Annotated in this window: 119 protein-coding genes and 2 tRNA genes (1 of these 121 only partly in view); 62 read left to right on the forward strand and 59 right to left on the reverse strand. The window is 46.7% G+C overall.

What is annotated here, in order from left to right; all coding sequences use genetic code 11:
- Positions 1-346: 346 nt before the first annotated feature.
- Both K2Y22_15720 and aroA read right to left on the reverse strand, forming a co-directional pair.
- Positions 347-931, reverse strand: a complete 585-nt coding sequence (locus tag K2Y22_15720; GenBank protein ID MBX9879906.1) for a hypothetical protein — start codon at positions 929-931, stop codon at positions 347-349.
- Positions 932-987: 56 nt separating this feature from the next.
- Entirely contained in the window at positions 988-2,307 is a 1,320-nt protein-coding gene (aroA, locus tag K2Y22_15725) for a 3-phosphoshikimate 1-carboxyvinyltransferase (GenBank protein ID MBX9879907.1), read from the reverse strand.
- 93 nt (positions 2,308-2,400) lie between these two features.
- Between aroA and aroC the strand changes: the two genes are divergently transcribed.
- The 4 genes from aroC to K2Y22_15745 all read left to right on the forward strand — a co-directional run bounded on the left by aroC (position 2,401) and on the right by K2Y22_15745 (position 7,026).
- On the forward strand, positions 2,401-3,660 hold the full coding sequence (gene aroC / locus K2Y22_15730; GenBank protein ID MBX9879908.1) for a chorismate synthase: 1,260 nt from the start codon (positions 2,401-2,403) through the stop codon (positions 3,658-3,660).
- Positions 3,660-4,817, forward strand: coding sequence for a 3-dehydroquinate synthase (gene aroB, locus K2Y22_15735; protein ID MBX9879909.1), 1,158 nt, complete (start codon positions 3,660-3,662; stop codon positions 4,815-4,817). The genes aroC and aroB overlap by 1 nt, the downstream gene beginning before the upstream one ends.
- Complete coding sequence (locus K2Y22_15740; protein ID MBX9879910.1) at positions 4,817-5,815, forward strand: hypothetical protein; 999 nt, start codon at positions 4,817-4,819, stop codon at positions 5,813-5,815. The genes aroB and K2Y22_15740 overlap by 1 nt, the downstream gene beginning before the upstream one ends.
- An 80-nt stretch (positions 5,816-5,895) precedes the next feature.
- Positions 5,896-7,026, forward strand: a complete 1,131-nt coding sequence (locus K2Y22_15745) for an aldo/keto reductase (GenBank protein MBX9879911.1) — start codon at positions 5,896-5,898, stop codon at positions 7,024-7,026.
- Positions 7,027-7,031: 5 nt separating this feature from the next.
- Here K2Y22_15745 and mltG read toward each other — a convergent pair whose 3' ends face one another.
- The gene (mltG, locus tag K2Y22_15750) at positions 7,032-8,063 is read right to left on the reverse strand and encodes an endolytic transglycosylase MltG (protein ID MBX9879912.1); all 1,032 of its coding nucleotides are present in this window, start codon (positions 8,061-8,063) and stop codon (positions 7,032-7,034) included.
- 83 nt (positions 8,064-8,146) lie between these two features.
- Between mltG and K2Y22_15755 the strand changes: the two genes are divergently transcribed.
- A complete protein-coding gene (locus K2Y22_15755; protein ID MBX9879913.1) occupies positions 8,147-8,746 on the forward strand; it encodes a hypothetical protein in 600 nt (199 codons plus the stop codon).
- A gap of 1 nt (position 8,747) precedes the next feature.
- Here K2Y22_15755 and K2Y22_15760 read toward each other — a convergent pair whose 3' ends face one another.
- Positions 8,748-9,377 carry a tetratricopeptide repeat protein gene (locus K2Y22_15760; GenBank protein ID MBX9879914.1) on the reverse strand — a complete coding sequence of 210 codons (630 nt, stop codon included), beginning with the start codon at positions 9,375-9,377 and terminating at the stop codon, positions 8,748-8,750.
- Between the two features lie 175 nt (positions 9,378-9,552).
- Positions 9,553-10,521 (reverse strand): CAP domain-containing protein, encoded by a 969-nt coding sequence (locus K2Y22_15765; protein MBX9879915.1) that lies wholly within the window; start codon positions 10,519-10,521, stop codon positions 9,553-9,555.
- 100 nt (positions 10,522-10,621) lie between these two features.
- Here K2Y22_15765 and K2Y22_15770 point away from each other — a divergent pair, with 100 nt between their 5' ends.
- Positions 10,622-11,386, forward strand: coding sequence for a hypothetical protein (locus tag K2Y22_15770; protein ID MBX9879916.1), 765 nt, complete (start codon positions 10,622-10,624; stop codon positions 11,384-11,386).
- Positions 11,387-11,481: 95 nt separating this feature from the next.
- Here the strand turns inward: K2Y22_15770 and K2Y22_15775 are convergent, their stop codons facing one another.
- The 6 genes from K2Y22_15775 to K2Y22_15800 all read right to left on the reverse strand — a co-directional run bounded on the left by K2Y22_15775 (position 11,482) and on the right by K2Y22_15800 (position 15,493).
- Complete coding sequence (locus K2Y22_15775) at positions 11,482-12,558, reverse strand: hypothetical protein (protein ID MBX9879917.1); 1,077 nt, start codon at positions 12,556-12,558, stop codon at positions 11,482-11,484.
- A gap of 78 nt (positions 12,559-12,636) precedes the next feature.
- Positions 12,637-13,005, reverse strand: coding sequence for a hypothetical protein (locus tag K2Y22_15780; GenBank protein MBX9879918.1), 369 nt, complete (start codon positions 13,003-13,005; stop codon positions 12,637-12,639).
- A 22-nt stretch (positions 13,006-13,027) separates the two neighbouring features.
- Positions 13,028-13,480: a DUF5615 family PIN-like protein gene (locus tag K2Y22_15785; protein ID MBX9879919.1), complete on the reverse strand. Its 453-nt coding sequence runs from the start codon at positions 13,478-13,480 to the stop codon at positions 13,028-13,030.
- Complete coding sequence (locus K2Y22_15790) at positions 13,455-13,973, reverse strand: hypothetical protein (protein ID MBX9879920.1); 519 nt, start codon at positions 13,971-13,973, stop codon at positions 13,455-13,457. The genes K2Y22_15785 and K2Y22_15790 overlap by 26 nt, the downstream gene beginning before the upstream one ends.
- A gap of 34 nt (positions 13,974-14,007) precedes the next feature.
- Positions 14,008-14,913 (reverse strand): site-specific integrase, encoded by a 906-nt coding sequence (locus tag K2Y22_15795; protein MBX9879921.1) that lies wholly within the window; start codon positions 14,911-14,913, stop codon positions 14,008-14,010.
- 163 nt (positions 14,914-15,076) lie between these two features.
- A complete protein-coding gene (locus K2Y22_15800) occupies positions 15,077-15,493 on the reverse strand; it encodes a hypothetical protein (protein MBX9879922.1) in 417 nt (138 codons plus the stop codon).
- A gap of 271 nt (positions 15,494-15,764) precedes the next feature.
- On the opposite strand from K2Y22_15800, the gene K2Y22_15805 reads away from it, so the two are divergent.
- The 6 genes from K2Y22_15805 (at position 15,765) to K2Y22_15830 (ending at position 19,549) form a co-directional block, all read left to right on the forward strand.
- Positions 15,765-15,836: transfer RNA gene (locus tag K2Y22_15805), tRNA-Val, on the forward strand.
- 22 nt (positions 15,837-15,858) lie between these two features.
- Positions 15,859-16,785: a plasmid pRiA4b ORF-3 family protein gene (locus tag K2Y22_15810; protein MBX9879923.1), complete on the forward strand. Its 927-nt coding sequence runs from the start codon at positions 15,859-15,861 to the stop codon at positions 16,783-16,785.
- A 10-nt stretch (positions 16,786-16,795) separates the two neighbouring features.
- Positions 16,796-17,263 (forward strand): UPF0158 family protein, encoded by a 468-nt coding sequence (locus K2Y22_15815; GenBank protein MBX9879924.1) that lies wholly within the window; start codon positions 16,796-16,798, stop codon positions 17,261-17,263.
- A 2-nt stretch (positions 17,264-17,265) separates the two neighbouring features.
- Positions 17,266-17,895, forward strand: a complete 630-nt coding sequence (locus tag K2Y22_15820) for a zinc-ribbon domain-containing protein (GenBank protein ID MBX9879925.1) — start codon at positions 17,266-17,268, stop codon at positions 17,893-17,895.
- 29 nt (positions 17,896-17,924) lie between these two features.
- Positions 17,925-18,281: a helix-turn-helix domain-containing protein gene (locus tag K2Y22_15825; GenBank protein MBX9879926.1), complete on the forward strand. Its 357-nt coding sequence runs from the start codon at positions 17,925-17,927 to the stop codon at positions 18,279-18,281.
- Positions 18,281-19,549, forward strand: coding sequence for a type II toxin-antitoxin system HipA family toxin (locus tag K2Y22_15830; GenBank protein MBX9879927.1), 1,269 nt, complete (start codon positions 18,281-18,283; stop codon positions 19,547-19,549). The genes K2Y22_15825 and K2Y22_15830 overlap by 1 nt, the downstream gene beginning before the upstream one ends.
- Before the next feature lie 98 nt (positions 19,550-19,647).
- On the opposite strand, the gene K2Y22_15835 is transcribed toward K2Y22_15830, so the two are convergent.
- Both K2Y22_15835 and K2Y22_15840 read right to left on the reverse strand, forming a co-directional pair.
- A complete protein-coding gene (locus K2Y22_15835; protein ID MBX9879928.1) occupies positions 19,648-20,334 on the reverse strand; it encodes a hypothetical protein in 687 nt (228 codons plus the stop codon).
- Complete coding sequence (locus K2Y22_15840) at positions 20,331-20,783, reverse strand: hypothetical protein (GenBank protein ID MBX9879929.1); 453 nt, start codon at positions 20,781-20,783, stop codon at positions 20,331-20,333. Before K2Y22_15840 ends, K2Y22_15835 begins: the two co-directional genes overlap by 4 nt.
- Before the next feature lie 420 nt (positions 20,784-21,203).
- Between K2Y22_15840 and K2Y22_15845 the strand changes: the two genes are divergently transcribed.
- Positions 21,204-22,367 carry a hypothetical protein gene (locus K2Y22_15845; GenBank protein ID MBX9879930.1) on the forward strand — a complete coding sequence of 388 codons (1,164 nt, stop codon included), beginning with the start codon at positions 21,204-21,206 and terminating at the stop codon, positions 22,365-22,367.
- 54 nt (positions 22,368-22,421) lie between these two features.
- Here the strand turns inward: K2Y22_15845 and K2Y22_15850 are convergent, their stop codons facing one another.
- Complete coding sequence (locus tag K2Y22_15850) at positions 22,422-23,651, reverse strand: PDDEXK nuclease domain-containing protein (protein MBX9879931.1); 1,230 nt, start codon at positions 23,649-23,651, stop codon at positions 22,422-22,424.
- A 184-nt stretch (positions 23,652-23,835) separates the two neighbouring features.
- On the opposite strand from K2Y22_15850, the gene K2Y22_15855 reads away from it, so the two are divergent.
- A complete protein-coding gene (locus K2Y22_15855) occupies positions 23,836-24,318 on the forward strand; it encodes a hypothetical protein (protein ID MBX9879932.1) in 483 nt (160 codons plus the stop codon).
- A gap of 484 nt (positions 24,319-24,802) precedes the next feature.
- Here K2Y22_15855 and K2Y22_15860 read toward each other — a convergent pair whose 3' ends face one another.
- The 5 genes from K2Y22_15860 to K2Y22_15880 all read right to left on the reverse strand — a co-directional run bounded on the left by K2Y22_15860 (position 24,803) and on the right by K2Y22_15880 (position 32,932).
- Positions 24,803-26,263: a restriction endonuclease subunit S gene (locus K2Y22_15860; GenBank protein MBX9879933.1), complete on the reverse strand. Its 1,461-nt coding sequence runs from the start codon at positions 26,261-26,263 to the stop codon at positions 24,803-24,805.
- On the reverse strand, positions 26,260-27,720 hold the full coding sequence (locus K2Y22_15865) for a type I restriction-modification system subunit M (protein ID MBX9879934.1): 1,461 nt from the start codon (positions 27,718-27,720) through the stop codon (positions 26,260-26,262). Before K2Y22_15865 ends, K2Y22_15860 begins: the two co-directional genes overlap by 4 nt.
- A gap of 21 nt (positions 27,721-27,741) precedes the next feature.
- Complete coding sequence (gene hsdR / locus K2Y22_15870; GenBank protein ID MBX9879935.1) at positions 27,742-31,101, reverse strand: type I restriction-modification system endonuclease; 3,360 nt, start codon at positions 31,099-31,101, stop codon at positions 27,742-27,744.
- A gap of 234 nt (positions 31,102-31,335) precedes the next feature.
- The gene (locus K2Y22_15875; protein ID MBX9879936.1) at positions 31,336-31,902 is read right to left on the reverse strand and encodes a hypothetical protein; all 567 of its coding nucleotides are present in this window, start codon (positions 31,900-31,902) and stop codon (positions 31,336-31,338) included.
- A gap of 844 nt (positions 31,903-32,746) precedes the next feature.
- The gene (locus tag K2Y22_15880; GenBank protein MBX9879937.1) at positions 32,747-32,932 is read right to left on the reverse strand and encodes a hypothetical protein; all 186 of its coding nucleotides are present in this window, start codon (positions 32,930-32,932) and stop codon (positions 32,747-32,749) included.
- A 213-nt stretch (positions 32,933-33,145) separates the two neighbouring features.
- Between K2Y22_15880 and K2Y22_15885 the strand changes: the two genes are divergently transcribed.
- The 4 genes from K2Y22_15885 to K2Y22_15900 all read left to right on the forward strand — a co-directional run bounded on the left by K2Y22_15885 (position 33,146) and on the right by K2Y22_15900 (position 35,277).
- Positions 33,146-33,340, forward strand: a complete 195-nt coding sequence (locus K2Y22_15885) for a hypothetical protein (protein ID MBX9879938.1) — start codon at positions 33,146-33,148, stop codon at positions 33,338-33,340.
- Positions 33,341-33,364: 24 nt separating this feature from the next.
- The gene (locus K2Y22_15890) at positions 33,365-33,745 is read left to right on the forward strand and encodes a hypothetical protein (protein ID MBX9879939.1); all 381 of its coding nucleotides are present in this window, start codon (positions 33,365-33,367) and stop codon (positions 33,743-33,745) included.
- A 19-nt stretch (positions 33,746-33,764) separates the two neighbouring features.
- A complete protein-coding gene (locus K2Y22_15895; protein ID MBX9879940.1) occupies positions 33,765-34,382 on the forward strand; it encodes a hypothetical protein in 618 nt (205 codons plus the stop codon).
- A gap of 79 nt (positions 34,383-34,461) precedes the next feature.
- Entirely contained in the window at positions 34,462-35,277 is an 816-nt protein-coding gene (locus K2Y22_15900) for a hypothetical protein (protein ID MBX9879941.1), read from the forward strand.
- A gap of 8 nt (positions 35,278-35,285) precedes the next feature.
- On the opposite strand, the gene K2Y22_15905 is transcribed toward K2Y22_15900, so the two are convergent.
- On the reverse strand, positions 35,286-35,576 hold the full coding sequence (locus K2Y22_15905; protein ID MBX9879942.1) for a hypothetical protein: 291 nt from the start codon (positions 35,574-35,576) through the stop codon (positions 35,286-35,288).
- Positions 35,577-35,691: 115 nt separating this feature from the next.
- Here K2Y22_15905 and K2Y22_15910 point away from each other — a divergent pair, with 115 nt between their 5' ends.
- Positions 35,692-35,886, forward strand: a complete 195-nt coding sequence (locus K2Y22_15910) for a hypothetical protein (GenBank protein MBX9879943.1) — start codon at positions 35,692-35,694, stop codon at positions 35,884-35,886.
- An 820-nt stretch (positions 35,887-36,706) separates the two neighbouring features.
- Complete coding sequence (locus K2Y22_15915) at positions 36,707-37,828, forward strand: energy transducer TonB (GenBank protein MBX9879944.1); 1,122 nt, start codon at positions 36,707-36,709, stop codon at positions 37,826-37,828.
- Between the two features lie 778 nt (positions 37,829-38,606).
- On the opposite strand, the gene K2Y22_15920 is transcribed toward K2Y22_15915, so the two are convergent.
- The 5 genes from K2Y22_15920 to K2Y22_15940 all read right to left on the reverse strand — a co-directional run bounded on the left by K2Y22_15920 (position 38,607) and on the right by K2Y22_15940 (position 40,820).
- On the reverse strand, positions 38,607-39,083 hold the full coding sequence (locus K2Y22_15920) for a hypothetical protein (protein ID MBX9879945.1): 477 nt from the start codon (positions 39,081-39,083) through the stop codon (positions 38,607-38,609).
- A 102-nt stretch (positions 39,084-39,185) separates the two neighbouring features.
- On the reverse strand, positions 39,186-39,551 hold the full coding sequence (locus K2Y22_15925; GenBank protein ID MBX9879946.1) for a BrnA antitoxin family protein: 366 nt from the start codon (positions 39,549-39,551) through the stop codon (positions 39,186-39,188).
- 4 nt (positions 39,552-39,555) lie between these two features.
- Positions 39,556-39,864 carry a hypothetical protein gene (locus K2Y22_15930; GenBank protein MBX9879947.1) on the reverse strand — a complete coding sequence of 103 codons (309 nt, stop codon included), beginning with the start codon at positions 39,862-39,864 and terminating at the stop codon, positions 39,556-39,558.
- Between the two features lie 322 nt (positions 39,865-40,186).
- The gene (locus K2Y22_15935; GenBank protein ID MBX9879948.1) at positions 40,187-40,519 is read right to left on the reverse strand and encodes an XRE family transcriptional regulator; all 333 of its coding nucleotides are present in this window, start codon (positions 40,517-40,519) and stop codon (positions 40,187-40,189) included.
- Complete coding sequence (locus K2Y22_15940) at positions 40,476-40,820, reverse strand: type II toxin-antitoxin system RelE/ParE family toxin (GenBank protein MBX9879949.1); 345 nt, start codon at positions 40,818-40,820, stop codon at positions 40,476-40,478. Before K2Y22_15940 ends, K2Y22_15935 begins: the two co-directional genes overlap by 44 nt.
- Before the next feature lie 267 nt (positions 40,821-41,087).
- Here K2Y22_15940 and K2Y22_15945 point away from each other — a divergent pair, with 267 nt between their 5' ends.
- Complete coding sequence (locus K2Y22_15945) at positions 41,088-41,750, forward strand: hypothetical protein (GenBank protein ID MBX9879950.1); 663 nt, start codon at positions 41,088-41,090, stop codon at positions 41,748-41,750.
- Between the two features lie 85 nt (positions 41,751-41,835).
- Here the strand turns inward: K2Y22_15945 and K2Y22_15950 are convergent, their stop codons facing one another.
- Both K2Y22_15950 and K2Y22_15955 read right to left on the reverse strand, forming a co-directional pair.
- Entirely contained in the window at positions 41,836-42,201 is a 366-nt protein-coding gene (locus tag K2Y22_15950) for a helix-turn-helix domain-containing protein (GenBank protein ID MBX9879951.1), read from the reverse strand.
- 38 nt (positions 42,202-42,239) lie between these two features.
- The gene (locus tag K2Y22_15955; protein ID MBX9879952.1) at positions 42,240-43,001 is read right to left on the reverse strand and encodes a Bax inhibitor-1/YccA family protein; all 762 of its coding nucleotides are present in this window, start codon (positions 42,999-43,001) and stop codon (positions 42,240-42,242) included.
- A 220-nt stretch (positions 43,002-43,221) separates the two neighbouring features.
- On the opposite strand from K2Y22_15955, the gene K2Y22_15960 reads away from it, so the two are divergent.
- From K2Y22_15960 to K2Y22_15970, 3 genes are read left to right on the forward strand one after another with little or no spacing between them, the layout of a single operon-like run.
- Positions 43,222-43,413, forward strand: coding sequence for a hypothetical protein (locus tag K2Y22_15960; GenBank protein MBX9879953.1), 192 nt, complete (start codon positions 43,222-43,224; stop codon positions 43,411-43,413).
- 60 nt (positions 43,414-43,473) lie between these two features.
- Positions 43,474-43,947: a DUF4189 domain-containing protein gene (locus tag K2Y22_15965; GenBank protein ID MBX9879954.1), complete on the forward strand. Its 474-nt coding sequence runs from the start codon at positions 43,474-43,476 to the stop codon at positions 43,945-43,947.
- Between the two features lie 28 nt (positions 43,948-43,975).
- Entirely contained in the window at positions 43,976-44,602 is a 627-nt protein-coding gene (locus K2Y22_15970) for a metallophosphatase domain-containing protein (GenBank protein ID MBX9879955.1), read from the forward strand.
- Positions 44,603-44,723: 121 nt separating this feature from the next.
- Here the strand turns inward: K2Y22_15970 and K2Y22_15975 are convergent, their stop codons facing one another.
- Both K2Y22_15975 and K2Y22_15980 read right to left on the reverse strand, forming a co-directional pair.
- The gene (locus K2Y22_15975) at positions 44,724-45,272 is read right to left on the reverse strand and encodes a DUF488 domain-containing protein (GenBank protein MBX9879956.1); all 549 of its coding nucleotides are present in this window, start codon (positions 45,270-45,272) and stop codon (positions 44,724-44,726) included.
- 4 nt (positions 45,273-45,276) lie between these two features.
- Positions 45,277-45,933 carry a hypothetical protein gene (locus K2Y22_15980; protein MBX9879957.1) on the reverse strand — a complete coding sequence of 219 codons (657 nt, stop codon included), beginning with the start codon at positions 45,931-45,933 and terminating at the stop codon, positions 45,277-45,279.
- A gap of 109 nt (positions 45,934-46,042) precedes the next feature.
- Here K2Y22_15980 and K2Y22_15985 point away from each other — a divergent pair, with 109 nt between their 5' ends.
- Positions 46,043-46,579, forward strand: a complete 537-nt coding sequence (locus tag K2Y22_15985) for a hypothetical protein (GenBank protein MBX9879958.1) — start codon at positions 46,043-46,045, stop codon at positions 46,577-46,579.
- A gap of 9 nt (positions 46,580-46,588) precedes the next feature.
- Here K2Y22_15985 and K2Y22_15990 read toward each other — a convergent pair whose 3' ends face one another.
- Positions 46,589-46,801, reverse strand: coding sequence for a DUF2934 domain-containing protein (locus K2Y22_15990; protein MBX9879959.1), 213 nt, complete (start codon positions 46,799-46,801; stop codon positions 46,589-46,591).
- Between the two features lie 147 nt (positions 46,802-46,948).
- Here K2Y22_15990 and K2Y22_15995 point away from each other — a divergent pair, with 147 nt between their 5' ends.
- On the forward strand, positions 46,949-48,310 hold the full coding sequence (locus tag K2Y22_15995; protein MBX9879960.1) for a hypothetical protein: 1,362 nt from the start codon (positions 46,949-46,951) through the stop codon (positions 48,308-48,310).
- Between the two features lie 126 nt (positions 48,311-48,436).
- On the opposite strand, the gene K2Y22_16000 is transcribed toward K2Y22_15995, so the two are convergent.
- Positions 48,437-48,997 (reverse strand): HdeD family acid-resistance protein, encoded by a 561-nt coding sequence (locus K2Y22_16000; GenBank protein MBX9879961.1) that lies wholly within the window; start codon positions 48,995-48,997, stop codon positions 48,437-48,439.
- Between the two features lie 118 nt (positions 48,998-49,115).
- Between K2Y22_16000 and K2Y22_16005 the strand changes: the two genes are divergently transcribed.
- From K2Y22_16005 to K2Y22_16030, 6 genes are all read left to right on the forward strand, one after another.
- Positions 49,116-49,700, forward strand: a complete 585-nt coding sequence (locus tag K2Y22_16005) for a hypothetical protein (GenBank protein ID MBX9879962.1) — start codon at positions 49,116-49,118, stop codon at positions 49,698-49,700.
- A 39-nt stretch (positions 49,701-49,739) separates the two neighbouring features.
- The gene (locus tag K2Y22_16010; GenBank protein MBX9879963.1) at positions 49,740-51,431 is read left to right on the forward strand and encodes a hypothetical protein; all 1,692 of its coding nucleotides are present in this window, start codon (positions 49,740-49,742) and stop codon (positions 51,429-51,431) included.
- 81 nt (positions 51,432-51,512) lie between these two features.
- Positions 51,513-52,403, forward strand: a complete 891-nt coding sequence (locus K2Y22_16015; GenBank protein MBX9879964.1) for a hypothetical protein — start codon at positions 51,513-51,515, stop codon at positions 52,401-52,403.
- A gap of 331 nt (positions 52,404-52,734) precedes the next feature.
- Positions 52,735-54,123, forward strand: coding sequence for a TolC family protein (locus tag K2Y22_16020; protein MBX9879965.1), 1,389 nt, complete (start codon positions 52,735-52,737; stop codon positions 54,121-54,123).
- Between the two features lie 14 nt (positions 54,124-54,137).
- Positions 54,138-55,541, forward strand: a complete 1,404-nt coding sequence (locus K2Y22_16025) for a copper oxidase (GenBank protein ID MBX9879966.1) — start codon at positions 54,138-54,140, stop codon at positions 55,539-55,541.
- Positions 55,542-55,597: 56 nt separating this feature from the next.
- On the forward strand, positions 55,598-57,256 hold the full coding sequence (locus K2Y22_16030) for a peptide chain release factor 3 (GenBank protein MBX9879967.1): 1,659 nt from the start codon (positions 55,598-55,600) through the stop codon (positions 57,254-57,256).
- A 77-nt stretch (positions 57,257-57,333) separates the two neighbouring features.
- Here the strand turns inward: K2Y22_16030 and K2Y22_16035 are convergent, their stop codons facing one another.
- On the reverse strand, positions 57,334-57,489 hold the full coding sequence (locus K2Y22_16035; protein ID MBX9879968.1) for a hypothetical protein: 156 nt from the start codon (positions 57,487-57,489) through the stop codon (positions 57,334-57,336).
- A gap of 222 nt (positions 57,490-57,711) precedes the next feature.
- On the opposite strand from K2Y22_16035, the gene K2Y22_16040 reads away from it, so the two are divergent.
- Positions 57,712-62,832, forward strand: a complete 5,121-nt coding sequence (locus K2Y22_16040) for a hypothetical protein (GenBank protein MBX9879969.1) — start codon at positions 57,712-57,714, stop codon at positions 62,830-62,832.
- A gap of 4 nt (positions 62,833-62,836) precedes the next feature.
- Here K2Y22_16040 and K2Y22_16045 read toward each other — a convergent pair whose 3' ends face one another.
- Complete coding sequence (locus tag K2Y22_16045) at positions 62,837-64,408, reverse strand: HAMP domain-containing histidine kinase (GenBank protein MBX9879970.1); 1,572 nt, start codon at positions 64,406-64,408, stop codon at positions 62,837-62,839.
- A gap of 62 nt (positions 64,409-64,470) precedes the next feature.
- Positions 64,471-65,157: a hypothetical protein gene (locus K2Y22_16050; GenBank protein MBX9879971.1), complete on the reverse strand. Its 687-nt coding sequence runs from the start codon at positions 65,155-65,157 to the stop codon at positions 64,471-64,473.
- Positions 65,158-65,249: 92 nt separating this feature from the next.
- On the opposite strand from K2Y22_16050, the gene K2Y22_16055 reads away from it, so the two are divergent.
- From K2Y22_16055 to K2Y22_16075, 5 genes are all read left to right on the forward strand, one after another.
- Positions 65,250-65,549, forward strand: coding sequence for a VOC family protein (locus K2Y22_16055; protein ID MBX9879972.1), 300 nt, complete (start codon positions 65,250-65,252; stop codon positions 65,547-65,549).
- Positions 65,550-65,651: 102 nt separating this feature from the next.
- Complete coding sequence (locus K2Y22_16060; protein ID MBX9879973.1) at positions 65,652-66,107, forward strand: hypothetical protein; 456 nt, start codon at positions 65,652-65,654, stop codon at positions 66,105-66,107.
- Positions 66,108-66,275: 168 nt separating this feature from the next.
- Positions 66,276-66,695, forward strand: a complete 420-nt coding sequence (locus K2Y22_16065) for an SWIB/MDM2 domain-containing protein (GenBank protein MBX9879974.1) — start codon at positions 66,276-66,278, stop codon at positions 66,693-66,695.
- 243 nt (positions 66,696-66,938) lie between these two features.
- The gene (locus K2Y22_16070) at positions 66,939-67,082 is read left to right on the forward strand and encodes a hypothetical protein (protein ID MBX9879975.1); all 144 of its coding nucleotides are present in this window, start codon (positions 66,939-66,941) and stop codon (positions 67,080-67,082) included.
- A 58-nt stretch (positions 67,083-67,140) separates the two neighbouring features.
- Positions 67,141-68,334, forward strand: a complete 1,194-nt coding sequence (locus K2Y22_16075; GenBank protein MBX9879976.1) for a Na+/H+ antiporter — start codon at positions 67,141-67,143, stop codon at positions 68,332-68,334.
- Here K2Y22_16075 and K2Y22_16080 read toward each other — a convergent pair.
- From K2Y22_16080 to K2Y22_16105, 6 genes are all read right to left on the reverse strand, one after another.
- Positions 68,323-68,970, reverse strand: coding sequence for a hypothetical protein (locus K2Y22_16080; GenBank protein ID MBX9879977.1), 648 nt, complete (start codon positions 68,968-68,970; stop codon positions 68,323-68,325). The two genes, K2Y22_16075 and K2Y22_16080, sit on opposite strands and share 12 nt — an antisense overlap.
- 191 nt (positions 68,971-69,161) lie before the next feature.
- Positions 69,162-70,154 carry a zinc-dependent alcohol dehydrogenase family protein gene (locus tag K2Y22_16085; protein MBX9879978.1) on the reverse strand — a complete coding sequence of 331 codons (993 nt, stop codon included), beginning with the start codon at positions 70,152-70,154 and terminating at the stop codon, positions 69,162-69,164.
- A 100-nt stretch (positions 70,155-70,254) separates the two neighbouring features.
- Positions 70,255-71,034, reverse strand: a complete 780-nt coding sequence (locus K2Y22_16090; protein ID MBX9879979.1) for a glucose 1-dehydrogenase — start codon at positions 71,032-71,034, stop codon at positions 70,255-70,257.
- 46 nt (positions 71,035-71,080) lie between these two features.
- On the reverse strand, positions 71,081-71,488 hold the full coding sequence (locus K2Y22_16095; GenBank protein MBX9879980.1) for a hypothetical protein: 408 nt from the start codon (positions 71,486-71,488) through the stop codon (positions 71,081-71,083).
- 96 nt (positions 71,489-71,584) lie between these two features.
- Positions 71,585-72,184 (reverse strand): TetR/AcrR family transcriptional regulator, encoded by a 600-nt coding sequence (locus K2Y22_16100; GenBank protein MBX9879981.1) that lies wholly within the window; start codon positions 72,182-72,184, stop codon positions 71,585-71,587.
- 313 nt (positions 72,185-72,497) lie between these two features.
- Positions 72,498-72,641: a hypothetical protein gene (locus K2Y22_16105; protein ID MBX9879982.1), complete on the reverse strand. Its 144-nt coding sequence runs from the start codon at positions 72,639-72,641 to the stop codon at positions 72,498-72,500.
- Between the two features lie 322 nt (positions 72,642-72,963).
- Between K2Y22_16105 and K2Y22_16110 the strand changes: the two genes are divergently transcribed.
- The 4 genes from K2Y22_16110 (at position 72,964) to K2Y22_16125 (ending at position 75,740) form a co-directional block, all read left to right on the forward strand.
- A complete protein-coding gene (locus K2Y22_16110) occupies positions 72,964-73,275 on the forward strand; it encodes a hypothetical protein (protein ID MBX9879983.1) in 312 nt (103 codons plus the stop codon).
- Positions 73,250-73,735 carry a GNAT family N-acetyltransferase gene (locus tag K2Y22_16115; protein MBX9879984.1) on the forward strand — a complete coding sequence of 162 codons (486 nt, stop codon included), beginning with the start codon at positions 73,250-73,252 and terminating at the stop codon, positions 73,733-73,735. Before K2Y22_16110 ends, K2Y22_16115 begins: the two co-directional genes overlap by 26 nt.
- A 78-nt stretch (positions 73,736-73,813) precedes the next feature.
- Positions 73,814-75,100: an MFS transporter gene (locus tag K2Y22_16120; protein ID MBX9879985.1), complete on the forward strand. Its 1,287-nt coding sequence runs from the start codon at positions 73,814-73,816 to the stop codon at positions 75,098-75,100.
- A 142-nt stretch (positions 75,101-75,242) separates the two neighbouring features.
- Positions 75,243-75,740, forward strand: coding sequence for a Spy/CpxP family protein refolding chaperone (locus K2Y22_16125; protein MBX9879986.1), 498 nt, complete (start codon positions 75,243-75,245; stop codon positions 75,738-75,740).
- 69 nt (positions 75,741-75,809) lie between these two features.
- Here the strand turns inward: K2Y22_16125 and K2Y22_16130 are convergent, their stop codons facing one another.
- Together K2Y22_16130 and aroF are read right to left on the reverse strand one after the other, a co-directional pair.
- A complete protein-coding gene (locus K2Y22_16130; protein MBX9879987.1) occupies positions 75,810-77,042 on the reverse strand; it encodes a prephenate dehydrogenase/arogenate dehydrogenase family protein in 1,233 nt (410 codons plus the stop codon).
- Positions 77,043-77,070: 28 nt separating this feature from the next.
- A complete protein-coding gene (aroF, locus tag K2Y22_16135; GenBank protein MBX9879988.1) occupies positions 77,071-77,967 on the reverse strand; it encodes a 3-deoxy-7-phosphoheptulonate synthase in 897 nt (298 codons plus the stop codon).
- Between the two features lie 667 nt (positions 77,968-78,634).
- Here aroF and K2Y22_16140 point away from each other — a divergent pair.
- From K2Y22_16140 to trpA, 7 genes are read left to right on the forward strand one after another with little or no spacing between them, the layout of a single operon-like run.
- A complete protein-coding gene (locus tag K2Y22_16140; GenBank protein MBX9879989.1) occupies positions 78,635-80,071 on the forward strand; it encodes an anthranilate synthase component I family protein in 1,437 nt (478 codons plus the stop codon).
- A complete protein-coding gene (locus K2Y22_16145; protein ID MBX9879990.1) occupies positions 80,071-80,661 on the forward strand; it encodes an aminodeoxychorismate/anthranilate synthase component II in 591 nt (196 codons plus the stop codon). Before K2Y22_16140 ends, K2Y22_16145 begins: the two co-directional genes overlap by 1 nt.
- Positions 80,655-81,641: an anthranilate phosphoribosyltransferase gene (gene trpD, locus K2Y22_16150; protein ID MBX9879991.1), complete on the forward strand. Its 987-nt coding sequence runs from the start codon at positions 80,655-80,657 to the stop codon at positions 81,639-81,641. The genes K2Y22_16145 and trpD overlap by 7 nt, the downstream gene beginning before the upstream one ends.
- Positions 81,616-82,389, forward strand: coding sequence for an indole-3-glycerol phosphate synthase TrpC (locus K2Y22_16155; protein MBX9879992.1), 774 nt, complete (start codon positions 81,616-81,618; stop codon positions 82,387-82,389). The genes trpD and K2Y22_16155 overlap by 26 nt, the downstream gene beginning before the upstream one ends.
- Positions 82,386-83,021 (forward strand): phosphoribosylanthranilate isomerase, encoded by a 636-nt coding sequence (locus tag K2Y22_16160; protein ID MBX9879993.1) that lies wholly within the window; start codon positions 82,386-82,388, stop codon positions 83,019-83,021. Before K2Y22_16155 ends, K2Y22_16160 begins: the two co-directional genes overlap by 4 nt.
- Positions 83,009-84,184, forward strand: a complete 1,176-nt coding sequence (trpB, locus tag K2Y22_16165; protein MBX9879994.1) for a tryptophan synthase subunit beta — start codon at positions 83,009-83,011, stop codon at positions 84,182-84,184. The genes K2Y22_16160 and trpB overlap by 13 nt, the downstream gene beginning before the upstream one ends.
- Entirely contained in the window at positions 84,177-84,986 is an 810-nt protein-coding gene (trpA, locus tag K2Y22_16170; protein MBX9879995.1) for a tryptophan synthase subunit alpha, read from the forward strand. The genes trpB and trpA overlap by 8 nt, the downstream gene beginning before the upstream one ends.
- On the opposite strand, the gene K2Y22_16175 is transcribed toward trpA, so the two are convergent.
- From K2Y22_16175 to K2Y22_16185, 3 genes are read right to left on the reverse strand one after another with little or no spacing between them, the layout of a single operon-like run.
- Positions 84,967-85,422 carry a hypothetical protein gene (locus K2Y22_16175; protein MBX9879996.1) on the reverse strand — a complete coding sequence of 152 codons (456 nt, stop codon included), beginning with the start codon at positions 85,420-85,422 and terminating at the stop codon, positions 84,967-84,969. The two genes, trpA and K2Y22_16175, sit on opposite strands and share 20 nt — an antisense overlap.
- Positions 85,419-87,176 (reverse strand): VWA domain-containing protein, encoded by a 1,758-nt coding sequence (locus K2Y22_16180; GenBank protein MBX9879997.1) that lies wholly within the window; start codon positions 87,174-87,176, stop codon positions 85,419-85,421. Before K2Y22_16180 ends, K2Y22_16175 begins: the two co-directional genes overlap by 4 nt.
- A gap of 5 nt (positions 87,177-87,181) precedes the next feature.
- On the reverse strand, positions 87,182-87,718 hold the full coding sequence (locus tag K2Y22_16185) for a hypothetical protein (protein ID MBX9879998.1): 537 nt from the start codon (positions 87,716-87,718) through the stop codon (positions 87,182-87,184).
- A 289-nt stretch (positions 87,719-88,007) separates the two neighbouring features.
- Here K2Y22_16185 and K2Y22_16190 point away from each other — a divergent pair, with 289 nt between their 5' ends.
- On the forward strand, positions 88,008-88,217 hold the full coding sequence (locus K2Y22_16190; protein MBX9879999.1) for a hypothetical protein: 210 nt from the start codon (positions 88,008-88,010) through the stop codon (positions 88,215-88,217).
- A gap of 338 nt (positions 88,218-88,555) precedes the next feature.
- Here the strand turns inward: K2Y22_16190 and K2Y22_16195 are convergent, their stop codons facing one another.
- Positions 88,556-88,888: a hypothetical protein gene (locus K2Y22_16195; GenBank protein ID MBX9880000.1), complete on the reverse strand. Its 333-nt coding sequence runs from the start codon at positions 88,886-88,888 to the stop codon at positions 88,556-88,558.
- Between the two features lie 163 nt (positions 88,889-89,051).
- Here K2Y22_16195 and K2Y22_16200 point away from each other — a divergent pair, with 163 nt between their 5' ends.
- Positions 89,052-89,564 carry a universal stress protein gene (locus tag K2Y22_16200; protein MBX9880001.1) on the forward strand — a complete coding sequence of 171 codons (513 nt, stop codon included), beginning with the start codon at positions 89,052-89,054 and terminating at the stop codon, positions 89,562-89,564.
- Between the two features lie 300 nt (positions 89,565-89,864).
- On the forward strand, positions 89,865-90,755 hold the full coding sequence (locus tag K2Y22_16205) for a hypothetical protein (GenBank protein ID MBX9880002.1): 891 nt from the start codon (positions 89,865-89,867) through the stop codon (positions 90,753-90,755).
- Positions 90,756-90,821: 66 nt separating this feature from the next.
- Here K2Y22_16205 and K2Y22_16210 read toward each other — a convergent pair whose 3' ends face one another.
- Positions 90,822-91,187 carry an antibiotic biosynthesis monooxygenase gene (locus tag K2Y22_16210; protein MBX9880003.1) on the reverse strand — a complete coding sequence of 122 codons (366 nt, stop codon included), beginning with the start codon at positions 91,185-91,187 and terminating at the stop codon, positions 90,822-90,824.
- 214 nt (positions 91,188-91,401) lie between these two features.
- On the opposite strand from K2Y22_16210, the gene K2Y22_16215 reads away from it, so the two are divergent.
- Both K2Y22_16215 and K2Y22_16220 read left to right on the forward strand, forming a co-directional pair.
- A complete protein-coding gene (locus K2Y22_16215) occupies positions 91,402-92,646 on the forward strand; it encodes a hypothetical protein (protein MBX9880004.1) in 1,245 nt (414 codons plus the stop codon).
- A gap of 9 nt (positions 92,647-92,655) precedes the next feature.
- Positions 92,656-94,101 (forward strand): hypothetical protein, encoded by a 1,446-nt coding sequence (locus tag K2Y22_16220; protein ID MBX9880005.1) that lies wholly within the window; start codon positions 92,656-92,658, stop codon positions 94,099-94,101.
- Between the two features lie 6 nt (positions 94,102-94,107).
- Here the strand turns inward: K2Y22_16220 and K2Y22_16225 are convergent, their stop codons facing one another.
- From K2Y22_16225 to ruvA, 3 genes are all read right to left on the reverse strand, one after another.
- On the reverse strand, positions 94,108-97,557 hold the full coding sequence (locus K2Y22_16225) for a DNA polymerase III subunit alpha (GenBank protein ID MBX9880006.1): 3,450 nt from the start codon (positions 97,555-97,557) through the stop codon (positions 94,108-94,110).
- 183 nt (positions 97,558-97,740) lie between these two features.
- On the reverse strand, positions 97,741-98,454 hold the full coding sequence (locus K2Y22_16230; protein MBX9880007.1) for an isoprenylcysteine carboxylmethyltransferase family protein: 714 nt from the start codon (positions 98,452-98,454) through the stop codon (positions 97,741-97,743).
- Positions 98,455-98,463: 9 nt separating this feature from the next.
- On the reverse strand, positions 98,464-99,081 hold the full coding sequence (ruvA, locus tag K2Y22_16235; protein MBX9880008.1) for a Holliday junction branch migration protein RuvA: 618 nt from the start codon (positions 99,079-99,081) through the stop codon (positions 98,464-98,466).
- Positions 99,082-99,278: 197 nt separating this feature from the next.
- Here ruvA and K2Y22_16240 point away from each other — a divergent pair, with 197 nt between their 5' ends.
- Together K2Y22_16240 and K2Y22_16245 are read left to right on the forward strand one after the other, a co-directional pair.
- Positions 99,279-99,539: a hypothetical protein gene (locus K2Y22_16240; GenBank protein ID MBX9880009.1), complete on the forward strand. Its 261-nt coding sequence runs from the start codon at positions 99,279-99,281 to the stop codon at positions 99,537-99,539.
- Complete coding sequence (locus K2Y22_16245; protein ID MBX9880010.1) at positions 99,526-99,753, forward strand: hypothetical protein; 228 nt, start codon at positions 99,526-99,528, stop codon at positions 99,751-99,753. The genes K2Y22_16240 and K2Y22_16245 overlap by 14 nt, the downstream gene beginning before the upstream one ends.
- A gap of 49 nt (positions 99,754-99,802) precedes the next feature.
- Here the strand turns inward: K2Y22_16245 and K2Y22_16250 are convergent.
- Together K2Y22_16250 and K2Y22_16255 are read right to left on the reverse strand one after the other, a co-directional pair.
- Positions 99,803-99,879, reverse strand: a tRNA-Pro gene (locus tag K2Y22_16250).
- A 51-nt stretch (positions 99,880-99,930) separates the two neighbouring features.
- A complete protein-coding gene (locus tag K2Y22_16255; GenBank protein ID MBX9880011.1) occupies positions 99,931-101,082 on the reverse strand; it encodes a serine/threonine protein kinase in 1,152 nt (383 codons plus the stop codon).
- A gap of 208 nt (positions 101,083-101,290) precedes the next feature.
- Between K2Y22_16255 and rpiB the strand changes: the two genes are divergently transcribed.
- Positions 101,291-101,761 carry a ribose 5-phosphate isomerase B gene (rpiB, locus tag K2Y22_16260; GenBank protein MBX9880012.1) on the forward strand — a complete coding sequence of 157 codons (471 nt, stop codon included), beginning with the start codon at positions 101,291-101,293 and terminating at the stop codon, positions 101,759-101,761.
- Here rpiB and K2Y22_16265 read toward each other — a convergent pair.
- Positions 101,754-102,617, reverse strand: coding sequence for a menaquinone biosynthesis protein (locus K2Y22_16265; GenBank protein ID MBX9880013.1), 864 nt, complete (start codon positions 102,615-102,617; stop codon positions 101,754-101,756). The genes rpiB and K2Y22_16265 overlap by 8 nt on opposite strands.
- 363 nt (positions 102,618-102,980) lie before the next feature.
- Here K2Y22_16265 and K2Y22_16270 point away from each other — a divergent pair, with 363 nt between their 5' ends.
- Positions 102,981-104,306, forward strand: coding sequence for a thymidine phosphorylase (locus tag K2Y22_16270; protein ID MBX9880014.1), 1,326 nt, complete (start codon positions 102,981-102,983; stop codon positions 104,304-104,306).
- On the forward strand, positions 104,306-105,139 hold the full coding sequence (locus K2Y22_16275) for a lipoate--protein ligase family protein (protein MBX9880015.1): 834 nt from the start codon (positions 104,306-104,308) through the stop codon (positions 105,137-105,139). The genes K2Y22_16270 and K2Y22_16275 overlap by 1 nt, the downstream gene beginning before the upstream one ends.
- On the opposite strand, the gene K2Y22_16280 is transcribed toward K2Y22_16275, so the two are convergent.
- The 4 genes from K2Y22_16280 to hutU all read right to left on the reverse strand — a co-directional run bounded on the left by K2Y22_16280 (position 105,105) and on the right by hutU (position 108,731).
- Entirely contained in the window at positions 105,105-105,656 is a 552-nt protein-coding gene (locus K2Y22_16280; protein ID MBX9880016.1) for a hypothetical protein, read from the reverse strand. The genes K2Y22_16275 and K2Y22_16280 overlap by 35 nt on opposite strands.
- Positions 105,640-106,014, reverse strand: coding sequence for a hypothetical protein (locus tag K2Y22_16285; protein ID MBX9880017.1), 375 nt, complete (start codon positions 106,012-106,014; stop codon positions 105,640-105,642). The genes K2Y22_16280 and K2Y22_16285 overlap by 17 nt, the downstream gene beginning before the upstream one ends.
- Before the next feature lie 6 nt (positions 106,015-106,020).
- The gene (locus K2Y22_16290) at positions 106,021-106,827 is read right to left on the reverse strand and encodes an aspartate kinase (GenBank protein MBX9880018.1); all 807 of its coding nucleotides are present in this window, start codon (positions 106,825-106,827) and stop codon (positions 106,021-106,023) included.
- Between the two features lie 191 nt (positions 106,828-107,018).
- A complete protein-coding gene (gene hutU / locus K2Y22_16295; protein ID MBX9880019.1) occupies positions 107,019-108,731 on the reverse strand; it encodes a urocanate hydratase in 1,713 nt (570 codons plus the stop codon).
- Positions 108,732-108,852: 121 nt separating this feature from the next.
- Between hutU and K2Y22_16300 the strand changes: the two genes are divergently transcribed.
- The 3 genes from K2Y22_16300 to K2Y22_16310 are packed head-to-tail and all read left to right on the forward strand — an operon-like array spanning position 108,853 to position 113,076.
- The gene (locus K2Y22_16300; protein ID MBX9880020.1) at positions 108,853-110,595 is read left to right on the forward strand and encodes a methylmalonyl-CoA mutase; all 1,743 of its coding nucleotides are present in this window, start codon (positions 108,853-108,855) and stop codon (positions 110,593-110,595) included.
- A gap of 18 nt (positions 110,596-110,613) precedes the next feature.
- Positions 110,614-111,381 (forward strand): tetratricopeptide repeat protein, encoded by a 768-nt coding sequence (locus tag K2Y22_16305; protein MBX9880021.1) that lies wholly within the window; start codon positions 110,614-110,616, stop codon positions 111,379-111,381.
- Between the two features lie 3 nt (positions 111,382-111,384).
- Positions 111,385-113,076, forward strand: a complete 1,692-nt coding sequence (locus K2Y22_16310) for a ribonuclease J (protein ID MBX9880022.1) — start codon at positions 111,385-111,387, stop codon at positions 113,074-113,076.
- Between the two features lies 1 nt (position 113,077).
- On the opposite strand, the gene K2Y22_16315 is transcribed toward K2Y22_16310, so the two are convergent.
- Together K2Y22_16315 and miaB are read right to left on the reverse strand one after the other, a co-directional pair.
- On the reverse strand, positions 113,078-113,902 hold the full coding sequence (locus K2Y22_16315; GenBank protein MBX9880023.1) for a hypothetical protein: 825 nt from the start codon (positions 113,900-113,902) through the stop codon (positions 113,078-113,080).
- 90 nt (positions 113,903-113,992) lie between these two features.
- Positions 113,993-114,585 carry the end of a tRNA (N6-isopentenyl adenosine(37)-C2)-methylthiotransferase MiaB gene (gene miaB, locus K2Y22_16320; GenBank protein MBX9880024.1) on the reverse strand. It continues 676 nt past the right edge of the window, so 593 of the gene's 1,269 nt are visible here — the last part of the coding sequence; its start codon lies off the right edge, out of view; it ends in the stop codon at positions 113,993-113,995.

Consider the following 114,585-nt stretch of genomic DNA (forward strand, 5'->3'; position numbering starts at 1 on the left):
TGTGGGAACTATCTCGCAACAGTACCCATTTTGAACCGGATCACAAACCAGATTGGCTTTTGCAACCTGCCACTAGTTACGGATAATCATTTGCCCTATTGACCAAAAACAGATTATCTCGACCAAGCCGCGCGCTGCAAGCGCGGCGCGTGGAGAGATCTACCAGTAGCTGACTGAAGTCTTACGAATGGAACGTCAGTTCGTCGCGGCAGATCTCTCGACTTCGGCGCGCTTCCGCGCGCCTTTGCTCGAGATGACAAACCATGAAAAGGACTGACGAAGTCGCGGACGTGCAATAGAAGAATAGAGGTCGGCACGACCGACCAACATTTTATGGCATCCGATCTTAGTACTGATAAGCCGGCACACCAAATTGCGCGCGCACTTGTTTGTCCAGTTGCTTTATCTGCGTATCTAAGTCAGCGAGTTGTTGCTTGCGTTGCATCAGTGACGACAACAGCGGTTGTCCTGTCGATTGATCAACTATGAAAAGATCATTCTGCACTTTCAGATAGTCGCTGAATAATTGTCCAGCCGACGTGAAATATTGGAAGTATCCACGATGCACAGGCAACGTCTGCGCGTACAAGGGAAGTTGTCCCATCGCAGTAACTGCTTGCGTGTACTTATTCACCAACTTCGTCAACAAAGCTTGCGCGACGATTTTTTCTTCGCCAGGCATTAAAACTGATAGACCCTTGGACATAAGGTTGTCTGCTTGCTGACGCTCTTGCGGAGTCATTTGAGCTTGGCGGCGAATTTGATCGTATGTCACGAACCACTGCTTAATTTCAGCCGGTGTTGCTTGTTTAACTTGGGGGGCAATTTGTCCGGCACAGCTGGCGGGACAATTGACGTTGAATCCAAAACTGGCAACCAGTGCCACCACTGCAAGCTTGATTGAGAGTTTCGCAGCTTTTGCCGTTGTCATAAGCGGAATTTATACCCTTGGCGTCGCCTGTGATTTCTTACGATATTTTACCCAACTCACACGATTAACAGTCTATTGAGATCCTCAATGAATGTTGGGTAGGAAACTGCAACGCATAAGGTGTCATCGATGGCTAATGGCTCTTGGCAAATCAGATTAGCTATCAAACCGGTCATTGCCAAGCGGTGATCCCCAAACGTTTGCCAAATACTGGCGCCCCTTAAATGTTTATGACCTTCAATTTCATAGCCATCGGGCTTTTCATTTATATTCGCTCCAGCGGCTTTCAAGTTGGCAACCATTGCCGACAATCTATCGCTTTCTTTGACCCGGAGTTCGCTAGCTCCGCTAACGACAAACTTGCCGTCGGCCAAACAGCCGAGCAATGAAAGCGCGGGAATTTCATCGATGCCGGCGGCGATGTTGCCACCGTCAATGGTGACACCGCGCAGGCGCCCGTTGTAACGGACGACCACGTCGGCTACAGGCTCGCCGTCGTATTCCATTTCATTTTCCAACTGGATATCGGCGCCCATCTCTTTGAGGACGTCTATTACCAGGCGGCGTCCTTTGTTGACGCCGACGCTGAGCAACTTGATGTCAGAGCCAGGCAAAAGCGCGGAAGCGACCATAAAGAAAGTAGCCGAGGATATATCAGCGACGACATTTAACTTAAACGGCGGCAAGGGTTCGTCCAACTTTTGCACTGCTGTTGTGAGCGGCTCGTCGACAAGCATGGGCACGCCGATGTGACGGAAAAGGCGCACTGTGTGATCGCGAACCGGCGCAGGCAACTCGACTGTTGTTTTTCCATCGGCTTGCAACCCGGCAAGGAGAAGTGCTGTCTGCACTTGTGCGGAAGCAACTTGCAATTTGAACTTGTGGGCTTTGAGTTCGAGATTATTAGACGGCGCGCCCTCAATTACAAAAGGCGCGTGACCTTCTTTGCCGAGCCATGCCACGCAAACATTCATAGAATTGAGGGGTTCGATAACTCTTTTCATCGGGCGCGAGCGCAAGGACTCATCGCCGTCTAGTTTCGCCTTGAAAGGTTGACCTGCAAGTAGCCCACTTAAAAGTCTTATCGTTGTGCCGCTGTTGCCGGCAAATAGTCCTAGTTGCGCAGGATGTAAGGCAGTGTGTCCCGGACTCTTGACCAGGGCTTTAACGCTTTGACCCTCAGCATCTGACAATTGGATATCCAAGCCCAGCATGCGCATGCACTCAATGGTCGAATAGCAGTCGGCAGCAGGCGAGAGGTTGTCGACCTCGCTAATTCCTTTTGTAAAGGCGGCGAAAATGAATGCCCGATGGGTGATCGACTTGTCACCCGGCACTTTCAATTCACCTAAAAGTTTTCCCGTTGGCTTAAGCATTTCATTTATTGTATTCTTTGCGTCTGGGTATTGCACTTGCCAATATACCAGCACGGGCGCATGCAATGCACGTACAAAGTCAGGGCAGAAACTATGTTGCGCTTTTTAACATCCGGTGAATCTCATGGACCGGCGCTTGTCGCCATTTTGGACGGCATGCCTGCGGGTCTGTCCGTGGACATGGAATTTGTCAACGCCGAAATGGCGCGCCGGCAAAAGGGATATGGGCGCGGCGCCAGACAAAAAATTGAAACCGACACAGCAAAAATTCTGTCGGGCGTGCGTCATGGTGTAACAACAGGTGCACCGATTGCACTTCTAGTTGCTAACAGAGATTTTGAAAACTGGAATCACGTCATGTCTGTGACACCAGTCGATGAACGCGCCGAAGAAGTTGCCGCGCAGATGGCGAAGAAAGAAATTAAACGTTTTCGACCGGGGCACGCGGATCTCGCGGGCACAATGAAATTTCGCCAAAGCGATATACGCGATGTGCTGGAGCGCGCCTCTGCACGCGAGACGGCGGCACGGGTGGCAGTCGGTGCCTTGTGCCAGCAACTGCTAGCCGAGTTGCGTGTAGAAATTGCCGCGCATGTGACGCAGGTCGGCGAGATAAAGACAAAGGTGGATTCGGATACTCTCGACTTGTTCGAGCTGGATACGTTGACTGAAGACTCAGAATTATTCTGCGCCGATGAAGCGACGCAGCCGGCGATGATGGAGTACATCAAGAAGAATTGGCAAGACGGCGATAGTCTCGGCGGCGTTGTAGAAGTACTTGCTGATGGACTACCTATTGGACTTGGAAGTTATACGCAGTGGGATGAGAAATTAGACGGACAACTTGCACAAGCTTTGATGAGCGTGCAGGCATTTAAGGCTGTTGAAATTGGCGACGGTGTTGCCTGTGCGGGATTGCCGGGCTCGCAAGTTCATGATGCGTTGTATCCGGGTGATGGTGAAAGCAGATTTCCTTTTACACGCAAGACAAATCACGCAGGCGGAATAGAAGGCGGCATGACTAACGGTGAACGTTTGAAAGTGCGCGCTTACATGAAACCATTGCCGACTTTGCGCAAAGGACTTCCCTCACTCTCTTTCCCTGAATATCAAGCTGACACAGCTCATTACGAGCGCTCGGATGTTTGTGCCATCGCAGCAGCATCCATCGTCTGCAAAGCGATGGTAGCTTTCGTCTTGACACGCTCCATCTTGAATAAATTCGGCGGCGATACTGTGACGGACCTTACGCGTTCGGTGAAACAATTCAACGACGATTGCGCAGCAGCGGGATCGAAGTCGGGCGTTGGCGCGGCGAGCGCTTCAGAGGAAGTGGAGGCCGAGTTAGAGTAATGCACAAGTGCAAGCGCGGATGCAAACATGGTCAAGAGCTAACCATGCTCTGGCAGGTGTCCAACGAATCGCGCACGCGCTTTGACATTGGCTTCGGCGCGTTTGGCAAAGTCCAGAATATCCTCGGGCAAATATCATCAGGCAAACGCGTGATGATCATTTCGCAAAGATCAGTCACCGAACACTGGCTGCCGGAAGTAAGCGAAGTATTTGATACGGACAAACATGAGATAGTCGACATCAACGTGCCCGAAGGCGAAGAATGCAAAAGTGTCGACTGGTTGATGAAGATATGGCGACGCCTGCAAGAACATCACTTTGACAGACACGACACCATCGTGGCAGTCGGCGGAGGCGCCGTCACCGATCTCGCCGGGTTTGCAGCTGCGACGTATTTGCGCGGCATCAACTTAGTATTGGTGCCAACGACTCTGCTTGCCCAGGTCGACGCGGCAATCGGCGGGAAAACAGGAATAAACTTACCTGCGGGCAAGAATCTAGCTGGATCTTTCTATTTCCCACAAGCAACGATAGTTGATCCTCAGTTTCTTTCTACACTAACAAAAGAGCAATTCAATTCCGGCATGGCAGAGATTATCAAATACGCACTGCTGGAAAAAACCATCGCTGACGAGACAGAATACAAGCCTGGTCCGCGTCCACTGCTGGAAATTCTCGAATCAAACATGGAAGAGATAATGCACGCCGACCCGGACAAGAGCGAATTACTTGCCGGAATAATCACTTCAAGCGTGCGCATGAAGCTGTCCGTAGTCGGCAAGGATACTAGGGAAGGTAATCTTCGCCGCTGCCTCAATCTTGGACACACGCTAGGGCATGGAATTGAAAAGGCAATGGATTACTCGCTACCGCATGGCAATGCCGTATCAATCGGAATGGTCTTTGCCTGTGAAGTTGCCGTCCGCGAAAAGCTGTTAGATCGAAAATCCGCCGAGCGCGTGACAAAGCTACTAACCAAGGCACATTTGCCGACAGAAATTCCAGTCGACATAGACAAGCGCGTGATTGTTGAAGCAATGACGCAGGACAAAAAGCGTCAGGGCAATGTAATAAAGTTTGTTCTTCCCAACAAAAAATTGGGATCTGTTGATTATAGCTACGAAGTGAAATTGGATAACCTAGAGGATTTACTGTAATGAAAATGAAGAGTTTGGCTATTGCACTTGCATCGACAATTTGTTTTGCATCAGGAGTTTTAGCCGCTGACGGACCAAAGACACCGGAAGAATTTGCCAAAGCCTACATGGCAGCAATCAACAGCAAAGACAAAGCAGCACTCGACAAACTGCGCTATCCGTTGAAAGGCAAATCGGCAATGCAGGAAATGATGGATGCCATGTCCGAAGCAGATCTCGGTGCCGGCACGCAATACACCAAATACGAAATCCTAAAACCAGAACCAGGCATGGACAAGCCGCTGATGGGTCCAGATGGGCTCATGTATATTCCAAATTTGCCTGTAACCAACGTGATCAAAATCACATCAGAGACGGCGAATTCAAAATCATCAACATCCTTTCCAATAGGCATCAAGGATGGCGTTTATTACCAGTGCGCAATTGGTCAAGCTGAAGGGGAGACGGTACCCTTCCAATTCGGCTGGAATCGCTTCACACCTCCGAAAAGCACATGGTCAATAATGCTGCCAAACGAGCCGGAACCAGGTCTGGCTGCCTTGGAGAAAATGGGTGGCAAGCCGGTTGCTGAAGATGCAGATGCTTACGGTGTAGTTAGAAACACTGCCTCTATCAAAACAACTCAGCACTGGTTCCGTTGTGGCGAAGAAGGCAAGCGCATTAACGATGACGGCAACAAGGCAGTTTACAGAATAGCTTGCACAACATACGAACCGGAAACATTGAAAGAATGGTTTGCTGATCCGGCGAAAAACTTGTCCGATGCTGTTGACTCTTCTGTTAGACGCGAAGAAGGCAAGTTGATTCAGCAGAAGGACATTCAATTATCTGGTGCTCCCGGCAAAGAATACGAAATTCAAGAGAAAGACGGGACTATTTGTGTGGGTCGTGTCTATTGGATTAAAGATGCGCTATACGAATTGACCGTCGAAAGTAAAGCCGGCAAGCCGAATGTGGAAATTGCCAACAAGTTTTTGGATTCGTTGCAGGTGAATTAAGGGCGCATGCAATGCGCCCCTACAATGCAGGGAAACAACGCACGCAGAACGCATGACAATTACAAGGGAGGTAGCTTTTAATGCCACCAGAAACAGCGACGCTTGATAGATCGAAACAAATAACCAGTTTGGCAACCTACTATTCCCTCGGACGATCCGGACTGCGCGTCTCGCCGTTGTGCTTGGGTGCAGCAACCTTCGGCAAAAGCTGGGGTGAAGGCTGGACAAGTGATGAAAGTGCAGACAAGTTAATCGGCCGCTTCGTAGAAGCGGGCGGCAACTTCATCGACACCGCCAACACCTACCAAGAAGGCGAAAGCGAAGTCATGGTAGGTGAAGCAATTCGCAAATTCGGCAATCGCGACCGCCTCGTATTAGCAACGAAGTTTAGCTTCGGCGCCTACGCTGGAGACCCGAATGGTGGTGGCAACAGCCGCAAGAATATCATTGAGGCGTGCGACGCTTCATTGAAGCGTCTGCGTACGGACTACATCGACTTGTACTGGATGCACAATTGGGACACAATGACGCCGGCTGATGAATTGATGTACACACTAGACACCTTAGTCCGTTGCGGAAAGGTTAGATACATTGGTTTATCCAACCCGCCGGCATGGTACTTGGGTCGTGCTCAAACCATGGCAGAGCAGCGCGGCTGGGCGAAAATCTCCGCCATTCAAATGGAATACTCGTTGGCAATGCGCAACATCGAAAATGAATATGTCGATGCCGCGTTAGAAATGGGTATCGGTATTCTTCCGTGGAGCCCGTTGGCTAACGGCTTGCTAACAGGCAAGTACAAGCGCGGCGCCGACGGCAAGTTGTCCGGCGATGGTCGCATGGCTACAACTTGGGTAACCGACGGCTACATAGACCCCAATAATGAAAAGATGATCAAGCTAGTTGACGCTGTAGTGCGTATTGCCGGTGAACTCGGTCATACACCAGCGCAAGTTGCCCTGAACTGGATAACGAAGCGACCAGGTGTAGTGTCGACGATCATCGGGGCCACAAAGATGCGCCAACTTGAGGACAATATTGCGGCTTTGGAATTCGATATCCCGGAGAAGATGTCTGCCGAGTTAGACGAGTTGAGTCGCCCAGCGATGTGCTACCCATATTTCTTCCACACCGGCGACATACAAGAGGCGATACATAACCAAACGCGAACACGTTTCGAGCCGGGTTGGTATCGCAAGCCGATTAGGTAATCTAACTACTTCCGTCCCTGCTTCTGCTCCCAAGCGCGGAGCGCAGCTACGCCTTTAGCAAAGCCGGCCTCGTCGGAGTAGAAGTTGTGTGCGCCATTGTTCTTATTCGGGTCGCGAACATAGTAGAGATAGTTCGTCTTCGCCGGCGAAATGGCCGCTTCCAATGACGGGAGTCCCGGCGACGAAACCGGACCCGGCGGCAGGCCCTTGTACATACGCGTGTTATAGGGCGAGTCAATGTCCAAGTCGCTTTGATACACGCGACCATCATTCCTCCACTTGCCGGCAAGCTGCGACGCATAAACAACAGTCGAATCCATTCCTAACGCCATGTTCTTTTTCAGGCGGTTGTACAACACGGACGCAATCAACTTGCGCTCTTCTTTCAACTTCGCTTCTGTCTCGATAATTGACGCCATCGTAACAGCGTTGTGAACACTCAAGCCGGACTTTGCCGCCTTGCTTGCTAATTTGTTTTTCCAAACATCACGAAATTGCCCAACCATCTTCTCAACTAACTCAGTCGGCTTTGTAGTCAAATAAACGAGATAAGTCTCGGGATAAAGATACCCTTCCAAATTAATTGCTCTGGGGTCCAAGTCTTTGATCAAAGCTCGATTGTTTAAATATGCCAGTGCATCCCGCTGACTCTTCAAATTCAAACTACTAATTCCTGACATTGCACGCGCAATGTCAAAACGATTCCACCCTTCAACTACCGTCAATTTATTGGCGCTTGTTCCACCCTTCTTCAGTTGCTCCAAGACCTCAATCGCCGATATAGGCGAAGCAAATTTATAATCGCCCGCCTTAATTAATGGACCCTGCTGCCGCCACTTGACGTATGTGTATAAAACCTGCGGATACTTAACTACGCCAGCTTCACCGAGCTGGGCAATTGCATCACCAGGCGCCAACCCTGGCGCGATTTGTATGAAATCGCCACTGTGCGAGTGAGATATCTTTTCATTAAGCGCAGCTTTAGACCACGAAACCAGCCCTAAGGCAAGCAGGGCGACCGCTAGCAATATCAGCAAAATTGTTCGCATAGATTGAATATTATAAGGCGAGCCTGAGGGGTATGATCGGAAATAGAGACCTTTGGGCGGGGTTTAATCCAATGAAATTCGATAAATTCGTTGTGGCCGCAACCTGGCTACTAGCCACTAGCGCAGCATTTGCTGAAGAAGAGCCTTACAAAACCGAAGTTCAGATTACCGGTAAGGAGTCAGGACCATACTCGATAGGCGCAAAAGTTCAGCCCAAAAAACAGCCCTACAAAATGGACAAGTCAAAAGACATTACCAATGATGACCTCGGCAACATTTGGAATGCTCTTTCAAAGGACGATGATCCGCTAGGGATAGAGAAGATGAAGAAGAGAGCGGTACTTGAAGGGCTCGATATTAAAGGCGCGCTCGACTCAGCAAAATCACAGGGCGCGACTGAAAATACAACCTCATCTAGTCCTCATCCAGACCAGACAGAGATGATAGCTGACCCCGTTGAGGAAATCGCGCCCTCGAGAGACGCCACCGCAGACGCTATGGAAGATGCAAGAGTCCGTCAACACGACGCCAGCGTTGCCCGTGCCCGACAAGATATGAAAGACGCACTGGATAGAATGCACAGTGCCGACGCTGATGGCAGACAGCGAGCCCAAAGGGACTACGACGGCGCCAAACAAAGACTGCAAGACTTGTCCAACGCCGCGCCGTAAATTACTTCAAAATGCGGCATACCGGACAATGTAGACCGCCGGATGAGGCAGCACCTATTGCCGCAGCCGCACCAATCTTTGCGGCCGCTTTAAAAAACCCACTTGCTTTGCTTTTTGTCTTTTGCGTCGCCTGAGTCGCTACGCACAAATCCGGGCACGGCGTGGGTCCGGCTGTCATAGTTGGTGCTTGTTGAGATGGCATACTGACTGGCACAACTGGAATATTCATCTGTCTTTGAACAGCAACAAGCGATGCTCGATATTGTGGATTGCCAGGGTCGTTAATAGCAGCCATGCGATAGAAAAATGCTGCATGCGGCAACTGACCATTTTTCTCAGCTAAATATCCTGTCCCGTACAACGCCTCAGCATTATGGGGATCTTGCCTCAATACAAATTGATAGCAATTGGCAGCTGTCTCCAAATGTCCGCGCTTAGCGGCTTCATTACCGGCGGAAAGTCTAGCGGCAACATCTGTTGTAACCTTGCCCTGCAAAGGCTTTGAGACGCAACAGCCATTGGTACAAGCAGAGCCTGCACAAGCATGACTTTCGGTATGGCAGGACTGTGGCTGGCAATTCGCATCATTGGCACTACAATCCGGAACCGCATAAGCTCTACTGGAAGCCATGCAGAACATTATCCCGACCGACAAAACCAACGCGCTTTTCATTTCCAAGCTACCTGCCGACATATTTCAATTTTGACGAATCGCAAGGAAAGTTGTTCCAATTGCTAGATTAAATTATCGATCAAAGCGATGGCCAGTCCACGCAGGGTATCGTCCTTGATCCGCCTGCAATACATCAGCGCATCTCGATTGTACGACGGGACACAACAAATGGTCTCTGGTCACCATTGCGTATCGCCCAGACAAAAACATAGTAGAGTCCCGGCTTCCAAAGTACAGGATCAGCAAAAACATCATTGGCAAACTCAACGCCATCTTGTGTATGTGTGACAGCAATGCCTCCACGACGACCTCGTGCCGGCCAAAATGTCATCACACGTTCTTCCGGGGAACCATACGAATACGTGTCTTTCAATTGCTGAACCGTCATCGAGTGCGGCGGCGGTTCCCAGCGCAAGTCTATTGAATAGAGGTTGATACCTGGATCTAACTTACCGGCAACGCTAAAACTTTCACCAGCCTTTATCTTTTGCGGCAGAAGAGAGAATGTTCCATAGTTATCCACAAACTCTTGCGTCAGCGCCATACGTCTATTACTTTCATCACCGGAAATACTTATGCCAATGCCTACTGCGGTATGGTTTGAGTCCAAAATGTTTTTGCGATGTCCATCATTAGGCGGCACTTCATTCATGAATGCTTGCTCGGCACGGTCAAGTTCTTCAGGACTAAATAATTGCGGCTGCGACAACGTTTGACGCTGGGGGCTATCCGTGTACGAAAGGATATAGGCGTTTTCCGCAACAGTTGCACGTCCACCGGCGAGCGTGTAGCGCTGATCGGGTTTTTTGCCCGATAAATCCCAATGGCTCAAATAGCCGTTTTCCGCCATGTCATCGCTGTGCTGTTGACCTGCAGTTGTCGCAATCGGATCAAGCTCGACGGGTCGTTGTCCGTTAGCTTTGCGGTCATTGTTGATGAGTTTGAGAAGATACTGGCGCGCCTCATCGACAGTCAGACTAGGCTTTTCACCGCTAACGCGCGCATCGACAGTTATCGGCAACATTGAAAGCGCCAAACTTGTGAGAATTACCTTAAATCTTTGAACAACTGCCACAGGCAGCGCATCTCCCCTGCTTCTCAATTGTACATATTCCTCTATGTATCGTGAACTTAACTGTCTGTAGTGGATAGATGAAGACACAGCTTCCATATCGACGTTAAATTTGTTAAGGAGGTTCCTAATGAACAAAAGGAAGGCACTTTCGGAAACCCTAAGTTTGCTGGCTATTACAGGCTTTATCGTATCGGGGTTGCCGGCAAGCGCAGAAGTCGAGGAGACCATTAAGGAAACAACTGTAACGGAGACAAAGGCAACAACCGGTGACACTGTCACAACGACAACTATCGTAAAGGCTGCGACAGTAAAGCCGGATGTCTACATTGTCACCATTGACACAAGGCGCCGTGAATTGGAAAAGATAATCGGCGAAGGCATGGCGACAGGAAAGCTGACGAAAGATCAAGCTGACGAATTGCGTTCAGAATTGGACGACATCACGAAGATAGAAATCGCCGCGCAGAAAGTCGGCGGGCCTATTCCGTATTCGCAAATAGCCGTGATCGCCACTCGCTTGGATGTTCTCGGTAAGAGAATTACGGAGATAATTGGCGTCCCCATCGTACCTATTATGGTTGATGGCAAGATAACAATTGTCAGCGGTGAAATTGTCGAGCTTGATGAAATGGCATCACGCCGTGCAGAGATGGAAGGAAAAATTTCCATTGCGCTGGCTCACAAGACTTTGACAAGATCACAGGTGAAAATTCTTCGAGCACAATTGGATAATATTGCCGCCATGGAAGTGAAATTCCGCGATGGCGATATTAATGGTGAATTCACTAACGAAGAAGCACGGACTTTGTTTAAGGCATTTGATTCGGTTGGGTCTAAGCTCGACTCATTCATTGCCAGCAACAAGGGTAAGCCAGTGACTGGGGTGTACTAAGCAGAAGGGCGCATGCAATGCGCCCCTACGCAGCTACAAGCACACACAGATACAGGCACGCACAGAAGCACATAATCAAGAAAGCGTCGTAGCCTCTAAAGCTGCGGCGCTTTCCATTTATCCGAGAGATCACGCAGTTGAGAAAGGACGGAATCCCCAAAGACTTCCTCTGACACGTGCAGCAGGAATGACACATTAGTGATAACGCCGAATTGCGGACCTGACTTAGTATCAGCTGGCAGAATCTTCTGAAGATTTATTTCGCCTTGGTAGATTTTGGCAACCGCCAAACTATACTGAATACCATGCACAGCGGCAATGGGACCCAATCCCTTTTTCTGCACGGTGATGCGGCAGCCTGGTCGCTGCTCAAGTAAGTGAATGAGAGTGCCTGAATCAAAAACCGGTTGCTCGGTGCAATCAGCAAGCATAACTCCAGAGACTATCTCAACAGCATTAGATGCAAGGGTTTCAGCGACCCGGACGGCAGCATCATATGCAACCACGACATCTTGCAAGCGGGCTTGTGCTTGCTTATCTTGTTGCACAGCTTTTACCCAGTCGGCAAATAATGCTTGTTGCGCTTGCTCGCGGCGCAGAGGCTCTTTTGGATCAAACGACGGTAGTGTTGCCACTCCCTTCGCAAGCAATTGCGATATGGCGCTGCCTGTTACTTGTAGGTGCGGCTCACCGTCTAAAAGAGCTGCATCTTCATCCAGCTCGGGGTAACAAATTCCAGCTGCCTTCATTGCTGCTGTTAGCCCATCGGCATCGGGATCAGCAATGATTGCCACCGCATCCTGAAATTCACCGACTTCTACAAGAGTGCTGCAGGCCGGATGCAATCGGCGCACGGTGATAACACAATCATCGCCCAAGTCTTGTTTTAATTTGTTAGCAGCCGCCTTCACCTGACGATCACGATCGTTTGCCGGCTCGCCGTCAATACCATGATGATCTCGATAACAGACTCTATAGCCTTCGAGAGTTAGTTTTTCTACCGCTTCAACCGTATGTGCAGTTATTGGATTATCTATAAATAAAACGGTATTGCTCGCGCTCTTGCTGCGAGAGCCGGCATCACGCACAAAATCCATAATTGTTTGGACATCGCGAGCCGTGAAAGCTTTGATAAATAGGGTCGGGACGTTGTTTACTTTAAAGGCAATCATTTTGTCGAGTATACATCAAAAAGCGAACGCTATATCCCTACATGTGAGACATAGCGTTCAAACTTTTATTACTTGTTATTAGCGACCCAAGCTTGATGAACGTAAGTTGATCAAGTTGTTGAGCACATAGTCATAGTTAGCCATATTCGCGCCTGTACCATCTCTTCTATCGTTAGCAATTGAGTCATAGTACTGCTGCTGAAGTGAGTCTGCTTCTTGAGCGGAGATAAGCCCTCTGCCGTAAGCATTATCAATGCGACCTAACAAGTCTGGACGCGGATTGACGGCTGCTCCGAAGAAACGATTGGCTCGAATTTGACTACGCGTTGGGCGGGAATACCCGTAACGGGATCGATAGCCGTAGCCGTAATACTGGGCGTATGCAGGCAATGCGGCTACCAATATGGAAAAAGCTCCAAATAGAGCTAGTAAACGATTGGCATGCATGGGAAGTGCCTCCTAAATATTCTTAGGGGCTAAGACGCAAAAATTGGGCGGGAGTTGCCTTGCGGGTGAAAATTTCAGGAAATTGTAATCTCTGTAGCAGTAATGATTGAGAGTAATGATTGAGAGTAATGATCTCGGACTGCAGACTTAAACCGGCTGACTCCACGTTCGCAATCGCTTTGGCAATTTCTGCCCTAGACATATCCTTTCCACGCTTGTTGTCTTTATAGACTAAGAATAAGCCCGGGTATCTCTTTGAGGCATTTACATATTCTTGAGCTAATAACAAAAAGTCACGACAGTTCGACGTCAAAATAATTCTCTTTTTCTTGATTGCAAACTCGAAGATCTCTTTGTCAGACTTCGAAGCCAAACCCGCGTCATTAACCGTGAGGACGTCATGTCCGTCCTTCGTAAGCAGAATAACTAATTGGCGACTTTGTGAGTCTTCATCGAGAAGAAGTTTTAGGGTCAATGCTAATTCCTCTCTCTTCTAGCCACTGACGTTCTTCGGCTGCCTCCATTTCTATTAACGACTTATTCGCCTCACAATACGAAATTATTTCTTCGATGGCCTCTACCGGCAGATCCCAATCTTCAGCTGTTTCTTCTATAGACATTTTTTCAACGAGCATGCTTGACCAAACATTCGCTGCCGGCAAGCGCCGTCCCTTAACGAACAGCTGTGACTTCCAAGAATGAGGTCTTTCAACGAGATACTTCCATTTCATCGGAGGTGGTTCGACACCTGGCACAATTACTCGTCGATATTCGCCTCGTTTTTCATTTCCGACAAAAATCTGATAGCCATCTCGTGCCTCGCAAGCAAGGTGAAGAGCTAGCCTGACTGCTGTAAGAACAGCATCTTTGCGAGTCGATGCTTTAACAAGGTGCTGAAAGTGATCTATCTCAGCTTCCTGCTCAGGAGTGACATCAAAGTTTTCCCGTTTCCGGTCTTTGGCAGGCATAGCTAACCTCTGAGGAGTATATTTTAAGTATAATCTACTCATATTCAGTAGTCAAGAAACCATTATTTCTTGCTCCTTCTGGTCTGGAATAGAAGACACTTAGGGCTCCCTGCATGGCTTTCCTAACTGCGTCGCGTGTTAGTCGGGTGTAGACCGCGGTCGCCTGCAATGACTTGTGCCCCAACGCTTGTCCGATGACAGTCGGACTCACACCCATAATGGCCATGTAGCTACCCATAGTTCGGCGAAGATCGTGAATTCTGAGGTTTTGAATCTCGGCTCGTTTCAAGATGCGGGCCCAAGCAAATCTCGGATGACGGAATGGTTTGTCCGCACGTCTTGGGCTCGGGAATACCCAATCGTTGCTTCTATTTGATTTTCGCTTCGCCAGTAACTGCATCGCTTCTTCAATTAGGGTGACGAATTGTGTTTCACCATTTTTTGTATCAGAAATTTTCCAAAGTCCTAATTGAAAATCAATTTGATCCCATCGCATGGTGAGCACATTTGTTCTTCTTGCACCGGTGAAAATGCACATCCAAAAGAAATCTCGCATAGTGTCATTGGGTTCTGCGTTAATAGCTTTGGCTAGTCTTTCCAATTCGTCGCCCGGTTGCACAAATCTATCGCGCGATTTCATCTTGTAGCGATCGATACCGATACATGGATTTGGTCCACAAAAGTATTCACGCTTAATTCCCCAATTGATGACCGCTCTCATCGTGTCATGGCAGCGATTAGCACAGTACCTACCGCTTCCCGCTGCAAGCTCATCTACCCAGTCTTGGACCTCGATACGTCGAATAGAATTCAACGGAGCGTTAGTCCATCGCTTGAAGTGCAGATTGAAAGTGTCTTGCGTGTCGCGCCAGCGTTTTGTGTGATGCTTAGCGTACTTTTCTATGTAGAGATCGAAAAGCCGCCCGTAAGTAATGTCCATGCCGCGCACCCCCTTTACCTATAGACGGAATTGGAGGCAAAAAGTTCAATTGCACAGAATTGGCAAGAGGTTAATTGTGACGATACGCTACCAAAAGAGGATTAGACCGTCTTATCTTGTAATGCTTCTGCAACTCGATGGATGGCAATGGTTCGTCGTATTGTCATTCTTTGATACCAAACCGGCGCGCGAGCTCACGAGTTGCCAATGCTTTTTCCCTGGCCCTACCATCACGCAATGCGTCAACTAAAGTAAGAAATTCATATAGCTGCTGGTCATGTGCTACGACTTTGGGGACGCTGCGATAAAGCGGAGAGAACGAATATCCACGTACATGTCCATTTGCATCCGGCCAAACAGGAGGATCTGAGACAGGTTGTCTGATGGACTCGAGAAGAGGAGGTGCTGCATACCCGGTTGGAATACCACGGGTCAGAGCACCCCGTTCCGGAGGGTAAACATATTTGATGCCGTGAACGAGTAGCTCAAAGAGAGCAGTTCTAATCGGCCGTTTCTCGAAATTAACTAGTCTGCTCGCCTGAGCCCTTTCCAGCCCGGAATGCACCTCCGAGGCGCTCATGTGCAGGTCCTTGGCCAGAGATGCGTAGGTCCAGCGCTGGTCTTCTATTGAGACCAGCTTCAAAAGAATGAGAATGTCCTGCGGTTTTAGCATAAACTTATTATATTCGCTATTTGCGAATTGCGAATAGTGAGCGTAAGATGCTTGCCTAGCAAGCATCTTCACGGTTCATGAACTATGAACAGATGCTTTTTAGTGTTGACAAGCGCTTAGGGCTTTTTAGGCTGTTTTCCGGTTGCACCAACCCATGCTAAACTTGTCAGTCCTTTGAGGGCGGTTAGCTCAATGGTGGAGCACCTCGTTTACACCGAGGGGGTTAGGAGTTCGAGTCTCTTACCGCCCAAATTTTTCTTCAAACGCGTCAAATGAGCAAGAAAGTAGTACCTTTCAAGAAACGCGCAACAGTTGAATCTGCCGAGCTAGATGCTATTGAAGCCGATCTGGTCATAATCGAGCAGGACTTGCAAACCATGATCGGCATGCTAGCGATCGCTGCTGACCTGCTCAACAATCTTCCTACCGTCGAATCACTCCCGAAACCTCTTCCGGATTTAGAAAAGCAAGTCAAGACCGGACGCACCATGCTGATGCAATACGAGCAGGCGCTTGCCGGGAGCGATCGTTATCAACTTCCAAATCATCTTGCCAGCAAGATATTCTTCTGCGAAAAGCTGATAAATGTTGCAAAACAATTTCTTGATATTCAGGAAGACTTACTGACAAACAAATTCAAACCAAAACTCCGCTCCAGAAAGCCCAAGCAAAATTCCAAATTACAATTTCAGCTCAAAATAACACTTAAGGACTCTCACCCACCTATTTGGAGGCGCGTGCTGATTCCAGGGAATTATTCGTTGGCAAAATTACACCAGGCAATTCAGAAAGCAATGGGCTGGAGCAACTCTCACCTTCACCATTTTCAAATAGCAAAACAATTCTATGGAACACCGGATGGATATGACACACCGGATCTCTTAGACGAGAGCGACTTTCGTCTTTGCGATTTGCCACTAAAAGAAGGTTCTCGATTTCTCTATGAGTATGACTTTGGCGACAGCTGGATTCATACTATTAGAGTTGAGAAAATCACGACTAATCAAATCAAAACAGCTCGTTGCGTAGATGGAAAACGAGCCTGCCCACCAGAAGATAGTGGCGGCATCCGACACTACCATTCAATAGTGTTTATGTTGCAAAATTCCCATCACCCGCGTCATCAGGAAATCCGTGAATGGCTCGGAGAGGATTTTGACCCGGAGCATTTTTCAGTTGCACCTAACCGAAAAAAGTGAGGAGCATCCCATGACTAAAGTCACTTTGAAAGACATCGCTGAATCATTGGGCTCCGCCTGCGAAGAGGGTGAGCTGTATCTGGATCGATCAAGTGGTGAAATCCTACGTGTAGCTATCGAACACCTAGAAATCGCTGAAAATAATGATCATGATAGAGATTTCGCCGACTGGGAAACGCAATTAATCGCCGAAGCCAAAACGATACTCGAAGATAAAGCAGGGCGCTTTATTCAATTACCAACTAAATTTGATATTCACGAGTGGAGTATTATGGAACGGTTCTGTCACACAGTGCAGAGTTCTGATATTTCAGACGAGCTTCAGCGAGCAATCCACGGAGCCGGCGCATTTCGCTATTTCAAGGACATGGTCGACCGCTACGGACTAAGAGAACAATGGTACCGTCACAGGCACAACGCCTTGGAGGATATTGCACGTGATTGGTGTCAGAGTAAAAACATTGACTTTGAGAATTAGTCGTGTCAGGAATCAAGAAACACACTTTCGGCGGCGAGGTTGTATACGGCATTCCAATTGAAACCGTAAAAACACCTTACCCACTGCAAGGACGCACAACATTAGCCGTCAAAGCACCTCACATCGCCAAGCAGTGGTATCACAAGAAAAATTGCGGCTACACTCCCGAAGATTTTAGTTTTGGCTCCTCAATAAATGCTTGGTGGCGCTGCCATCAAGGACCAGACCATATCTGGCGTCAAAGGATCAATGTCAGAGTCAGCGCTGACTGCGCGTGTCCTTTTTGCACCGGCAACAAGGTATCCGTTACAAATTCACTTGCAACCCTCTTCCCCGAAATAGCAAAGCAATGGCATCGCACTCAAAATACACTAAAGCCCAATCAGGTAACTGCACATTCCTCGCTTTCTATTGTTTGGCACTGTCCCAATGACAAAAAACACACCTGGAAAGCAACCGTTGGGGACAGAACCAGTCAAGGTACCAATTGTCCAGAATGCGCTTGGGAGCAGAGGCGAATTAGCATCCGTAAAACATTATCCGACAAGAAAAACAAGCTCATGCGGATTTCAAGAAAGAAGTCGAAAGCACCTGGGCCACTTGACTATAGCGTTCAGCATACGATACACTAGATATAATACAGTTTGCAATAGTGAACGTTATGAAGGACGGACTTACCACATCCACGATTCCCATCCCGGTTAAACGAGCCCTGCGCAAGCTTGGGCAAGACATCCGGGATGCCCGTCTGCGCCGCCGAATACCGACCGAGATAATGGCAGAACGAGCTTCAATCAGTAGAACCACTCTATACAAAATAGAGAAAGGTGATGCAAATGTATCAATGGGCACATACGCAACTATCTTATTCGTGCTGGGAATGATTGACCAAGTCAGCCATCTTGCAGATGCAAATGTAGATGCAGTCGGGCGGCAGCTTGAAGAAGAACGATTGCCGAAACGCATTCGGTTATCGCGCCGCAAGCCTGTCAAACCCGATGCCAAAGGCGCAAGCTGATGGAGACGGAATGCCTAGTCTATGTCGATTTGTCGGGCAAGGCTTATTTAGCCGGAAGACTGTGGGCGCGCATGCGCAAGGATAAAGAAAGCGCAACCTTTGAGTACGACAAAGAGTGGCTAAAAAATCCAGTGCGATTTTCGTTAGAACCAGCACTTGCACTTGGTCCTGGTCCTTTCCATACAGTCAACACCCCTCTCTTTGGTGCCCTTGGTGATTCAGCACCAGATCGCTGGGGGCGCATGTTGATGCGTCGCGCCGAGAGGCACCGCGCTAGACGTGAAGGACAAACAGCAAGAACTTTGAAAGAGATCGACTATTTACTGATGGTTGACGATGAAGCACGCCAGGGAGCATTGCGATTTGCTATAGATGAAAACGGCCCCTTCCTGGCAGAAGGCGTGCACAATAAAATACCGCCGCTCATAGAGCTGCCGCGATTATTGACAGCAACTGAGCATGTACTAAGTGACAAAGAATCAGATGAAGATTTGCGCCTGCTTTTAGCACCAGGTTCTTCTCTAGGCGGCGCACGGCCGAAAGCTTCTGTGCGGGATCGCGACGGACAGCTTGCCTTTGCTAAATTTCCAAACAAGGAAGATGAATACAATACAGTCGCATGGGAAGCAGTAGCACTTAAACTTGCAGGCAATGCGCGGATTGAAGTGCCGAATTGGCGACTTGAATCCATTGGCAAAAAAACGGTACTGCTTTTAAGACGCTTTGACCGCGCGGATAAAACACGCATACCTTTCTTGTCAGCTATGAGTATGGTAAATGCAAAAGACAATGAGCAGCGCAGTTATTTGGAATTAGTAGATGCGCTGCGTCAATATGGCGCAGCAGCGAACAATGATATCCGCATGCTCTGGCGCCGTATCGTATTTAGTATTCTGATTTCCAATACCGACGACCACTTGCGCAATCATGGATTTCTTTACACTGGTACTGCCGGCTGGCGTCTTTCGCCCGCCTATGATCTCAATCCCGTGCCGGTAGATATCCGCCCACGAATTTTAACTACAGCCATAGACCTAGATGACAGCACTGCATCTCTCGATTTAGCTCTTTCTGTGGCCGGATACTTTGACTTGCCTTCGGGCGATGCCTTAGAAATAGCCGCAGAAGTTGGTGCAGCAGTGAGCAAATGGCGGCGTGTGGCTGCCGATTTAGGTTTGTTCGCGAAGGAAATTGATCGCATGGCGTCGGCCTTTGAACACGAGGACCTTGCCCTTGCTTGCAAAGCCAAGAAAAGACGCGCACTTTAATTTCTAAGCACCTCGTCGCGACCGAGGAAATCGCGATCATTTCTCCAAATGGAACCCACACAAAGCATTTGGAACTTCAACGAAATAACTGCTTGTTTTTATTCCAACACAGAGATAGCCTTAAGTCGCTCAACAACAAGCCCCCGACGCGCCGCACCAGCGGCATCCGTCGGTAAAAACCAATCTAGACGTGATGTCAGCCCAGCACTTAGTTGTTCTAACGTTGATTGAGCAGCAAACTTACGCACCTCAGGTGGTGCCGCCTTAAGTTCTTCGAACAACTGCCGCCTTCCATCGACAACGTTGATTATGTCTTCAAGATCTTTCTCGTCTTGTCTGCCACGAGTTTTGTAAGCGTCAAACTTTGTACAGAGAAACAACGGCGCATTAATCACTTTGATTTTACGTTCTGGTATCAACGGATAAATAATGGGCGCTTGAGCGGCCATCGCGTACCAGCGATTTCCAAATGAAAGCACTTTTTCATCTGTCGGCATCACATCTAAAATTAAGCCGCCTTGCTTATACCGACATATGACAGGATCGAGCATGTCGAGATGAAATCCAACTTGCGCGAGGCGCTCTTCAATTTTGTGATATTGAAAGCGTGTCACTGCCTGTACAACGACATCAACATCTTTCGTGGGACGAACATCCGGTGCTGCTTCATCGGTAATAAGCATTGGCACCGCAGACCCACCAAGAAAAACAAATTCATCGGACAGATCGCCCAATAGTTGAACGATCTGAATAATTCTGGCAATGATTTCCTGGTGTCGATTCATCGTTCGTTTTCAGCCTTAAGACTCATAGTATGTTTGTAGACTGCAAACTTTTCCTTTAGTTCTGACATTGCTACATTTCGCACTCTGGGAGTGCCTTCGCGCAGAGCATCAGTCAGAGCCAAAAGTTCATAGAGTTCGCCATCGGCAGCAGCCGCATCAGGTGCCCGCTTGTGCAGCGGTTGGATTGCGTATCCGCGCTTAAGTCCCATTGGATGCGGCCAGACAGGTGGAATTTCAGGCTCATCAAAGTGTTTGAATACCAAAGGCGGCGCCGCAATTGATGTAGGCATTCCCCTCGTTAATTCCCCTTTCACCCCAAGGAATACATACTGAAGCCCGTGAAACATAAACTCCTCAAGACTTGCCACCTTAACAATACGGTCGGTCGGCTCGAAAAGTCTTGCTTGTGCAGTGCGTCCAAAGGACGTATGCACTTCCGAGGCGCTCATATAAATTTCCCCAGCGAGGTCTGCGACAGTCCACCACCTTTTGGTAGCGACTATTTTAAGAAGAACAACTAGGTCTTGTGGCTTCAGGGTCAGCATATACATATTATACATACTAAATTCGCGAATATTGAATATTTCACTTAAAATCGAGATATACGGCGCTTTCAGGTGGTCATTTTTGGTTAAATAAAGACGAAGGTACCGACTTCCAATATTCGGCCCCAGGAATGCCATACTCAAGCTATTTGAAGACTAAAAGCAGAGACCCGGCTTGACAAGCGCCAAGACGCTTTGTATGATAACTTCATACACCAATAAAATCACGTATTACAAATGATCAAGCACCACCAGGGAAAACAGACTACTTCTAGCGATTCAGCCAAAACTGGTCTAGTCCAATTTAGAGCTGACGAGACGTTAATGGCTGACCTTTCGCAAGTTGCCGAAAGGCTGCATTTGCCTGTCGGCGTTTTGGCCAGGCTTTGGGTAAGCGAACGCCTACAAAAGGAACTGTCATTTGATATAAGCGCAATTGAGTCTTGGCTACAACACAGATATAGAGCAATTGATAAATTCATAGCCAGGGATTTTTGTCCTGGTCCAATACAGATTATTCATCTGGTACCATTCCAGCGGTCACTAGATATTGAGCCAGATCGAGTAAGCCACTTTATACGGATGCTTCCACCAGTCGAACGGGTTGACGAGTTTGAAGCTCGAATAAATTTCGAAGGCTATCAAACCGTAAAGCAATTTAAATCCAAGGACAAAATAGACGGCACCGTCCAAGTCTTTAGAACTGGACAAATTGAATCTGTGCGCGTGCTGAAAAGCGACGACAAGGACATAATTTTTGCCGACTACTTGGATGATGATTTAATTCGAGCAGTTTGGTCGTACGCATGCGTACTTGAAGCTCTTAAGATAAAGCCACCGATAGCACTGTGTGTTGGTTTTAAGAATATGCAGGGTTACCGCCTGAAATCGAGGCGATTTGAAGCGCCATCGGCCGATATCAATGTAAACGAACTGCAAATCGAAGCAATCACGATCAAAGACTGGAGTGAAGTTATCACGATAGAAAATGCTGCCAGGACCGTCAAGAAAATTCTAGATCGAGTTGCAAATTCAGCTGGACTGCCGAGGTCAATGAGCTATTCAGCTAGTGGTCAATGGCTTGGACCGCCCGATAGTTCAGCACCTTATGTGCAAAGAGCTAGGATGACCGCAAGAACAGATGTCCTGGAATTGCTGGGCACAAATACGTCAGTCCAGAGAAATGATTTGATAATGCAGGATGGGGCTGACAAATTTATTGTTGGCAAAGTACGGCTGCCGTCACTGGAGCCCACTGCTGGTACCAAATTTAGATGCCTGGTGAATGTGGACGAAATGTCACAGGGCGCAGAGGAAAGGCTGAATCAGAGGCACCGGCTTAGCATGCCCACTACTTTTACTGTCGGCGATTTTACCTTTACCGGGACGATTTCGAGAATAACGTATGCACCTCGTGGCGGACCTACAGAGAAGACTCTGCGAATTTCTCCAGAGCAAACAATGATGTTTGTAGTTGAACCCATATAATTTGGTGCGGTTTAAATTCTAAGCACCTCGTTGTACCCGAAGTGCTTAATGTCCTCAGCGGCTTTTCTTCTTGTGCGTCTTTGTCTTTACCTCTGCCGCACTTTGTGTGTCAATCAGGCGATCTTGTAGCAATTGCTGTTCTCGCCTGAGTTCTTGGACAAGTTGTTCTTCTGTCGGCAAATAGAGCATGTATCTGGAAGCAAACAGTTGCTTGCTTTCCTTCAACACAGAGTATTTGGCAACAGCTTCGTTTTTCTGAGCGCAAAGGACCAGTCCAATTGTCGGATTATCACCTTTGACTTTATGTAAATCCTCATACATTCGGACATAGCCATCCATTTGCCCGATGTCCTGATGAGTCAGCTTGCCTATTTTGAGATCAATGAGTACAAAACACTTAAGCAGAATGTTGTAAAAGACCAGATCAACATAAAAATCTTCGTCGTCAAATTGCAGTCGCTGCTGGCGAGCGACAAAAGCAAATCCTTTGCCTAACTCAAGCAAAAACGATTGCAGATTATCAATTATGGCTTGTTCGAGGTCCGACTCATGCAATTGCGGATTGTCACGCAAATTGAGAAACTCAAGTACTGTGGGCGATTTGAGTACGTCTTCTGCCGACAGTTGTTGTTTGGCACGGCGCTTATTTTGCAGCATGCCTTTTTTGTCTTTGCTGGCAAGCAAGCGCTCATAATACGAGGAATTAATTTGCCTCTCTAATTCGCGGACACTCCAACCGCAAGTCACAGATTCTTCTTCATAAAAGTCTCGTGCGTTTTCTTTTTCTACTCGCATTAATGCCCTATAGTGAGACCAACTAAGGCATGGATGAAAACCATGATTCAAAAAGCTACACGGCGTGTAGCTTTTTTGCTCTTTGGACAATTCGCTACCCAGTGGGTAGCTTTTTCTGGCATTTGACAATTCGTCACACAACGTGTGACCTATCTCACGAATTCTATTTTTATAGAGCAAATAGAACTGGCGAAAATTTCGTAAATTTGGACTAGAAAAACCTTGTCCATACCGCTCTGCTAGTCTTTTGGCCAAATCCTCGATAATTGTCTTGCCATATCCTGCTCTTGTCTCCCCTGCCTGCAATTCCTGCACAATTTCGCGCCCAATTAACCAGTAGGCGATAACCATGTTGCTGTTAACAACGCGCACCACATTGTTTCTTGCTTGCTCGAGAATGGAGACAACGCGGTCGAATAACTTTCCATTACCTGGATGTGTCATCTTGGCTGATTTGTTTGCATGATTGGCTGCCAATTTCTTTTTCATAAATATAGTTGTCCACCTGATTGAATGTTGTCAAAGAGCTAAGCGATGTTTGATACTCTAAAGACGGTCAAGAGGTACTTAAAGTTCAAAAGTTTCGGATTAAATTTTCGCTCCGGACAGACACAACATGAATTTAGAAGCAAGCCTGTAAACTAGATGCAGCTAGCACCTGGAGGAAACTCAAATGGACGAAGCCACATCGGATGAGAAACAAATTCCAGACATGCTGGAGAAAGCCATTGCCATTGCTGTCGAAGCGCACAAGGGACAGAAAGACAAGATGGGCACTCCTTACGTGCTGCACCCATTGAGAATGATGTGCCGCATGACCACGCCTTATGAAATGATGGCCGCCGTCTTACATGACGTCGTCGAAGACACAAGCGTGACTCTTGCACAGCTTAAAACCGAAGGCATTCCTGAAGTCGTGCTTGATGCTATCGACCGCTTAAGCCGGCGAGAAGGCGAAAGCTATGATGAGTTTGTGCAGCGCATTCTACCGTCGCCATTAGCCTGCCGCGTAAAACTTGCCGATCTGGAAGACAACATGGATGTTAGGCGAATTAAGCCACCCATATCCGAGAAGGATCTGGAGCGCTTGAACAAGTACCGGCATTATTGGGACATTGTCCGTGGTGAAGGAAAACCAGAAAACGCTTCGGTTTGAGACTAAGCACCTCGTATTATCCGAGGGGATTCAGAAGTGCGAGTCTAATACCGCCCAACAATTGAGAGATAGAAACCAGTAAATTCCGAAAGATTTACACGTCCTGGTAACAGCCGCTCATGTATTCGATGAGATTGCCAGCGATCATGCGGGCACCTTAACTCCGGATAAACCGCACATCCGCAATTTCGGCAGTCCTCTATAAGTGAAGCATCCATACCTTGGAGTCTGCTTTTCGGAAGACAAGACAATTGAAGATTTGAAACTTCGTCCGGGCACTACAATTTTTTGCCTCGGCTATCCTTGAGGCGCTTCTAGCACCGACGAACAGGCTTTCGTCAATGTGATGGATTTGGCGCAGAAGCCCACTAACATTATACTGCCAGCCATATGATCTTTATGACAGATTATTTGTGCCATAAAATCATCTGGAATTGGGACTTGTCCTGTATCGAAACCAAGGATTGAAGTTCTCCATTTTTGACTATTTTACTAACGCTGGTTGCTTTTTGCTTTTCCTGAGTGGGTGAGATTTGTCCTTTAGCTCATTTTGGGTTGTTTGCTGGAATCGCGCAACCAATTTGGAAGCTGGCTCGTCCGCGGGATCTTGCGAGACGAGCTCGCCGCTAAAAGCTTTGCAAAGTATGGATTGCTCCAAGTTGTCCATTTTAATTTTATTTTCGAGAACTACCTTGTTCAATACTTCTATACCTTCCAAGACAAGGCGTGCTACTCGCGCTATCTCTACTTGTTCTTTTATGCTAGGGAGTGGAATAACAGCACTCTCAATATCCAGTTGGCTTATGTGAGGAAGCTGCGTGCCGGTCTCTTGGCTTGACACATGATTAATAAACAGCGGGCTCTGCAGATAGAGAAACAAGTACTCTGCTACGAGAAGTCGTTCTAATATCATAAATCTGCCAACACGCTGAAGTAGGAGGGCTGGAATGTCACTGGCAGTAATCTTAGCGATCTTCAATCCAGCAGAGACCAACGGACGATCCATCGCAATGACAATATCCCCTTGCGTCAATCGGTAGTCGTCAAATTCAACTCCTCTTTCCTCTGCAATGAATACACTGTCGTCCCATCGAGTACTACCCGGGACAATATTTGTGCCACGCAAAAGTCTTACACCAGCTTTCTCAAACCATTGACTTTTGAAAGCATAGCCTGGTTGTAGTGATGCGACTTGTCCGACAAATGGACTGATCCATCCATCGGGAAGAACTAGCGTTTCCCCTGCTGTTGCCACTTTTTTCTGGCGGACTTTCTTTGCATCCCAAGTCCCTAAGCTCGCTAGGGTTAAGGGCGATCTATCCCGCGTAACTTCTCTCCAACGCTCAGTCAAATCTCCAGCCACAGCGGCAGCAATTATTGAGCGACGTAGGACATCCAACAAACTCGCCATGTTTATAAATCGGGTGCGGCAATCGTCAACGCGGGCGAGCAGAGCGTCAAGTTTGTCGGCAATGCGTTTCTGTTCTTTGAGTGGGGCGAGGATAAATGGAGCATTCTTACCGGCTTCTGTGCCCAGGCGTGGCATGTTGATACCATGACTTACGTCCTTTACGTACGAAAGAAAAGCCGGGTGCTTAAGCCAATAAAACAGGTATCTTTCATGTACCAAGCCATTTGTTTTCAATGGCACAATTTCTGTTGAGCAGAATCCTGATTCAGGGGCGATAAGTACTTTATTCAGATATGGGCGCAATTTACCATAAAGCACATCACCCTTTTGAAATGCGTTCTTCGTACTTTTTGATTTCCGCTGGGCAAATGATAAGTACTGAAGAATTTTTGAACTGTCTTTTTCAATATCTTCAAGTTCTAAAACCCAAGCTTCATCGGGAATATGACTCGGCTCTACCTTTGTTGTTTGTCCGTATTTAATAATATCGCCAAGCTTAAGTTCGATCCAGCCATTCGGGATTTCCCCGCTCATACCTCGACCTCCTCGCCAAGTTCAGCAAGAATTGCGCGGAGTTCGGACGTAGCTGCATCGAGTTCGCCAAGCGCTAGTTGCACAATTTCTGCCGGTTCGGGCTGGTCTTCAGCATCTCCAATGCTCTCGTCTCGAAGCCAACTTATGTCTAGGCTGTCACTGCGCTGCTCCGCGATCCATTGGCGGTCAAATTTGCGAAAGCGTCCAGTGTCACCCGTGTCAACCCGTTTAGCCAATGCGGCAGAGTCGCCGAGGGGGTTACCACCAAATGCGGTGCGGAACTCGGCGAAGTGCTTCTTTGTTAGCAGGGTCCGTTTGCCGAATTGCGGCATATTGACACGTAAATCATAAATCCAAACTTCTTTGGTGTTGTTTTTGTCTGTTGTGCCGCGTGTAAAAAACAATACATTTGTTTTTACGCCCTGTGCATAGAAGATGCCGGTAGGCAAGCGCAAAATTGTATGCAGGTTGCATTTGTCCATCAAGTCTTGGCGAATTTGTTTACCGATGTTGCCTTCAAATAGTACGTTGTCCGGGAGAACAACAGCAGCGCGTCCATCGGGGGCAAGTCCACGATATATATGTTGTAAAAATGCGAGTTGTTTATTGCTGGTAGAGAATGTGAAGTCATCTCGGTCAGGTAGTCCGCCGCCTTTCTTTGTGCCGAATGGAGGGTTTGTTAAAATAAGCGTTGCTTTGGGTAGCGCCTTGCCCTGTGGACTCAGTGTGTCACCATATCGGATACCGGCGTTTTCTCCGTCTGCATCGCTGTCAATGCCGTGAAGCATCAAGTTCATCAATGCGAGCCGGTGTGTGTCTTGTACGTGCTCCATGCCATAAAACGTTTTGGTATAGTATTTTTTCTGTTGATTCTCCTTCCAAGAGGCAATTTTTTCGTGCTCTTGAATGTAGTGGTGGGCGGCAATCAGAAAACCACCGGTCCCGGCGGCGGGATCTTGAATCACATCCGCTGAAGTTGGCTTCATCACTTGCACCATGGCATCGATTAATGGGCGCGGAGTAAAATATTGTCCGGCGCCTGATTTTTTCTCATTGGCGTTCTTTTCGAGCAAGCCTTCATATAGGTCGCCCAATCCTTCTTTCTTAGCGTCATACCAATCGAGTCCATCTATTTCACTGACAAGCGTGGATAGTGTGACTGGCTTCTTGATGAAGGTTGCGCTGTTAGCAAATATTTCCTGAACAATGCCGCGCCCATCGCGGGCAAGCTTACGGAGCAGGTCTTCGTAAAAGCGCAGACGATCCGGCGCCGACTTCTTGACGAGATCAGCCCAGCGGTAGCCAGCAGGGAGCAGTCCTTCTTTCTCGGTTTCCTGCGCCATCTTCAGAAACAGCAGGTATGTAAGTTCTGTCACATACTGGTGATACGTAACGCCATCATCTTTGAGGACGTTACACAGATTCCAAAGTTTGGCTACGATATCTTGCGTGGTCATTGCTTGATTTCCAATCTCCTCTTAAGATGCCTCTGGGCTCCAAATCAGTTCATTAAAGTGGTGCAAAATTTCTTCCAGTTCACCGTCAAACTTTTTGTTAATGGCGTTGAATCCACCGGCTTCCCGTTTGAACATCTGATCCGGCGAGTCCATCACATCTTTGTCCACCACCACATTTGCCTTCGTTTGCGCTGCAATCTTCTCCAGCCATTGCTTCTGCGGCACCGTCCAGCTTCTTGATGCAAGTATTTTGCGGAGCGCGAATTCAACACGGTCTCGCCATGGGACAAGTGGATCACCAAGCGCAGCCTGGCGAATATATCCAATGATACCAGCTGCAATGTCCTTGTTCGACTTTTCAGCCCATGCACTCTGCAAACTTCTTTCATCAAAGCCCTCGTCACTGAGCGCCAACGCCAGGGCTTTCAAATCTTTTCTGGTTAAATCACGCGGGCGCTGCAAAACCGCCTGCATCGCCGGCAAAGTATTGCCGTTGGTCTTGATGAAGTGTGCAAACTCATCAAGGTAATCTTCCGGCTTCTGATTGTGCCCGTAGCCGCGATTAACGTAGAGTAGTGTGTCGGAATGCTCGGAAACCAACAAAGATGGCACACTTTCATTTCGATTGGCGCCGTCCAAAATCTTCCCGATATTGGCATGGTTACAGAACCACTGATTAAGCTGGATTACAGGGATGCGACGCAGCTCTTTGATAAAGGCTTCCACAGACTGCCCTGCAGCAACTTCAAACTCTGCTATTGGTTTTTCTCTCATGTGCCGCTTCTTGCGAATAAGTTTTACTAAAAACTGATCACGCGCCAGCTCTAAGTGCGTAACATCTTTTATGGTTTGCAATTCCCGAGCAAGTTCTGTAAAGCTCATTTTGGGATTGACCACTACTGGCTTCATATCGGTCACATCTTGCAAGGCTTTGTAGATGCCTACAGCGTCGTAGATTCGAAATACTTCCTTGCCGATTTCATCACATCGCCTAGTTGCCCTGCCCAGCATCTGTTCGTAGAGTATGCGGCTGGTCACAGTGCGAATGAAAACGAGATTGGTAATTGGCGGCACATCAATGCCTGTAGTCAGCAGATCCACAGTTACAGCAACCTGGGGTAGAGACTCATTTTTGAATTGACGAATCAGCTTTAACGGAGCATGGGCTTGACCTGTAATCTTGACGACAGCATCGTCATCCACCTCACCATACCGCGTTTTCAATTCCTCTTTCAAAATTGTCACAACCAAGTCCGCATGCGCATCGGTTGCACAAAAGATAACCGTCTTTTCTTTCGACGGCACATCAATCTGCCGCGCCAATTCTCTGCACACAACACGATTGAAATTGCTGGTAATTACTTTACGGTTGAAATCCTCGACCTCAAGGGCAATATCATCCGAAGTGGTGAAGTGCTCAATTTTATTCTCGCCTTTCTTCAGAAGTTTAACTTTTTCGCCGGCCTTCCACTTGATTCCATTTTCGGAAAGTTCTGTCACTATAGTGATTGGCGGCTCGTGATCTATAAGCACTTCATCGAGGACAGCTTCGCGATATGTGTAGGAAAACACTGGCTCCCCGAAAATCTCAACCGTGTGTAGTGCCGGTGTTGCAGTCAAGCCAATTTTCACCGCGTCAAAATATTCGATCACACGACGGTAATTTGAAATATAGTCATTTTGATCGCGAAAATATAGTTCGGTTCCGGAAAGATCTCGGTCGAGCAAATATCCGCGATGGCACTCGTCGATAATGATGCAATCATATTCGTCTACAGGCGGTGGCGAATCCGAGTAAAATACTCGCCTTATCAGTCCTTGAATCGTTGCGATGTGCACACTTGTATCTTTGTCCGCTTTTCTATCATCAATCTCCTTAACGCCGAATATGTTCGAAAAGTTTTGCAAGTTTTCCATGCGTGTAGAATCAAAGTCACGAGCCGCTTGCTCTCCTAGTGCCGAACGGTCCACTACAAATAGCACGCGCTTGAACATTTTCGATTTCAGCAAGCGATACATCAGCGCAATCGCAGTTTTGGTCTTACCTGTGCCGGTGGCCATAGCTAGCAGGCAAATGCGCGTGCCATTGACCAAGGCATTCTCTACCGCCAGCACCGCATTTTGTTGATAGCCACGCAGGGTGAATCCATAATCAAACTTTTCTTCTTCCAGATTCTTCTCCGCTTCTCCGCGATCTCGACGAAGTAAGTCTTGCAGACCTTGTGGGCTATACCAGGAACCAATGGCGCGCGCATGATTCGTGGCGCGGCGCATATCGACAAACCACAGTCCGCTTTCTGTCTCATGCTGTTTCAAGTATTGGCGCCCATTTGTGGAAAATCCGAATGGGACACGAAACCGCCCATCAGCCCAGGGTGAACCTTCCGGTATTTGCATTTCCGGCGTAAATTTGAACTCACCGCTGTATCGTTTTGCTTGTTTTATGTCTTCAGCAACATTCTTGATGCCTTTCTTGGCTTCAACTGTGGCCACTGGAGTCAATCCGACGAATAAAACGTAGTCTGCACGCCCAGTCTCGGTAGGCCATTCAGCAATAGCCATGTTTCGCCCCTTCTCTGGGCGAGTGCCCAGGGCATAGCGAAGCATCGTAGTATCAGCTTCCCATCCAGCATCGCGTAGCTGCTGGTCTATCAATGTGCGCGTGGCAGCTTCGTCCATGTCCCACCACTTGACTGATGCAGCTTTAGACAGCTGTTCGCTTGTCTTTACCGCTTGAGCAGGATGAGCTTGCGCCTTCGCTTGCAGCGCTTCTAGTTGTGCTGTGATTTCTTCGTTTTTTCTGTCCTTTTCCTGCGCCAGCTTCCCCAGAGCTTCCTTCTCTTCTCGTGTTTGGACAGCTTCCTTGATGGCTTTATCTCGCTCTACCTGCAGCCTCTCAAGCTCTTCAGTGACAATTGTGCTTGCATCTGCAGGCGGTGCCGGCGGAATGAATGGCCCGCTCTTGAAATTTATATCGCGTGTGGCTCGGTGATACCATACCGCAAGCTGCCGTGCCATCTTCAGCGCGCTTAGCGAATCGCCGGCGCTTCCGTGTAAATTGTGGTTCGCTTGATTGCCGATTTTACGAAGGTCGTGAAAGACCCGAGCGACGTCCGCATTTAGATGGCCAGCTGCATCAAGGCGCCGAAGCAAGTCCAATTGGCTTTCTTGGGTGCTAGTGTACATGCCGACGTTGGCAGCAACCGTCTGCGCAAGCAATTCTGCAAATTGGCGAATTTTGATGAGGCAGGTATTTGGGTCATCGCTAAAATACTGCTCCGCCCGCATTCCTAGCTTCGCCAAATCTGGCGCATAGGCTGCCAAAATCCAGAAGTTACTGGATTGCGAATCTGAGGATCTACCGCTGGGATTGCTGGACATTTACTATTACAGGCGAATGACAAGCCTAATAGTATATTGCTGGCTCACCATCAGGGGAAATGCCTCGGTAAATTAAGATTAAACCGGTGACAGACCCATAAGTTTCCCCACCTTCGACGCCTGTCTATTCCTAGATGTAGAGAACATTGTCAATATGTAAGCGCGCAAAATGACGTGCGGCTCTCTACCGCCTCCGCTAAATTGACCCAAAAGGTCTACTATCGGCGGATGTCACTAATCTTTCTCCCGAAAATGTTCGCGTGCATAAAATCTACAACCTTTCCAGATAAAAAAGTTCGTCCTTCGAATACGTTGGAAGTGAGCCTTTGTCCAGTATCGTCGAAGCTTTAACTGCTTTGCTTTGAAATCCGGAGACTGTATATCCATATCTAGAGGGAATGGTTTACATGCGACAAAACTATGTCCGGCACCAAACCGCACACAAATTTCACGCATAATCTCAAGTCCTGCTCCAGCTCCCCTATATTCGGACTTGAGTTCAATTTTGTGAATCAACATAATCCCTTCGCCCGCACAATCTCCAAGCTCAGGAGCGCATTCCTCCCAAAGATCAGCAAGTTCTTGGCTGTGTTCATCGCAAGCTTCCGCTAAGTCTTGAAAGCAATCAGGTCGAAGTCGATAGAATTTGACTTCTCCTATCTCGGTTTCATCGATCATCAACTTGCCGTACCAGTTTTCAATCAAAAAATCAAAATCCTGCTCATCTTCTTCAAAAAGAGAGATTGAACAATTTAGATCTAAACGAAGAAATTCCAGATTGGGAATGTGTTGTTTATTCAAGTGCCTATACCCAAGTTAGTTTTCGTATGCCAACCTACTACGCTCAAAGGAGCCTTTTCTAGATTACACTTCGCACTAATGGAACATTCGAGGTAACCAGTCCTATCCTTCCATTTCTACCAATTGTTCAAACTATACGAGAATATGTCAGCAATGCTCAATTCTACGTTCAACACGGCAGCTAAGTCATGCGCGTCGCGCACAAAAACACGGCCAACACGCAATAAGCTTATCAATTGTCCACCAGGCAATCAATTTGCCAGTAGCGGGGACCAAGTCACAGTACCGACATGACTTGTTTCCGTTGGAGGCAAACAACTTTATATGCGTTGGAATTTCATATTCAGAACTTAACCATGTTTGCGCATCTTTCTCGCTCGCATAATCAATGATCAGCCGCGCTATGAGAGTATCAGTTTCCTGACTAATTTCGGGGCTTTGAGGGAGCAGCCGCATCTGTCTGATCCGGTCTATTATTTTGATACTTTCTGGAGCGACCTTTACCTCGGTCAATCCGCTATCGGACAATTCAGCTACACGTTTGGCGCAAACCAAGCAGCTAGCACGACGCAGCGCTGGATCCCAGCTGATTTGTTCGCCGGCTTTAATCTGCCGTCCGCAATTACACTTCGAAGCAAAGCGAGCCGGAATAACTCTTTGAGAGTTATATTCTCGATCGCCGCCACTTTTTCGAAGTCTAAATACCATGACAGGTATATATCAACATGTGGGCTTACAGTCGAGGGGCAAAGTCCCACTGAATCCGATTTTTTAACAGTCCAAGACTGTCTCTTACGTTGCTAATCATCCAGTGAGCGCGACCAACTCTTTGCTGTCCTGGGATTCATTCCGAATCGTCCAATTCTTTCATGTCACTCATGTATTCAAAGTCAGCATCGTCTTTTAGGTACGCGGCTATTTCTTCAACTGTGAGCGCAGAGGAATCACGATACTCGCCCTTTGAGCCGTCCCAGACTCGTTCTCCCTTGGTCTTAATCACTTTTGCTTTCTGAATCCAATATTCGGTCATTCTGACGCACCCCCGTTTACGGTTATATCACGCCAAATCTGTGGATGGAGACAGTCAATTTATGCCACTTTTATCGAAAAATCTTGAATTTCCGGCTCTCATTGGGGAATCCCCCAAAGATAGATATAAGACAAACTTCTATTATCATGTCGTGAGTTCGAGCTGGGACGGCTTGTCGAAAGATTCAACTGTAGTACGAGGAACAAGAAAACCATGGGGCAGACGCAAGAAAAAAATATTGGATTGTTTGATCTTGACGGTAGTCTAGCCAATTACGATAAGGCAATCCTTGCTGAATTGGACATATTGCGATCACCTGGAGACCCTGAACTTGAATATCCTCGGCAGGCTGACCTGTATCCACACATCAAAGCAAGAGTTGATCTCATCGCCAAAGTACCAAACTAGTGGCTAAATCTGGAACCAATTCCAATGGGATTTCAAATTTTGGAACTAGCACGGGAAATCGGGTTCCAAATAAATGTGTTAACACAAGGACCAAGAAGTAAACCACTCGCATGGAAAGAAAAAGTGGAGTGGTGTCAGATCCATGTGGGTGCAAATGTAGACATCCATATCACACGCAATAAGGGAATGGTGTACGGAAAGTTTCTTTACGACGATTATCCCGAGTACATGTTGAAATGGCTTCAACACCGTCCACGAGGTCTAGGAATTATGCCTCTCAACAAACAAAACAAGGATTTTGCCCATCCTCAAGTTGTGATGTGGGATGGTACAAATATCCAACAAGTGGCAGAAGCGTTGCGCACGGTTTATAAGCGACAACCTGGTGAAGCATTGGTTATTTAAAACAGCAGGAGACAGAAAAATGTCACGAGATTGGCTTGATTTTAAAGAATGCGTAGAGGTGTCACGAAAAATCGTTCATGCCAGCCTTGATTGCCATATGATTTTTTCATTTGAAGCATTGATAAAAAGTGAATTTGAGAAAATCATAAAAGATTTGTCGTCCAACAATCAAGGCGCGGATACAGCTAGGGATAACTATAGTGACTGCATGTGGCTATTAAGGGACGCACTTCACTTTTGTACCATGATTAAGGAGTATTGGTCTGATTCTCATCATTATAGTCAACCCATGCGTTGGCTAAAATTTACCAACGAACTGGCGTTACAGGGAAAGACGCAGTCGGCGCTGGTGGTAACCAACAATAGTTATGACAAAAGTGGCGAAAAGACGATAAGACGAATTGATTGTGAGCTTCACCAAGACAAACGTGACTCCGAAATAAGATGCCACACAACATCCTTTTCTTTATCTGCCTATCATCTGCAAGATCGGACTTGGAGCATCAGACATGAGGATGTCACCAGTCCGGACAATAACGTTTTTTATGCCTTCGTGTTTCCTGGACTCGAAGCTATGGGTTTTGCAACGCCGACGCTCGATACATGGAACGGAAGTTGGAGCACTTCAAGCAAATAGACGCAGCTGATTCGTGTATGCATCGCACAATAGGAATTGGACTGCACTACGGTATAAATTCCCTGACAAGGTAAGTGATATGGGAGCTAAGCATCTTTACAAATCTGCGAAGCAATGCATAGACAACGACGACTACGAAAGAGCCGTTGAGCTTCTCTCACGATATTTAGCCGAATGCCCAGAAGACTCCCAAGCATACTATCAACGCGCAGTAGCCTACGACGGACTTGGAATAGAGCCCGAATTATATGGTGAAAAACCACCCTATACTCAAGAAGCAATAACAGATTACGAACTAGCCATAAAACTTGGATTTGAAAGTCCTGAAATTTTTTGGCACCTCGCTCTAGATTACTTTAGACAAAATAACTGGATGAAGACAATTGAAAACATTCAGCTATATCAGAAGCCTGAAGAAAGAGACTCGTTTCTGTCGAAAATGATAGTCACATGCTACTTCAATGCGGGGAAACTTACTGAATGCATCGAAGCGGCACCAGTTGTGATAGAAGATCCACTCTACAGATGTGATATCCGCCGTATGCGCGGCATCTCCTATTTCTATCAAGGGAAATTCCAACACGCGCTGGAAGACTTTGAGCGTATTATTGAGATAAGAAAGATTCCGGAGGCAGGATATATTTATACCCCTCTCTCTACATTTGTTCTTCGAGCAATTACCTTAACGGAGCTCGGACGATACAAGGAAGCGGTGAAGGAATTTACAACTTCGATAGAACGAGACATCTTTCCACGAGCGTGCTTAATTCAAAGAGCTCGCTGCTATCAAGCTCTGGGATTCGATGAAGAAGCTGCTGCCGATTTAAAAGAGTCCGAACTTCACAAGGAAGAAGACGTCTTTAGAAATAGCATTATGTCTATGGAAGCCGTCTGACCTCAAGGTCATTTCTTACCGTGACTTGAGCCTCCGCCCTTATGGCTGTCCGGAATATCGGCAGCCGTTGGTCGATGAATAGCAGTAGGCGTGATCGCTGGCTTGGGGACCTGACTCAAGAACCAAAAGACTACGCCGGCTGCGAGCAGACAGAGAAACAGGAAAAACGCGTTGAATTTGAAACCCGTCAACGAGTTTTCATACCGCGAAGTGCTATCAAGGAAATCAAACCAATCGCCACCGCGATTTAGCACTTTTAACAGTATGACCGCAACGACTACGAAACTAATCCATTCCACGGGTTAACTAACCTCGATTCAGAAACAAATTGCGTTAATCATAGCAAAACCAAACCGACTTCACACAAATTTCACGCTCAAGTACTACGCTCAAAGCAGGAGAGAAGGAGGAGTTATGAAAGCCGCAACCATTAATCAAGAATGCTGGTCAGCCGCGGAAGTCGGCTCCTTTTCCCATGATTTGAAACGAGCACTAAATATTCAATTGCGGGAATTCATCTACTGGCTCTACGACGTGGACAGCGACAAACCAGAGAAGTTAGATGCGACTGTCATAAAGAGTCTTTGTTTTATTAGAACATCACTTTAATTAGACCTTTGCGATACTGCCTCTTGTTTGCGCTACAATGCAATCATAACGTTTACAAGCGTCTCATTGAAGACGGAATCTATTGAAAAAACATGAGTTTAAGATCGGCGAACGATTTTACACGGGAACCGGTTTGTGGATTTGCACGGCGTTAAGCGACACAGAAATCAGAGCAAAGCTGCTATCAACACACTTAGAGAAAACTTGGGCTATCATAAGCGCTTTTGGAGAAGTAAGCTTCAACAATAGACATTGGCCATCATGCCGTAGAGAAATCGAACAAGGAACAAATGAGAGAACACAGAAAAGAACGCCTTGTTTTCGCTGCTACAACGACGATAGATCTGTGCCGTTCACAATTCTCAGGCTAGGAGTCGAATACATAAATGGCACACCAATAAATCGTGGCACCGTGACTCTAGTCTGCGTTCGATGCCAACGCCCTGGAGACAAGAGCTCCCTGCAATTTGGCAAGTACAAATGGATATGCCTTTGTGGAGCAAACATTTGGCAGGATGATCTGAAAACCGATCATAAGTGCGTCACGTGCGGTCGCGAGCGAGGATTTTGGACGCCGGTCGAGCATTCATAATCGTGGACGTTCTTGCACCGGCATCCTTGACCTGTCCCTGGTATAAGCCCCATTTAACACATGACAGCCAAACGCCCTCGCGAGACGACGGTTCCCCCATCTCAGCTTTGGCGCAAGCTTAGATAGCTCGAACTTTTGCCTATGAACACGATAAATCTTTGCGCATATTAATACATATTGGCTATATCAATGATATAAAGCATCAATGCAATTAGGAGGATCCTTACCGTGAAGCAAGGTATAGCTTTTGCTGCCTTATCGTGTTCACTGATGGCGCAATTAGCCGTTGCTGGAGCAACTAAAGACTGCCAAGGAAAATTAGTTAGTTCCTCTGCCACAACAGAGCAGCCACAGTTGGGTTCCAAGACTAGTCATGCATCGATTGACAAGACTAATGCTGAAAATATTGGTGGCAATTGGATCGGTCATGCTAATTCTCGAGACCTAGATTGTTCTATATCGTTGCAGATGAAACAGTCAAACGGAAGACTCGAAGGAACTTTGACGACAGTAGGCAAAGAAGGGTCAGCAAAGCACTATCTCCAAGGACAGTTTGATAGTGAACAAAACATGTATGTCTTCAAAGACATCGGAGTCGATTTAGAATGGGGCGCACCAGGATTTTGTCCAACAGCAGTGGACAAGTACGAATTACATTTGGTGGAAGATGGAAGAAAATTAGTTGGAACGGGACACCAACGCTCCGAGCGACTCTGGATTGCTTTGAGCAGAGAAAAACCTCAGATACAAAACAATGGCCAGTTATCCACGCAAAATAGATTTATTCAAGAAACGAGTCATCAAACAAAGGAGCAATATGTGGCTCCTTCTTTTGAGAAGAACGACATGGCGGCACCAACAAAGCAAGTGGGGAACACAGCAAAGAGTTCTACCACCAACAAACTCAGTAAGCCATTTAAGATTGGACCAGAGGCCGTTTCCTATATGACCGCTGTAGAAAGGGCAATCAAAAAGCACTGGCACCCACATATGAGTCTTTCCAGCAGGCTCGTCACTGTAGATTTTCAAGTAAATGAAGATGGTAGTGTGTCCGACTTAACGCTCGACGACGATTCGACTCCAATTGATGATTATACAGAGGCGGCATTTGATGCCATACAGAAAGCAGCACCATTTCTACCTCCTCCGCAAAAGCTTGTCGAAGCTGCCTATTCTGATGGCGAAAGTGGTGTCAAAATTCGATTTTCCTTTGATTACAACCGGTTGCATGGGCCAAACAACTTCTACCATTCAATACCACAACCATCTCCGCCAATGACTCCGTCCTTCTTTAACGGTAGTAGCGGCAGAGCCACTGCAACTTCATCTTCTTTTGCCATAAGCAGATGATTGTTTCCAATTAATTGGTCAAAGTACACCGTGCATTGAGAGGTTGTTGTAGACATGGACAACTCTATTTCTGCCACTTCAGCAGACAGCTGTGAGCAATTTCAAAAACCACAACCACTTCATAACGAATTTGTTGGTTCAATGATCCGTCAGAGTCCTCGAACCTTTTACGACTGGGCGGGTGTTTCTCTTATGACGATCGTTTGCTCAATTTATTTCACTGGGTTCGTATTGCTAGTGCTAATGTTCGTAGGCTTTGTGTTTCGGTTTGACATAACTCGCTGGCTAGCCAACTTACCCTGCGATAATTTGTTTGGGGATTACTGCTTGTTACCAGCTCTAATAGCTGGCATTGTCATTTTAAACCTGCAATGTTCTTTCTGGTGGTGGTGTAGATTACTAAACCGAACATATAACCTTCACTCATCCAGAAGCAGTGCAGTCTATAAGATTTATTCACTTGCCGTCGAATCAATTTTAGCATTGTTCATTTTCTCAATTTCTAGCCACTGCTGTCGGCTATTCCCAACAACATTTTGGTCACGCTTTAGTGGATTACAAGCATTCGAAATCCTAATTTTCACTTCAATTGGTGTCTGGTTTTTAACAGAACTAATTGGCAAGGGCGTCAGTACAGACAGTTCCTTCACTGACCATCAATAATTGCCTATAACTACGATAAACATGAGCCCCTCGCTGTAAGCGAGGTGCTTTGTGCATAGTGCACCACCGCCGATCAGCTTGGGTCCAGACAGCGCGCCCCATGCGCAAGCGACAATCATTTCACCCTGACATACGCTGCCCAAAATTGATAAACATAATAATGCTCTTGGTCAGGAACTTCTTTAGCCATCTGAACGATAAACTTGTCTCCTGATCGAAGTCCAACATTAGGACATATCGTATAAAGATCTCGACCTGCAGACAATTCGACAGACACGGGAGCAGCATGATTTAGAGCGACTGGATCAAGTCTGATCACTTTTACCTTTGCTAGAAACGGCTTGCCTGATCCCGCTCGCGCATATTCTATTTTGTATTCGGAAGTATCAAGCACAAATCCCTGGCCAGGTGGGACCTCATAGATCAAATTCGTATGTTTATCGACATCAATCTGATGAGCCTGATCCGCCCTGATTGTTGGCAAGGGCGTGAGTTCAAGAGTTGTCTTGTCCAGAGGAGTAGAACATGAGACCATGAACACACAACCGAAGGAAGCAATTCCAGCCGTTAGTATTTTCACAATACGGGACATTGAGACTTTCCTACATCGTTTACCATCGGTTTCCTTGGAAATTTGTCACTTCCGAATGCAATCATACTTTGAATTTTGCTGTTCGCGATGATCACTGATGACCTAGTTTTCGGCCAATCGCTTAAATACCTTGCCGTACCGTCGGTCAGTGTCTTTAATCGCCTCTTCAAACTTTGCTCGCTTTCGTAGCACGTTGCGGTTCGCAAGCTTGTGCTCATTTTCTTTAACGTAGCGAGTAAGCACCATCCTCATCAACGGCTGGTATCCTAATCCTTCTTGAACTGCGAGTTCCTTCAATTCTTCGATAAGACTGCCTTGCAAACGAATTGAAATCAGTTGCAAACCCAGAGCACTATCAACTGCGTCACTTTCATCTTTCGCTGACGGTGCAGCATATTTTTCCGCTGCACCAAGCTCTCGCTTCTCCCACTTTTCCGCATCTTGTTTTTTCCGGCCTCTCGTGCCCATAACGTTACTCCAATACTAATTTTGCTTTCTTGTCGTAAATAGTAACTTCTTCGATATTTGGCTCGTATGCCGTTTTGATTTCAATTTCGGTGAGGCTAATTCTTATAAAGACCACTTTTAATTTTCGTTGCCTATCAGTGCAGGATACAAACCATTGGGTCGGTGGATCTGTTCTGTGTTTCTCTCTGGTATCAATCAAAAACCCTTTCTTGCGATTTAGAAAACACTCAGTCACTTCATCGGGTTCGACTTGATGTTTTACTCTCAGTTTCTCTTTAGTCTCATCACTCATCACCAATTTAATCGAATGCATACAGTAAACACCTGTAATACTTCGTATATACAGCATATCACAAGATTATCGAAGGCAGCTCTTAAAAACCGCCCCAGTGCCGCATACAGAAGGAACCATATCTTTGTATGGTATGCCAAAAGTTTGCGAGCGTCAATCAGTTCTTGAGCCAACTTCTTGATACTACCCCTCGTGCAACCGAGGTGCTTGGAGTTTCACACGCTACTAACCCAGAATAGACAATCCCTTCTCATCCACGAGATTTAGAAGTTTCAACGAAGTACTGCTGGGGCATTTTTCTAAGCAGTGCTCAACTAGCACAGCAACTCCAAAGTTTGAGCCCTTACGCTACTCCTGTTTCATGTTCAAAATTAAACGACACTTTCGTGCCGAGTCTTGCCAAATATCGAAGCAATAAGTCCACACTAAAGCATTGTGTCTTCATTCCCATAATTTCAGCCACACGCGGCTGTCTGACTCTTAAAACAGACGCAATCTGGCGCTGAGACATTCCGCTAGCCTCAATTAAATCTCTAAGCTTACTGATTAGCTCCGCTCGCGCCAAAAGACTGGCAGCCTCATCATCATCAAATCCGATGTCTTTGAATACGTTACCGGAGCTTTCCTCCATGTCATATTTTCTTTTGCGTCTTGTGGCTTCGTTGCGCTTCTGCATAAGCGGACCTCGCTATTTCAATATCGTGATGGGATGTCTTGTGTGTCGTCTTTTTAAAACAATGTAGAACATAAATGGCCTCTTCAAATTTTGCTACATAAATCACCCTGTATTCATTCGGAACATGAATTCGAATTTCTTTGGCACCCGCACCCACTATGGACATTGGCTTCCAATCAGTTGGTGTCTTTCCCTCCTGAAGCCTAAACAACTCCGAACCAGCCTTGTAGCGAGCCTCATCGGGAAACTGTTTCAAAATGCTCCGGCTAGCACCAACCCATTTGATCGGCTTGAGCAACATACAACTCTCCCTTATGATACGCAATCGCGTATCACCTGTCAACAGGCATCCATACCCCTTTCCTATAAAGACGAAAAAGGAGTCAAAAAGTTCAAGCCAAGTGATTAAAATCACCCCGCGAAGCCCCTCGTGCAACCGAGAGACTTAGAGCGTCACGCGATACTAAGCCAGAATAGAGCATTACAGAGAGAAAGAACCTCACCAAGTTTACACAGTTATATATCTATGATCTGCTTACTTTGTAAACCAAGCCTCTCGGGGCTCTTCATGTCCGAAAGAACACAAGACAGATTGCACAGCGCTGTTAGCAGGGCAACACCAACTGTAGCCGAAGCAACAATAGCAGCCATTGAAGCAACAACTGGCAGTGACTTGAAATCTACAATGTCCCGAGTGGTAATGGTACGGGTCCTGCGGGCGGTCGCTTCCATGCTTCAAAAGGCAGACAGTTTGGATGGAGCAGCTTCTGCTAAATCGGATCTCGAAGTATTACTAACGTTGCTGGAAATGCCTGAAGTTCTCGCGGCACTTAAGAAGGACGATCCAATAGCGCCTGCAAAATTGCGTGGCGTGAGAGCAATGGATGCGTTAGCACAAGCAGGAGGAGGTTGTGTATCAGGCGAAGAAGCTGGAAATGTGCTGAAAGTAAGTAGACAGGCAGTAGACAAAGCGCGAAGAGAAGGACGCTTGATTGCGCTTCCCCGCGGACAAAATCGCTGGGTCTACCCAATTTGGCAATTTCATGAAGGAACTTACCTAAATGGATTGACGGACGTTCTTGCGGAATTGAAAGAGTCTGGGCCATACGGACAGGTCACATTTTTCCTCAACAAAAATAGCCGTTTGACGAATAAGGCTCCACTGGACCTATTGAGAAAAGAGCCCGTCATCTCCGCTGCACGCTTATACGGCCAACACGGAGCGGTATAGTGAATTTCGGCTCCTCGCCTCCTGCTAATTTGCATCTCAGAGAATTGCCGTTGAGGCCTCTCAAAGATGTAGTCCTTTTTAGACCTTAACCGGTAAGATCCACTCTAATGGGAATCTGAAACTTCTCAAGCTGCTCATTGATCACATGCAACACGACACTTTCCGGCATTATCCCAAGAGCACTAGCTATCTGATACGCCTTCTCCATACTGGGCAGTTTTCTTCCATTCTCATAATCACTCAACTGCTGTTTGCTAATGCCAACCAATTCAGCAGCGTATGTTAATGTCCAGTCTTCCGCCAAACGGTAAGCACGTATTATTTGACCAAAGCTCAGATTCGTTGCACGCTTGCGCCAATAGACTTGATCATTGGCGTCAACTTTATTCTTATCGCGTTTTGCAGTCATGTACACCTTTACGGTGTACATGACTGAGACGAGCAGTCGCACTTAGTCAACCACCTCTTAAGCACCTCGCGTTAAATCACCTAGCGTTTTCGCAATTTAGCCAGAATGCGCAGAATTTCCAAGTAAAGCCAAACGAGAGTGACAAGCAGACCAAATGCTCCGTACCATTCCATGTATTTGGGCGCTTTGGCATTTACCCCTTGTTCAATGAAATCAAAATCAAGCACAAGATTGAGAGCTGCAACGATAGCAATTCCAACACACACCAATATTCCTACAGGACTGGTGTCATTCATATTTATAAACGGCACGCGCCAAAGATGCGAGAACATGCCGACCAAATCCACCAGATAAACAAGAGCGATACCGCCTGTTGCTGCAATCACTCCCAGCTTGAAGTTCTCAGTTACTCTTACCAGATGCGTTGTATATGCAAACAAGAGAGCCACCAAAACAGCGACAGTTATGCCAATTGCCTGCATGACGATGCCCTGATATTCGCCCTGGTATATTCCCGAGATACCGCCCAAGGCAAGTCCTTCCAAGATGGCATATACCGGGGCAAGAAAAGGCGCGTCTTTCTTATTGAAGACACAAATCATTGCCACCAAAAACCCACCAATTACACCAACCCAAAACAAACTTGTAACTAAAACTAAATTACCAGCGAAGTAAAGCTTCCAGGTAACAGCAGCACTTGTTATCAACAGCAATAATAGGAATGCGGTTTTAACGGCAGTGCCATCAAGCGTCATTACATTATCGCCTGCGACCAAACCTCCAGTTTGAACTTCTGCAAAAGTGTCTTTATTTAGAGCTGGGTTGCCTGTTTTGAATGCCATTTGAATTTACTCCACCATGACTCCGTACGTTCTTACAAAGATTCCAAGTATTCATACTAGCAAGTGTAGCACATGAATATTTTCGCTTACGATAACCAAAATGCTTTGGAATAGAAATCAGACACCTAGCCACTCGCGTTAATGTATGGGCTTAGATGCCCGAGTTCACACAACTTTCACGAACAAGTACTAAGCTCAAAGCAGGAGAAAAGGAGGAGTTATGAACGCTTTAACCGCTAACCAAGAATGTTGGTCATCTGCCGAAGTCAGCTCTTTCTCCCACGATTTGAAACGAGCCCTCAATATTCAATTGAGAGAATTTATCTACTGGCTGTATGACGTCGACAATGACAAGCCCGAGAAGTTGGATGCATCGGTCATAAAGAGCCTTTGCTTTTCTAAGGTTGCTTAAACGCATATTTTTCCTTGGTGCTATGATAGCCTCAATTGCATTTGCCTCTAGGAAAAAGTCGTGCCCACCCTAATTGCATTATTAGTCTTGATTCTATCTGCCCTTCCGACGCTCGCATGGGAGCAAGAAACCTACCAGCAGCACCTGGAAAAGCTAGAGCGAGAATCCGAAGGCGACAGGAATTTCTACAACCAAATATGGAATTTGGATCGTCATGCATCACGCTTCTGCGCAATTGCTTATTCCAAGACAACCTATCAATGGGGTTATTCCTGGGGCAAGGCAACTCGCCGACAAGCAGAGCAGGAAGCTATTAAACGTAGCGAGTCAAAGGATGCCGAAATTCTATGTTGGTCAAAAGGTGAGTGGTATTGTGCGCTAGCCGATGGACCCAAAAGCTACGGGGGCTCAGAGGGAGTAACGGCAGCAGACGCTAAAGCCAAGGCGTTAAAGATTGCCAACGATATAGCACCTGGCGCTCGCATTGTCTTGCTCGTTGGTGGTAATCCGCCGACCGTGCGTATATTCAAATAGACTGACGCATAGACCAGAGGCGCCATCCATGAAAATAGTAATCGTCTCCGACACCCATAATAGGCTAAGCGAAGTTAAGATCCCTGATGGAGATATTTTGATTCACTGCGGCGATTTCAGCATGGCCGGAAACGCCGAGGAATTCGAGCAATTTGCCAGAGATATGGAAGAATTGCCCCATAAATATAAGATTGTCATAGCCGGCAACCATGAATTACTTTTTGAAGCACAGCCAATGAATGCTAGAGGTATTCTGCGCGGTGTTACCTACTTGCAAGATGAAGCAATCGAGATTGAAGGACTCAAAATATACGGTAGTCCCTGGCAGCCCGAATTTGGCAACTGGGCATTTAACTTGCCACGCAATTCACCTTTGCTTATGCAAGTCTGGGAAAAGATTCCTCGTGATGTAAATGTACTCATAACTCACACACCTCCTCACGGAATTCTAGATAAAACCAGAGAGAAGAAGTCAGTTGGCTGTGAGGTATTGCGGCAGCGCTTAAAAGATTTAAGAAGCGTCAAACTTCATTGCTTTGGTCATATTCATCCTGCCTACGGAAAGAAAAGAATCGGCGATACTTTGTTTGTAAATGCGGCAATTGTTGACGATAAATACAAGCCGGCCAATCAGCCAATTTCCTGCACATTGTGATTTGTTACTGATACCGAAGCTTCTCCATGTGAGACGAGTACGACTTGGTATTTTCCAAATACGCATTCACTTTATCCATGTCCCATTTCTTGTAGTATCACTAAGCGATACCAAGCACTATTTAACGAACCTTATGTTTAGACTTCCAGGGCGTATCCTTGTCCACGGAAAAAATGGTCAATTGCTCACTAGGCTGCTCTTGCGCCTGCAAATCAGACTCGGAGTGCACACTACCGTTACCTCGAATGTGACCAACATCAATCCCATTATCCTGCAGCACTTTCGCCACAAGCAGTCGTCGATGACAACCACTTGGATCTTCTTCACCACATAGCAGCGCTATCGTGAATGTAGTACTGCCCTTGCTCAGTCTTTCGATAGCAGTTTTGAATGCTTCCGACTCGGCAATTTTCCAATAGAGCACATGCCCATCCTCGTCATAGAATGACTCGTCTTTTGGCATGCCTCCTAATTCACGTCCCAGAAATACATATTTTAAGCCGGCAGTTTGCAACGACAACTTCAAATTATCTTTGCTAAAGTGCGGAGTGTATTTCGAGTATGGTGACGAACGAACATCAGCGATTGCTTCTATTTTGAATTTCGCCAATTGATCTATAAAGCTTTCAATCGATTGATTGGAATGACCAATCGTGAATACTCTGTACAAATCACTAACTCTTCTTGGTCTTCGCTTCTTTTTTCAACAAACTAATTGCTTTCTTCAAATTGTTATCCAAAGTCTTCATCTGTCCATCCAAAGATTTGGACGTTGAAGCAATCGCCGCATTGTCATAGGGACGAGCTTTGGTCAATGTCTCTAACTTTGCAAGAATGTCGGAGGAAGTCTTTACTGATTTAAATGCCTCATCACGAAGAGGTTCAAGTTTTTGGTGAGTGGCGTCACTAACTTCAACTTGCCTGTTGTTTTCAATTGCTATATCAACTTCTTGTTTGAACAGATTGATAATCGGCACAATGTCGGACATCGCTTCATCTACCCACTGTGTGCGCGCAGGCAATGTGGCGCCGAACGACGGAGTTGGTGTCATTATCACCATGGTGCCTACCACGTTTGGCGTGTAATTCATTATTACTTGCTGACGAGTCACTTCATCATAAAGATTGGCAATTGCTTTTCTAGCGCGACTGATGTCCAGCCTGGCATCATTCAAATTTGTCATTTGCACATCTACTTGGATGACTTGTCCTTTCAATTGCACACTTGACGGCGCTTCACCACTACTTGCAGCCGTGTCATCGCAATAAGCAGGCGAGACTAGTACTAAAGTAGAGAGAAGTCCAGTTACAAATAAACGACGAATAGACATAATAAACTCCCGAGAGGCAATCCCACGGGATTATATCACCGCAGCAGGCTCTGCCTGACCTGGCTTGGGGTAGAATCGATATATTGGGGTTGGCAGGGAGATACGTGCTATGCGGAATAGATTAACTTGGCACAATAAACGCCACGTGCCGGTACTGGCTTGCGTTTTATCCAGTTTGGTTATCGGCTCAGCAATACCTGCAAAGAGTGTCGATGACTACGCTAAGACACCCAGAAAAAACGCAGCTGTCATTGAATGGTTCAAAAGATACGATCAGATCAGGTGTGAAGCGGAATGCACCGCCAAGGACAAATGCCAGATGCTATTTCTGGGAGAACACAAAGCTGACAAAAATAACGCTGCCCTGGCTGAACGCATGATCAAGAAGTACACCGTCGCAACCTCTGAAATTAAACAACTGCGCCCAACACCGGAAACCCGCGAATTACAAAGAGGCTACACAGAATACTTCAGCTCTGCACGTCTACTCTTCACCGACTTTCTCAAAGCCGAGCGGACAGTTCCATTTTCGATTAAACAACTAACGCCTGCCAAAAATAGACTGGAAACGCTAGATAAAAACAACAAACGCATTGATGCTGAATTGCGCAAGAAATTTGGAATTCCTAAGCACAAACATAGCTAAGCTGCCGATTTAGCTCTTAGCGACAAGCTCTTGCTCAGCTTTATACCAGTCCTCACGGTCAAAGCCATGCATGCCACCGCGTGCAAGCCAGTGTTGATAGGCGCGCAAGGAAATATCTTCGTACGTGAACGGCAACGGAACGTTGACCGGTGTTACTTCCAACTTTGAGGTCTCCATTTGCGCCTGTTGCTTCGACGCTTTCTTCTTAAACAGTCCGAACATCTCTAACCTCGCATTCACAACAGCTAATAGAGTGCCATAACTGAATCTGGTTTACTACACGTTAAGTGGATTCTTCACACAATTTATCGCTCGCACCCACGAGCGGGGGATGCCAATTTCATCGCATTGGTGGCATACTACAATGCGATGAGACTCGGATATCAAATCATTGCTACTGCTGCGTGCGCACTAATGCTTGCGCCACAATCCATAGCCAAAGCATATACAGATTCAACTCCAACCGTTTCCGAGACAACAACACTTGATCAAATAGATCGGGCACTGCTACTGGATTTCATTCGTCTTTCGCGATTCAACATTCATTTTCGTCTCGAGTCAAACAGGCATCAACCCTGGAGATTCTGGACATACCCATTAGCAAGAGAATCAGGTACAGCGGCAACTTTTGGCGGGACGCTGACAGATATCACCCAGCAAGCCAAAGGCCTCCACAATCTACGAAGCATATCCAAGAACGCCATTGTCAATGGCATGGCTTCATCAATGACCGGCAATTCAATAAGTGGTGCCGCCTCAAGTCTTGAATTGGTACAAAATACGTGGATATGCTGGAAAGGCAAAAAGGCGGGCTTCTCTCCAAAAGACTCGGCTGCTTTTGTCAAACGTATCATAGGCTCGACTGACAAGCTTTTTGCTCAACGTCAACAACTCATTGAGCAGGAAGATATACCCCATCAAAAACTTCATGAGTTGGAGACTGAAATGCTCCAAAGAATTCGTCAGCAGCTTCTCTATGAATTTCTCACTTGGAGCGTGCATTCCAGAGACAGAATGTGGCGAGAAAATTCCTTTTACACGGTTGACGCCGTGCAAAGTTTTACTCGTCTGTCCGCAATAATTCTTGCTCGTCGAGCACTAGGCGACCGGCAGTTTGCCAAGCCCGCTATTGTCACCGGACTCGTTGCCAATTCAGCTCTTACGCTCAACCCAATTTTCCGCAACCTCGTCGGACGAACAGTGGGAATAATTCAAAAACACAAACTCAAAAAAGAATTTTCTTTCGAGCGTCCTGCTCCACTTGAAGGCAGCACCAACGAACTACAAAAATTGCTCGCTGATTATTCACTAGACAAAGAGGAAAAACACCTTGTAGGTTTAGTTGATATCACGGAAAGATCTGCACGATTGGACAAAGCATTAGATCGCGAAACAAAAGACATCGAACGCTTCCAACAAATTGCACAACAGGGCTCAGTCGCTGGTCCAGTCATCGGTCTAACAGCGCTAGCCAGCTCAATTCTTGCAGCAGTCGCCATATACAATTATGCCGACAAACCTAAGACAGCAAATAAATTAGGCTTCTCCGGTCGCATCTCGCAATCAACCGGGCAAGCAGCAGCCCTCGTCTACACTCCATACATGGTAATGCGAGCAATCAGGCTCAACAAACGTCTCAAGAAACGCGAAGAGCTGCCAGGTCAAGTCCTTGCGCAGCGCCTGGCAAGACTCGACCAAATAGAAGCGCGAGTCAAAGCCACCACTCAGTAGACTATCCTGACTTTTCTTGCCCTGACGCTCGTAGGGGCGCATTGCATGCGCCCGGTTTTCACAACTATAACTTACGAGATTCTTCGCTACTTACAGTCACTCAGAAGAACAGCAACCTGCCTTAAGTTATGCCTTTTTCGACTTCAAAGCCATCGCGATCATTATCCAAGACATTCCATGAAAAATCATCTCGATACCTACAAATAGTCCGATCATCCAAAGTCCAGTTGCCGGCCAGCCCATCACAATCATCATTCCCAAAATTATATTGATGATACCGCCAAGGACAAACCATCCCCAACGTTGCTCGTCCCTATGTGACAGACCATAAGCTACTCTTATTCCACCGGCGAAGAGAAAGAATACTCCCATAATCATTGTCAAACTAAGTGCACCAACAAGTGGATTCCACAAAGTCAGACATCCTGTGACGATGTAGGCAAGCGCCGACAATATATTGAATATCATTTTGTTGCGCTTCTTACTGGCAAAGATGTGCGCAAGTTCGGCAACGCCGGCAACTAGCATCAAGGCTCCAAAAAAGATAACGACGCCCATCGTAGCAAGAAATTGCGAACCAACCGCTAGAAAACCAAGAATTAAAAGCGCGATTCCAAAAAACAAAAAGCTGTTGGCATTTAGCTGACTCGTCGCCTGCCCCACGCCACTTGTTGTTCCACTATCCATGACTCATCCCCCTAAAATCCCTACGCGTACAGTCTACACCCTGTGTTTAATATCTCAATAATTCACAGGTGTATGATGGAACAAGCGAGGGCGTTTAATATTTACTGGGGGCAAACTCATGAACAAGCTCATGAAGAAGTATGCCGTTCTGTTAAGCCTGGCTTGGTTTTCGACAAGCTACTGTGCATTTGCGGAAGAGCCTTATTCAACGCAAATTTCAATTACAGGCAAAGAAAGCGGACCGTACAAACTATCAGCCACTGTCAAAACGGTCAAAAAGCCCTACAAGATGGACCCCAACAAAAACATTACCAATGAAGACTTGGCTAGAGTCCTCCATCCGTTTATGGAAGGCACTCCATTTGATGTGCGCAAGTCTGATGTAAAACAGGTCTTGGATGATATGGACAAGCCGCAACAACACTCACAACATCCTTCTTCTCCATCAGTCGGTGCGCATCCAGCTACAACCGCCACAATCCAAGACACCGTAGAAGAAATTGAGCCAGACCAAGTTGAAAAACCCGAATATGACGACGAGCACTACAGGCAAATTGATATGGCACTCCAACGCGCACGCAATGATTTGCAAACAGCACAAGACGATCTATCGAGAGCCAGGTCAGAAAGAGAAAGACAAGAAGCCATTGGTCGCATCGACAATGCCAAGGATAGAATACAAAGAGCTACCAGCGCTCAGTAATCGTCAATTACAATCTTAGTCCACTGAAAGGAGACTCTGATGGCGTCATTTCCACGTAGGATTCTGTCACTATTTCTTACTCTCATAATGTTAGGCGGTTTGGCGGTAGACGTTAGTGCGCAGAAAACTTTTGCACTTCCACCACTCAGCAAAGTAGCAGATGAAAAGCTTAACGACTACGACAAGCAAGTCAAAGAAATTAAAGACAAGACAGCCGATACAGAAGCCCAAGACAAGCAATTACAAAGAGTTGCGGACGACGCAACCGGTCAAGGAGTCAAGTTTATTGAAGACGCCGGCGGAAAAATGTTCGCCGTCAAAGAGCAAATAGACTCCGCAGTCGGAGAATACGTCACTGACCTCGTTACACTTTTGGGCGCCAAACGCCTATGTCCATTACTTAAAAAACTCGTAGGACCAGGTGGCAAATATCACGACGTGCAATCCAAATTATGGGCCGACCTACGCCGCATTTTCCATGACCATTGTGTAGTGAAGCCTATCGAAGAACCTGGTGGTGGTATCAAACTAGGCGATGACCCGGGACCATCAGGCGGACAAGGTCCATCCGAAATTAGCGACGGACCCTGCCCCGAAGGTTATCCACTTCTGGAAGATTGCGTAAAAGAACACAACCTCACTGTCTCTTTATACGGGGACGGACAAACAACTTCTACGTGCACGCTTTCCATATCAGACAACATGGGGCATACAGCTACTGCACCAATAAAAACAGTGTGTGCTTCAAGAAAGAGTCTTTTGCCACCGGTAGGTCAGGACAAAGCAGCAAAGCAAAATTTGACTTACACAGTTGTGACTGGCGGAAATCCGAAGGCAATGAGTCTTGTAATCACTGCTAAAGATTTAGACAAACAGGGCAAATTCAATGATGTTCATCTTAAACCGGAAAAGCGCTGCTCAACAATTTCCCAATTAGCAATCTGGAAAGACATTGGCGGTTCCACACCGGGAAACAAAGACTCAATTACATCAGACAGCATCAAAACCGACATGCTTCACAAATCAGGCATCAATCCAAAGACACTTACAAAGGAAGAGAATCAACAACTAACAAATAGAGTCGATGCAATTTGCGCCTCGGTGGATCTCACTTTGAAAGAGTGTCCAAAGACTCAAGAAAAAACAAAAGACAAGTCTAGTTCAAACCACATACTCATCAGCTATCACTACCCATCAGAAAACATGCAACTGGCACAAATAAAGATAGCGCAAGGAAAGTGTTGCATTCCTGCAGGCACGGTTTTTGTCCCAAGCAAGAAAGAAAAATATCAAGACATGATGTGTGTCGAAGATCAAGTCTTTGATTGTCCACCTACTGACGGACTAATTACCGACAACTGCAACTGGGTATTTGCCAAGCAAATTCTCCTGCCGAAAAATCCTCACAATGAACTCACAGAAGGAAGACAGCACGACGACTTCGAAAAAGAGCGCGCCACTCGTATCACCGAAGAGCTGGAAAGAATCGCCGAAGTGGAAGGTGAACTCATTGACGAGGATGAAGCAGCGCAGCCTAATGAAAAATACAAAGACTTCGACATAATTCTCCTCTATGTCTGCGTAGACAAAACAGGACATCCGCGCTCAGCCAAACACGCAATTGTATCCGCGGAAGAGAAAAAGTATTGGAACCCGGAAGGCGATCTCGATGTACGCAAAGTCAACAAAGAAGGACGCAAAGCAGCCGTTAAAAACCATCGTCCTAAATAAACTAGCTGTTCCTTGATCAAGGTTGTCATTTAATTGATAATAACCCTCCCCTATATTTCGATCGACGCCTGCGGAGGGCACGTGAAGCTTCTGCGTGTTTTTCTATTTTTAGTTATCATCGCCCAGTTTTCGTTTATGGGTCAGCCTGCATTGGCGGACACTGCCGCCATTGACTCTGGTTTCATTTCCAAATTGGAGGCCAATGTACAGTCGCTTGGCAATTTACAGTTTGGCAAAGCTCGAGCAGAGATATCTGACAACCGAATGGACATTTTCTTTACAGTCGTGGACTTGGCTACCAGTCGTCTATCGGAAGAAAAGTCATTAACAGGAATTATCCTCACTAGTAAAACTCTTGGTGAAGGCAGTGCACGAAATTTGACCGGCGGTGTTTACTTCGACGGCGGGCATAAGTTGCATGAGCTCGATACAACATCACCTGAATATATAAAAACAACAAAGGGTCAAACAGTTACAGGCAAAATAACTCAAGTAAGTCGCGTTCAACTATCAATTGAAACTTCATACGGCACGGAAGATTTTTTGATTTCCGAACTTGCAGAGATTCATTCGCCTAAGTATTTTCAATTCTCCATTCCCATTGCCGATGCAACCGGGACAGGCACAACTGTCAGCGGGCAAGTAGAAGAAATGAGCTTTTGCAATACTTCGGAAGTGATACAAACTGTCGAACCCGGGCCAGTTGTAGCGGAAAAACCAGTCACGACAGACAAACCGGTAACAATCGATAAACATCATAGTAGGGGCGCATTGCATGCGCCCTCCGGCAATCAAAAGGCCATGAGTACAAAGGCAAAAATAATTACCTTTACCGTTCTTGGATGCGTCATCGCAACGGCAATTGCAGTTCCAATCGCTGTCGCCTGCGGCACAAGCGGTGGCGGCAGCAATCGCCAGCAAGTGCTTCGAGGCTTTGCCTGGCAGCAATTTTTGGCAGGCAATCGTTGGTAGCGGGCGCATGGCTTTGCCATGCTGCTTCGTCGCTTGCGCGACTCCGAGAGAATGCATCCCTTCGGACTGCGAAAGTTAATGACATATGTATCCACAGCAGTGAATGTCCACTGTCCACAACGATACAAAAAGCCCAGCCTAGTACCATCGGTAAAACTTGGTTGAGCTAAAGCTGCTTGGTATTATGTAGCCAAGGTCATAAATCCAAAAGATGGCGAAAACTTATACAAAAACGGATACTGCATATATCCGCGCGTCATGAAATCCGGATTTCCCTCGGGAACTAATTGATTATAGTACGATTGTCCGGAACCGGTGTCAGAGTAACGTAATGAAGCGACGCAACATATTGTTTGCAATATCAGGTTTGCTCTTACTTGAGCTAGCTGCCGCACCGGTCAATGCAGAATCGATGGACATGGGCGGCATGAAAATGAATATGCCAGATCCCAGTCCACCAGCCGCTTCCGGAAGAATTGAATTCAACGAAGCAAAGGCAGGTGGATATACGCTACCTGATTTGCAGAAGCTAGCATCCAAAAACAACCCAACGCTTATTCAAGCCCAAGCGCAAATTGATGGCGAAAAAGGCAAAGCCCGTCAAGCAGGTCTGCCGCCAAACCCCGATGTCTCCTATGTCGGCGAATTACTAGGAGAACGCCGCGCCGGCATGGGCGAATTCATGGGTGGCACCGTCCAACAAGAAATCATCATGGGCGGCAAACTCAAATACAGTAAACGCAAATACGAAGCACGCGTGCGGGCAGCAATCGAACAAGCACGCGCTCAACACTTCCGCGTAATGAACGATGTACAAATTGCCTTCTATCACACTCTTGCCGCCAGCGAGATAGTGAAACTGGAAAAAGAGTTGTTGAAGTCAACACAAGACATGTGGCTAACTACTCGAGAATTATTCAACGTCGGTCAAGCCAATCAAACTCAGGTGCACCAGTCTAATATCGCTATTGAAGAACAAAGACTCAAAGTAATAACTGCAGAAAATAATCTGCAAATGCATTGGCTGGAATTGACTGCTCTTGCCGGCATTGATGAAGAATATCGAGAGCTTAACGGAAGTCTGGAAACACCAGAACCCAATATTGATTTTCAATCAACACTTTCTAAGTTGCTTGCCGAAAGCCCGGAGCTTGGCGAGGCAAAAGAAAAACTACGCGCCGACGAACTCACAGTAAAACGTGAGCACAGGCAACCGATTCCTAATTTAGTTCTATCCGGCGGACCTGGCTACGATCAATTAGATAGAACCTTTGCAGTCATGGCGCAAGCCAGCGTTACCAATTTACCTCTATGGAATCGCAATCAGGGCACAATTCAACAAGCCGAAGCAGACCTCACAAGACAAAAAGCACAAGTAAAACTTGTCGAACTCAACTTAAAAAAACGTCTCGCTCATGTTTATACAACATACATCACAGCCAAGCAGCACGTCGAAGCTTACAAGACAACGATAGTTCCAGAATCACGTAAAAAATACGAACTCGACTTGGCAAGTTATAGAGATGATCGCACTGATTGGCCAAGCGTGCTTGCTTCACAACGTGAATATTATTCCGATCGCGTTCATTACATTCAATACTTGCTCGCCTACAAGGAATCGAGCGCACAACTACAAGGATTTATCCTCACTGGCGGACTGTCGCCACCACTGGGAGTAACTCCACCCGGACACATCGATGCCACACCTCAACCCAGATAACGGAGTTGGTTAACATGACCGACGACAAATTCAATAGACGCGATTTCATAGCAGCCGGCACAACGGTTGCACTTGGCTCTTTGCTAAACAGCAAAGAAGCACAAGCATCGGCACAAATATCAAAAGATATAAAAACTTTCTCCCGCTACCGCCCAAGCTTCGGCGGCGCACCAGGCAGCGATGATTACCTCGGTAAACTCGTCCCCGGCTTACGCCCCTCCGGACAAGCACCAGTCCTAATGCACGCACCGGATTTAAACAAACTCGAGTGGAAAATGGTACGTGGCGCCAAAGAATTTCATTTGAACTGCCAGGTCGTAAAACAAGAATTCCTCCCCGGCGTATTCATGAATGTCTGGGGTTTCAACGGCAGTATGCCCGGACCAACCATCGAAGTAAACCAAGGTGATCGCGTACGCATCATCGTGCATAACGAATTACCAGAACCGACATCAATGCATTGGCACGGTTTGGAAATACCTATCGCTATGGACGGTGTGCCATATCTTGTTCAAGATCTCATTCACCCAGGCAAATCATTTGTCTATGAATTCGATCTACATCAAACAGGAAGTTTCTTTTACCACGCGCATGTACCAATGCAAGAAGCAATGGGCATGGTTGGATTTTTCATCATCCATCCAAAAGTTGCTTACGATCCACCATGCGATCGCGACTTCGGTTTGATTTACCAAAATTTCTACATCCCACCAAATGCAAGTACTGCCGACGCCATGATGATGGATTGGAATTGGCACACCATTAACGGCCGCTCCGGTCCCTATTCAACACCAATGATTGTAAAACACGGCGAGCGCGTCCGCGTGCGATTACTCGACTTCAGCCCTATGCAGCACCATCCAATTCACTTCCATGGACATACGTTTTGGCTAACCGGCACAGAAGCCGGCCGCATTCCACATCAAGCATGGACTCCGCGCAACACAACTCTTGTCGGCGTCGCCATGGTGCAAGACTTTGAGTTCATTGCCAACAATCCCGGTGATTGGATATTCCATTGCCACATGGTTCACCACATGATGAATCACATGGTCCGCCAAGTCGGTCCACGTATTCGTCCAGGCAATACACTTAGCGCTCTCATGTCCAATCCGGACAGAATTCCCGAGCCTGTGGATATTTTGTCGGAAAAAGCCATGAGAAGCCCCGGCTATCCTCAAGGCATGCAAGGCATGATGTTGAGCAAAGAAATGGATGCGCAAGCAATGGCAAAAATCAACAACAAACGCGAAACCAAAGGTATGCGTCCCGGTTGGGCAATGGGCGTGGAGGGGCTAATGACAGTCCTGCGCGTGTTGCCGGAAAATTTATATAACCGCGTCATGTCCGACGCTCACGTCAGACCAGGCGAGATTTTCGACGCTATTGCCAAAGGACAGTACCAGCATCAAGGTTAAAACAAGTTTCAAATCGCTCAATCGCTGACTGGTACTGTGGTAGAGTACCTTTTCTTATGAGCACAGATACTACTAAGTCAGACAAGGAAGGCTTAACGCCACAGCAACTCAAAGACCTCCAACGTGAGGTCGAGAGACGCCGCGCGTTTGCAATTATTTCGCATCCTGACGCCGGTAAGACTACGCTCACAGAAAAATTGCTCCTGTACGGAGGAGCCATCGAAGAAGCCGGTGCCGTTAAGTCACGCCAATCACAAAGAGCTGCCACATCCGATTGGATGGAATTGGAAAAGCAAAGAGGTATTTCAATTACCTCTACTGTTTTGCAATTCGAATTCAAAGGCTGTTGCCTCAACTTGCTGGATACTCCTGGTCACCAAGACTTCAGCGAAGACACTTATAGAACACTTGCCGCTGCCGACAATGCAGTAATGCTCATCGACTCAGCAAAAGGACTTGAGCCGCAAACAAGAAAACTCTTTGAAGTTTGCCGAATGAGACACCTTCCGTTGTTCACCTTTATGAACAAGCTCGATAGACCAGGATTGGAACCACTGCAATTGTTGGATGAAATTGAAAAAGAATTCAACCTTCCTACATATGCCGTTAATTGGCCGGTCGGTTCCGGCGATCAATTCCAAGGTGTAGTCGATCGCAAGACGCGCATGATTCACCTTTTCCAAAAATCAGCACGCGGCAAAACAAAATCAGAAGTCGTGGTGATGCCTTTTGATGATGATACCGTCAAAGAAATGGTGCCTGGAAGCATTTACAAACAAGTCGCTGAAGAGCTGGACATTCTCGATGCTGCCGGCTCAGAACTCGACTTGGCTAAAGTTCATGCCGGACAATTGACGCCTGTATATTTTGGTAGTGCTGCAAACAACTTCGGTGTCGAACTGTTCCTTGAGTCGTTTATCGAAAAAGCACTTTCACCAGTATCATTCGAGAGCGAATCAAGTCTAATTGAGCCAGAATACCCTCACTTTACCGGGTTTGTATTCAAGTTACAGGCCAACATGGATCCACGTCATCGCGATCGCATTGCCTTTGTCCGTATTTGCTCCGGCATGTTCGAAAAAGGCATGGTGATTAACAACAAGCGCACAGGCAAAACAGTTTCTTTGAATCAACCGAAGAAATTATTCGCTCACGAACGTGAGTCGATTGAGAAAGCTTACCCAGGTGACATCATCGGCTTGAGCAATCCAGGCGCATTCTCCATAGGCGACACATTGTACGTCGGACCGTCAGTCCGCTTCCCTGGAATTCCCAGCTTCGCTCCGGAATTATTTGCAATTCTCGAAAATAGAGAACCCAGCAAATACAAACAATTCCACAAAGGAATTTCAGCCTTACAAGAAGAAGGCGCGATTCAAATCATGTGGCTAAAAGAAACCGACGCACGCTATCCGGTACTTGCCGCCATCGGACAACTTCAATTCGAAGTCGTCCAGTTCCGTCTCGAATCCGAATACAACGTCACTTCCGTATTGCGTCCCATCGAAGTAGCCCAAGTCCTCTGGCTGGAAGACGGCTGGGATGCCCTTGAAGGAGCCGACCGTGATCGCTGCAACTTCATGGTAGCTGCCGACAAAGACGAAGAACCAGTCCTACTATTCAAGCGCGCACACGAACTCCAATGGTTCAAAGACAAGAATCCCAAGATAAGACTTTCCAGCGTCAGCCCACGCACCCTAATGGCTAAACGCTAATAAACTCATCCTGAATCGCTGACTTTGTCATCGTTGTAGGGGCGCATTGCATGCGCCCTCTGCGGCTATTCAGCACGCTACTTTGCTGTCATAGACTTCATATCAACATGAAAAGTAAGCTGTTTGCCTCGATACCAATTCGGCAACGGTTCGAACATTGTCGCGGACACCACCTTGAGAGCCTCACGATCATATTTCTGACGCCCTGACGATTGAACAATCCTATAACTCAACAACTCCCCACTTTGCGCAATTTAAATAGTCGCTCTGCGAGCCAACTATTTAACCTTTCCCTAAGTACTAAAAGCTCCCTGGCTCTAACCAACTTGCCAGAGCCGTGATAGGATGGATTTTAGGCGGTAGGGATTCATTGCTCCCAAGCATTATAGGACGTGGGAGTTTTGTCTTTGGCATGCTTTTACTACGGGTCAGACTCTAGGGAGGAGTCGTTTCGAATGTTGGCACGTCTTAGTTTTGCACTTGCCCTGGTCTTTTTACTCAATCCGATAGCTGTCTTTGCGCAGGCTGCCGACGTTCCCAGTGAACCTCCGGCAAATGAATATAATGTCTCCGAAGGCACTCACGTAGTGGATGCCAGCACATTAAGCAATATCGCTGCCCTGACAGTAGCTCAAGGCGCAACAGCGGTTATTAACTTTAGCAATACAGCCAATTTATCGGTACTAGGTAATATCGCCAATTCCGGCGCTATCTATGCTTACTCGTCAAATTCGGCAATATCAGCTGCCAACTTCAGTGCCCAGAATATCTACAACAATCATGGCGCTGTCTTGTCGACTGTATTGCCGGCGTCGATAGTGAGTTCTCTAACCAATGTCAATGCAAATCTCGGCTTAAATCTTTCTGCTATCAACAATATAGTTAACGCAGGCACCATCTCCTCTGCCGGCGCTCTCGGCATGGCTGCCGGCGGCAGCATTACGAATACCGGCATCATGCAGGCAATGCAAGCGGTCAACATATCGGCAGCATCGCTAGTCAACGCAGGCACCATCGCCTCATTAACGAGCAACGTCAATATCGCCTCAATGATATCGCAAAACCTCATGGTCAATAATGCTCACGGCTCTATACAAGCTCTTCTCGGCAACGTCAATGTTTCAACCAGTCCACAAGGAATTGAGAAACTCTTGCTCAGCGTCCTCGGTGGAGATGTTAGAGCACAAGCTCTCAATCTCTTAAACCCGAATGGCGCAGTTGAAGTAAATGTTAGAGGTTTAGACGGCATGGTTAATGTCGAAGCATGCTCTGCTCACGTCACCGCTTCCACTCAGACCCTAACCTTGGGTACTCTAAATCTCACCGGTGACCCAACTTTCTACAACACCGGCGGCGACATTATTATCGCCAGCGATATCGACCTCCGCCCAGTAAATTTCACAGCGCCTGGTGCTGTGGCACTCGCAATTGTTGCTTATGGAAATATTACTGCTGCGCCAGGTGTAACCAAAATAGACATCAGCACAATACCGAATAACATCAACAGTCTCAATTGGCCGGGCGACCAAAATGCGGGCAACTTGCTCATACTGGCAGGTGCCCCCAATTTCAACGCCACACCAACAGACAACAGTGCCATTTCTTGGTCAGCTCCTGCCCCACCAGCATCTCCGCCATACCCCGGCGACAGCACCAACACGCTTACTATCTATAACTCTCCCCCCACAGGGCAGCCGGCAGCCATTGGCGGCAATATCAATATGTCCAACGTCAACATCAACACGCAGGCTGGTTATCCTGGGCTAACAGCAACTTCCGGCAATGTGGAACTAGTGGCAATGTCAGGTTTATCAAATAGCGGCAATATCAGCATTGGCAATATTACAACCGGTGAGAGCACACCTACAGCGGCAGACAACACAGGTCTAAACGGCAATGTCCTAATCATAGCTGCAGGTAATGTCACGACAGGCACAATTAACACAAGCGGCAATACCACCAGCCCGAGCATTTACAACGGCAATGTCACCATAGCTTCAGCGAGCGTGAAATTCCTCCAGTCGACCCTAGCCACAAGCAGTTTTGTTCCGGCTTACGCGCAGATAACACAAACAATCGTGCCTGCAGGAACCAACTCCTTTACGGTTAACAATACAGCCGGCATGAGCGCAGGACAAACAATCTATCTAGATCCACAAGGGCCATCCAGCGAAAAAGTTGTAATCAACAACATCAATGGATCAACAATTACGCTAAACAATCCGTTGGTAAATGCGCACGTAGTATCGGAAAATATTTACATGGATGCCCAAGCGTCATCACAGCCCGGTAATCCCCTGCAAATTATCATCAATCCCGGTGCCGGCACAGTGCCATCAGTGCCGATCACTCAAAACGGTGGTGACTTTGCTCCTGATTTGACCAATATCGGCAGCGGCACAATTACAACAGGAGCAATTACAGCCGGATCTGATGTAACAATTACAACCACAGGCTCAGTCAACATTAACGGCAATATTTCACAGACACAAAACCCGACACAACTTCCCAGCGCATATTTGCGCTATCCAACAATAAACATATCAGGTGGCAGCGTTACGGTAGGCTCCGGTATCACTGTAAGTTCAGAAATTGCTAATTGCGCTCTTTGTTTTAACGGTGTAAACATCACAACAAATACTCTAACCAATGGTGGCACTATACAGGGATTTGTTGTAAACATATTAAGTCCTGCCGGTCAGGGAATGACCGTGGCAAACAACGGCACCATTACAGGCGGCGCAACCAATGGTGGCGCAGGAATAAATGCATTTGTGAACATCCAGGGTTATGGTGGATTGGCTCTTACTGGCAATGGCACTATCCAAACCCCTGGGGTTGTGAGCGTCATTGAACTTGCCGCCGGCGACGGTCAGACCTTCGCCATCAGCGGCACGCCAACTTTTGCCACCGGTACGCAAGGTCTGGTCATTTTAAATGCCCAGCGAGCAAACGGCACCATTAACATTGCCACAAATACAACGCTAACTTTTACCGGCAGCCCGACTGTAATAATAAATACGCCAAACCTAAATTTAGCCAATGGCGCTTCAATTACAGGACCATCTATGCTGGCTATGGGTTCAGGACTGGCAGTATCTGCCACTGACGGTCTCACACCTGTAAATATGGTAATCAGCCTCCCCGTGTTAGCTACTGCCACCATCGCGGCGACCAATATTGCCATACGCCCAATGGATGGCGCTTCAATCACATTGCAAGCAGGTAACGGGGCTGGCGGCGGAGCAACGCTTAATATGAACGGCAGCACAATAATCACGGCTCAAACAATTGCGGATATTATAATTGACGAAACACTTATAGTTAATTTCAACGGCAGTTACCAACGTCTCAACAATCCATCAGGCGGCATTACAGGAATTGCTTTCCAGCCTTATGTCGGTCCATATATCGATACCAACGGCTACACCAACTATGCAGCCTATAGCTATCAGCAAGTTCTGGCAATGCTTGCACCGATTGCCGCCTCCCAACAATTTCAAGCTGTGTCGACTTATACAGACGGCATACAACCACCGCCCTATAGTTCAACGGTATATGTCATTCAAGCAGCCAAGGAAATCGGCTTAAAAGTCTCTGCTGGAATTTTCATTACCATGGATAACTCGGGTACTGTCACATCTGCTGTCGATGCCAATGGTTACCCTGTAGATTTGGTGCCGACGTTAAATGCAGCGGCCAAATATGGCAATGTCATGGACATAGTTATGGGCAATGAAGACATTGTCGGCGGCGCTAATCCGGAAAATTCCATTGCGGCTCTTACTACACTTATCAGCAACGCACAAGGATTGCGTAATACGACAAACAATCCAATAACGGGCTCTAATTACACAAGCACGACTATGCCGGTGACGACAAGACAAGTTGGCGGCGTCTATGACATTGTTACGTGGGGATCAAAAACTCCGCCCAATCCAACTGCTGCCGCCAACATGGTGGCACTTTTAAATCAGGTTGACGGCTATGTCTACGGCAACTTCTATCCATTTTTCAACAACGACGTAATAGCCGCGCTCACTTGTCAAACCTGTACAGGCTATGCCTACAACTACATAGGCATGAATGCTACGCAAGCGCAATTCAGCAAATTGATAGAGACAAACATGACCGCCCAGTACTCACAAGTGGCAAATGATGTACAAACAGCCGGCGTCACCAATAAGATACGTATCGGTGAAACAGGCTGGGCACAATCCGGCATCTCTCAAGCCAGCCCAACCTATGCTAATTATTATTACCAGGCAATGCAGGACTGGTCATCGAAAAATGGCGTTCCAATTAACGACTATTTCGATGGTTACAACGAGCCTTGGAAGCCTACAGATAAGGGCCCACCGGCTGGTGGCACGGTTACTTTATCACAGGCGGCAAACATTGGTGATACGCAAATCTTCGTAAGCAATCCCGCCTCGCTAATCGGCGTCGGTCAGATAGTCATCTATCCGCCACCACAGCGAGTAACAGCAAGTACACCACCTCCATACATAGCGGTGGCACCTCCGGAAGAATTCGTCAACATTCAACCACAATCCGGCGGCAACAATCCGTGGCAACTATTCACAGGTCTGCAATATGCCCACAACATCGGAGACATAGTCAACGTTGGTCAAGGATCAGAACCTTATTTCGGCGTATTTATCGCCAACGGCACAAGTCCCGGCGGTCCAGGATATGCACCGGCTGTCACTTACCAGCTCAATTCCATTACACAGCAAGTGAATATGCCGCTTTACTTACCGACAGCCTTGCCGCCTACAACGCCCGTAGCTCAAGTGGAAGCACAAGATAGATCTTCACAGCTATCGAGTTTACTAATTACTCAATACTCAATAGGTATCATTAACAGCCTCAACAACGACGCCACCATTTCCGCAAGACTTGGCGGCACAATGATCCCGACAGATCAAAACCCCGAACGTCTTGACCATTCAATGCCAACTCCGCCTGATCCACAATTCATACACGGTGACAATACCAAATTCAATTTGGCATTGAGCACGAATAAAGTTTTCTACGGTGCGGACGACAACAACGGACATATTGCACTTCCTTCAGGCAATGGTCTTTTCGCTGCCAAATCCAATCTCAACATTCAAACGAAAATGGGCAGTGTCAAAGTCGATCCAGGGGCCGTGGTTATGGTTCTGCAAAACCAGCACGGCACGATGGTCTTCAACTTGTACGATCAACGTTCAAGTTCCGTGCACATTGATACAGGCAATGGCACAACGCATTTGCCTCCCGGCAAGCAGATCTTTTTAACCGACAAAAACTATGACTCACTGGAAGACATTTCGCCTTCTGAAATCGGCTATCGTTATTCAAAAGAGGGTCGAGTTGGCGATGTACGCGCATTCAGCGCCGAGTTCTCTATGTTTTCTGCGTTATCCAGTGTTCCTGGTCTGCGCGGTTTAGTGAATTCACCGGACAAAGCGGATCAGAAGTTGCTTAACAAACTACTTGTAGCCGCCGCTGCCTGGTCAGTCATGGATAAGGAAAGAACACCTTACAGTTCACCATCGGGACATGGCACAAGAAAAGTATCGTATTAACTTTCTATTGCTCGCTCATGATCGATCGGTGTATAGGCAAAACAACAGTAAATGCCGTGCCTTCATTTTGTTCACTTGAACAAGAGATACTGCCACTATGAGCATTAATAATCTGACGGCAGATGTACAGCCCCAATCCATTGCCGATATGCCTGCTGTGTCCTTCTTCAGATTGCCAAAATCTCTCAAACAAATGTTGTTTTTGCGCATCAGATATTGCCGGTCCCGAATTCCAAATGGTAAAGGAAAAGCACTCGCTATCTGCCGACGATCTTATTTCAATATTGCCACTGCGAGGACAGTGCTTAAGCGCATTGTGCAACAAGTTGTTGATCACTCGGCGCAGGGCAACTGAGTCTGCCTGGAGGGGAATATCCGGATTAGCATGGTTGACTTTTACTTCAAGATTTTTCGCTTGCAACGCTGCCAATATTTTTTCCAGGCAATCATCCAGCAATTTGTCCACAAAACAAGTATTCAGACTAATTACTTCCCGTCCTTGCTCGGTTTGATATTCATAGACAAGATTTTCAATCATCCAGAGTTGATCGCTCATACTGTCGCGTAATACGGACAACAAAGTTCGCTGCGGCGTTTGCAGTTGTCCAAGTGCTTCTTTTAAAAGCAAATCCAGTGATTGTATCGCACCAATAATAGGTACTTTCAAATCATGTGCCAGCGAATACACAATATCCGCGCGCTTTTCAGCAAGCACAATGCGCGATCTATCAACAGCATCCAAACGCTTGGCGATATAACAACTGAGTAAGCAAAATGAGACTATTGTGCCATTAACAAACAATGTCCAGCGCACAGGTTGGTTATACCAGTGCGCAAATTCACCCGCTGTTGCAGCAGCTGCCCAAAACATCGGGACACCTACTGCGAAAGGTATGATTCGTCTGATGATGAATCCACCGCGAGTGGTACTGCACAGCAATCCAAACAATGCGGTTCTTGGATTAGAGATGAGTACACCAAATCCGAAAAGAGCAAGCATTGCACAAGCCAACAATGAAAGATATGTATCGACACCGCCACCGTGTACAAAACCAAATCCATAATCCTCGTGAAATATCCGGATGCCAAAGACTCTTGTAAAAAACCCCAGCGATCCCGGACCAATCACGGCAAAGGCAAATAAGTCTTGTCTGCCTCGAATAGATATTAATATGCCGATTGCGGCAAAGGCAAAGAAAGCGCAAACAGCCGGCGTAACAAACTGTTTGTCCACAGTCCAAAAATCAAGGATTCCGAAGTAACTAACTATCATCAAGCAACTTATCGCTAGAATCATTGTCGCCAATACAAGACTCAAAAGCTGGAGGTGCCTGTTGGATGATAGCTTCAGCAACAAACTTGAACCACCCAGCAAGAAGCAAATTGCCCCGCTCATCTTCATTGAGACAATGCCGACATAAGGCGGCTTGAGCCAATCAATACCTAAAGCCCAGCCCACAAGGTTAATAAGGCTCAGTATTATAAGCACGCAACCAATAACGACAGATGTCTTCTTGAGCTTTGACTCAAGTTCTGCGCTTACACCGCCGGCATAGGTTATCGGAGCAATAGACACGGTATTACCCTTGACTACAAGCGCATAGGGGTGCACCTAGCTATAGTTTAACGCTAAGCTGCCTAGTTTTGAGTTTCCTGCTTGAGTTTGTCTTCCCAGTACCAGGAATCTGCGCGATGGTACTTTTGGCACAGCTCAACCATCTTCTGTAAGTCCTTAATCAAATGCTTGTGTGGGCGCGGTGCATTAGCCGTGAGATTGCTATCAATATCAAGTTTTGCCCCAAGCGTTTTAAATGCTCCCTCAATATCACCACGCTCGAGTTGTCTTTCAAGAAGGATATCCGTAGCCTTATCGGCCATTTCCATGAGTTCGCGCTTTTGCTCTGCCGTCATATACCTGGCAAGATTCTTGGAAGCCTTGGCATAATTCCCCTGCTGCTCGACCAATAGCTGCTCAGATTGGGGGTCGTCACTCAAAGCCTTAAGAGCAATGTCCAGTCGCTCTTCCCATACTTGGAGTGTCCTCGGCAAAGAGTCGATTTGCGCTTTGTCGCGCTCATCCGGATTTTTCGTGCGACTGCCATCAACATAATTGTCGTCCAAGGAATTACCACGGCTAGGCGGCGAATTCGTTATTTCCACCGCCTCAAGGTACTTACCTGACGCTGCAGTGGTTTGTAGCTCTTGTTTTTCTAGAATTTTGCTTGCCTGCCCGGCACCTTCAATAATCCTATCAATTTTGACGCCCGTCTCTATTGACGGTCGAGCACGCTCTTCTGCATCCTTATAGCGATTGTTCTCAACCATGTTAACCTCACCTATGAAGATATTCCCAGACCGCATAGGACAGAGATTAAATTGGAGGTTTGATTAAAATGGGCTAAAATTTCCAGCTCCATCTGATCTATGTAATTGCAAATAAATGCAGGAGGACCAATGCACCGGCTGTCTCAATCATCGTCGCTTGCAATACGCAGGAAGAAATCGACTACTATTGGAAAAATCTCTCTACCGAAGGGCAAGAAGTCCAATGCGGTTGGCTCACAGATAAATTTGGTTTGTCTTGGCAGATAGTGCCAACTGCAGTCTATGAAATGATGAATGCGGGAGATCCAAAGAAGTGCGACCGCATGATGTCCGCCCTCATAAATATGGTCAAACTCGACCTAGCCGCTCTTAAAAAAGCCTACGAGGGTTAATAGGTTACAGACACCTACGATCTATAGGTAGTCAACTTCAACAAGTTAGTCGCATGTGCTACCTTGTCGTAAGTTGACTACAAAGCACTAGGAGAGGGCATCGTGAACGATTTAGATAACAAACAAGTGATAAATATTCTCAATAAGATTATGGAGCTTGAGCTCGCCGGAGTCGTTCGCTACACCCACTACTCTTTGATGGTCTATGGCTACAATCGTATTCCTATTGTCTCCTGGCTGAAGGGTAATGCCACAGAGAGCCTCGATCACGCTCACAAGGCGGGCGAATTGGTTACTTTGATGGGTGGACACCCATCCCTCAAGATTGGACCCCTTCTTGAGACGGAGAAGCACGATATAGGCGACATTTTAAGAGAAAGCCTTGATCACGAAACTGCTTCAATAAAGGCATACTATGAATTGTTGAAGGCTTCCGAGGGCAAATCAGTACTTCTCGAGGAGTACGCCCGAGAAATGATCATGGCCGAGGAGCTACACCTAGACGAAGTGAATAAGATGCTGCGCAAACCCGGCGAACTCAAGCCCTTCCACGAATAAAGCGCCTTTTCCCCTCTGAAAACGAGGATCCGATCAGGTATCTACGCGATATACCCAGAGGGAAAATCGAATTCTAGATGTTGAAAAATTTCTTTTGATCGTGTACAAAGTAGTCACCTAATGTGGTGTGTGTGATTCACGTGAATTACAAAGTTAAGGAGTCCAGAAATGGCAAAAGTAAAAAAGGCAACTAAAGCCAAAAAGGCACCGGCAAAGAAGGCAACGAAAAAAACCGTAGCCAAGAAGCCAGCTGCTAAAAAGGCAACAAAGAAAGCTGCTCCAAAAAAAGCAGCAAAAAAAGTGGTAAAGAAAGCAGCCCCAAAGGCGAAAACAAAGCGTAAACCGAACGCAGCATTCATGAAGCCAATGACACCGTCACCGGCTCTCGCTGCAGTAATCGGCGCTAACCCGAAACCACGTACTGAAGTAACCAAGAAAATTTGGGAATACATCAAGAAGAACAAACTTCAAGATTCTAAGAACAAGCGCATGATCAATGCCGATGACAAATTGAAAGATATTTTCAAAGGCAAGAAGCAAGTGTCCATGTTTGAAATGACCAAATTGGTTGCCGGTCACCTCAAGTAAGGCGATCTAAGCAATTAGACCAAAATAGCTGAGCGATTAACGCTCAGCTATTTTTTTTGCGCAAATTTACCTATACCGGGAACCCGGCACACTAATTTCCCACGGAAGCGCCGCGACGACTCCCGTGAATTTCGCAGGGGCGCCACGTCTATATCGGAGATATGCCCAAATGTTTTGTAGGCTTGCATTGCTGAAATTCTGGGGCATAAGACTCTGAGCAATCGGCTTATCCTACAAATTGCTATGGCTCTTGATTCAGAAGGTCAACAAGTCGGAGTACTTACATCCAATCCGGGACACTCAGTTTGCCGCAAGCGTGCCAGCAAATTATTCAGCAAAGAGCGCATGGCAATGGAGTATGAAGAACTCTATCGGATACTTATCTAGTCTGTCATAATGTAACCGAGAATGCTCGATAAGCCTTTTGCAGCCGAGATAGTCAGTAATGCATCCAACACTTCACATTGATCTGCTGGTAATTTTCCTCACCATTGCTATGTCCGTTGGCATTGCTGTTAAATGGGTAAAAGTCCCCTACGCAATTGCCCTCGTAATTGTGGGACTGCTGCTTGGTCTAGCTAATTTTCTGCCACCATTTGAAATGACACCGGACCTAATTCTTCTAGTCTGCCTGCCGGCATTGCTTTTCGAGGCATCCTGGAACATAGACCTGCAAGAGCTTAAGTCCAATGCCTGGCCGATAGGATTATTTGCCACTGTGGGTGTGCTTATTACCATGATCTTTTGCGGCTTCGGCATGCACTATTTGGCTGGCTTAAGCCTGCCTGCTGCTCTTCTATTTGGCACCATGATTGCCGCTACTGACCCGATTTCCGTAATTGCGCTCTTTCGTCAAATAGGTATGGACAAGCGTCTTACTTTGATTATCGAAGGAGAAAGTCTATTCAATGACGGTGTCGCTGTGGCGCTGTTTCAACTTACACTGGCCATAATTTTGGCAGGAGTTGTCCCTTCTGTTCCCAAAACAATATTTGACTTGTTGTACTCAATAGTGGGCGGCACGGCAATTGGCTGTGTCCTAGGATTTGGCTCATCCAAGCTAACACAATTTTTCGATGATCATCTCTTGGAGACAATGCTCACTGTCCTAGTTGCTTATGGCGCATATTTATTAGCCGAGCCGTTACATGTGTCACCTGTAATAGCTGTTGTCAGCGCCGGCATAGTGATACGTAATTATGGCAGTCATAGCTCAATGTCACCAACAACCAGACTAGCTGTTAACTCCTTCTGGGAGTTTGCAGCCTTTGTCGTCAACTCATTGGTATTTTTGCTCATAGGACTGCAAATCAAACTAAGCTTGCTTAGCCAATACTTGATACCGCTTGCTATTGCCATACCTGTCGTCGTATTGAGCCGAGCCGTAGCCATCTACACGCTTAGCCTTGTACCACCCAAGTCCAATTACATCTCTTGGCGCTGGCGTCACGTACTTGTTTGGGGGGGCGTTCGCGGTGCCCTTTGTATGGCACTTGCCTTAAGCCTGCCGCCTGACTATCCGGAACGAGACATTTTGGTTGTACTTACATTTGGTGTTGTGCTGTTCACATTGCTGGTGCCCGGTTTGACAATTGAGACAGTAGCAAAACTTCTCAAGGTTCACAAATCAGGTAACTGAGAGCAGTTCCTCATCAGCTACTGTATCTCCAAAATCCAGCCCGCCTTTTGCTCTTAAATCTATGTACCACTGCGGCACAAATAGCTTGTTGTCCGCTAGGGAATAAAATAATGGCGCAATTTTCATGCGGCGGAAAAGCCTTTTCAGTCGTATATATTCCCTTTCCAAAGATGCCAATTCATCAGAGATCGAATAGCGACCTGCATGGTACTCAAAAAATTCTTCCGCTCTATCAGGATGCCAACCTTCTTCAACAAGAGCGTTGATCATGGCACCTCTATTCGGCTGGACCTGTGTCATGCCGCAGTCATTGTGACCGATTAGAGCCAAGTGTCTTACCCCTTTGGCAATGGCATAAGCAACGGAGAATTCCGAGCCAATAAGGCGCCCGGAAGCACGACGTATCACGTAAGCATGCATACGTGGCACAGGTAAGGCATAGCGAAATTCAATACAAGTTGCAATTAAAAGCTGAGGCTTGCCGGTTGACTCAATCCCCATCCCGAAGTTATGAGAATTGATGAGTCCTTCGAACGGCGTACCCTTCCAATGACCTGGAATCTTGTCCGGCGAATCAAGCGCATACAAGCGATCCTTGTAGTGACTGTCGGTCATGATTGGAGGTGGTAATGCCATGGGAACACTCCTGTGTAACGAGCACCACTCTATTCAAGCAGATCAACAGGGGATATGGAGCGGGGATCTCTACTGGCAACCATAAAATTAGTGAAAACACATGAACTTAACTAGCTAAATTGCTCGCAGTTCTCCAAGAAATTCTCCGACGATCTTATCGCCCACTCCAAATAAATCACCGCGCAGCATAACTACGGGTTTACGACAACAATTTTGCCATTCTGATTGTTGCTTTCCATGTACTTATGCGCCTGGGCAATGTCTTTCAATTCGAATGTCCTGTCCAATACGGGCTTAAGTACGCCACCTGCCAACAAGTCATAAACCCATTTCTTACCACGAGCAAATAACTCATCGTCTGATGTGATTTCAAACAACGTGTATCCGCGTACTGTAAGTCCTTTTTTGAGAGCTTCAAAAAGGGGATAGCCTGTTTTCTGCAAACTCAGTGCACCATATTCAAAAATCCTGCCATGGTAGGCAGCACATTTTGCTAATTCTAAAAGCATGGGTCCGGCAATCGGATCAAAAATCATTTCTGCACCTTTGCCGTTGGTATACTCTTTCACTTTTTCGTCGAGCGATTCTTCTTCAGTCACGATTACGTGATCAGCACCGGCATCGAGAATCATTTGCTTTTTCGCGCTTGTACGAGTCGTTGCAATACTTTTTGCACCGATGAGTTTAGCCAATTGAATTGCCGCATAACCAACGCTTGAGCTGGCTGCGGTAATAATGATATTTTGTCCCGGCTGTAATTTGCCGAATTCAACAAGAGCACCATAGGCAGTTAGATATTGCATCCAAATGGAAGTAGCTTCTTCCATTGTGAGATTTTCCGGATGCTTAACAACAGCTCTTGCCGGTACAACTGCCCATTCTCCATAGACGCCATACTTGTCCATCTGAAAAGCAGGCACGGTGCTGACTACGTCGCCCGTCTTAAAAACACTGTTGCTACCTGCCGCTTCAACTATCCCGGAGGCTTCATAGCCAATTCGTGACGGAAAAGCGCGAGCATGATCTAAGTACTTACCTTCGCGAAACATAATTTCAGCGCGATTGAGACCAATCGCCTTAACGTTGATGAGGACTTCATCGGGTCCTGGTTGCTTCTTCTCAACATCCTCAAGCTTGAGAACCTCAGGACCACCGACTTCATAGAATTGCACAACCTTAGACATAACTTCGTTCTCCAATATCTCAATCTGGATTTGCCATTTTAAACTCTTACAAACCATTTAGTCCCGCAAATGGTTTTAACCACTTGCGGGACTTTCCTTTCTACGTCACGATACCGCCGTCGGCACGGATTGTTTGTCCGGTTATCCAGGCTCCGTCGTCAGATGCCAGGAATGCGACAACATTGGCAATATCTACTGGCTCGGCAAGTCTGCCTAAAGCTGTCTTGGAAATGAATTCCTGCTTCACATCTTCAGGTAATGCTTGTATGAGCATGTCCGTTGCAGTTGTGCCGGGAGCTACACCGTTGACGGTAATTTTTCTTTCGCCCAGCTCTTGAGCCCAGATGCGCGTCAATGTATTCAATGCAGCTTTACTTGCTGAGTAGACGCTTGCTGTTTTCATGACACCTTCAGCAGCAACTGACGAGATATTGATGATGCGTCCGCCATTTTTGATTTTCGGCAAAGCTGCCATTGTTGTAGCAATGACTCCTTTGACGTTAGTATCAAATACGCGGTCATAGTGATCGACATCAATTTGATCGATTGGGGCGGCATCCCAGACAGCTGCGTTATTGACGAGAATGTCAATTTTGCCTATTGATCTTTCAATGAGATCAATCAAGATTGCATTGTCTTTTTCTGACGCAACGTCTGCTTTGAAAGCAACGGCATTGCTGCCTAGCTTTGTTATTTGCTCCACAACTTCATCAGCTTTTCCCTTGTTGTTGTTATAGGTCAAGGTAACGGTAGCGCCATGTTCTGCTAGACGCAGTGCAATTGCTGCACCAATACCACGTGATCCCCCGGTGACAAGAGCCACCTTACCAGCCAATTTCTTGGTTGCGGTTGCTTCAATTTTTGTCTGTAGTGCGTTCATTTTCATACCCTCACTTGTGTGTATTTTGTGTTTCCGTGTTTTATTCCTAGGCGCAGGCAAAGCATCCTTGCGGATTGCCTTTAAGCCGAGACAGAGTCAACGATGCCCTGTGCGCAACGTATGGATTTTCGTCTTCGCTCAATATCCTAAGAAGATCTGTCGGAATTTGAGCGTTGTCTGCCAAGCCAAAACGAACATCTGCATCTTCGTCTAAAGCAAGCTTTGCCAAAAACATTTTTGGCAATGATTTGTTGGCAGACAGACTGAGTCTTACTTCCTTGTCTTCATCATTTACAAGCACAGCAAGAATGCCAACGGGCGTAGACAAATTTTCTGCTACACGCGCTCTCACCGATGCGTCGCTTGAAAAAGCCAGTTCTTTTAAAAGTCCGGTTGCCACATCCGGATTGCCGGCTGTTAAATAGTCTTTGGCAATTGATCTTGATACAAACATCCTGATTCACCCCTTTTTTAGAAAAACAGTCCAGTCCAATCCGAGCACGGCTCGAAAAAAACGTCCTATTTATTTTGCGCTAGATCGGCTTGCCGTCTAGGCTTTCAACACATCTTCAAACATTAGGTCCATAAAGACATCGAGCGGTTGAGGATCCTTGACTGTTTTGGCTCTCATTACCGCACCACCCCAACCACAGGCGAATAGTTCTGCAATTTCTTGCGCTCTCCTATTGTCTTTAATCTCCCCGGACTTTTGTCCTTCTTCAATACACTCCGCAAATAAGTTGCGCCATTTGTCCATCACTTTGGATAATTCCTTGCGCAAGACTTCGCTTTGATCAGCCATTTCTTGGCTTAGATTTCCAATTAGACAACCTTTGCGACACTCCTGAGCAACAAGCATTGCTTTGCCTGTTTCACAGTATGTCCGTAGTCTCTCCAGCGGTTTTTGCTTTGGATTACGTAGAATCGTCTGCAAATTGGCTGAATAGTCTTGATCAAAAAAGTGAATGATTTCAACCGCGTAATTTTCTTTGCTGTCAAAATAATGATAGAAAGAACCTTTTGGTACGCCTAAAGTATTGAGCACTTCCTGAATGCCGGTGTTGGTATAACCCTTTTCCAACATCAGATCCATGCCAACTTGCAGCAACGCTGTTTTTGTTTCTTGCTTTGTCGCAGTTTTAGGACTCATAATTCACCTTATATAGAAGCTGGTCATCCCGGTTCATGCTTATAGAATAGACCGGTCGGTCTATTTCCGTCAAGCCCACCCATTTTTACCCTTCCGACGCCCCAAAAGCCTTGTCCTGTTAGGGTTCTCGGGAATCGGCTCGACATCCGCCCTACGGTAAACATCCATTAATTTACGATGTAATATGCGTATTACATGAAATACAAAGGCTTTGTTAGCTAACAACCAAATGCTTTTGCAGCACCCTTTGTATGTCAGCCAAAAGCGTAGGCTTCTGTAAATAGTCATCCATGCCGGCGACAATGCATCTGGTTTAATCGCCATGTCTTGTTAAGACAATAATCGGCACGTGCTCGCCTCTATTCATTTTCTCAAGCTCGCGTATCAACATGGTGGCATGGAGTCCGTCCATTCCTGGCAGTGCAATATGCATAAAAATTACGTTCGGCACCCTCATTTAAGCGCATCACATATCCTTCGGGAGTGAGCATGAAAATTGCAACGAAAAATTGTTTCTCTTTACGGTATCTTTTCAATGATGGAAAGGAACCTCATTGGCTCCCATGACAACGGGCTTTCAAATACTAAATTTAGGTATAGCCCATTAATATTGGCGACTTGCAGAAGTAGCAAAAGTACCAATGTCGCCCACAGGCTGGGCTTGACGAGAATTCAGCTTTTTATATTTTTCAATATAGCAGGATTCTACGTGGCACCATTTCGTGATGGCAGCGTATTTCTTGGTTCGTTAGGTAACAAGAGCCAGCAAAGGCGCAGTCATGAAATCCCATTACGACCATGAAGTATCTAACGATTTGTCGAATCGACTACATAATCTATTGCAAAATCACTTCCCCTGGGTCACTATGGTCGAGAGCATCTCCGCCAAAAGAAGTTACGACGCATTCACCGATGACGGTTATGGCGTAGTCAAATGCTTTAAGGAATTACCTGAACTGATAGTGGCAACAGGGTGGAGTTCAGGAGGCATTAAAAGCGCACCGACAGTCGCCAAAGAAGTTACGCGCGTGGTATCCGGAAAAGCACTTTTTTATGGAGGTCAACATGCAACTACAAATACGCCGAGCTGAATTGAGCGATGTGGAAGCACTCATGCCCGTATTCAACTCGTACCGCAGCTTTTATAAAATGCAACCTGCTTTAGATAAAGCAAGAGTATTCATCACTGAAAATTTATCGAACAACCGTTCAATAATTTTTGCAGCGGTAGCTAAACAACCAAGCGGAAAAGAAACAATCGTTGGATTTACTCAGCTTTATCCTCGACTGTCATCTCTTGCCATGACGCATTACATGTATCTTTCCGACTTATACGTCGACGAGAACTGCCGCCGCCACGGAATAGCCAAGCAACTAATGAAGACAGCCGAGGAATACTGCATTGCCAATGGAGCTATTTTTGTTGAATTGCAAACAGCACACACAAACAAAAATGCACAAGCACTCTACGAATCACTTGGATATAAAACTGATGACGAGTATCTAACTTACTCTCTGAAACTTCCCAATTCAATTCCTGCAATTGTGTAGATCTCATGCACACAAAGGCGTAAGTTACGGAATCTCTGTAGGGTCGCATTGCATGCGCCCGCACCAAAGGACAAGACTATGAATTACATACAAGTCTTAAAGGAACCAAAAATGGCCGCCCTCTGGGTGAGCCAGGTTCTTTCCGCCTTTGGTGATCATCTCTATATGATTGCAGCAATATGGATGGCTGTTCAATCTTTTGGCTCTAAGGCAGCTTTTGTGGCAGCAGCCATCTCAATTGGGCGCATATCCTTTGGAGTTTTGGGCGGTGTTCTAGCCGATAGATTCAATCGCGGCGCAATTATGGTGGCATCTGACGTTATTCGTTTTCTTGCAGTCGCCACCCTTCCAATCGCCGCAGCTTATGGACCAATCAACTTCTGGCATCTTATGTTTGTCGGATTAGCGATTGGCATCTTCAGCGCTTTATTTGATCCAGCATTGCAGGCAAGCTTGCCTTTGGTATCACCATCACCAAAAAGCTTACCGGCTCTCAACGGTCTAATAGATATCACCCAACGTATAGCTAGAACAGTAAGCCCAACCCTTGCCGGATTTCTTGTGGCTCTCTTTCCATTGCATCACTTCTACACCATCGACGCTGTCAGCTTTTTGGTTTCCGCCGCAGGCATCTTTGCCTTAAGTGCTCACATCAAATGGAATGAGCCCAAAACAACGTCCGTCCATCCTACACACATAATTTCTGATCTTTTGGAAGGCTTCAACGCTGTCAAAGATCACAAGTTAATAGCAGCTGGTCTTCTAACCACATTTGTAATGTCCGGACTCTGGGGCTGCGCATTTACCGTGGGCATCCCTATTCTTATCAAAACAACGTTAGCCGGCGACATTGGCGACTTTGGCTTCATAGTCGGCGCTTATGGTCTAGGCAATGTTCTGGCAAATATCATTATGTCCAACGTTCAGATTCACAGAAAAGCACTGGTCATGTTTGCCGCAGACTTTGTGCTTGGTATTGGCTTTATAGTAATTGCCTTCAGCCACTGGTTGCCTTTATCACTGTTAGCCTCGGCCTTTGCCGCTCTTGGTGGTCCGATGGGTGAACTTATAACTCTAAATTTGATTACCTCTGAAATACACAATTCACATTTAGGTAAGGCTTTGGCATTTCGCTTACTTGCAACAAATGCTGGTTATTCGTTGGGCCTATTAATTGCCGCGCCTCTGTATGCCCACTTTGATCCAACAGGAATTATCACGGTTTGCTCACTCTTGATGTGCCTAACGGGCATCATTGGATTATCAATATTCGGCTTTGGAAAACACGTCCCTCAAATATCCGAAGAAGAACATACTCCAACAGCAATAGAATCTCCGATCGCGAAAACGCCAGTCAAGGTCTAAATAGTCCACAGTCTCCGCAAAAACCAACAAGTCAAGGCACCAACCATTTGGTCAGGAACCCGTAGGTCCGTTTGACGTCTACTTCTTTCGTGAGTCCACACACACGCCCCAAAATCACAAAACACTAGTAAAGGAAAATAAAATGCAATTACTCCCATCTCTGGCGTTGAGTGCCCTATTGCTCATGTCAACACCAGTGTTCGCTCAGGATGCCCCATCTGTTGTCGAACCTGAAATAGCACAAGCACAGGTCTCAATTGACCCGACTTTGAAAGTCACCCCTGAGCAACGTGAAAAACTGATGGCGCTTCGCAATCAATACACTCTTGATACGGCAACTAAAAAGGCCGAATTGCAAGTGGCAAAGTCACAATTACGCTCTGTCTTCAAGAAGCCAACCGTAGATAAGTCTGCAGCGATTAGCTTGCAGGGCAAAATCAACGGCTTGAAGGGCGATCTGTCAACCGCAAGACTAAATCTTAAGTTGGCAGCAGCTGATGTCTTCACAGCTGAGCAACGCGCAGCTTTTTCAAAGATGCGCCATGGCTACGGTCATAAGCGTGGATGCGGCCCCTCACGAGGCGGTTTCCGCGGCCACGGCGGTCCTATGGGCCACCAATTCCGTGGTGCAAAAGCTTAACAAGCTCGCGCAATGACCTATTGCAATACACCGGCAGTCCATACCCCTGCCGGTGTTTGCTTTACTTAACTAAGCCTGAGGAATTTCTGCTGCATTTTCAAAATGCTCGGCAAGCTTTAGTTGATCACCCGATTCAATAGCGCCTTCTATCTCTAAAAGTTTCGCACGCAAATCACTCAGTGATTGAATGATTTCACTACCATTTTGCTGAACAATTTCACTCCACATCGCACTCGGTGAATTCATCAGCCTTCGCAATTCACGAAAGGTTTTGCCGGAAATACCAGATATCGCCGCAAGCTCTTCTTCACTAAGCGATTCCTTCATAGACGATCCCAACGCTACAGCTATTAACTGAACGAGGTGACTGATTCTGGCAGCAACCGCATCATGTGATTTTGCATCCATGACTTCAACCCGAAAATTCAGATCGCCAAGCCATCGTAAAACTCGACCGATTGAAACTTCCGACGACTTAGCAGTTGGCGTCAAGCAAAACACCGAGCCATCTACCTTTACTTCGGAGGATGCTTCAAAGCCTTGCTTTTCGCTTCCCATAAAAGGATGTCCGCCAATAAACTCAGCTTCGTTTAGGTCTAACTGCTCAGCCAACTTACATATGGATGATTTTGTCGAGGTGACATCCATCACCACTTGTCCCCGTTTCAAAAATGGGGCTATTTGCTTGAGCAGTTTTAAATTGGTCTTTGGACTAGAAGCTAGAACTACCAAAGATGCCTCATGCAATAGGTTAGTGAAATTACTGTCGCCCTTTTCTATAAATCCGGCTTCGAAAACAGACAGCAACTTAACGGCTTCGTCACAACCAAAGATGCGTGTATCAGGAAGCATCGTGTTTATTTGTCGTATAAGGCTTCCACCAATAAGTCCTACGCCAATCACTAACACTTCTGGAAACGCCAAGGACTTATTCTTTTCATTTTTGATCTGAGCCTGGATTTTTCTTGACTGTTCCATAATTACAGTGAAGATTGTCTCCAGTGCTTGTTTGCTTGCCGGATCATCTGCGGCGTCGATCGCCCGCTGCAAAACTTCTTTTTCTCTCAGATTGTCCAATACAGGCAGTTTGGCTTCAGCTTTCAAGTTACCTATTTTCTGAGCAGCAGAAAATCTTTCTACAAGCAATTTAGCGATGTCGCTATCGATACGATCTATTTTGTGACGCAGCTCACAAATTTGCGGAACAGCAATTGTATCTGCCCCCGTTTCAACTTCGGCTTGCGCAATGGATAAATTGCTTTGCCATCGCGCTGTGTTTGCCGTGTTATTTACTGAACTCATTTTCCTATCCCCTAAATTATTAGATTAACTAAGCGCGGCAACGATCTTCGCTCTGATGTCCAACAGCCAGACCCGACACTACAGAGAAGTTCGGCTTGGTGTTAATGAGTCTTCTACCGATAGCTTCAGCTATTGGCTTAATGCTCTTAACCAGATTAGCCATGTCCTCTAAAGACAATGCCTGGCGAGCATCTGAGACCGACTTTTCCGGCTCCGGATGGCACTCGATGATTAGTCCATCGGCGCCACAGGCAACTGCAGCGCGGGCAAGGTCGGCAACCAGCTCCCGCTTGCCGGCGGCATGGCTTGGGTCAACCACGACAGGCAGGTGGGTCAGATGCTTGAGGGCGACAACTGCGCCCAAATCCAGGACATTGCGGGTTTCGGGGTCAAAGCTGCGAATTCCTCTTTCACAAAGAATCACGCGATGATTACCCTGGCTCATGATGTATTCGGCAGCCATAAGCAGCTCTTCTAATGTGGCAGCCAGACCGCGTTTCAGTAATACCGGCAAATCGGTCTGTCCTACAGCTTTCAGAAGCTCGAAGTTTTGCATGTTGCGGCTGCCAATTTGCAAAATGTCCACATGTCCCAAGACTTGCTGGACGTGCTCAACGGACATAACTTCTGTAATTACAGGCAGGCTGTGCTTTTGGCGAACTTCATCCAAAACAGCTACTCCTTCCTGACCGAGTCCTTGGAAGGAGTAAGGGGACGTGCGGGGCTTGAAGATACAGCCACGGATGACCTGAATGGCAGCTGGAGCCAGTTCTGTGGCTACCTGGTCCATTTGTTCGCGGCTCTCAACGGCACATGGTCCGCCAAGAATCACTATCTCATTGCCGCCTATTTCCAGGCGCTCGGAGATGCGTACTGTCGATTTATGTCCTTCTTCTTGCTTGCTTGCTAGTTTTGCTTGTAACACTGTTCTGTCCTCTTAATGTGAATGTGAAAAACAAAAAGCCTGGGTCGCTCTATGGCGGACCCAGGCTTGAAATGGCTTAAATGCTCATGTTCAACCTACCTGGGTCGTCCCCTGGTCCAGTAGCTATACCAAGTTGTGGTTGGAGATGCGTTGAAAGTCATTTGCTTAATTAGCCCTTTAAAAACAAAAACCGCAGATACAAGACCTGCGGTTTACCTGGATGAATAAAAGCGACCTACGTCACCCCAGGCAAACCTTCTTGTACCAGTAATAATTAAAAGTGGTCATTGTTCTCTCTTTTTTGGCGACTTTCCCGCCGGCCCGATGATCCTACATGGCATATGCCCTTTAGTCAAGCAGAAATAACGCTCCAGCAATTAACGAACCTTGCAAACGTTAGGACCTGTGTTAACATTGCCGTATCAACAGCGTTTTGAGCGCTTTCCCCAATATCTAGTTATATAGATATAGACTTTAGGAAGCGGCATTAGTTCCAATTCAGAAAACGACAAAAGCAAATATGACACGTAATGTAACAAACAAAAATTGGTGGCTCTGGTCATAAAACCTGAGCAGCCTTTGTCGTCCATACATATAAGTATTTAGAACCGCAGGCTTGCTCTTATATCCTGCGGTTCTTTCTTTTATCATGATTAAAGGCAAACAAATGACTCAAGCAGCAAACCAATTAAAAACAGCAACCATCATCTCGATATTGGCAGATGTTGAAACGCCTGTCTCCGCTTTTCACAAATTAAGTGCCGATGTTGATACGGCTTTTCTATTTGAAAGCAGTGAATCCGATACGCGGCTAGCTCGCTTTTCGATAATGGGCGTTGATCCAATTAAGACAATATGTCTGAAAAACGGTAACGCCACAATTAAGAACAACGCCTCTGTTGAAGAAAAGAAATTCACTGATCCATTGAAACTGCTGAAAGATCAACTAGTGGAATTTCAATCCTCTATCGCACCGAGCAAACCACTTTCGGATTTGCCTTTCGCCGGCGGACTGGTCGGTTATCTAGGTTATGCAATTACAAAATACTTTGAAGGCATTCCACAGCAGTCAGAAGATCCTTTCAACGTGCCGGAAGGATTTTATGGGCTATATGACTCTGTAGTAATCTTTGATCACCTCTTGCGCATGATTCATATTATTTCCTATCGCGGAAGTGATCACGCTGAATCTCTTCAGAAGAAACTCTTATCGGCAAGGCATTTGACACCACTGAAGACAACCGGCAGCTTAACCGAAGAAGAATTATTCAAGAATGTTAGTGGACCATTTACAAAAGATACTTTCATGTCCGCTGTTAAAGACGCCAAAGAATTCATCGTCCAGGGTGAGGTATTCCAGATTGTTGTCTCACACCGATTCAGTCAACCGGTTAGAAGCGATGCCCTGACCATCTATAGAATTCTGCAAGCAATAAATCCTTCTCCCTATGGCTACTTCTTAAAGTGTCCCGGTTTTGAATATGTGGGTTCTTCACCGGAGACTTTTGTTAGAGCGAAAAACGGCGATGCTCTTCTGCGTGCCCTTGCCGGTACTCGTCCCCGTGGCGCAACCGAACAAGAAGATATCGAACTTGCCGATGAGTTGCAGAGAGACGAAAAAGAATTGGCCGAGCATAGAATGCTAGTCGACCTAGGACGAAATGACTTAGGACGCATTTGTCAGGTCGGTACCGTAAAAGTCGGTGAGATTGCCCAGATAACTCGATACTCCCATGTGATGCATCTGGCGACCGATGTCTCAGGAAAGTTGAAGCCGGAGAAAGATGGATTTGATTTAGTCCGCTCATGTTTTCCTCGCGGCACGGTATCTGGCGCTCCCAAAATTCGCGCGATGCAACTACTTTCGACACTGGAACCGGAACAACGAGGAATCTACTCTGGCACCGTTGGCTACTTCGATTGCTTCGGTAATACCGATGGCGCAATAGCTATTAGATCGGCAGTAATCAAAGACGGCTATGCACATGTGAATGCCGGAGCCGGCATTGTTTATGATTCAGACCCTCTTGCTGAATTCAACGAAACACGCAATAAAGCCAAAAGCGTTTTGACGGCAATCAAATTAGCTGAGAGGTTGCAGTAATGTCTATTCTATTAATCGACAACTACGATTCATTTACGTACAACCTTTATCAAATGGTTCAGGAACTAACAGATGAACACGTCGAAGTGGTACGCAACGATGCCATTACTTTCGATGAGATCGTAAAGAAAAAGCCTTCTAGAATAATTCTTTCACCCGGACCGGGACATCCGGCGCATGATGCTGATTTCGGTGTCTGCAAGGATGTAATTCGCCAACATGCCAAATTAAACATACCAATTCTTGGAGTCTGTCTTGGACATCAAGGCATGGTGCAGCACCTTGGCGGCAAAGTCGGTCAAGCCAAGAAAATTGTCCACGGCAAAACAAGCACGATTGAAATTACAAAAGAATCGAAATTGTTCAAGGGTCTCGGAGGCAATTTCGAAGCTATGCGCTACCACTCTTTGGTTGCCGAAGATAACGAATTTCCCAAAATGTTGGAGATTACCGCCCGCACTTCAGACGATGGCGAAATAATGGCACTGCAACACAAAGAATACCCACTTTACGGTGTGCAATTCCACCCGGAATCTATTGGTACACCTGCCGGTCAGACCATATTAAGGAATTTCGTGGAAATATGCTGACACCTGAATACATAGGCAAAATAATCAATCTTGAGTTACCCGAAGAGGAACTCAAGGAAAATCTCATTGCCTTAACTCCTGAAAAACTTGATGTAGACACTGTTCATAATTTCATTGAAACAATACGCGCCACCTGTATTGAAGGTATTCAACAGATTGACGGCAATAGTTTTATCGACTGCTCAGGCACAGGTGGCAGTGGCATTTCGCGTTACAACACATCCACGGCTGTTGCTTTTGTGCTTTCCACTGCCGGTCTGACAGTCACAAAATTCGGCAATCACGCCGTTAGCAGCTCAAGTGGCAGCTTCGACATATTGGAAGCACTGGGCTTTTCATCCAACATACCGATAGCAGAAATCGGTAATCTGATTGAAGAAACGAACTTGATCTTTCTCTTCGCTCCACAAGCTTACCCTTCTCTTGCCAAGCTTGCGCCCTTACGCAAGAAGCTTGGTATCAAGACGATATTCAATTACATCGGACCACTCCTAAATCCCTTCAAACCTAACTACAGACTAATGGGCATCTCCGACTCAACGATGCAACATATCGTGTCTGAATATCTGTCTAAACATGTTCAACCTAAAAAAGCTCTCGTCGTAAGGGCCGAGAATAATCTAGATGAGTTATGCCACTATTCTCCAATCACTTTAATGGAAGTTGTAGGTGGCGCAAAGACCGAAACCACTTATGACGCTTCAACACTAAGTAATAAAAAAGAAGCTGACAGCAGCGAAGCATTAAAACCGGAAGAAGGGGCCAAAGCCCTTGTAAAACTATTTGAAGGCTCAGACAAATCTTCTGACTATTACGAGCTTGTTTGCTTAAATGCAGGTGCGGGTCTATATGCCGCTGAACGTGCCGGCTCCATAGAAGAAGGACGCCTACAAGCACAAGAATTATTGTCCAATGGTTTGGTTATGAAAAAGCTCGATCAACTAAGGAGGGCATATGCCAGAATCAACTGTACTTGCTGAAATAATTGCCCACAAACGCGAAGAAATTGAAGTGCGCAAGACCGCCACAAGTCTTGCCGAACTGGAAAACTCTATTGAACCTGGAACCGGTGATTTTCTAAAAAGTCTCACTGGCGGTGGCTTGCGTCTAATTGCTGAAATCAAGCCTGCCTCTCCATCTGCTGGAGTTCTCAAAAAGGAACCGGATATAAAGCCAATTCTTGATGCCTACAACAAATACGCAGCAGCTATTTCGGTACTCACGGATATGCGTTACTTCGGCGGCAGCTTGACTTTATTGAAAGATGTTGTTCATTACACGCGCTTGCCGGTGCTCTGCAAGGACTTCATTATTGACGTCTTTCAAATATACGAAGCACGACTGAAGGGTGCCGAGGCAATTCTTCTTATCGTGAAAGCGCTAGAAGACAATAGACTTGCCGCCTTGCACAGCGTAGCTCTTGAACTGGGGATGACTCCTGTCGTTGAAATTCAAAACGAGGAAGAATTAAAACGTGCACTTGATATAACACCTCAAGTACTGCTGATTAATAATCGAAATCTGGACAATCTAAAAATTGATCTCTCAACAACAGAAAGGTTAGCACCGCTAATACCTGATTATGCAATAGCGGTATCTGCCTCCGGAATTGAAAGCAGGCAGGATATCGACCGTCTTTCTCCTTACTGTTCGCGCTTTCTTATTGGCAGCGCCTTGATGAAAGCTAAGGATCTAGAAGCCAAGCTCAAGGAGCTGAGTGGACGATGAGTAAGGTAAAGATTTGCGGTATCACCAATATTGAAGATGCACGTTGCGCAGTTGAAGCAGGCGCCGATTTTATTGGTTTGATATTTGTCAAAGAAAGTCCGCGCGCAATTTCGTTTGACGCCGCCAAAGAAATAGTTCACGAGTTGGATGATCGAGTTTCAATAGTTGGTGTGTTCAAGGACAATTCTCCTACAGAAGTGGATCTCACCGTCTCTGCTCTAGGTCTGTCACTAGTGCAGTATCACGGCAGCGAAAGCCCTGAGTGCTGCGCATTTACTGACGAAGAAGTGATCAAAGCCTTTGAATTGACAGATAGCTTAACAGCAGAATCCATCGGTAAATATATTGGTTTTACTGATTACATTTTGTTGGACAGAGCAAAAAACAATGCGGATGACATTCAGCGGCTTTTAGCTACGGCAACCAGAGTGACCAAAAACCACAAAGAGTTGCCGCCATTATTTTTCGCCGGTGGACTGACACCGGATAACGTCAAAGAGGTCCTCATCACCCTGCGGCCCTTCGCGGTGGATGTTGCCTCTGGTGTTGAAAGTTCACCAGGCAAAAAAGATCACGACAAAGTAAAACGTTTTTGTCAAACAGTCAGGGAGAATAGCTTATGCAGTCACTAGGTAAGTTTGGCAAATTCGGCGGTGTTTATGCACCAGAACCGTTAATGCCTGCTCTCGAAGAGCTGGAAGAAGCATTCCTGCGCTTATCCAACGATAAGAAATTCAATGATGAGCTCAAGGATTTGTTGGTAAATTATGCCGGACGTCCAACACCGCTTTATCTAGCAACCAACTTATCTAAACAGTGGGGCGCCAATATTTATCTAAAACGCGAAGACTTAGTTCATGGCGGTGCTCACAAAACCAACAACGCACTAGGACAAGCCTTGCTTGCCAAATACATGGGCAAGACGCGCATCATAGCCGAAACTGGCGCCGGACAACACGGCGTAGCTGCCGCCATGTCCGGCGCACTTATGGGAATTCCTACGGAAATCTACATGGGCGAAGTGGACATTGAGCGACAGATGCCAAATGTTTTGCGAATGAAATTAATGGGTGCAAAAGTTCATTCAGTAAAAACCGGTGGGCGCACACTAAAAGATGCAATAAACGAAGCGTTGCGAGATTGGATTTCCAATTTGCGAGATACACATTACATGCTGGGCACAGCAGCCGGACCGCATCCATTTCCCACACTTGTAAAATTCTTCCAGAGAATAATCGGTGATGAAGCGCGCGCGCAAATTCTAGAACGCAGCAAGACACTGCCTGATTATGTGCTTGCCTGTGTTGGCGGCGGCTCAAATGCCATTGGCATATTCGCTGCCTTTCTGGACGACAAAGAAGTAAAACTCATTGGCGTAGAACCAGCCGGCAAAGGACTGAATACGCACGAACATGGTGCCGTTTTAGCAAAAGGAGAAGTCGGCTGCTTACACGGCATGATGAGCATGTTGTTGCAAGACAAAGATGGGCAAGTGCAAGAGACTTACAGTATGGCTGCCGGTCTTGACTATCCTTCTGTTGGCCCCGAGCATGCCTATTTGCAAGAAATCGGCCGAGCGCAATATGAATCGGCAACTGATGCGCAAGCACTTAGTGCTTTCAACGAGTTATCCAAACTGGAAGGAATAATTCCAGCCCTGGAAAGTTCTCACGCTCTGGCCTATGCCAAAGAGTTAGCAGCCGGCGCAGGTAAAGGCAAAAACATCCTCGTCAACCTTTCAGGACGCGGCGATAAAGATTTAGAACAGGTGCTTAAGGAGATGCCTAATGCCTGAGACATTAACACATCGGTACGACGAGTCCTTTGCTCACTTGCAAACGAACAACAAAAAGGCATTTATCCCTTTTACGATGCTTGGCTGGCCAAATAGAGACACCTGCCTCGAGACCATCAAAACCATGATTCAATCAGGCGCCAGTGCCCTTGAGCTGGGCATAGCCTTTTCCGATCCAATTGCCGACGGCCCGACCATTCAACAAGCAGCCGTTGAAACAATTGCCTCGAATTTCAGCGTAAACGACGCGTTGAATTTAATTGCAGAAGTGAGAACTTTTGAAAAGATGATTCCAATTGGATTGCTTGTGTATTACAACATGGTTCTTAAATATGGCACGGAAGCCTTTTACGCTAAAGCAAAAGAAGTAGGGGTAGACGGCATTCTAATCGTCGACCTGCCACCGGAAGAATCGGAGCAACCAGCCAATCTTGCTCGGCAAAACGGATTGGCACAGATATTTATAGTCTCGCCTTTAACGACGCCAAAACGGCTGGAGTTGATTTTAGGACAAGCCAGCGGCTTCCTATATGTCGTATCTCGCTTGGGTATTACGGGAACTCATGAAGACTTTGATCAGCGCTTACAGGACCTTATAAGCACCGTTAAGAAGTCAACGAAACTCCCTCTACTTGTTGGCTTCGGCATCTCCTCACCAGAGCACGCAAAGCGTATGATTGCACTCGGTGCCGATGGAGTTATTACCGGCTCCAAAGTAATCGACCTTGTTAAATCAGGTGGTCAAGATACTTTGTCCAAGTACCTTGTTTCAATGGTTCAAGCTAGCTCAAGCGAAGCTTGAATTTGACAATGGGGAAGCAATAGATGCAAGTAGCGTTCATAAAGCCGTTAGACGTTGGCGCCAAACCCAACAACATAATAGGCGCTGGAATTCTCACACGCGTTGTCGTCTTAACCTTGACGTATGGTGACACATCAGCTGGTGCTGTGCCGCCGAAATCCTCATAGACAAAGTCACCGGCAGACAACTCCGGTTGTTCAATCATAAATCCATCGGCGCGGTGCGCTTTCAAAGACGCTTTAGCAAGCTTGAGTGCACTCTCGTAATCACTGCCTTGTGCAGCAGAGCGAGCAGCATCACGGCACGCACGATCGTTGAAGTTGATGCCCCAGAGAAGCAAACTCATGTTGGCTGTTATCAAAGCAATCAAGACAATGAAAAATGAAGCCATAGGCAATTCAAACATCAGATGACCTTTCTGCTTACGCCTTCTCATTCTTCCACCCCTGTATCAATCAATTGAACCAACTGGCGAGCAATGTTTTCAAAAGTTGCACGCAACTTACTTGAATCCGTGACCAAATAGAATCTTGCACCATTACCCGAGATAGCAGCAATACCACCGGAACCTGGATCGTCATTAGTATCATTGAGAATTGCCGTCTCGTAAGGAATGATTTCCTGATTCTGCGCCAATCCTAATGTAAAAACAGGAATACCGGCGTCATGTGCTTTTACAGCAGCTTGCCGCGCATTGGTAAACGGATCATTGCTTAGCGGTCCACCTTGTGTGGGCATGCCATCCGTAAACAACACAATTACCTGCTTGGACGTTGGTCTATTTTGTGCTTTCAAATGCTGAACAGCTGTGTTGACTGCATCACCAATATTGGTTGATCCATAAGCTTCTACACTGCCGACTGCCGACATAACATTAGTGAAATTATTTTGATTGCGACTTAATTCCACTGTCGGTATGACTACTTCACATGTGCCGCCGGCATTGTATTTAGGGGAAACATTGAAGCCAGGCAGTTTTGTTGGTCCAGCCTCGTTAGAGAAGGAAACCACACCAAAGTGAGCATCCGTATTAATGTTCATGATGTTAAGGAAATACTGTGCTGCATATCTGCCATCCTCAATCGGTTGCTGCTGAGGCCTAGCACATTCCAGATACTTTGCCTGATAGCCTGGTCTGGGAGTCAAATAAGGCAGCGACTGTTTTGCCTTACTAGATTGGAAAACAGCTTCGTTTTCTAAATTGCCGCGTGCTGCTTCCACAAGTGTTGCCACATCGGGGAAGTCATAACCGTCTTTGCTGAAACCTTGGAATTTCACATTGCCGTCCAAATTTACTACCACATCTGTAAATGTGAACGCACCACCAACACCACTTGCAGAAGGACCGGGATAGTTTCCTGGAGGCGATCCAGTATTTGTTGCGCCGCGCAAACCTTTGGCATCGGTACTCTCACTGAAATTAAGCGGGTGGCTAGTTGTGTAATCAGCACATTCCAAATTTTGTGGTGACAAACCATTCAAAGCTGTTCCCGATGGCTGGGCTCCCACAATAGCAGCTATTGGTCCTTCAGCTGTAGGTCCAACTGGCGAACCATTTGTAGAAGTAATTGTATAAGCGATTTTGTTTGCACCAGGATCGAATTGACGTTTAACAAAGGTAACTTTGGTTTGATCATCCATCGATGCCGAGACATCGAAACACAAAATCAAATCAAGCTGCGGAATTCCGCCTGACGAGTTGGCATGCACAACAACTTTGTCTACGCCAAGAAATTTTGCAAAGACAGGCACAACTCCATAAGAACCGTAAACTCTGACGACTTTGCCTCTGGGATCACCGGCACTTACAGGCTGGTAATTGTTGTGCGGATCTAGGATTTCTATATTCACTACCGCTTCGTCCGGTCCTGGATTAGCGTTCTTGGCACCCTGAGTCGCATTACTCAAAAGCTTACCCATCACGTAATTTTGTTGGAACGAATTCATCGCCAAGTTGATGGCATGCGTATGCGCGTCACTTGCATTGGCTATGTCCGAGCCCGCCAGAGTACAAACGCTGGATAGAGCGGCTGCATCGCAGGCGCCCATCAGTTGCTCGCGGGCAATTTCTACTCGTCCTGCATCAAATGCGAACATCCCAAGAACACCCACCACAAATAATGCAAGGAATGCTCCCAGCACTACCAATGATTGGCCGCGACAATTTCGTAGCTGTCTTTTTTTGTTCATGGCTATTAGTAGTTAAGACCTTGGGTGTGCTCGCAATATTCCTGAGCTGACGCTTTGCCTTCCATCGGCACCGTCAAACCAGGTATCGAACCCATCAAGTCCTTATTAAGCGTAAAGAGAGGATGTATTTTGGCTGTCAAAACTGTTTCTACATTGTAGACATAGGTGCTGGTGTCAGCCGGTCTCGGGAGCTTGTCGCTATAACGAATGGTTTCTTGGGTGTCCAAATTAGTGGCCAAAATATAGGTATCCACGCTTTCAACATCAATTCCGGAAAAGCCATTTGCAGTAGCTTTAGCTACCTGGTCGGCAACGACCTTAGCCGAAGGCTTGTTCAGGCTGGTCTCGAATGTCTTGGCTTTAGACGCTACATGCACCGCGTTGCGGGCAGCAGCTGACAAAAACACATGACGCATGCCCAAAGTAGCCAAATCAGCACAAGGCAACATCACCAATCCAAATAACATGGCAATCGAAAGCGAGCCATCAATAAGGAATTCTCCTTTTTGACCTCGCCTTCTAGAAAAGTCTTTATTCCGCATAACAAAATCCCCACAGCCAAAGTCCGTGCAACTCCACTTAAGGAGCCTCTGGTACTTTGTTTGTCTAGTAAATGCTCCGAACGCCCGAAGCAGGCAAAGCTTAACCGATTTTAAGGCAGATGTCAAGCCGTTCGGATGGTCATTTTTAGCCATTTTATCTACTTTTCCGGCATCTTTGAGGCGCCAAATCCGGCTAAAATATGTGCCCAAATAATAAGCATAAGTTTTCAATTCTCAGGAGTGGTATCAGTTTCCTGTAAACTTGGAAAACCTATTTAGGAGAATTATCATGGCCAAAAGAGACACAGACGCACCGCCAGCCTTAGTCCTTGAGTTCAAGACAGCCAGTGGCGAAGTCTGGGGTACATTAACTGCCGAAGCCCGCGAATTCAAAACCGGCTCTGTCGGCTTCTATGCCAACGGCAAAATCAAGAACCCGAAAAATGGCTTCCCATACCAAATCGGCACCAACATCATCCTAATCGGCAGCAAAGAATAACAAGAAGCAAGGAGACGACTCAGCGAGTCGTCGGACAAGAGCGCTGATGAAGCGGTCGCTGCGAAGCGCACTCATGTTGCCGAACGGCAAGCGAAGGCGAAGTGAAACGCAGCCGGAGCCTAATTGAAGCGAGGCAAGAGCTGCGATGAGCAGGTCGCTGCCGAGCGCAGATGGAAATGCCGGATGGCTGGCGAAGGTGAAGTCGTAGCGTTTGCAAAACGCGAAGACGGAACCGGAGCATAAATAAGACACCCGTGGGTACGCGTAATGCCGATACTTAGCTAGTAAAAATCGGTAACGTTACCACGGATGTGTAATTTCAACTTAGCACAAGCAAGCTAGGCCGTGGCTGAAAGCTTTGTTGACTGTAAAGGATGTAACAACCATCTCACCAGGCTCGTTGATTCAATTGAATTGAGAGCCACGGATGCTCGCTGACGTAGCTCTTCATCCGGGCAAACTCTAATAATGTGCCTGAAATTGATGGATGCCTCCTCGTACATTTTGGCCGCATGGCAGGACTGGGCCAGGTAAAAACGAGCCTGCCAGTTGTTTTGATTTGCCTTGACCGCCTGGGAAAACATCATAACCGCGTGAGCATAGCTCCCGGCCTCAAAACTTGCTTGTCCTAAGTTGTAAAAATTGTTGCTCCAAACTTCCCCGGAATTCATTGTTAACCACCCCAAGATTAAATGCCTCCATATTTAATAATGAGTCAGAAAGCCAATTACGGCTTCCCCTGTAGGCGTGAAAAGTCGTAGCTATTCATAGTGATTTTCGGTCTTATAACGCGTAGAGTTGTAAGATCGAGATAGGAGTTGCAGGAGAAAGACAATGAACATTCTGTTGGCTATAGATGATTCGCCGCACTCGTTAGCTGCCTTGGATTCAGTTTTAGGTCGTCCCTGGCCAAAAGACAGCAAATTTAGAGCAGTTTCTGTCGTCGAGCCGTTCCATCCGGAGTACGCCGGTTGGCACACGAGTTACGTGCCACTAGCTCTGGAGGCACAAAAGGAAATACTTGAGTCAGCAAAAAGACTAGTAAATGATGCCACCCAAAAGCTTGAACAGAAATTTGGCGCCGACAACGTGATAAGCGACGTGTTTGAAGGCTACATAAAGGACAAGATTCTGGAAACTGCTCGAGAATGGCCTGCCGACCTAATTGTGATGGGTTCACATGGCAGACGTGGTTTTACTCGATTTCTATTAGGCAGTGTTTCTGAGGCTGTAGTATCACATGCCCCATGTTCAGTAGAGATAGTCAAACTACCAGCTGGGCATGAGCACGAGACAAACCCTCAAACAAACAAAGATCAATCGACAGTAAACAAACTAAATTTCTGACATTGGATATACACTGCATATCCAATAGTGGCGGTTTTTATTCTTCGCTGGATTTAGCAAAGAAAGCCTTGTAAGCGCCCATACAGCCGAGAACTATTGGCCAAATAAGCACTATAGCAACAAAAAGAACTGGCCCTGTTTGATAGTCCTGCATGAAAAAACAACTCCTCGAAATGCGTCATGCCAATTATACGCAGCCTGAACAAATGGTATTAGAAAGTGATGAAACATTTCTTAGCTTGTGCTATAAAAGCACAGGTGGAATTATACGTGCGTGATTGGACTAGGGGGAACGACTTGATGAGAGTTTCAAACAAGAGGGTGCCAGGTTTGGTGGCAGGCTGTGTTATAGCAGCAATGCATCTGCCGGCAAACGCAGCATCGTCGGTACTAGATCCATATTTCATGGTTCCAGCGCCAAAGAACACGCAGGAATCCGAGGAAGGCAGAAATCCCAAACTCAAGAAGCAACGGGAAAAAGCAAGAAAGATTGCCGCCAAGGAAAAAGCAAAAGAAACTCTGTTCGAGCCAGAAGAACAGCCGAAACCAAAAGACATCAAATTTGACGAACCGGAAGTCAAGTCGGAAAAACCGTTGACGCCTTTGAAATCAGTTCCTTCAACGACAACAACCGAGCGCAAAGAATTCAAACCGGCAACCACACCGAAGGCTCAAGCACCAGTTGTTCAAAAGACTCCAAGTCTTATCTCATCTGATCGTCCAACAATAAGAGAAGGACTTGGTCAAATTGGCAGCGGTATTGTTACGACAACCAAAGCCACCGGATATGATATCGCCGCCGGATCGCGAGCCACCGTAAAAGGTGTCAAAGCAATTGGTCATGGATTGAAGTGGGGTGGAGAAAAGGTTGCCACCGGTGCATCTGCCACCAAAGAAAAAGTGAGCAACGCGCACCAGAATGGTTTCAAGGAAACTCTGGCTAATGCGGGAACTTCAATCAAAGAAGGCAGCGCCGCAGCCGGATCAAAAATTTGGGACGGCACCAAGTGGGTTGGGCATGGTTGCCAGGTTGGTGCTGTTAAAACATTGACCGGAATTCAATGGACCGCTGAAAAAGCCGGAAACGGTTTCACGGCTTCCAAAGAGAAACTGGTTAAACTATTTGGAGCCGGTGTCTCTGATTCTGAGTTAGCAACAAATGCTGACCCAACAAGAAGTGGCGTAAGGTAAGGAATCCCTATTACAAACAAAAATGCCTCCGTGTTATCGGAGGCATTTTTGTTTTAAGTATCCAAATTAGACTTCCACAGAATTTTTCTGAACGCCAACACCTTCAACAGTGTCGTGCAATGTTAGATAACTTTTGCCGTCAAATATGCTGCCATCGACTGGTCGAGAATGGGCCTTTTTGAATTCATCACTGTGAACCCAGCCATTAAATGCCTCGCGGCTTTCCCATCTGGTTAATACTTGATACTCCGTCCCCGGTACTTCCGGACCGCCCATCATGGCACGTGTTCCTGGTCTTACCAAGTCCAGGCTAATAAACCCGGACATTTTTTCGACGCCTCTATCCCGCTCTTTAAACATCCGCTCGAAGTCTTCGGCTCTGTCTGGTTTAACAGGAATGTGATTAATCGATACAAACAACGATTTGCTCATTACAGCATCCTTTCAGCGATCATAAAAGCTCTCATTTAGGATACCACCCGGCTTGATACCACATCCGGTACCGTGCTCAAATAACTTGGAGCCAAAGAAGTACCAGCTCAAGGATAAGCGCTAGATAATCTATTGTCACTCTAAGGTACTGGCGAGCATGGTTTTGTATCATGCCAAGAATTCCTTATATGTATCGGATCTAGCTCTTTGCAACATGTCCAATTCGGACTCCACTAAGCCTGCAAATCCGCCGTCCGGCTCTATTTTCAGACGCCTGCCGATTTTGGGCGCCTTATTGATTGTCCTTGTGGTCAATTTGCTTTTGGCTGTTTTCAATCCATTGCAAAAAATTGATCCTGAAAGTCTGCCTGTTGGTCATGGCTGGGCATGGTGGGCAGCCAATGAATATCGCAAACCGGAGACGTCTTTCAATGTCGTTGTATTTGGCTCATCGGCGATGATGCACCCGCTGTGGTTGGGTGAAGCAACTTACCGTAATGAGGATGTTGATCTTGTAATTGACCATCGCAGTCGTTGCCTTGAAGATGCCATCAAAAAAGGCGCACCTGGCACACAACCAAGTTGTTTCAATTTCGCCATGCCAGGCGTTATGCCTTCAGACGACTACATGATCGTCAATGCGCTCTTCAACTCACAAAAGAAACCGAATCTCGTGGTGATTACCTTGCACCCGCGAGATTTTATGGACAATACTTTTGGCTCCGCGGCATCATCACGTCATTACAAATATCTAGCGCGTTTTGTTGAACCAAAGCCACCTTTGGAATTGGCCATGCCTGAGTTATGGCGTCGCCTTGTCTATTACGCCGAACAAACCATGTTTATTAAGAGCAAGAACCACGACATTCAATTAGTGGCATCAGAACAGTTACGCTCTGTCGTCAAACCAATGTTGTCACAACTTCCTGTAAGCCAACTAGACGCTAAATCAAATGAAGATAGAAAATTAGCCATCTATGTTGATGAACTTCAGCAAGGTGTTTGGATTGCTCACCCAACAGCTCCATATCACTTCATCAATGCTGTCGATGACTGCAAGAGAAGATTCAAGAAAGCCAATAACGAACAATTCGACAATCAAACAAAGTGGCTGAAGCTCTGCATTGAATTCTGCAAAAAACAAGGCATTGAAGTATTGCTGGTCAATACTCCTGTGACACCGATGGTCAAGCAGCTAATGCCGCCCGGCACTTACGAAAGACATCTCTCTACTATTAAGTCCGTCGCGAAAGAATACAACTGCAGTTTTCTCAATACTGACGAGCTTGCAAATTGCCGGGAACTCGATTTCACTGATTGGATTCATATGAACGGCAGCGGCGGCATTAAGGTCTTGCAGTGTATTGGCGCTCACATCGCCAACGATAAACAATTACAGGCAAGCCTAACTTCACAGGCGAATGTGCAACTGGCAGGCAAACCAAAGTCGAGCTTATAAGGAAATAGAGTGTTATTTAACAGCTTAGCCTACTTAATTTTCTTACCGATAGTCGTCGGACTTTATTGGCTCGTGCCTGCGAAATTTAGAACGCCATTTTTGCTGGTAGCCAGCTACGTCTTCTACATGTTCTGGAAACCTATCTATGGACTGCTCATATTTGCTTTGACGGCAGTGAATTATGCAATTGGTCTTTTCATGGCGGCAAAGCCGGAACACAAGAAATTGATATTGACTCTTGGCGTTGCACTCAACTTAGCCGTATTAGCCTTTTTCAAATATGCCTATTTCTTGCATGACACGGTCAACGACATTTTCAGCTTCGTACACGCACCGGCACTGCCGCCCATCGCCATCAACATCATTCTGCCCCTGGGTATTTCCTTCTTTGTATTTGAATTTATCCACTACCTCGTCGACATTTATCGCGGTGGTCAGCCGGTGCGTTCATTCATGCAATTTGCTTTATTCCCATCGTTTTTCCCGACACAGATTGCCGGTCCCATTAAGCGCTATCAGGATTTCATTCCACAGTTAAACAAACAACTCAAGCTGACAACTCCTGAATTCAACGAAGCAATTGAGCTTATTCTCTTTGGTCTATTCAAAAAGGTCTGCTTCGCCGACAACCTTGCCCCTATCGTCAATCGCTGTTATGCCCACCCGGAAATACTAAATGGTGCAGATGCATGGCTGGCTGCATATGCCTTTGCTTTCCAAATCTATTTTGACTTTTCTGGTTATACGGACATTGCGCGTGGATCTGCACAACTCATGGGCTTCAAGGTGCCCCTCAACTTCAATTTGCCCTATCTTTCTACCTCAATTAGTGAGTTTTGGCGCCGCTGGCACATTTCCCTTTCAAGCTGGTTGCGTGATTATCTCTTCATTCCTCTAGGTGGAAGCAGAGGCGGAACACTGCTTACTTACCGCAACTTGTTAATTACTATGGCATTAGGCGGACTCTGGCACGGAGCATCGATGCAGTTCCTTTTCTGGGGACTATCTCTGGGCACCTGGCTAATCATTAACAAGGCATGGCGAACAGTTGCCGACAAAGTTCCAGCACTGGATGCGGCAACAAAAACCAAACCATACACAGCATTTGCAATTGCTCTGACTTTCCATTCATGGACAGTAAGCATGGTCTTCTTCCGCGCTCAGACGATGAAAGTCGCATCGACTATTTTGAGCAAGATGTTCTTCGAGCTTGAAAATTGCCGGCCGAGTATATTAAATACAAACGATTCAATTATCTTCGCAATCTTGCCATTTGTTCTTCTTGCTTTATTTGCAGCACAAATTCTTGTTTCAAAGCTCAAGGAAACACCGGGCATTATGCCGGAATTTCCATCCATACCAGGATTTAAACCTGCATATCTAGCTTTCTTGTTGATGATTCTGCTCGTCTGCTGCCCGGATTCAACACCGTCGTTTATTTACTTTCAGTTCTGACGAGCCTTATACTCTTACAGGATTGATCCGTATCTCAGCATCGGGCCATAGGTTGCTCTTTATGGCGCCTGGCAAACCACTCTTTGCGTCTACCCAGAATTGGCTACCGACGAGAATTAGTTTGTTGTGAGCTTCTTCAGGGAAATGCAACAGGACAGGGTCCTCGCCTTTGTAGCAGTTGAGAACGTCCTTCAACCTGTGCAAGTCACCGAATTGTTGTTTCTCGGTCAAATAGATATTCACGAGCGAAGCATCAGCTACACGGCGGACACTACTTGCCAAAATGGATATTTCCCCTTCATCGCCCTTCTTCACCTTACCCTTAATCAGCAAAAGTGCCTGGGAGACTAGTACATCGGGATCGAGTTTTTCGAGTAGTTCGCTATAAATGACAATTTCGGTTTTAGCAGCTAAATCTTCTAACCCAACAATACAAAGTAACTTGTTTTTCTTTGTCAGACGCTTCTCTACACTTGTCGCCAGACCGCCTAGAATTACAGTCGTTCCGTCAGATGCTTCGCGGATATCTTTCAAAGCGTGTGTCGTAAGCAGGCGCAGTCTATTAGCTACGCGCTGCAATGGATGACTGGTCACATAAAATCCAAGAAGCTCATGCTCCATCATCTGCATTTCAGCTTCTGAATATTCGCTTCCATCTCCAGCCAGTTCAATAACAACCATCGGCGCGTCGCCGCCACTCGACAAACTGAAGAGACTGATTTGTCCGGACGCTTGCTCGGCTTGTCTACGTCCTGCAGAATCGACAAGCTTTTCCAAATTGGTCAAAGCTGTCTTGCGAGTTACGTCCAAACTTCCGCAAGCACCACACTTAACTAACGCTTCAAGACAACGCTTGTTGACGACGCGGTGGTCAATGCGATTGATGAAGTCCTGCAGAGTTTTATACTTGCCGTCACGTTCGCGCACTGTAACTATTTCTTCAATAGCAGCTTGTCCGACGTTTTTAACGGCGGACAATCCAAAGCGAATGGAATTGCCATCAGCTGTAAAGTCAGCACCGGATACATTTATGTCAGGCGGCAAAATATCAATGCTCATGGCCTGACACTCGGCGATATAGCCTTGCAGTTTGTCTTGGTCGCCACTAACAGAGGACAATAGCGACGTCATGTATTCAACTGGATAGTGCGTCTTTAGATAGGCTGTCTGATACGTAACAGCGGCATACGCTTGGCTGTGCGACTTATTGAAGCAGTACTCAGCAAATGCCACGAGTTGATCAAAGAGCTTATTGGCAATTTCAATCTTGACGCCATTTTTAGCGCAGCCACTGACAAAGATTTCGCGCTGCTTCTCCATCTCCTCGGGCTTCTTCTTACCCATGGCGCGACGTAGCAAGTCGGCTTGTCCAAGCGTATAGCCAGCAAGCTGCTGAGCAATTTGCATAACCTGCTCTTGGTAGACGATTTGTCCGTACGTATCCTTAAGGATAGGTTCCAAGAGAGGAGTTGGATAAGTTATTTGAGTTTTGCCGTGTTTGCAATCGACGAATTTATCGATCATCCCCGTATCTAAAGGGCCCGGTCGATAAAGCGCAATTAAGGCGGAAATATCTTCTATGTTGGACGGTTTCAGATCTCGAGCAACCTGACGCATACCCGATGAGGTTTCTAATTGGAAAATACCAGCCAGGTCACCGTTACTTATCGTTTGATAAACAGCAGGATCATCGATAGGAATTTTTTCAATATCAATTTCTATCCCGCGCGTTTCTTTGATGATTTTGACGGCTCTATCAATCATCGTCAGGTTGCGTAGACCCAAGAAGTCCATTTTCACAAGACCGGCATATGCCAAGTCTTCCATGTAAAACTGCGTGATGATTGTTCCATCGTTGTTCTTCTGTAAAGGAACAATTTCTTCAAGCGGTACATCGGAAATAACCACGCCGGCTGCGTGCATCCCGAAGGTTTTGTTTATACCCTCAAGATTTTTTGCCAGGTCAATTACTTGCTTAGCTTCTTCGTTGGTGTAATAAGTCTTCTTGAACTCAGGATGTTCAGTGATCATCTCTTCAAGCGGCGTCGGCTTGCCGCGAACGACAGGCACCAACTTCGCCAACTTGTTGGATTCGGCAAATGGAAATTCAAGAACGCGGGCTACGTCTTTCAACACCGCTTTTGAGGTCATGCGGTTGAATGTAATAATTTGCGCTACTTTATCCGCTCCGTATTTTTCCGACACGTACTTCAAGACTTCGTCACGCCTTTCGATACAAAAGTCGGTATCGATATCAGGCATGGATTTTCTTTCCGGGTTTAAGAAACGCTCAAAAAGTAGGTTGTAGCGTATTGGATCAATGTTGGTAATACCCAGGCAATAGGCAACCAAACTACCGGCAGCTGATCCACGCCCAGGGCCAACTGGAATGCCTTTGCTGCGCGCCCAATTAATAAAATCCGCCACAATCAAGAAATACGAGGCATAATTCATGTCCTCGATGACCTTAAGTTCCGCCCGCACACGATCTTCTTCAACGTTAGTTATTGTCGGATAGCGTGACTTGAGTCCATCCAGAACCAGATGATTCATGTAAGTCTCAGGCGTGTGACCTGGCGGCACAGGAAAATTTGGCAAACGCGGATCGCCTGATAGCTTAATTGCCTCTACCTTGTCGGCAATTTCCAATGTGCTCTTGATTGATTGGTCGACGTGCTCGAAATCCAGGTGGTCGCGGAAGAGATAAGACATCTCGTCGCCATTTTTGATGTATTCCCAACCGGTAAATTTCATACGGTTGGCATCAGTGACCATCTTGCCCATCTGAATGCATAAGAGAGCATCGTGCGATACACCATCATGCTTGTGCGTGAAGTGGCTATCGTTGGTTGCGCAAAGTTTGACGCCTAGCTCTTTGGCAATTTTGACTAATGGAACATTTACTTTACGGTCTTCGTGCTGACCATGGTCTTGAATTTCAATGTAATAGTTTTCGCCGAATATTTCTTTGTACCAGGCAGCAGCTTCTTTTGCCTTGTCGTAATTGTCGGCAAGCAAATGCTGGCACAATTCAGCGCCCAAACAACCGGACAAAACAATCAGCCCTTCTTTGTGTTGAGCCAAAAGATCTTTATTGATACGCGGCTTGTAATAGAAACCTTCCAAATGCGCCTTGGTATTCAGACGCACAAGGTTTTTATAGCCCTGCTGGCTGTAAGCGATAAGTGTCAGGTGATAGAGCGGTTGCTTGGTTGTCTTATCTGTAATGTCGCCATCAATGATGTAGCCTTCGCAACCAATAATTGGTTTAACTCCACCCATTTCATGGCAGGTCTTCGAAAGTTCAATCGCGCCATACATTACGCCGTGGTCAGTAATGGCCACAGCGGGCATATTGTCCGAGCGAGCCTTCTTCACCAACTCTTTGATGCGTGTTGCACCATCAAGAAGACTATATTCGGTGTGCAAATGAAGCGGTACGTATGGCCGCGGCATAGGTTAACCCTCTGACCTAATTTTAGCGTTTCTATCTATAAAGACGAAATCAATGGCAAAAAGTTCAATTTAGCATTGACAACAGCGGAGCGAAGGATTGTGGCGAACAATCCGCCAGCGGAGCGTGGGGAGCCGGAGGGCAAGCGCAGGTGAGGCTTTGCGAGCCGGAGCCTATGTGAAATATCAATATATAAACGGAATTAATCGAACTGTCTTCGCCCGATACTCGGCATACTCATGCCCGAAGTGCTCAGCCAGGAAAGCCTCTTCATCGTTCATTCGCCATTTCATGACTATAAACGCTCCAGGCATGGCTAAAAGAGGAAACCAAGTGCCATAGACAAGGGGAATTCCAGCCATAACGACAAGCATCCCTAGATAACTTGGATTTCTAACAAACTTGTACGGACCAGTCTGGATAAGCTTGTGCTCTTCCATGAGAGCAACGTAGGCAGTATGGAAACGCCCTAAAGTCGCAATCGACCAAAGGCGAAGTATTCCTCCTATAGCAACAAGTACAAGTCCAATGTCACGCACAAAGCCATAGGTAACTGTAATCTTCAATTTTTCACAAAGCACCGCGCAGGCAATGTACAAGAAAATAAAACCAACCATTGTCCAAACAACACGTCGTTGTTTTTTGGCTTCTTTAACTCCTGATGCCGGACGAAATCCCAACAAGCCGCTCATGAAACTAATAACAATGCAAAATTGCACCAACATCACTTCTTGATGGTGATGCGGCACAAAGATGGAATTTATCCCTCGGACAAAAGCCATCGGACCGGCTACAAGCAAATAAGCAAGTGCTGCACTTATAAGCGCAAGCAGAAAGTTCCGCCCTTTTGTGCGCTTGGTCTCAGCAATTACACCGCGGAAAATATCCGTTGTTACCATCAACTAACTCTAACGAGCCGAGCCAAGGAATTTCAAACTTACACGCACCAATGATTCAACATCTTCATTGCCGCCGTCAGTCGCCGACTTGAGAGCCATGCTAACTTCTGTTGGCGTATAACCAAGTCCATTCAAAATCTCGCGTACTTCATCATGTGACGATGAACGTGCCGGACCTTCTGTTGAATTCACTCCACGCTGCTCTTGCCAGTTTTCTACCTTACTCTTCAATTCAAGAATTAGGCGCTGCGCTAATTTCGCGCCAACACCCGGAGCCTGACTTATGAGTTTGTGATCGGACGCCATAATTGCTTCAGCAAGCTCTTGCGGTCCGAAAGTACCAATAAGCGCCAGAGCCAACTTCGGACCGACACCAGTAACTGTCTGAATCAAATTGAACATCTGACGTTCATCTGAATGAGCAAACCCAAAAATAGTCCAGTCATTTTCGCGAATTGAAAGTGCCGTATGCACCATCACTTCATCTCCCGGCTGACCAACTGTCAGCAATGTGCGGCGGGAGACAACCAAGTCAAAGCCGATGCCGCCAACTTCCAGCACAAGCCTGTCATGTGGACCACCCGTGCTTTCCTTGCCTACGACTGTGCCTTTTAGATAAGAAAGCATTTCTTCTTGTAAACCATGTAAGAGCAACGTTCATTTTAAACGAAATTCGCCTGAGACAATCGTGAATTAAATCTGCAGAGAATTTTGAACTTTTTGCCTTCAATTCCGTATTAGGAGTAGGCAGTTGAGAGTTGTCGGACATTGTCCGACCTTGACAGCCAACGGCGGACGGATTACGATGAATAAGGAATCAGACGATGATCTCCAAGCTCGAATTCACACTTAGTGCATTCAAACATGGCTACCAGAAAAGTGATGCCGACACAGTCATATATGGACCGCTCACAAAAATATTTGAACGAGGACCAGGTGAACTCGGTTGGCTTATCGCCTTCGTTGGCTTCAACAACTCTGCAGAATTACTGGAAGTGTTAGTCGAATGTAGCGACGACCGTGAAATTTGTTTTCACATAGACAAAGCAAGCAAAAGAGTAAGAGAAGAATATGAAAGAGCTTAACAGGAAGAAAATAACCAGACCAGTTGATTTAGACGCCCGCATAACCAAGATGAAGAGCGACGCTAGAGAAAGAATTGTCGCGCGAGGAAAAGTCGAATTTCGTCTTGATGAAGCAATGATGCGCAAGCTGCTTGAAAAAGCGGACCGATTGCGAGTGCCTTATGGCGTTTATGCCCGCATGTTAATGGTGAAAGCTCTGCACGAAGAATCCTAGCCGGAGATAAAGAAACACCAAACGCCATTCGGCATTTGGTGTTTGTTCTTGGTCGGGGCGAGAGGATTTGAACCTCCGGCCTTCCGCACCCGAAACGGACGCGCTACCAAGCTGCGCTACGCCCCGATGCCGCTTATATTAACATGCCAGAACATCTTGGCATCAACGAAAGCTAATCTAACGCCAACCGCCCGACTGCAAACCGTCCGGGTCTGTCAAATGCGCCTCGTCATCAATTTGTAACGGAGCAACTTGCTTCTTCGATTCCGGCTGCTGAAGATTGAGCAAATTCTTTTGCTTAGGTGTAAGTTCTGACTTTTGCTTAGTCGACGCAACACCTATTTGGCTTGCTTGAATGGGCATCGAATCGCGAGTTTGGCGAAACACATCAACGTCGGCATTTTTGTCTTTGCCGGTAAACATAGACTGAATCAATTGCTGATAGGCAAAAAATGCCAAAGTAGTCACTACAAGAATTGCCACAACAGCAATTAACTCCACCATTCGGTTTGGTGGTCTTACTTCCGGAAATTGCTTAATTGAAGGCTTGTGCAAACGTACCAAGTCATCTTTTAAATCAACTGCCGTTTGATAACGATCCATAGCGTTTTGCTGAGTCGCTTTCTGAACTATTGCACTTAAGCCGTCAGAAATTTCCGGCTTGAAATTTTTCGGAATAGAAACATTCAGTGGTGTTGGATCGCTATTGGTCAAAAGAAAATGCATAGTGGCACCAAGCGAATAAGTATCGGAATAAACGTGCGCGTCACCCCAATATTGTTCCGGCGGAGAATACCCGGCGGACACAACATGCGTGCCCTCGCCTGATGGATCAAACGGACGAGCAATACCAAAATCAACAAGCTTTATGCGACCTTTTACATCCAGCATAATGTTGCTTGGTTTAAGGTCACGATAGATAACAGCGGGATCGTGTCCATGCAAGTAATCCAACACATCACAAATTTGCGAAGCCCATTCAATTACTTGCTCTTCGGAAAATGGCTGTCCACGCAACTTAAGCAGCGAGCTTAAGTCTTTTCCCTCCACATATTCCATGACTAGGAAATAGCCGCCGTCCTCTTCAAAATAATCAAGCACCGCGACAATATTAGGATGCTGCAACTGACTTAACACATGAGCTTCTCTTTCAAACATCGAAAGAGCTTTCAGCCTGTCTTCCTCGCGAAAAAACTCATCACGCAATTTCTTCACAACACAAGGACGCGATGCAAGTCTCAAATCACGCGCAATGTAGACAGTACCCATGCCACCTTGACCAAGCGGGCTGACTATTTGATATCGTCCCTGCAAAGTCGGTTGCGCCACGGCGATAGTATCCATCGCCCCAGGACAGGGCCCGTCATGCGGCGCAGACATTCCACAGTTGGGACAAATAGCCAAGGAGAACTCCGGTTAGAAGATAAGTCCGTCTACCTTAAAACCAGTATAAGGCGGCCTTTCAAAGAAGTCCATCAACAAGGCCAAGCGGTTACAAACGTGATATGGTTCTATATGCCTTCCAGGAGATATCGTAATGGCAATTCGAGTGGCAGTCGGTTCAGACCACGGCGGTTTTCCACTAAAAAAAACGGTGCTAGATTTCGTAAAAGCGCAAGGCTTTGAAGTCCTTGACCTCGGTACCAACAGCGACGAAGCATGCGACTATCCCGATTTCGCTGAAGCTGTCGGCAAAGCAATAATCAATGGCGACGCAGAATTAGGCATTGTGCTTTGCGGCTCCGGTGTCGGCGTGTCGGTCGCCGCCAATAAAATCCCAGGAATTAGAGCAGGAGTTTGCCACGATACATTTTCAGCGCGTCAATGCCGTGAAGACGACGACGTCAACGTCCTATGTATGGGCGCGCGCGTCATAGGTTCTGAACTTGCCAAAGATGTTATGAAAGCTTTTCTCGATGCAAAATTTTCCGGCGCCGAAAGACATCGCCGCCGCCTGCAGAAAGTTTTAAAAATCGAACAGGAAAATCTACTGCAAAAGACTAAATGAGATTGTACTTCTGGCACAAGGTTGCGTACTTAGCCAGACCTTGCATATGTCTTTCAGTAAAATCAAAACTCAGTTCTTCAAGAAAATACTTCTTGAGTCTTTCTTCTGTCAGTCCGCTTTTGCTCTTCGCTTCAGCGATAACATCAGCAAATGCCGTCGACAGACCAATGCGTTTTGCCTCAACTAGTGCCGAACAAATCTCTTGAAACAAACCAAAATTGGTGCGCACCCATTCAGCACGCGCTGCCCAAAGTCCAAATACAAAAGGCAGACCATAACACTTGTGCCACCACTCAGCCAAATCAACTCGGTAATACAAACTCGACCACTGCTCATCTACAGCAAGCGCATGATCGCCAATTACCAATACAGCATCAGTAGATACTGAATCCAAACTTGGATTTTGCTCAACAACAAAGTTAGCGTTTAAAGAAAGTTGATCCAGCAACAATGCCTTCAACATATTCACTGAACTTGCCGAAGTTGCCGTCACGGCAATTGTGGCACCACGCAACTGCTCAAGTGGTTGTTTGCTGAATAGCAAGACGCTGCCGACTGGACCTTCAGCCGAAATCGACATGCTTGGCACTAAAAACAAATTGCCGCTTTTCAGATAATGATATGAACTCATTGCACCTAAATCAAGATCGCCGCTAGCGTACTGGCGGTTGAGGCTGGTCGGTGCGTCGATGACAATTTCTGCCGGCATATCTACTAGACGGCGCAATACAGGGACAAGGACAGGCAAGCTGTTAATAAATGAAATATGACCCAAACGGGCTGGATGCCTTAATGTTTCGACGGAGACCCCTGCTGCGGGTGCCTGCAAAAACGACTGAATTGTAACTGTATCCACGCTTAATCCTATCTGTTTCTGGACCGGACAGGAAAGAATACAGAAAAACGCTCAATAGAGGCTGAACAACTGCTAAGCAGAGCGCTTCAGAACAATCGCAAGCTGGGCAGCGGCTTGCAGACAACGAATGTAAAAAAAGTTGACCCAGGTGGCAGTTGCCCGCCACCCAGGTTCACTAAGCTACGAAAGCGGGGGGAGACCGGAAAGCAATTAGTACGTCTTCTATGGTCTCAACACCCCTGTAAATGGATTTACCAAGCCAGAGCGATCTTGTCAAGGGATCTATTAGATATAGCAGATCTAACGGTGAATAAATCCAGACGTTCTACAATTTAAGCCATTCAGTCGCAGGAGCTGTTAACCATGCGTATGGTGGATTTGATTGCCGCTAAACGAAACGGCAAAGCCCACACAAAAGAAGAAATCAACTTCATTATCGACGGCGTCATGGCGCCGGCGGTGAGCAGCACTGTGAAGGACTATCAGCTATCCGCCTGGCTTATGGCTGTGTGCTGGCAGGGCATGAATCTTGATGAGACTGCCTGGCTGACAGACGCCATGGCACGTTCTGGTCAAGTTTTGGATCTATCTTCAATTGGTCCGATGATAGGCGACAAGCACTCGACAGGCGGCGTGGGCGATAAGACGACTCTGGTGTTCGTACCACTTCTGGCTGCAGCTGGTCTGCCCATGGCCAAATTGTCCGGCCGAGGACTCGGTCACACAGGCGGCACCATAGACAAGCTTGAAGCAATTCCTGGTTTCAATTCTAATTTACCGGTTGGTAAATTTATCCAGCAAGTTAAAGACATTGGCGCAGCTATTGCCGGACAAACGACAGAATTGGCTCCTGCTGACGGGAAAATTTATGCCATGCGCGATGTGACAAGCACGGTGCAGTCTATTCCGTTAATTGCCGCATCTGTCATGTCAAAAAAAATTGCCGCTGGTGCCAACTTAATTATTCTCGATGTTAAATGCGGCCGTGGTGCGTTTATGGAGACTCAAGAGGCAGCCTTAAATTTAGCCGAAGTGATGGCTGAAGTAGGTAAGCGCTTAAACAAACCAGTGAGTGCTTGTGTCACGGATATGGAACAACCGTTAGGGCGTGCTGTTGGCCACACGCTGGAAGTTATAGAAGCGATAGAAACTCTTAAAGGTAATGGTCCACCCGGATTTAAAGATCTAACCTTCTCGCTAGGTGCACTTGCTCTCGCTCGCGCTGGAAAATGCCAGGGCGTTTTTGAAGGCATGAAAATCCTCGATGATCTAATTAGCAGCGGCAAAGCATTGGATAAAATGCGCGAACTAATTATCGCTCAAGGCGGTGACGCAAGAGTTATCGACGATTACTCATTGATGCCGACGGCAAAAATGCAATTTGACGTAATTGTTCCAGGCAGCGGACAAAAGTGGGTTGAACATTTGGATGGACGCTTAATTGCCGAAGCCTGCAAGATAATGGGTGCGGGCAGATCCAAAAAGGACGATGCCATTAATTTAGCCGTCGGAGTGGTGCTCAAAGGCAAAATCGGCACCATGATTGAAGGCGGTCAATCAATTGCCACCGTGCATGCCGACGATGAAGCATCAGGCAAGAAAGCCGTGGACATTGTTGCCAAAGCGTTCAAATACAGCGACATGCAGGTGGCTGTACCGGCTGTTATAAAAGCCAGGGTAGGTTCGTGATGGACAAGACACGTGCCTGGCGTCTAATACCATTCAGCACTCACGACGGCATAACAAATATGGCCATCGATGAAGCCGTATTGGAAGCTCACCTTAAGGGGCTTGTGCCGCCGACTCTACGCCTCTATGGCTTTAAGCCGGCAGCAATTACAATCGGCTACAACCAAAAGCTACCCGAATATGTTGAAAGACGCGCTGCAGACAAAGGTGTCGATGTTGCTCGCCGCCCCACGGGCGGACGAGCTGTATTGCACTTGAATGATTTGACTTATTCTTTTGTCGGAACATCATCGCACGCCGGCGAATCGCAAATCTTTGACGATGCGTTCTTGCAAAATAGTATTCTCGGAGCCTACAAGCAAATCTGTGAAGGTTTAGAACTAGCTCTTAAATATCTTGGCTTGGAGGTGGAGTCAGGTGAATTATCAGTTCCCTACAAACATTTGCATGATTGCTTCTTAGCCACAACAGGCAGCGATCTGCATTACAAAGGGAAAAAGCTCATTGGCAGCGCGCAGCTAAGACGCAAATGGGCCGTCTTGCAACATGGCTCCCTATTGCTTAACCAGCCTCAATCCATAATGCCGCAATTGCTGGCGGAAGAAAATTCTTCAGACGAAACTATTGAGCGGCACGCGAATCTTTTCGATATTTTGGGCAAAGAAATCGATATGATGACATTGCAACAAGCATTTCAAAAAGGCTTTGAAAATGCCTTCAGAGCAAAGTTCAGTGAACAAGGATTTGTCGCAGAGGAAATTTTTTCGATTGGGCAGTTGAGAGAGAAGCACTTAAGTGCTACTTCTTCTCCTGCTTCTGCACTTCGGCAATAGCTTCTTTGCGGTTCTTTTCTTCTAATTCTTTTTTCTTGGCTAGTCCCTTAGCAATTTTTGCCAAGCGTTTAGCTTGCACACGCGCTTCTTGCTGCTCTTCCTGATCAGAATCGTGACGGTAGATTAGCATCCATTCGTCATAGCACTTTGCCAGCATCTTCTCATCGACTTTCTCGTCTTCATTGGAGTAGAACTTGGCAGTCAGAGCGCGAGCATAAAGTAAATGCGAGCCAGGATCGCCTGGATCAAGTTGCACGGCTTTGCCTGCAACACGCAAGGCTTCGTCAATATTACTGTCAGCCAATTCTTTTTCAGCTAGAAAACGCAAGTTGGAAGCTTCGGTCAGACGACCAGCAGGACCTGTTCCATAGAATGAAGACTCAGGACGTTCGCTGGAATACTGCTTGGTACCCTTTTTAATTCTTGGCGATATTGAATCTGCATAAGCAGGCAATACCTGAAAAGCCAGTAGTGAAACTGCAATAGCTGCTGCAATTTTGTTATTCACCTTTTTCATCCTCGCTTTTTCCTGCATTCTCATCAGTTATATCTTTAATTTCCACGTGTTGAATCATTGCTTGCAAATCAGCAATCTCAGCTTCCAATTCTTTCATGTGAACATCAATACGTTGAATCTGGACCAATTCATTACGCACACGATCAAGCAATGCCCCGCCATCAAGAGTGCTGGTATCGCAAAAGAGCGAAAATGTCTTGGTGCCGATTGTTTGCAAGTGGCGCACCCGCTCGCCTGTCAAGGTCATCAAATCCATTCTTAATTTGGCTATTTTGGCCGCGCGTCCCATCTGATCTGCAGCTTGCTTTGTGCTCTGCTTGAACTTATTGAGAAAATTCTCGAACGATGGTGCGCTCATTTGGGATTAAAACCTTTGTGCGGAAACAGCTGCCCCTATTGTACCTGCAACACCGCCAACTGCGTTAGCACGAAATGCCACAAGAGATCCAACCAGCGTGCCTTCATCTTCCGGCTCAAATGTTGATCTCACTCTTACAACCACTTGTTTTTCTTTTGCCAGCTCAACCGACCGCAAAGCCAATACCTGCGCGCCTGCACGAGCCAATTCAATCATCTCGTCGTAACTGACAAATGGATAACGGCGAGCTTCCGCGTTTGTTCTTGGATCTGCGGTATAGACTCCACCGACATCGGTATATATGTCGCAACGATCAGCCTTTACTGCAGCCGCTAAAGCAACAGCTGTTGTATCTGATCCGCCACGTCCAAGAGTTGTAATTTCGTTTGCTTCGGTTACGCCTTGAAAGCCTGCAACTACAGGGATTTCTTTTCGAATGAAGCTTTCTTCCAACGCTCTTGGATTAACAGTGAGAATTTTTGCCGAACTGAATGTGTTGTCGGTGATAACACCAGCCTGAATGCCGGTAAATGATCTGGCTGATTTACCCAATGCTTGAATTGCCATCGACATGAGCGCGCAAGAGGCTTGTTCACCTGTAGCCAGCAAAGCATCCATTTCACGCAAATTGGAACTTCCACTGACACCTTCGGCAAGTCCTATGAGGTGATCTGTGGTGTGTCCCATAGCTGAAACAACCACAGCAACTTCGTTGCCTTGATTTGCCGCACGAACAGCTATGGCTGCCGCCTTACGCATAAGGTCAGTATCGGCAACCGACGTTCCGCCAAATTTTAGAACCAACCGCGCCATGAGGCTATTCTCAATTCGAAAGGAAATGTGAGCATACGGCGAGGCAATTAGCTGCCCCAAATCAAGGGACAATCATAACTTGATAAGCCACCCACAGTCCGGGAAACTGTCCAAAGTTAATTTAATAGCTTCTTAGATCAAATACGTCTCAAGTTAGAGGTATTAAAGCACTTCTTGACAAGTCCTTTGGTCTATAACTCCGTCATCGGCAGACGTACGCCTTCGCGCTTGGCGAAATCTATCGCTTCCTGGTAGCCGGCGTCAGCGTGACGAAGTACTCCCATTGCCGGATCGGTCGTCAGAACACGCTCAAGACGCGCAGCTGCAGCGTCAGTTCCGTCGGCCACAATAACTTGACCGGCGTGCAGCGAATAGCCGATGCCGACTCCTCCACCATGGTGAACAGATACCCAACTTGCTCCACCGACGGCATTGATCATCGCATTAAGAAATACCCAATCCGCTATTGCATCCGAACCATCTTTCATAGATTCAGTTTCGCGATTTGGTGAAGCAACTGATCCAGCATCAAGGTGATCGCGTCCAATCACTATTGGTCCTTTCAATTTACCTTCTGCCACCATGCGATTCATAATCAATCCCATCTTCGCGCGATCGCCATAGCCAAGCCAACAAATGCGTGCAGGCAGTCCTTGGAAATTCACCCGCTTGCCGGCCATCTCAATCCAACGACAAAGATGTTTGTTATCTGCAAAAGTTTTTAGAATCTCTTCGTCAATTCTTTCAATGTCTGATGCTTCGCCCGAAAGTGCCGCCCAACGAAAAGGTCCTTTGCCTTCGCAAAATAACGGGCGAATGAAAGCCGGCACAAATCCCGGAAATGCAAAAGCATCTTTGACACCATGGTCAAACGCCACTTGTCGAATATTGTTGCCGTAGTCAAAAACAACACATTTTTGTTTTTGGAAATCCAACATTGCCATCACATGTTTGGAAATTGATTTGACCGACAACTCTATATAACGCTTAGCATCTGAATTACGCAATCTGGCTGCATCTTCAACGCTATATCCTTCAGGTATATATCCGTTGAGGGGATCATGAGCTGATGTTTGATCGGTAACAACATCAATTGCAACTTTGCGTTTAACTAGTTCAGGCAAAAGTTCAGCAGCATTCCCCTGTAAAGCAACCGAAAGAGCCTTTCTATTGACCTTTGCTTCCAAGCAAAGCTTAATTGCGTGATCTAGATTGTCGGCTTTTAAATCAACATATTTCTTTTCCAGGCGCCGTTCAATGCGCGTCGGATCAACTTCAATGCAAAGCGCCACGCCATCGTTCATCGTGACAGCCAATGGCTGAGCGCCACCCATTCCGCCTAATCCACTTGTGAGTACGAGCTTGCCTTTGAGACTGCCGCCAAAATGCTTGTCAGCCAAACTGGCAAATGTCTCGTATGTTCCCTGTAATATTCCTTGCGTACCGATGTATATCCAAGAGCCCGCTGTCATCTGTCCATACATGATCAAGCCTTTGCGCTCAAGATCTCGGAAGTAGTCCCAGTTTGCCCAGGCACCAACGAGATTTGAATTGGCGATTAAAACGCGTGGCGCATCTTTGTGGCTCTTTAAAATGCCTACTGGTTTGCCTGACTGAACCAAAAGTGTTTCATCTGAATTCAGCTCTGTGAGCGCCTTTACAATGCCCTTAAATGACTGCCAGTTGCGCGCCGCTTTTCCTGAACCACCGTATACAACCAATTCTTGGGGATGCTCAGCAACTTCAGGATCAAGGTTATTCAAGAGCATACGCAATGCGGCTTCTTGAATCCAGCCCTTGCAAACAAGCGTGTTGCCACGGGGAGCTCTAACCTCAATCGGCTTATCAGCGGCCAAGATTGCCTTAACCATTTCTGTGCCGGACATCGCAGTAGATGTTGTCATTAAATCTCCCTCTCAGAACTCATCACGGGCAGCCATCTATAGTGTAGACTGACAAGTGATGATCATATCAATCCGGGGTCAAGAATTAGTCCCGGAAATGACACGAAGGTAGCAGCTAAAAATGGTCCAAGAAAAGATAAGCAGTAAAACTTCCAATTCAAAATCGAATGCCGAAGTAACAGCGGAGCGCAGGATTGCGACCGAGCAATCCGGAGCGAGAGCGTCTACCGCCGGACGGCCAGTGGAGGCGGAGCAGAGCGCAGCCGGAACGATTAAAAAGGACCTTAAGTATTCTCTGTCCAATATTCCACTCAAAACTTACTACACACCTGACGATTTAAAAGGTTGGGACTACAAAAAAGACTTAAGCGACCCGGGTGTTTTTCCATACACCCGCGGCATTCACCACAACATGTATCGCGGCAAAATGTGGACGATGCGTCAATTTGCCGGATTCGGCGGACCGGAAGAAACTAACGCTCGATTTAAATATCTTTTGGCGCAAGGTCAAACAGGCTTGTCCACAGCATTTGATCTGCCGACATTAATGGGTTACGACTCCGATCATCCACGCGCTCACGGTGAAGTTGGCGTATGCGGCGTTGCCGTCGACAGCTTGGAAGACATCGAAATTCTCTACAACGAATTACCACTTGATGTTGTCTCCACATCAATGACCATCAATGGTCCGGCTTCAATTGTTTTTGCCATGTTTTTGGCAAACGCCGAAAAGCGCGGTTTTGACTGGAAGAAATTAGATGGTACTTTGCAGAACGATATCTTCAAAGAGTACATCGCTCAAAAAACATATCTGTTACCACCACGTCCGGCGCTTAAGCTAATTCAGGACATGATGGTATTTACGACAAACAATGTACCGAGATGGAATTTCATTTCCGTATCCGGCTATCACATTAGAGAAGCCGGTGCCACTGCCGTACAAGAATTGGCATTTACTCTTGCCGATGGATTTGCCTATGTCGATGCCGGATTAGAAGCTGGACTCAAGCTCGATGATTTCGTACCGCGCTTATCCTTCTTCTTCAACTCACACATCGACTTCTTTGAAGAGATTGCCAAATATCGTGCAGCTCGTCGCATTTGGGCAAAGCGCATGCGCGACCATTACGGCTCAACCAATGAGCGTACTTTGAAGTTACGCTTTCATACGCAAACAGCAGGGTGCAGTCTGACCGCGCAACAGCCGGAAAACAACATCATTCGTACAGCAATTGAAGCACTTGCCGGAGTTCTCGGCGGCACACAATCACTGCATACTAATTCAATGGATGAAGTACTTGGTCTCCCGACGCAGAAAGCTGCGCACATTGCTTTGCGCACACAGCAAATTCTCGCTTACGAAACAGGCGTTGCCGACGTTGTCGATCCACTTGCAGGTTCATACTATGTTGAGTGGATGACCAACGAAATGGAAAAACAAGCCAACGAGTACTTCAAGAAGATTGAAGAAGTAGGCGGCGTCATGGCCGGTATCGAGAAAGGCTTCTTCATGAAAGAAATTGCCGACGCTGCCTATCACTTCCAACAGAAGCTGGACAGCAAAGAAAGAATCTTTGTCGGACTAAATGGCTTCACCGAAGTAGCGCCAGGACAGAATATTGAAATTCTCAAAATCGGTCTTGAGTATGAACAACGTCAAACAGAAAGGCTGAAGAAATTGCGCGCTCGTCGTGACAATGAAAAGGTTCAACAGTCGCTGGAGAAGCTAAAAGACGGAGTAAAGGCTGGGGAAAACTCATTCCCTCTCTTGCTTGATGCCGTGAAGACCTATGCCACTGTCGGCGAAATTTCACAGGCATTGAAAGAAGTCTGGGGAGCTTATCGCGAGCCGGCGGTATTTTAACAAGAAAGGACTGACAACTTGTTTCGCTTCGAGAAAATCGTAACGCTGACTTTACTTGCAGTTTTCTCTTGCTCCGCGTCATACGCAGCCACCAAAGAATCGCGTGCGCATGCGGAGAGAGGTATCTCGCTCTACAATCAGGGCAAATACGATGCGGCAGCAGCCGAATTTCGCAAAGCTCTGGCAATTGATTCCAAAAGCGTCGACTATCACAACGACTTAAGTGCGGCTCTCAAAGCTCAGGGCAAGTTAAACGAAGCCATTAACGAAGCCAAAACATCCATCAAGTGTGCACCGGGACGCGCGATAAGTCATGCCAACTTGGCCAACTTACTATTTGAAGCAAAACAATATCCTGCCGCAGAAGCTGCTTACAAACAAGCAATTAAGCTTTCACCAAAGAGTGTCCAGTTCCACACCAACCTCGGCTTGTGTCTGAAGCTGGAAAACAAATCAGCCGAAGCCGAAAAGGAATATCGAGAAGCCCTTAAGCTAAAACCCAATGACACCGATGCTTCAGTTCATTTGGCAAGTTTATTGCGTGAAAAGAAAGACAAGAAATACAGAGACGAAATTGAAAAGCTCGCCCAACAAGCTGTAAAAAATGCACCAAAAGACGCAGAAGCTCATTTAGCATTGGCAAATGCACTCAAAGATAATCACAAAGATGCTGCTGCTATCAAGGAATACGAAGAGGTTTTGAAATTGAAGCCGAATCATCCGAGCGCAGCGAAAATCAAAGAGTTTATTGACTTTCTCAAAAACCGTCCAGACTCTCGAATATAAACGATGGCAACAAATACATCCACAGATCTCAAATATGACCGCTTATCGATAGTGCCACTTGGTGGACAGAGTGAACTCGGTCAAGTGTTGTGGATGATCAGCTATGCCGGAGAGATTCTCCTGGTCGACGCCGGTGCCGCGTACCCAGCCGAGGATATGCCTGGCGTAGATTTGCTTTTGCCGAACACGAATTTTTTGGAAGCGCATCAAGATCGCATAAAAGCATTGCTGCTGACAAACGGGCATGAAGAACACTCCGGTGGCGTGTCTTATCTTCTTAACCATTTGAATATTCCTCAACTTATGGGACCGCGATTTGTCACAACCCTTGTTTCGCAAGGACTGAAAAATTCCAACAACACTGCCATCGAAACAATTGAGATGAATCATCCATATCAGATAGGCAATTTCGAAATTGAGTGGATTCGCGTGAATGATGCAATTGCCGATGCCTGCGCTCTGCGAATAGGCACACCAGAGGGCAATATCATCTACACCTCCAGCTTTAAACTTGATCAGACCCCGGTTGACAACAGACTTCTGGATTTCAATCAGTTGGCGAAGCTCGGTGATGAGGGAGTTCTCTTACTAATTAGCGATTCGTCCGGCGTAGAAGCTGCCGGCTATACCGCATCAGAAAAGATAGTGGGACCCAATTTGGAAAAACACATCGCAAACGCAAAAGGACGTGCGGTTGTTGTGCTTCCGGGAACTAACACGCACCGAATGCAAATACTGTTTGATCTTGCCCAAAAGCTCAATCGTAAAGTTGTGCTTTACGGTGACACGCTATTACAAACAGCCGTTGTCGCGGTAATTACAGGCAACCTAGCTTATGACCGCAAAATAGAATCCAGCTTGGAAGACTTAAAAAAACTCAAAGACAATGAAGTTTTGATTGTAGCCACCGGTCCCGAAGGCGATGCCTTCAAAGCGCTCCATAATTTAGCTTACGACAAATACGACGATGTCAAATTGAAGGCAGGCGACACTGTTGTCTACAGTTCCGATATTACGCCGGGAAGATCCAGACAGATGGCTATGGTATTGGATCAGTTTTTGGCTCGTGATATTCATGCAGTACACGGCACTAGACAAAATGTGCATGTCTCTGCCCACCCGGCACAAGAAGACTTGAAGTTTATGCTTTCTATTGTCAAACCTCAGTTATTTATACCGGCTTTGGGCGAAGGTCGCCACATAATGCAACATGCACAATTAGCCATTGACTGGGGAATGCCGCCCGAATCGGTTTTCCCTCTGCAAAACGGCGAGATTTTGGAAATCTACGATGGTAATGCAAGCGTCGAAAACGACATTGAAGCTACAGGCGTGCTTTACAACAGAGACCAAGGCGAAAAGGTCACAACCTTCTCCGTCAAGGAAAGGCTGGTTTTGAGCATTGAAGGCGTAGTTACGATCGGCATTGTCGTCGGCACAAATAGGGAGTTGCTTTCGGGTCCAATTATCGAAGCAAATGGCTCGGGCTTCTTGCGTTCGGATACATGGCAGAAAGTCAAAGCGGACTTGCACAAGGCAGTTTTAGATGCGCATGCATTTTGGCGGACAACAAAAGACCCCGATATGAGTTCTTTACGCAGCCAAGTACGCGAAGTAGCAAACAAGACAATACGCGGGCAACTACAATCAAAGCCAGTCGTCCAAGTCCTTGTGCACGAGCTAGCGACTAACTAAATTACCAGCCGCCGCCGATGAAGATAGCGTTGCCTTCATTCAATAGAACGCCGCTGGTTTCAGCTGGAGCTACGGTAACTGGTTGCGACCAGAAGAGCGTCAGCCCCGGCACCTTGCGGCTGCCGGCTATCCACCAGGCTCCAGCTTGCACTTCGGCGAAGCCTTCACCGTTTTTGTCGATTGTGATTTGCACAGGATCAATACCATGACGAGCCGACTCGTTTTCTAAATCCGAATGCTTCTGGTTGTATTCGTGAAGCACTTGCGCATAGCGCATCATTCGCGCATTTTCTTCAGCGTTGATACGTTCACACTGAGTCTTTACATAAGGCACCATCTTGTGTATCCACGGATACACTGTAAAAATTGAATGCGGCACACTTTCACCGGTACGCTTTTGCGCAGCTTCCAGAGCGTGCTCCCAGCGAAAACCAAACATTGGGTAGGCGTATTCTTTGGAGCGGCGATTGTTGTAGCAGCACTGCATCAAATAGTCTTTGATTTGTCCATCATTAGTCGGCAGCGGTTCTGTTCTTGCCTTTAATTCCGGTGGCTTGACCGGATATGGATAAGCAGTAAGTTTGTCTTGCGGATTTTTATTGTACTGAACATTGATGCGAACTCTCAGCACAGCATTTTTAGGCTTGTGCTGTTCGGTATCGACAAGAATATCCAGTCCATCGATATTAATTTCACTAGGCGTATTTATGTGCTCAAAGCCAGGCATGGCTTTGTTGCCCGACGGCGTCTGCGCTGCAAATGCCGGTGCGGACACCTGAACAACGAGTGCCAGACTTATTAGTTTTCCCAGTCCTAGTTTTTTCATGCCTAGATCCTTCACTTTGGGCGTCCGCGACTCCCGCCTGACAGCCCACCTATTGTAGAGCTAGCAAAGGGGTTTTTCCCTAGATATATTTCATGAAACCAGCGAACCCCTCAAGGCCCAAGGGTTTGCGGCTTCTATGCGTACGTTTACCAATTTGCCAATAAGGCTGTCATCGCCCACGAAGTTAACAATTTTGTTGGTTCTAGTCCGCCCGCTGACCCGTTCAGGGTTTCTTTGGCTACGACCTTCAACCAGAACCTCACAAACGGTATCCAGGCAACGCTTATTGCGGCGGTGCGAAACTTCCGATACGACTGTGTTCAAAAAGCGCAGTCTTTCGTTTTTCACTTCTTCCGGCACTTGGTCAGGCCAGTTAGCTGCCGGCGTATGTGGACGTGGCGAGTAAGCCGCCGTGTTAACTGCATCAAAACACATCTCTTCCACTAAATTTACTGTGTTCATGAATTCCTGATCTGTTTCACCAGGAAAACCAACAATAAGGTCGCTTGTTAGTGCTGCATCAGGAATGCGATCGCGAACTTGGCTCGCTACTTTTCTGTAGAAGTCGACATTGTAACCACGCGCCATGCGTCGCAATGTTCTGTCGTCACCAGCCTGAATAGGCAAATGGAAATATTCGCAAGCACTAGGAACTTTTGCTACGGCATCAATAATTTCCGGAT

The organism is Candidatus Obscuribacterales bacterium (genome assembly GCA_019744775.1).
GTDB lineage: Bacteria > Cyanobacteriota > Vampirovibrionia > Obscuribacterales > Obscuribacteraceae > SBAT01.

What these genes read in the sequence shown, in the direction of transcription:
- K2Y22_15720 (MBX9879906.1), bottom strand. Translation starts at nt 931, where the DNA reads ATGACAACGGCAAAAGCTGCGAAACTCTCAATCAAGCTTGCAGTGGTG.
- aroA (MBX9879907.1), bottom strand. Translation starts at nt 2,307, where the DNA reads ATGCTTAAGCCAACGGGAAAACTTTTAGGTGAATTGAAAGTGCCGGGT.
- aroC (MBX9879908.1), top strand. Translation starts at nt 2,401, where the DNA reads ATGTTGCGCTTTTTAACATCCGGTGAATCTCATGGACCGGCGCTTGTC.
- aroB (MBX9879909.1), top strand. Translation starts at nt 3,660, where the DNA reads ATGCACAAGTGCAAGCGCGGATGCAAACATGGTCAAGAGCTAACCATG.
- K2Y22_15740 (MBX9879910.1), top strand. Translation starts at nt 4,817, where the DNA reads ATGAAAATGAAGAGTTTGGCTATTGCACTTGCATCGACAATTTGTTTT.
- K2Y22_15745 (MBX9879911.1), top strand. Translation starts at nt 5,896, where the DNA reads ATGCCACCAGAAACAGCGACGCTTGATAGATCGAAACAAATAACCAGT.
- K2Y22_15755 (MBX9879913.1), top strand. Translation starts at nt 8,147, where the DNA reads ATGAAATTCGATAAATTCGTTGTGGCCGCAACCTGGCTACTAGCCACT.
- K2Y22_15760 (MBX9879914.1), bottom strand. Translation starts at nt 9,377, where the DNA reads ATGGCTTCCAGTAGAGCTTATGCGGTTCCGGATTGTAGTGCCAATGAT.
- K2Y22_15770 (MBX9879916.1), top strand. Translation starts at nt 10,622, where the DNA reads ATGAACAAAAGGAAGGCACTTTCGGAAACCCTAAGTTTGCTGGCTATT.
- K2Y22_15775 (MBX9879917.1), bottom strand. Translation starts at nt 12,558, where the DNA reads ATGATTGCCTTTAAAGTAAACAACGTCCCGACCCTATTTATCAAAGCT.
- K2Y22_15780 (MBX9879918.1), bottom strand. Translation starts at nt 13,005, where the DNA reads ATGCATGCCAATCGTTTACTAGCTCTATTTGGAGCTTTTTCCATATTG.
- K2Y22_15790 (MBX9879920.1), bottom strand. Translation starts at nt 13,973, where the DNA reads ATGCCTGCCAAAGACCGGAAACGGGAAAACTTTGATGTCACTCCTGAG.
- K2Y22_15795 (MBX9879921.1), bottom strand. Translation starts at nt 14,913, where the DNA reads ATGGACATTACTTACGGGCGGCTTTTCGATCTCTACATAGAAAAGTAC.
- K2Y22_15800 (MBX9879922.1), bottom strand. Translation starts at nt 15,493, where the DNA reads ATGAGCGCCTCGGAGGTGCATTCCGGGCTGGAAAGGGCTCAGGCGAGC.
- K2Y22_15810 (MBX9879923.1), top strand. Translation starts at nt 15,859, where the DNA reads ATGAGCAAGAAAGTAGTACCTTTCAAGAAACGCGCAACAGTTGAATCT.
- K2Y22_15815 (MBX9879924.1), top strand. Translation starts at nt 16,796, where the DNA reads ATGACTAAAGTCACTTTGAAAGACATCGCTGAATCATTGGGCTCCGCC.
- K2Y22_15825 (MBX9879926.1), top strand. Translation starts at nt 17,925, where the DNA reads ATGAAGGACGGACTTACCACATCCACGATTCCCATCCCGGTTAAACGA.
- K2Y22_15830 (MBX9879927.1), top strand. Translation starts at nt 18,281, where the DNA reads ATGGAGACGGAATGCCTAGTCTATGTCGATTTGTCGGGCAAGGCTTAT.
- K2Y22_15835 (MBX9879928.1), bottom strand. Translation starts at nt 20,334, where the DNA reads ATGAATCGACACCAGGAAATCATTGCCAGAATTATTCAGATCGTTCAA.
- K2Y22_15840 (MBX9879929.1), bottom strand. Translation starts at nt 20,783, where the DNA reads ATGAGCGCCTCGGAAGTGCATACGTCCTTTGGACGCACTGCACAAGCA.
- K2Y22_15845 (MBX9879930.1), top strand. Translation starts at nt 21,204, where the DNA reads ATGGCTGACCTTTCGCAAGTTGCCGAAAGGCTGCATTTGCCTGTCGGC.
- K2Y22_15850 (MBX9879931.1), bottom strand. Translation starts at nt 23,651, where the DNA reads ATGAAAAAGAAATTGGCAGCCAATCATGCAAACAAATCAGCCAAGATG.
- K2Y22_15855 (MBX9879932.1), top strand. Translation starts at nt 23,836, where the DNA reads ATGGACGAAGCCACATCGGATGAGAAACAAATTCCAGACATGCTGGAG.
- K2Y22_15860 (MBX9879933.1), bottom strand. Translation starts at nt 26,263, where the DNA reads ATGAGCGGGGAAATCCCGAATGGCTGGATCGAACTTAAGCTTGGCGAT.
- K2Y22_15865 (MBX9879934.1), bottom strand. Translation starts at nt 27,720, where the DNA reads ATGACCACGCAAGATATCGTAGCCAAACTTTGGAATCTGTGTAACGTC.
- hsdR (MBX9879935.1), bottom strand. Translation starts at nt 31,101, where the DNA reads ATGTCCAGCAATCCCAGCGGTAGATCCTCAGATTCGCAATCCAGTAAC.
- K2Y22_15880 (MBX9879937.1), bottom strand. Translation starts at nt 32,932, where the DNA reads ATGACCGAATATTGGATTCAGAAAGCAAAAGTGATTAAGACCAAGGGA.
- K2Y22_15885 (MBX9879938.1), top strand. Translation starts at nt 33,146, where the DNA reads ATGGGGCAGACGCAAGAAAAAAATATTGGATTGTTTGATCTTGACGGT.
- K2Y22_15890 (MBX9879939.1), top strand. Translation starts at nt 33,365, where the DNA reads ATGGGATTTCAAATTTTGGAACTAGCACGGGAAATCGGGTTCCAAATA.
- K2Y22_15895 (MBX9879940.1), top strand. Translation starts at nt 33,765, where the DNA reads ATGTCACGAGATTGGCTTGATTTTAAAGAATGCGTAGAGGTGTCACGA.
- K2Y22_15900 (MBX9879941.1), top strand. Translation starts at nt 34,462, where the DNA reads ATGGGAGCTAAGCATCTTTACAAATCTGCGAAGCAATGCATAGACAAC.
- K2Y22_15910 (MBX9879943.1), top strand. Translation starts at nt 35,692, where the DNA reads ATGAAAGCCGCAACCATTAATCAAGAATGCTGGTCAGCCGCGGAAGTC.
- K2Y22_15920 (MBX9879945.1), bottom strand. Translation starts at nt 39,083, where the DNA reads ATGTCCCGTATTGTGAAAATACTAACGGCTGGAATTGCTTCCTTCGGT.
- K2Y22_15925 (MBX9879946.1), bottom strand. Translation starts at nt 39,551, where the DNA reads ATGGGCACGAGAGGCCGGAAAAAACAAGATGCGGAAAAGTGGGAGAAG.
- K2Y22_15930 (MBX9879947.1), bottom strand. Translation starts at nt 39,864, where the DNA reads ATGCATTCGATTAAATTGGTGATGAGTGATGAGACTAAAGAGAAACTG.
- K2Y22_15935 (MBX9879948.1), bottom strand. Translation starts at nt 40,519, where the DNA reads ATGCAGAAGCGCAACGAAGCCACAAGACGCAAAAGAAAATATGACATG.
- K2Y22_15940 (MBX9879949.1), bottom strand. Translation starts at nt 40,820, where the DNA reads ATGTTGCTCAAGCCGATCAAATGGGTTGGTGCTAGCCGGAGCATTTTG.
- K2Y22_15945 (MBX9879950.1), top strand. Translation starts at nt 41,088, where the DNA reads ATGTCCGAAAGAACACAAGACAGATTGCACAGCGCTGTTAGCAGGGCA.
- K2Y22_15955 (MBX9879952.1), bottom strand. Translation starts at nt 43,001, where the DNA reads ATGGCATTCAAAACAGGCAACCCAGCTCTAAATAAAGACACTTTTGCA.
- K2Y22_15960 (MBX9879953.1), top strand. Translation starts at nt 43,222, where the DNA reads ATGAACGCTTTAACCGCTAACCAAGAATGTTGGTCATCTGCCGAAGTC.
- K2Y22_15970 (MBX9879955.1), top strand. Translation starts at nt 43,976, where the DNA reads ATGAAAATAGTAATCGTCTCCGACACCCATAATAGGCTAAGCGAAGTT.
- K2Y22_15980 (MBX9879957.1), bottom strand. Translation starts at nt 45,933, where the DNA reads ATGTCTATTCGTCGTTTATTTGTAACTGGACTTCTCTCTACTTTAGTA.
- K2Y22_15985 (MBX9879958.1), top strand. Translation starts at nt 46,043, where the DNA reads ATGCGGAATAGATTAACTTGGCACAATAAACGCCACGTGCCGGTACTG.
- K2Y22_15990 (MBX9879959.1), bottom strand. Translation starts at nt 46,801, where the DNA reads ATGTTCGGACTGTTTAAGAAGAAAGCGTCGAAGCAACAGGCGCAAATG.
- K2Y22_15995 (MBX9879960.1), top strand. Translation starts at nt 46,949, where the DNA reads ATGAGACTCGGATATCAAATCATTGCTACTGCTGCGTGCGCACTAATG.
- K2Y22_16000 (MBX9879961.1), bottom strand. Translation starts at nt 48,997, where the DNA reads ATGGATAGTGGAACAACAAGTGGCGTGGGGCAGGCGACGAGTCAGCTA.
- K2Y22_16005 (MBX9879962.1), top strand. Translation starts at nt 49,116, where the DNA reads ATGAACAAGCTCATGAAGAAGTATGCCGTTCTGTTAAGCCTGGCTTGG.
- K2Y22_16010 (MBX9879963.1), top strand. Translation starts at nt 49,740, where the DNA reads ATGGCGTCATTTCCACGTAGGATTCTGTCACTATTTCTTACTCTCATA.
- K2Y22_16020 (MBX9879965.1), top strand. Translation starts at nt 52,735, where the DNA reads ATGAAGCGACGCAACATATTGTTTGCAATATCAGGTTTGCTCTTACTT.
- K2Y22_16025 (MBX9879966.1), top strand. Translation starts at nt 54,138, where the DNA reads ATGACCGACGACAAATTCAATAGACGCGATTTCATAGCAGCCGGCACA.
- K2Y22_16030 (MBX9879967.1), top strand. Translation starts at nt 55,598, where the DNA reads ATGAGCACAGATACTACTAAGTCAGACAAGGAAGGCTTAACGCCACAG.
- K2Y22_16040 (MBX9879969.1), top strand. Translation starts at nt 57,712, where the DNA reads ATGTTGGCACGTCTTAGTTTTGCACTTGCCCTGGTCTTTTTACTCAAT.
- K2Y22_16050 (MBX9879971.1), bottom strand. Translation starts at nt 65,157, where the DNA reads ATGGTTGAGAACAATCGCTATAAGGATGCAGAAGAGCGTGCTCGACCG.
- K2Y22_16065 (MBX9879974.1), top strand. Translation starts at nt 66,276, where the DNA reads ATGGCAAAAGTAAAAAAGGCAACTAAAGCCAAAAAGGCACCGGCAAAG.
- K2Y22_16070 (MBX9879975.1), top strand. Translation starts at nt 66,939, where the DNA reads ATGGCTCTTGATTCAGAAGGTCAACAAGTCGGAGTACTTACATCCAAT.
- K2Y22_16075 (MBX9879976.1), top strand. Translation starts at nt 67,141, where the DNA reads ATGCATCCAACACTTCACATTGATCTGCTGGTAATTTTCCTCACCATT.
- K2Y22_16080 (MBX9879977.1), bottom strand. Translation starts at nt 68,970, where the DNA reads ATGGCATTACCACCTCCAATCATGACCGACAGTCACTACAAGGATCGC.
- K2Y22_16085 (MBX9879978.1), bottom strand. Translation starts at nt 70,154, where the DNA reads ATGTCTAAGGTTGTGCAATTCTATGAAGTCGGTGGTCCTGAGGTTCTC.
- K2Y22_16090 (MBX9879979.1), bottom strand. Translation starts at nt 71,034, where the DNA reads ATGAACGCACTACAGACAAAAATTGAAGCAACCGCAACCAAGAAATTG.
- K2Y22_16095 (MBX9879980.1), bottom strand. Translation starts at nt 71,488, where the DNA reads ATGTTTGTATCAAGATCAATTGCCAAAGACTATTTAACAGCCGGCAAT.
- K2Y22_16100 (MBX9879981.1), bottom strand. Translation starts at nt 72,184, where the DNA reads ATGAGTCCTAAAACTGCGACAAAGCAAGAAACAAAAACAGCGTTGCTG.
- K2Y22_16105 (MBX9879982.1), bottom strand. Translation starts at nt 72,641, where the DNA reads ATGAGGGTGCCGAACGTAATTTTTATGCATATTGCACTGCCAGGAATG.
- K2Y22_16110 (MBX9879983.1), top strand. Translation starts at nt 72,964, where the DNA reads ATGAAATCCCATTACGACCATGAAGTATCTAACGATTTGTCGAATCGA.
- K2Y22_16115 (MBX9879984.1), top strand. Translation starts at nt 73,250, where the DNA reads ATGCAACTACAAATACGCCGAGCTGAATTGAGCGATGTGGAAGCACTC.
- K2Y22_16120 (MBX9879985.1), top strand. Translation starts at nt 73,814, where the DNA reads ATGAATTACATACAAGTCTTAAAGGAACCAAAAATGGCCGCCCTCTGG.
- K2Y22_16125 (MBX9879986.1), top strand. Translation starts at nt 75,243, where the DNA reads ATGCAATTACTCCCATCTCTGGCGTTGAGTGCCCTATTGCTCATGTCA.
- K2Y22_16130 (MBX9879987.1), bottom strand. Translation starts at nt 77,042, where the DNA reads ATGAGTTCAGTAAATAACACGGCAAACACAGCGCGATGGCAAAGCAAT.
- K2Y22_16140 (MBX9879989.1), top strand. Translation starts at nt 78,635, where the DNA reads ATGACTCAAGCAGCAAACCAATTAAAAACAGCAACCATCATCTCGATA.
- K2Y22_16145 (MBX9879990.1), top strand. Translation starts at nt 80,071, where the DNA reads ATGTCTATTCTATTAATCGACAACTACGATTCATTTACGTACAACCTT.
- trpD (MBX9879991.1), top strand. Translation starts at nt 80,655, where the DNA reads ATGCTGACACCTGAATACATAGGCAAAATAATCAATCTTGAGTTACCC.
- K2Y22_16155 (MBX9879992.1), top strand. Translation starts at nt 81,616, where the DNA reads ATGCCAGAATCAACTGTACTTGCTGAAATAATTGCCCACAAACGCGAA.
- K2Y22_16160 (MBX9879993.1), top strand. Translation starts at nt 82,386, where the DNA reads ATGAGTAAGGTAAAGATTTGCGGTATCACCAATATTGAAGATGCACGT.
- trpB (MBX9879994.1), top strand. Translation starts at nt 83,009, where the DNA reads ATGCAGTCACTAGGTAAGTTTGGCAAATTCGGCGGTGTTTATGCACCA.
- trpA (MBX9879995.1), top strand. Translation starts at nt 84,177, where the DNA reads ATGCCTGAGACATTAACACATCGGTACGACGAGTCCTTTGCTCACTTG.
- K2Y22_16175 (MBX9879996.1), bottom strand. Translation starts at nt 85,422, where the DNA reads ATGAGAAGGCGTAAGCAGAAAGGTCATCTGATGTTTGAATTGCCTATG.
- K2Y22_16180 (MBX9879997.1), bottom strand. Translation starts at nt 87,176, where the DNA reads ATGAACAAAAAAAGACAGCTACGAAATTGTCGCGGCCAATCATTGGTA.
- K2Y22_16185 (MBX9879998.1), bottom strand. Translation starts at nt 87,718, where the DNA reads ATGCGGAATAAAGACTTTTCTAGAAGGCGAGGTCAAAAAGGAGAATTC.
- K2Y22_16190 (MBX9879999.1), top strand. Translation starts at nt 88,008, where the DNA reads ATGGCCAAAAGAGACACAGACGCACCGCCAGCCTTAGTCCTTGAGTTC.
- K2Y22_16195 (MBX9880000.1), bottom strand. Translation starts at nt 88,888, where the DNA reads ATGAATTCCGGGGAAGTTTGGAGCAACAATTTTTACAACTTAGGACAA.
- K2Y22_16200 (MBX9880001.1), top strand. Translation starts at nt 89,052, where the DNA reads ATGAACATTCTGTTGGCTATAGATGATTCGCCGCACTCGTTAGCTGCC.
- K2Y22_16205 (MBX9880002.1), top strand. Translation starts at nt 89,865, where the DNA reads ATGAGAGTTTCAAACAAGAGGGTGCCAGGTTTGGTGGCAGGCTGTGTT.
- K2Y22_16210 (MBX9880003.1), bottom strand. Translation starts at nt 91,187, where the DNA reads ATGAGCAAATCGTTGTTTGTATCGATTAATCACATTCCTGTTAAACCA.
- K2Y22_16215 (MBX9880004.1), top strand. Translation starts at nt 91,402, where the DNA reads ATGTCCAATTCGGACTCCACTAAGCCTGCAAATCCGCCGTCCGGCTCT.
- K2Y22_16225 (MBX9880006.1), bottom strand. Translation starts at nt 97,557, where the DNA reads ATGCCGCGGCCATACGTACCGCTTCATTTGCACACCGAATATAGTCTT.
- K2Y22_16230 (MBX9880007.1), bottom strand. Translation starts at nt 98,454, where the DNA reads ATGGTAACAACGGATATTTTCCGCGGTGTAATTGCTGAGACCAAGCGC.
- ruvA (MBX9880008.1), bottom strand. Translation starts at nt 99,081, where the DNA reads ATGCTTTCTTATCTAAAAGGCACAGTCGTAGGCAAGGAAAGCACGGGT.
- K2Y22_16240 (MBX9880009.1), top strand. Translation starts at nt 99,279, where the DNA reads ATGATCTCCAAGCTCGAATTCACACTTAGTGCATTCAAACATGGCTAC.
- K2Y22_16245 (MBX9880010.1), top strand. Translation starts at nt 99,526, where the DNA reads ATGAAAGAGCTTAACAGGAAGAAAATAACCAGACCAGTTGATTTAGAC.
- rpiB (MBX9880012.1), top strand. Translation starts at nt 101,291, where the DNA reads ATGGCAATTCGAGTGGCAGTCGGTTCAGACCACGGCGGTTTTCCACTA.
- K2Y22_16270 (MBX9880014.1), top strand. Translation starts at nt 102,981, where the DNA reads ATGCGTATGGTGGATTTGATTGCCGCTAAACGAAACGGCAAAGCCCAC.
- K2Y22_16275 (MBX9880015.1), top strand. Translation starts at nt 104,306, where the DNA reads ATGGACAAGACACGTGCCTGGCGTCTAATACCATTCAGCACTCACGAC.
- K2Y22_16280 (MBX9880016.1), bottom strand. Translation starts at nt 105,656, where the DNA reads ATGAAAAAGGTGAATAACAAAATTGCAGCAGCTATTGCAGTTTCACTA.
- K2Y22_16285 (MBX9880017.1), bottom strand. Translation starts at nt 106,014, where the DNA reads ATGAGCGCACCATCGTTCGAGAATTTTCTCAATAAGTTCAAGCAGAGC.
- K2Y22_16290 (MBX9880018.1), bottom strand. Translation starts at nt 106,827, where the DNA reads ATGGCGCGGTTGGTTCTAAAATTTGGCGGAACGTCGGTTGCCGATACT.
- hutU (MBX9880019.1), bottom strand. Translation starts at nt 108,731, where the DNA reads ATGACAACATCTACTGCGATGTCCGGCACAGAAATGGTTAAGGCAATC.
- K2Y22_16300 (MBX9880020.1), top strand. Translation starts at nt 108,853, where the DNA reads ATGGTCCAAGAAAAGATAAGCAGTAAAACTTCCAATTCAAAATCGAAT.
- K2Y22_16310 (MBX9880022.1), top strand. Translation starts at nt 111,385, where the DNA reads ATGGCAACAAATACATCCACAGATCTCAAATATGACCGCTTATCGATA.
- K2Y22_16315 (MBX9880023.1), bottom strand. Translation starts at nt 113,902, where the DNA reads ATGAAAAAACTAGGACTGGGAAAACTAATAAGTCTGGCACTCGTTGTT.